At 45.5% G+C, this 115,343-nt stretch carries 96 protein-coding genes and 1 pseudogene (1 of these 97 running past the window's edge); 61 read left to right on the forward strand and 36 right to left on the reverse strand.

All coding sequences use genetic code 11. From position 1 onward, the window contains the following. The 5 genes from GCHA_RS17990 to GCHA_RS18010 all read left to right on the forward strand — a co-directional run. Positions 1-454 (forward strand): redox-active disulfide-containing membrane protein (locus GCHA_RS17990; RefSeq protein ID WP_039992782.1); only part of this gene is annotated, 454 nt, incomplete at its 5' end. A 10-nt stretch (positions 455-464) separates the two neighbouring features. Then, on the forward strand, positions 465-1,442 hold the full coding sequence (locus GCHA_RS17995) for a COX15/CtaA family protein (RefSeq protein WP_007990871.1): 978 nt from the start codon (positions 465-467) through the stop codon (positions 1,440-1,442). 9 nt (positions 1,443-1,451) lie between these two features. Beyond that, positions 1,452-2,375: a heme o synthase gene (gene cyoE, locus GCHA_RS18000; RefSeq protein WP_007990873.1), complete on the forward strand. Its 924-nt coding sequence runs from the start codon at positions 1,452-1,454 to the stop codon at positions 2,373-2,375. After that, positions 2,372-3,010 carry an SCO family protein gene (locus GCHA_RS18005; protein ID WP_007990876.1) on the forward strand — a complete coding sequence of 213 codons (639 nt, stop codon included), beginning with the start codon at positions 2,372-2,374 and terminating at the stop codon, positions 3,008-3,010. Before cyoE ends, GCHA_RS18005 begins: the two co-directional genes overlap by 4 nt. A 2-nt stretch (positions 3,011-3,012) precedes the next feature. Next, positions 3,013-3,630 (forward strand): GNAT family N-acetyltransferase, encoded by a 618-nt coding sequence (locus GCHA_RS18010; protein ID WP_007990878.1) that lies wholly within the window; start codon positions 3,013-3,015, stop codon positions 3,628-3,630. Here GCHA_RS18010 and GCHA_RS18015 read toward each other — a convergent pair. Further along, complete coding sequence (locus GCHA_RS18015) at positions 3,627-4,676, reverse strand: polysaccharide deacetylase family protein (RefSeq protein WP_007990879.1); 1,050 nt, start codon at positions 4,674-4,676, stop codon at positions 3,627-3,629. The genes GCHA_RS18010 and GCHA_RS18015 overlap by 4 nt on opposite strands. Positions 4,677-4,790: 114 nt before the next feature. Here GCHA_RS18015 and GCHA_RS18020 point away from each other — a divergent pair, with 114 nt between their 5' ends. Then, positions 4,791-6,122, forward strand: coding sequence for an MATE family efflux transporter (locus GCHA_RS18020; RefSeq protein ID WP_007990880.1), 1,332 nt, complete (start codon positions 4,791-4,793; stop codon positions 6,120-6,122). Here GCHA_RS18020 and GCHA_RS22710 read toward each other — a convergent pair. Both GCHA_RS22710 and nfuA read right to left on the reverse strand, forming a co-directional pair. After that, positions 6,067-6,345: a hypothetical protein gene (locus GCHA_RS22710; RefSeq protein WP_013755027.1), complete on the reverse strand. Its 279-nt coding sequence runs from the start codon at positions 6,343-6,345 to the stop codon at positions 6,067-6,069. The genes GCHA_RS18020 and GCHA_RS22710 overlap by 56 nt on opposite strands. A gap of 12 nt (positions 6,346-6,357) precedes the next feature. Next, positions 6,358-6,936, reverse strand: a complete 579-nt coding sequence (gene nfuA, locus GCHA_RS18025) for a Fe-S biogenesis protein NfuA (RefSeq protein ID WP_007990881.1) — start codon at positions 6,934-6,936, stop codon at positions 6,358-6,360. Between the two features lie 147 nt (positions 6,937-7,083). On the opposite strand from nfuA, the gene GCHA_RS18030 reads away from it, so the two are divergent. Continuing rightward, positions 7,084-9,642 carry a M14 metallopeptidase family protein gene (locus GCHA_RS18030; RefSeq protein ID WP_007990882.1) on the forward strand — a complete coding sequence of 853 codons (2,559 nt, stop codon included), beginning with the start codon at positions 7,084-7,086 and terminating at the stop codon, positions 9,640-9,642. On the opposite strand, the gene GCHA_RS18035 is transcribed toward GCHA_RS18030, so the two are convergent. Next, positions 9,626-10,303, reverse strand: a complete 678-nt coding sequence (locus GCHA_RS18035; RefSeq protein WP_007990883.1) for a ComF family protein — start codon at positions 10,301-10,303, stop codon at positions 9,626-9,628. The genes GCHA_RS18030 and GCHA_RS18035 overlap by 17 nt on opposite strands. Positions 10,304-10,381: 78 nt before the next feature. Between GCHA_RS18035 and bioH the strand changes: the two genes are divergently transcribed. The 3 genes from bioH (at position 10,382) to GCHA_RS18050 (ending at position 12,522) form a co-directional block, all read left to right on the forward strand. Further along, positions 10,382-11,170 (forward strand): pimeloyl-ACP methyl ester esterase BioH, encoded by a 789-nt coding sequence (gene bioH, locus GCHA_RS18040; RefSeq protein WP_007990884.1) that lies wholly within the window; start codon positions 10,382-10,384, stop codon positions 11,168-11,170. A 68-nt stretch (positions 11,171-11,238) separates the two neighbouring features. After that, positions 11,239-11,502, forward strand: a complete 264-nt coding sequence (locus tag GCHA_RS18045) for a hypothetical protein (protein WP_007990885.1) — start codon at positions 11,239-11,241, stop codon at positions 11,500-11,502. A gap of 39 nt (positions 11,503-11,541) precedes the next feature. Continuing rightward, positions 11,542-12,522, forward strand: coding sequence for a putative metalloprotease CJM1_0395 family protein (locus GCHA_RS18050; RefSeq protein ID WP_007990886.1), 981 nt, complete (start codon positions 11,542-11,544; stop codon positions 12,520-12,522). Between the two features lie 69 nt (positions 12,523-12,591). On the opposite strand, the gene GCHA_RS18055 is transcribed toward GCHA_RS18050, so the two are convergent. From GCHA_RS18055 to fkpA, 4 genes are all read right to left on the reverse strand, one after another. After that, the gene (locus tag GCHA_RS18055) at positions 12,592-13,032 is read right to left on the reverse strand and encodes a hypothetical protein (protein WP_007990888.1); all 441 of its coding nucleotides are present in this window, start codon (positions 13,030-13,032) and stop codon (positions 12,592-12,594) included. A gap of 193 nt (positions 13,033-13,225) precedes the next feature. Beyond that, positions 13,226-15,556: a Tex family protein gene (locus GCHA_RS18060; RefSeq protein ID WP_007990890.1), complete on the reverse strand. Its 2,331-nt coding sequence runs from the start codon at positions 15,554-15,556 to the stop codon at positions 13,226-13,228. 191 nt (positions 15,557-15,747) lie between these two features. Further along, on the reverse strand, positions 15,748-16,224 hold the full coding sequence (gene greB, locus GCHA_RS18065; RefSeq protein ID WP_007990893.1) for a transcription elongation factor GreB: 477 nt from the start codon (positions 16,222-16,224) through the stop codon (positions 15,748-15,750). Positions 16,225-16,729: 505 nt separating this feature from the next. Continuing rightward, positions 16,730-17,479, reverse strand: a complete 750-nt coding sequence (fkpA, locus tag GCHA_RS18070; protein WP_007990896.1) for an FKBP-type peptidyl-prolyl cis-trans isomerase — start codon at positions 17,477-17,479, stop codon at positions 16,730-16,732. A gap of 117 nt (positions 17,480-17,596) precedes the next feature. On the opposite strand from fkpA, the gene GCHA_RS18075 reads away from it, so the two are divergent. Next, on the forward strand, positions 17,597-18,571 hold the full coding sequence (locus GCHA_RS18075; protein ID WP_007990898.1) for a WD40 repeat domain-containing protein: 975 nt from the start codon (positions 17,597-17,599) through the stop codon (positions 18,569-18,571). Positions 18,572-18,583: 12 nt separating this feature from the next. Continuing rightward, positions 18,584-18,796: a SlyX family protein gene (locus GCHA_RS18080; RefSeq protein WP_007990899.1), complete on the forward strand. Its 213-nt coding sequence runs from the start codon at positions 18,584-18,586 to the stop codon at positions 18,794-18,796. 39 nt (positions 18,797-18,835) lie between these two features. Here the strand turns inward: GCHA_RS18080 and GCHA_RS18085 are convergent, their stop codons facing one another. Next, a complete protein-coding gene (locus GCHA_RS18085; protein ID WP_006993525.1) occupies positions 18,836-19,042 on the reverse strand; it encodes a YheV family putative zinc ribbon protein in 207 nt (68 codons plus the stop codon). Positions 19,043-19,121: 79 nt separating this feature from the next. Here GCHA_RS18085 and GCHA_RS18090 point away from each other — a divergent pair, with 79 nt between their 5' ends. Next, a complete protein-coding gene (locus tag GCHA_RS18090) occupies positions 19,122-21,059 on the forward strand; it encodes an ATP-binding cassette domain-containing protein (RefSeq protein ID WP_007990904.1) in 1,938 nt (645 codons plus the stop codon). 36 nt (positions 21,060-21,095) lie between these two features. Next, positions 21,096-21,653, forward strand: a complete 558-nt coding sequence (locus GCHA_RS18095; protein WP_007990906.1) for a GNAT family N-acetyltransferase — start codon at positions 21,096-21,098, stop codon at positions 21,651-21,653. 4 nt (positions 21,654-21,657) lie between these two features. Here GCHA_RS18095 and GCHA_RS18100 read toward each other — a convergent pair whose 3' ends face one another. Further along, positions 21,658-22,554 (reverse strand): LysR substrate-binding domain-containing protein, encoded by an 897-nt coding sequence (locus GCHA_RS18100; protein WP_007990907.1) that lies wholly within the window; start codon positions 22,552-22,554, stop codon positions 21,658-21,660. 119 nt (positions 22,555-22,673) lie between these two features. Here GCHA_RS18100 and GCHA_RS18105 point away from each other — a divergent pair, with 119 nt between their 5' ends. Next, entirely contained in the window at positions 22,674-23,771 is a 1,098-nt protein-coding gene (locus tag GCHA_RS18105) for a YeiH family protein (RefSeq protein ID WP_007990909.1), read from the forward strand. Between the two features lie 72 nt (positions 23,772-23,843). On the opposite strand, the gene GCHA_RS18110 is transcribed toward GCHA_RS18105, so the two are convergent. Genes GCHA_RS18110 through GCHA_RS18130 form a run of 5 tightly spaced genes read right to left on the reverse strand, consistent with a single transcriptional unit; the run spans position 23,844 to position 33,249 of the window. Further along, positions 23,844-26,117, reverse strand: a complete 2,274-nt coding sequence (locus GCHA_RS18110; RefSeq protein ID WP_007990910.1) for a GH92 family glycosyl hydrolase — start codon at positions 26,115-26,117, stop codon at positions 23,844-23,846. Then, a complete protein-coding gene (locus GCHA_RS18115) occupies positions 26,114-28,336 on the reverse strand; it encodes a GH92 family glycosyl hydrolase (RefSeq protein WP_007990913.1) in 2,223 nt (740 codons plus the stop codon). Before GCHA_RS18115 ends, GCHA_RS18110 begins: the two co-directional genes overlap by 4 nt. Positions 28,337-28,351: 15 nt before the next feature. After that, positions 28,352-29,539 (reverse strand): AGE family epimerase/isomerase, encoded by a 1,188-nt coding sequence (locus GCHA_RS18120; protein WP_007990915.1) that lies wholly within the window; start codon positions 29,537-29,539, stop codon positions 28,352-28,354. Positions 29,540-29,587: 48 nt separating this feature from the next. Then, positions 29,588-30,868, reverse strand: coding sequence for a sugar MFS transporter (locus GCHA_RS18125; protein WP_007990917.1), 1,281 nt, complete (start codon positions 30,866-30,868; stop codon positions 29,588-29,590). 44 nt (positions 30,869-30,912) lie between these two features. Then, positions 30,913-33,249 (reverse strand): GH92 family glycosyl hydrolase, encoded by a 2,337-nt coding sequence (locus GCHA_RS18130; protein ID WP_007990920.1) that lies wholly within the window; start codon positions 33,247-33,249, stop codon positions 30,913-30,915. 351 nt (positions 33,250-33,600) lie between these two features. On the opposite strand from GCHA_RS18130, the gene GCHA_RS18135 reads away from it, so the two are divergent. The 13 genes from GCHA_RS18135 (at position 33,601) to GCHA_RS18195 (ending at position 54,506) form a co-directional block, all read left to right on the forward strand. Next, complete coding sequence (locus GCHA_RS18135) at positions 33,601-34,608, forward strand: LacI family DNA-binding transcriptional regulator (RefSeq protein WP_007990924.1); 1,008 nt, start codon at positions 33,601-33,603, stop codon at positions 34,606-34,608. Positions 34,609-34,901: 293 nt separating this feature from the next. Further along, positions 34,902-37,796: a TonB-dependent receptor gene (locus tag GCHA_RS18140; protein ID WP_007990925.1), complete on the forward strand. Its 2,895-nt coding sequence runs from the start codon at positions 34,902-34,904 to the stop codon at positions 37,794-37,796. Positions 37,797-37,865: 69 nt separating this feature from the next. Continuing rightward, positions 37,866-40,700 carry a discoidin domain-containing protein gene (locus tag GCHA_RS18145; RefSeq protein ID WP_007990926.1) on the forward strand — a complete coding sequence of 945 codons (2,835 nt, stop codon included), beginning with the start codon at positions 37,866-37,868 and terminating at the stop codon, positions 40,698-40,700. Positions 40,701-40,786: 86 nt separating this feature from the next. Continuing rightward, positions 40,787-41,656 (forward strand): glucosamine kinase nucleotide-binding domain-containing protein, encoded by an 870-nt coding sequence (locus GCHA_RS18150; protein WP_007990927.1) that lies wholly within the window; start codon positions 40,787-40,789, stop codon positions 41,654-41,656. Between the two features lie 36 nt (positions 41,657-41,692). Continuing rightward, the gene (locus tag GCHA_RS18155) at positions 41,693-42,676 is read left to right on the forward strand and encodes a glycosylasparaginase (protein ID WP_007990928.1); all 984 of its coding nucleotides are present in this window, start codon (positions 41,693-41,695) and stop codon (positions 42,674-42,676) included. Next, the gene (locus GCHA_RS18160) at positions 42,676-44,433 is read left to right on the forward strand and encodes an endo-beta-N-acetylglucosaminidase (RefSeq protein ID WP_007990929.1); all 1,758 of its coding nucleotides are present in this window, start codon (positions 42,676-42,678) and stop codon (positions 44,431-44,433) included. The genes GCHA_RS18155 and GCHA_RS18160 overlap by 1 nt, the downstream gene beginning before the upstream one ends. After that, on the forward strand, positions 44,433-45,170 hold the full coding sequence (locus GCHA_RS18165; RefSeq protein ID WP_007990930.1) for a copper homeostasis protein CutC: 738 nt from the start codon (positions 44,433-44,435) through the stop codon (positions 45,168-45,170). The genes GCHA_RS18160 and GCHA_RS18165 overlap by 1 nt, the downstream gene beginning before the upstream one ends. A gap of 109 nt (positions 45,171-45,279) precedes the next feature. Next, positions 45,280-47,850 carry a beta-mannosidase gene (locus GCHA_RS18170; RefSeq protein ID WP_007990931.1) on the forward strand — a complete coding sequence of 857 codons (2,571 nt, stop codon included), beginning with the start codon at positions 45,280-45,282 and terminating at the stop codon, positions 47,848-47,850. Beyond that, on the forward strand, positions 47,847-49,637 hold the full coding sequence (locus tag GCHA_RS18175) for a sodium:solute symporter family protein (RefSeq protein ID WP_007990932.1): 1,791 nt from the start codon (positions 47,847-47,849) through the stop codon (positions 49,635-49,637). Before GCHA_RS18170 ends, GCHA_RS18175 begins: the two co-directional genes overlap by 4 nt. A 30-nt stretch (positions 49,638-49,667) precedes the next feature. Next, a complete protein-coding gene (locus tag GCHA_RS18180) occupies positions 49,668-51,896 on the forward strand; it encodes a GH92 family glycosyl hydrolase (RefSeq protein ID WP_007990934.1) in 2,229 nt (742 codons plus the stop codon). 65 nt (positions 51,897-51,961) lie between these two features. Further along, on the forward strand, positions 51,962-52,957 hold the full coding sequence (gene nagB-II, locus GCHA_RS18185) for a glucosamine-6-phosphate deaminase NagB-II (protein WP_007990936.1): 996 nt from the start codon (positions 51,962-51,964) through the stop codon (positions 52,955-52,957). 230 nt (positions 52,958-53,187) lie between these two features. Then, positions 53,188-54,249, forward strand: coding sequence for a hydrolase (locus GCHA_RS18190; RefSeq protein WP_007990938.1), 1,062 nt, complete (start codon positions 53,188-53,190; stop codon positions 54,247-54,249). Positions 54,250-54,269: 20 nt separating this feature from the next. Then, on the forward strand, positions 54,270-54,506 hold the full coding sequence (locus GCHA_RS18195; protein ID WP_007990940.1) for a YheU family protein: 237 nt from the start codon (positions 54,270-54,272) through the stop codon (positions 54,504-54,506). A 36-nt stretch (positions 54,507-54,542) separates the two neighbouring features. On the opposite strand, the gene GCHA_RS18200 is transcribed toward GCHA_RS18195, so the two are convergent. From GCHA_RS18200 to nudE, 3 genes are read right to left on the reverse strand one after another with little or no spacing between them, the layout of a single operon-like run. Continuing rightward, a complete protein-coding gene (locus tag GCHA_RS18200) occupies positions 54,543-55,154 on the reverse strand; it encodes a YceI family protein (protein WP_007990941.1) in 612 nt (203 codons plus the stop codon). Beyond that, a complete protein-coding gene (gene cysQ, locus GCHA_RS18205) occupies positions 55,151-55,987 on the reverse strand; it encodes a 3'(2'),5'-bisphosphate nucleotidase CysQ (protein WP_007990943.1) in 837 nt (278 codons plus the stop codon). The genes GCHA_RS18200 and cysQ overlap by 4 nt, the downstream gene beginning before the upstream one ends. Next, complete coding sequence (gene nudE / locus GCHA_RS18210) at positions 55,987-56,550, reverse strand: ADP compounds hydrolase NudE (RefSeq protein WP_007990945.1); 564 nt, start codon at positions 56,548-56,550, stop codon at positions 55,987-55,989. The genes cysQ and nudE overlap by 1 nt, the downstream gene beginning before the upstream one ends. A 94-nt stretch (positions 56,551-56,644) precedes the next feature. On the opposite strand from nudE, the gene yrfG reads away from it, so the two are divergent. From yrfG to GCHA_RS18230, 4 genes are all read left to right on the forward strand, one after another. Then, positions 56,645-57,328, forward strand: coding sequence for a GMP/IMP nucleotidase (yrfG, locus tag GCHA_RS18215; RefSeq protein WP_007990947.1), 684 nt, complete (start codon positions 56,645-56,647; stop codon positions 57,326-57,328). A gap of 208 nt (positions 57,329-57,536) precedes the next feature. After that, complete coding sequence (gene ppa, locus GCHA_RS18220; RefSeq protein ID WP_007990948.1) at positions 57,537-58,070, forward strand: inorganic diphosphatase; 534 nt, start codon at positions 57,537-57,539, stop codon at positions 58,068-58,070. A gap of 114 nt (positions 58,071-58,184) precedes the next feature. Then, positions 58,185-59,408: an MFS transporter gene (locus tag GCHA_RS18225; protein WP_007990949.1), complete on the forward strand. Its 1,224-nt coding sequence runs from the start codon at positions 58,185-58,187 to the stop codon at positions 59,406-59,408. After that, complete coding sequence (locus GCHA_RS18230) at positions 59,405-59,866, forward strand: DUF3299 domain-containing protein (protein WP_007990950.1); 462 nt, start codon at positions 59,405-59,407, stop codon at positions 59,864-59,866. The genes GCHA_RS18225 and GCHA_RS18230 overlap by 4 nt, the downstream gene beginning before the upstream one ends. A 27-nt stretch (positions 59,867-59,893) precedes the next feature. Here the strand turns inward: GCHA_RS18230 and GCHA_RS18235 are convergent, their stop codons facing one another. Genes GCHA_RS18235 through uvrA form a run of 3 tightly spaced genes read right to left on the reverse strand, consistent with a single transcriptional unit; the run spans position 59,894 to position 63,852 of the window. Further along, positions 59,894-60,607 carry a 2OG-Fe(II) oxygenase gene (locus GCHA_RS18235; RefSeq protein WP_007990951.1) on the reverse strand — a complete coding sequence of 238 codons (714 nt, stop codon included), beginning with the start codon at positions 60,605-60,607 and terminating at the stop codon, positions 59,894-59,896. Continuing rightward, positions 60,600-61,007 carry an acyl-CoA thioesterase gene (locus GCHA_RS18240; RefSeq protein ID WP_007990952.1) on the reverse strand — a complete coding sequence of 136 codons (408 nt, stop codon included), beginning with the start codon at positions 61,005-61,007 and terminating at the stop codon, positions 60,600-60,602. The genes GCHA_RS18235 and GCHA_RS18240 overlap by 8 nt, the downstream gene beginning before the upstream one ends. Positions 61,008-61,023: 16 nt before the next feature. Then, the gene (gene uvrA / locus GCHA_RS18245) at positions 61,024-63,852 is read right to left on the reverse strand and encodes an excinuclease ABC subunit UvrA (protein WP_007990953.1); all 2,829 of its coding nucleotides are present in this window, start codon (positions 63,850-63,852) and stop codon (positions 61,024-61,026) included. 290 nt (positions 63,853-64,142) lie between these two features. Here uvrA and GCHA_RS18250 point away from each other — a divergent pair, with 290 nt between their 5' ends. The 6 genes from GCHA_RS18250 (at position 64,143) to GCHA_RS18270 (ending at position 71,357) form a co-directional block, all read left to right on the forward strand. Next, entirely contained in the window at positions 64,143-65,486 is a 1,344-nt protein-coding gene (locus tag GCHA_RS18250) for an MFS transporter (RefSeq protein ID WP_007990955.1), read from the forward strand. Between the two features lie 274 nt (positions 65,487-65,760). Beyond that, positions 65,761-66,333 carry a single-stranded DNA-binding protein gene (gene ssb, locus GCHA_RS18255; protein WP_007990956.1) on the forward strand — a complete coding sequence of 191 codons (573 nt, stop codon included), beginning with the start codon at positions 65,761-65,763 and terminating at the stop codon, positions 66,331-66,333. Positions 66,334-66,623: 290 nt separating this feature from the next. After that, complete coding sequence (locus tag GCHA_RS23255; protein ID WP_318249018.1) at positions 66,624-66,728, forward strand: recombinase family protein; 105 nt, start codon at positions 66,624-66,626, stop codon at positions 66,726-66,728. A gap of 299 nt (positions 66,729-67,027) precedes the next feature. Next, positions 67,028-68,821 (forward strand): 5-methylcytosine-specific restriction endonuclease subunit McrB, encoded by a 1,794-nt coding sequence (locus GCHA_RS18260; protein WP_007990959.1) that lies wholly within the window; start codon positions 67,028-67,030, stop codon positions 68,819-68,821. Continuing rightward, positions 68,805-70,064, forward strand: coding sequence for a 5-methylcytosine restriction system specificity protein McrC (locus GCHA_RS18265; RefSeq protein ID WP_007990960.1), 1,260 nt, complete (start codon positions 68,805-68,807; stop codon positions 70,062-70,064). Before GCHA_RS18260 ends, GCHA_RS18265 begins: the two co-directional genes overlap by 17 nt. An 81-nt stretch (positions 70,065-70,145) precedes the next feature. Then, a complete protein-coding gene (locus tag GCHA_RS18270; protein WP_153810724.1) occupies positions 70,146-71,357 on the forward strand; it encodes an IS256 family transposase in 1,212 nt (403 codons plus the stop codon). Positions 71,358-71,393: 36 nt separating this feature from the next. Here GCHA_RS18270 and GCHA_RS18275 read toward each other — a convergent pair whose 3' ends face one another. From GCHA_RS18275 to GCHA_RS18290, 3 genes and pseudogenes are all read right to left on the reverse strand, one after another. Then, on the reverse strand, positions 71,394-72,464 hold the full coding sequence (locus GCHA_RS18275; protein WP_007990962.1) for a DNA cytosine methyltransferase: 1,071 nt from the start codon (positions 72,462-72,464) through the stop codon (positions 71,394-71,396). A 4-nt stretch (positions 72,465-72,468) separates the two neighbouring features. After that, positions 72,469-73,107 carry a DNA-methyltransferase gene (locus tag GCHA_RS18280; protein WP_318249020.1) on the reverse strand — a complete coding sequence of 213 codons (639 nt, stop codon included), beginning with the start codon at positions 73,105-73,107 and terminating at the stop codon, positions 72,469-72,471. Positions 73,108-73,578: 471 nt separating this feature from the next. Further along, a pseudogene (locus GCHA_RS18290) lies at positions 73,579-74,704 on the reverse strand (IS3 family transposase). Between the two features lie 111 nt (positions 74,705-74,815). Between GCHA_RS18290 and GCHA_RS18300 the strand changes: the two are divergent. Further along, on the forward strand, positions 74,816-77,212 hold the full coding sequence (locus GCHA_RS18300) for a TonB-dependent receptor (protein ID WP_007990973.1): 2,397 nt from the start codon (positions 74,816-74,818) through the stop codon (positions 77,210-77,212). 95 nt (positions 77,213-77,307) lie between these two features. Here GCHA_RS18300 and GCHA_RS18305 read toward each other — a convergent pair whose 3' ends face one another. The 10 genes from GCHA_RS18305 to GCHA_RS18350 form a co-directional block, all read right to left on the reverse strand. Further along, positions 77,308-78,744, reverse strand: coding sequence for a toxin-antitoxin system YwqK family antitoxin (locus GCHA_RS18305; RefSeq protein WP_007990974.1), 1,437 nt, complete (start codon positions 78,742-78,744; stop codon positions 77,308-77,310). Then, positions 78,741-80,936, reverse strand: a complete 2,196-nt coding sequence (locus GCHA_RS18310; RefSeq protein ID WP_007990975.1) for a hypothetical protein — start codon at positions 80,934-80,936, stop codon at positions 78,741-78,743. Before GCHA_RS18310 ends, GCHA_RS18305 begins: the two co-directional genes overlap by 4 nt. 182 nt (positions 80,937-81,118) lie before the next feature. Continuing rightward, a complete protein-coding gene (locus GCHA_RS18315; RefSeq protein ID WP_007990978.1) occupies positions 81,119-82,531 on the reverse strand; it encodes an aldehyde dehydrogenase family protein in 1,413 nt (470 codons plus the stop codon). 10 nt (positions 82,532-82,541) lie between these two features. Beyond that, positions 82,542-84,236: an AMP-binding protein gene (locus GCHA_RS18320; protein ID WP_007990979.1), complete on the reverse strand. Its 1,695-nt coding sequence runs from the start codon at positions 84,234-84,236 to the stop codon at positions 82,542-82,544. Positions 84,237-84,261: 25 nt separating this feature from the next. Continuing rightward, complete coding sequence (locus GCHA_RS18325; RefSeq protein ID WP_007990981.1) at positions 84,262-86,586, reverse strand: TonB-dependent receptor; 2,325 nt, start codon at positions 86,584-86,586, stop codon at positions 84,262-84,264. Between the two features lie 29 nt (positions 86,587-86,615). Beyond that, positions 86,616-87,014: a c-type cytochrome gene (locus GCHA_RS18330; protein WP_007990983.1), complete on the reverse strand. Its 399-nt coding sequence runs from the start codon at positions 87,012-87,014 to the stop codon at positions 86,616-86,618. Between the two features lie 68 nt (positions 87,015-87,082). Next, the gene (locus GCHA_RS18335) at positions 87,083-87,640 is read right to left on the reverse strand and encodes a methylamine dehydrogenase light chain (protein WP_007990985.1); all 558 of its coding nucleotides are present in this window, start codon (positions 87,638-87,640) and stop codon (positions 87,083-87,085) included. Positions 87,641-87,656: 16 nt separating this feature from the next. Next, positions 87,657-88,277 carry a redoxin family protein gene (locus GCHA_RS18340; RefSeq protein ID WP_007990986.1) on the reverse strand — a complete coding sequence of 207 codons (621 nt, stop codon included), beginning with the start codon at positions 88,275-88,277 and terminating at the stop codon, positions 87,657-87,659. 6 nt (positions 88,278-88,283) lie between these two features. Continuing rightward, positions 88,284-88,805, reverse strand: a complete 522-nt coding sequence (locus tag GCHA_RS18345; RefSeq protein ID WP_007990988.1) for a MauE/DoxX family redox-associated membrane protein — start codon at positions 88,803-88,805, stop codon at positions 88,284-88,286. A gap of 4 nt (positions 88,806-88,809) precedes the next feature. Continuing rightward, on the reverse strand, positions 88,810-90,009 hold the full coding sequence (locus GCHA_RS18350; protein WP_007990990.1) for an amine dehydrogenase large subunit: 1,200 nt from the start codon (positions 90,007-90,009) through the stop codon (positions 88,810-88,812). A gap of 260 nt (positions 90,010-90,269) precedes the next feature. Here GCHA_RS18350 and GCHA_RS18355 point away from each other — a divergent pair, with 260 nt between their 5' ends. After that, positions 90,270-90,938 carry a TetR/AcrR family transcriptional regulator gene (locus tag GCHA_RS18355; protein ID WP_007990992.1) on the forward strand — a complete coding sequence of 223 codons (669 nt, stop codon included), beginning with the start codon at positions 90,270-90,272 and terminating at the stop codon, positions 90,936-90,938. Between the two features lie 45 nt (positions 90,939-90,983). Here the strand turns inward: GCHA_RS18355 and GCHA_RS18360 are convergent, their stop codons facing one another. Then, a complete protein-coding gene (locus GCHA_RS18360) occupies positions 90,984-92,243 on the reverse strand; it encodes a GGDEF domain-containing response regulator (RefSeq protein WP_007990994.1) in 1,260 nt (419 codons plus the stop codon). A gap of 216 nt (positions 92,244-92,459) precedes the next feature. Next, positions 92,460-92,888: an Lrp/AsnC family transcriptional regulator gene (locus GCHA_RS18365; protein WP_007990996.1), complete on the reverse strand. Its 429-nt coding sequence runs from the start codon at positions 92,886-92,888 to the stop codon at positions 92,460-92,462. A 152-nt stretch (positions 92,889-93,040) separates the two neighbouring features. Here GCHA_RS18365 and GCHA_RS18370 point away from each other — a divergent pair, with 152 nt between their 5' ends. The 21 genes from GCHA_RS18370 to GCHA_RS18470 all read left to right on the forward strand — a co-directional run. Next, positions 93,041-94,246, forward strand: coding sequence for an aspartate aminotransferase family protein (locus tag GCHA_RS18370; protein WP_007990997.1), 1,206 nt, complete (start codon positions 93,041-93,043; stop codon positions 94,244-94,246). 5 nt (positions 94,247-94,251) lie between these two features. After that, positions 94,252-95,292, forward strand: a complete 1,041-nt coding sequence (gene astA, locus GCHA_RS18375) for an arginine N-succinyltransferase (RefSeq protein ID WP_007990999.1) — start codon at positions 94,252-94,254, stop codon at positions 95,290-95,292. Positions 95,293-95,362: 70 nt separating this feature from the next. Further along, positions 95,363-96,169: a DUF1338 domain-containing protein gene (locus tag GCHA_RS18380; RefSeq protein ID WP_007991001.1), complete on the forward strand. Its 807-nt coding sequence runs from the start codon at positions 95,363-95,365 to the stop codon at positions 96,167-96,169. A 276-nt stretch (positions 96,170-96,445) separates the two neighbouring features. Further along, positions 96,446-97,378 carry a type IV pilus biogenesis protein PilM gene (gene pilM / locus GCHA_RS18385; RefSeq protein ID WP_007991002.1) on the forward strand — a complete coding sequence of 311 codons (933 nt, stop codon included), beginning with the start codon at positions 96,446-96,448 and terminating at the stop codon, positions 97,376-97,378. Next, entirely contained in the window at positions 97,375-97,986 is a 612-nt protein-coding gene (locus tag GCHA_RS18390; RefSeq protein ID WP_007991004.1) for a PilN domain-containing protein, read from the forward strand. The genes pilM and GCHA_RS18390 overlap by 4 nt, the downstream gene beginning before the upstream one ends. Then, positions 97,983-98,702: a type II secretion system protein M gene (locus GCHA_RS18395; protein WP_007991006.1), complete on the forward strand. Its 720-nt coding sequence runs from the start codon at positions 97,983-97,985 to the stop codon at positions 98,700-98,702. Before GCHA_RS18390 ends, GCHA_RS18395 begins: the two co-directional genes overlap by 4 nt. A gap of 1 nt (position 98,703) precedes the next feature. Next, positions 98,704-99,054, forward strand: a complete 351-nt coding sequence (locus GCHA_RS18400) for a hypothetical protein (RefSeq protein WP_007991007.1) — start codon at positions 98,704-98,706, stop codon at positions 99,052-99,054. Beyond that, entirely contained in the window at positions 99,044-100,699 is a 1,656-nt protein-coding gene (gene mshL, locus GCHA_RS18405) for a pilus (MSHA type) biogenesis protein MshL (RefSeq protein ID WP_007991008.1), read from the forward strand. The genes GCHA_RS18400 and mshL overlap by 11 nt, the downstream gene beginning before the upstream one ends. A 4-nt stretch (positions 100,700-100,703) precedes the next feature. After that, complete coding sequence (locus tag GCHA_RS18410; protein WP_007991009.1) at positions 100,704-101,612, forward strand: ExeA family protein; 909 nt, start codon at positions 100,704-100,706, stop codon at positions 101,610-101,612. Continuing rightward, positions 101,609-102,733 (forward strand): tetratricopeptide repeat protein, encoded by a 1,125-nt coding sequence (locus GCHA_RS18415; protein WP_007991010.1) that lies wholly within the window; start codon positions 101,609-101,611, stop codon positions 102,731-102,733. Before GCHA_RS18410 ends, GCHA_RS18415 begins: the two co-directional genes overlap by 4 nt. Then, positions 102,730-104,607, forward strand: coding sequence for a GspE/PulE family protein (locus tag GCHA_RS18420; RefSeq protein WP_007991011.1), 1,878 nt, complete (start codon positions 102,730-102,732; stop codon positions 104,605-104,607). Before GCHA_RS18415 ends, GCHA_RS18420 begins: the two co-directional genes overlap by 4 nt. Next, entirely contained in the window at positions 104,600-105,817 is a 1,218-nt protein-coding gene (locus GCHA_RS18425) for a type II secretion system F family protein (protein ID WP_007991012.1), read from the forward strand. The genes GCHA_RS18420 and GCHA_RS18425 overlap by 8 nt, the downstream gene beginning before the upstream one ends. Before the next feature lie 3 nt (positions 105,818-105,820). Further along, on the forward strand, positions 105,821-106,333 hold the full coding sequence (locus GCHA_RS18430) for a hypothetical protein (RefSeq protein ID WP_007991014.1): 513 nt from the start codon (positions 105,821-105,823) through the stop codon (positions 106,331-106,333). Positions 106,334-106,351: 18 nt separating this feature from the next. Next, entirely contained in the window at positions 106,352-106,990 is a 639-nt protein-coding gene (locus GCHA_RS18435; RefSeq protein WP_007991016.1) for a type II secretion system protein, read from the forward strand. Positions 106,991-107,093: 103 nt separating this feature from the next. Beyond that, positions 107,094-107,654, forward strand: coding sequence for a prepilin-type N-terminal cleavage/methylation domain-containing protein (locus GCHA_RS18440; protein ID WP_007991018.1), 561 nt, complete (start codon positions 107,094-107,096; stop codon positions 107,652-107,654). A gap of 83 nt (positions 107,655-107,737) precedes the next feature. Further along, a complete protein-coding gene (locus GCHA_RS18445; RefSeq protein ID WP_007991020.1) occupies positions 107,738-108,304 on the forward strand; it encodes a prepilin-type N-terminal cleavage/methylation domain-containing protein in 567 nt (188 codons plus the stop codon). Continuing rightward, complete coding sequence (locus tag GCHA_RS18450; RefSeq protein WP_007991022.1) at positions 108,294-108,863, forward strand: type IV pilus modification PilV family protein; 570 nt, start codon at positions 108,294-108,296, stop codon at positions 108,861-108,863. Before GCHA_RS18445 ends, GCHA_RS18450 begins: the two co-directional genes overlap by 11 nt. Then, the gene (locus tag GCHA_RS18455; protein ID WP_007991024.1) at positions 108,863-109,705 is read left to right on the forward strand and encodes a PilW family protein; all 843 of its coding nucleotides are present in this window, start codon (positions 108,863-108,865) and stop codon (positions 109,703-109,705) included. The genes GCHA_RS18450 and GCHA_RS18455 overlap by 1 nt, the downstream gene beginning before the upstream one ends. After that, positions 109,695-110,135, forward strand: coding sequence for a pilus assembly PilX family protein (locus tag GCHA_RS18460; RefSeq protein WP_039992792.1), 441 nt, complete (start codon positions 109,695-109,697; stop codon positions 110,133-110,135). Before GCHA_RS18455 ends, GCHA_RS18460 begins: the two co-directional genes overlap by 11 nt. 133 nt (positions 110,136-110,268) lie before the next feature. Then, complete coding sequence (locus tag GCHA_RS18465) at positions 110,269-114,777, forward strand: DUF6701 domain-containing protein (protein WP_007991028.1); 4,509 nt, start codon at positions 110,269-110,271, stop codon at positions 114,775-114,777. A 264-nt stretch (positions 114,778-115,041) separates the two neighbouring features. After that, positions 115,042-115,343 carry the beginning of a rod shape-determining protein gene (locus GCHA_RS18470; protein ID WP_006992360.1) on the forward strand. 742 nt of this gene lie beyond the right edge of the window, so the window shows 302 of its 1,044 coding nt (coding positions 1-302); its start codon is at positions 115,042-115,044; the stop codon falls past the right edge of the window.

Here is a 115,343-nt window from a genome sequence, read left to right on the forward strand (position 1 = left end):
TGCGACCAATAAAGGCGAGCTGCTCTCGCCAACGTTAGACATGACAGCGATTCAAGACGAGACGGCAGAACCAAAATGGCAGTTGTTGTATGTTTTACCTTCGCAGTGTTCTGTTGAGTGTGAAAACGCTTTATATAGCGTAGAGCAAGTGTGGACCGCGTTAGGCAAAGAACATGACAGAGTGCGTGCTACCGTGATCAGTACACCTGAAAGTGACGCCACTGTTATTCAGCGTTTGAATGAGAAAAACACCGTTAAGTTGTTAAAAACTAACGTAGAAAGTGTTGATAATGTGTTTCAAGGTGAGCCAGTAAATGCTATTTTCATTGCTGATACCTTGAATAATGTAATCTTACGTTATCCACTTCAAGTTGAGCAGCAGCAAGCTATTTTGCATAGTCGAGACATTTTATCCGATTTGCGGAAACTGCTGAAATTATCGCGCATAGGCTAGAGGAACGTTGATGAGGAAAATGGCGCTGGCAGGCATTATTCTTGCCATTATCGTGATTGTGCTAGGTGCATATACACGATTGACGGATGCGGGACTAGGATGTCCAGATTGGCCGGGTTGCTATGGGCATTATAAGGTGCCCGCTGGGCTAGAACACATTAATGCCGCTGAATTGGCGTTTCCTGAACGCCCGTTAGAGCCTCAAAAAGCATGGAATGAAATGATCCATCGCTACTTCGCTAGCGCACTGGGTTTACTCATACTGGTCATTTTTGTCATGAGCCTAGTAAAGCGCGCTTACCATCGACCGATTAAATTACCCTTCTTCTTGCTGTGCTTAGTGATATTTCAAGGTATGTTGGGTATGTGGACCGTGACCTTAAACTTATTACCTATCGTGGTAATGGGCCATTTGTTAGGTGGTTTTGCTGTCTTGTCGTGCTTATTTTTACTTTATTTACGTTTATTGCCCTATCGCATACCGGGGGGCGATCAGCAAATGCGCCGGCTTGGTAAATTTGCACTCATTGGCATCGCTATACTCATTGGGCAAATCGCCTTAGGTGGCTGGACGTCAGCAAATTACGCGGCGCTTGCCTGTACCGAAATGCCCATTTGTGAAAGCAACTGGTACCAACGTTTAGACTTTATCGGCGCGTTCAGTTTGCCTGATGCAGATAACTACGAGTACGGTGTGCATAATTATGCCCAGCGTATGACAATGCATATTGTGCACCGAGCAGGAGCTCTGGTGACCTTTATTTACTTGTGCTGGTTGGCAACACGTATTTATGCCGTTGCAAGCTCAAGATTGCTGAAGAATATCGCCAGCATCATGATCATTGTGCTAGGTGCTCAAGTTATCTTAGGTGTTAGTAATGTCGTGTTCAGCCTGCCGGTTGCTGTGGCGGTAATGCACAATGCGGTTGCTGCCACGCTGTTACAAATTTTGGTGTTACTTAGCTACACCCTTTACCGAAAAACATAGGAGAGACCAATGAGTAAATCAGTTGGTACTGCATCTCATAACATTATGGCTAAATCTAAATCGGCTTTGCATTGGCGTGACTACTACGAAATGACGAAACCAAAGGTGGTCATGTTGCTGTTGTTAACGGCTTTGGTCGGGATGTGTTTAGCAAGTGAAACCTGGATAAGCTGGAAAATACTGCTCGCTGGTTTAACCGGTATTGGTTTTTTATCGTCTGCGGCGGCGGTTATCAACCATGTGGTAGACCGTAAAATCGACGCCCAGATGGCACGAACCTCTAATCGTCCTTTGCCTAAAGGTAAAGTTTCGCCCAAGCGCGCGCTGGTTTTTGCAGGCTTACTCACGGTAGTGGGTTACGTTATTTTAGAATTGTGGGTCAATCGCTTAACTGCACTATTAACCTTGGCCAGCTTGGTGGGCTACGCCTTTGTTTATACTATGTATTTAAAGCGCGCTACGCCGCAAAACATCGTCATTGGTGGCTTAGCGGGTGCTGCTCCTCCATTATTAGGCTGGTCAGCCGTCACCAATGATATACATGCCCATGCTTTGCTGCTGGTGCTTATTATCTTTATTTGGACTCCTCCGCACTTTTGGGCACTGGCCATCCACAGAGAGAAAGACTATGCGCGGGCGCAAATTCCTATGTTGCCTTGCACTCACGGAATAGAATTTACCAAAACCTCGATTTTGTTATACACGGTATTATTGGCCTTGATTTGCGTATTGCCTTATTTGATTGGCATGACAGGCGCGATTTATTTGATTGGCTCTAGCGCATTGAACGCAGGCTTCTTGTATTATGCATGGAAATTAAAATTCGCCAGTGACGAACATACTGCGATGAAAACCTTTAAGTTTTCCATTATTCATTTGATGGTGTTGTTTGTTGTGTTACTGGTTGATCACTATATGAGATTCACTTTTTGAGCAGATTAAGTTTAGCGTTAATCGCTTTAGCGGCACTGATTGTTGGCATTGTTATCGCGGTCAATATTGCACCGCCGAAAAGCGATGAAACGCAGTATATCAACCTTTATCCTCAAGCGAGAGCGCTGCCCGCGTTTTCTTTGACGGATAGCAATGGCCAGTCACTGACCAATGAAAGTCTGCAGAGTCAATGGACACTCGTTTTTGTAGGTTACACGTTTTGTCCCGATATTTGCCCGACCTCCTTATCAGACCTGAGCAGTATTTATCCTGAGTTACAGGCTATTGAGGGGCAGTATCCGGTCAAGGTGGCGTTTATTTCAGTTGACCCTGCGCGAGACACCACTGAACGGTTAGCCGAATACATTAACTTTTTCGAACCAGACTTTATTGCTGCAACGGGTGAGCATGCTGATTTGTTTCCTTTCGTGCGGGCCATGGGCATGATGTATTCCACTTCGCAAAACACTGACGATGAAAATTACTTAGTCGATCACAGTTCATCAGTGGTGTTGGTTAACCCTCAAGGTCATGTAGTTGGGCGCTTTAAGCCTGAATTTGCCGCGGGCAAAGTGGCAGTCAGTGACAGCAAGCGTATTTTGCACGATATGAAGATAATCGCGGGTGCTGAATAAGCGTGTACCGCTTACGACAAGCAACGGCTGATGATGCGCAAGATGCCGTTGCGCTGATCCTTTCGTCAGCGCCTGAAGCGTTGCCACGTTTATTTAGTCAGCATACAGCGCAATTACAATACAGTGCTCAAACCTTTCTAGAACAAGCATTTTTACAGCAACAAGGTCAGTTTGGCTTTGCTAACCACTGGGTTATCGAAATGAAAGGGAGTTTGGCCGCCATAGGTTGTGTTTGGCAGCGAGAAATGGGCGCAGAATATGTGCAAGCAACCCTCAAAAGTATGACCGAATACTATCAAGGTCCTGACGTTTTAGACGTGCTACAAAGATGCCAGTCATTGCAACATGTGTTTGCGCGCCCTGCCGCTGAAGAAGCGTGTATTGGGCATATTGGGGTGGCCGCGCCATTTCAGCGCCAAGGTTTATGCAGTGAGCTTTTAGGTCATTTAGCGGCAACAGCCTTAGATTTAGGTAAACAGTACCTAACCTTAGACGTTAAACAAGATAACGTAAGCGCTATCAGTTGTTATCAAAAGTTTGGCTTTAGCGCACAGCGCACCACTGTAGATAACAGCCCGATGAAATTAGGCGCTTACTTGCATATGCGAAAAAAGCTCTAATCAGGCCAGTCACCATTTTCTGTTGGAATAAACCAGGGTTTAGAATACCAATAGTAACGTGATGGTTCGCGTTTGCTTGGAGCGGTACAATTTATTCTTGAGCGTCCAACAGGCAGATTTTGTTTGAAATCCACCCTAATCAATTCATCGTTAATCGTTATTTTTTGCCTATCGCCCTGAAAATAGCAGGCTATCTGATTATTATTGATGTCGTCACTTTGCACACTGAACTCAAACGTAAAAGGACTACTTTGAACCAAAGGCGTGCTTGGGGACGGGTTTTGCACGGGCATGGCAAGGCTGGCCATTTTCACTTTTAGGCGGTCTAAATTCGCATAAATACCCGCCGAAGGAAATCGAGGAAGAGCCGAGAAGTCGCTAAAGCTGGCTATAGCGCCTGAGTACTGGGCAAAACCTACATAGCCTAGTTCGGTAAGACGGGCTTGGAGCTCGGGAGAATACTCGCCATATGGATAAGCGAAGAACTTATCTTTTACGCCCAAATTGTCTTCAAGTAACTGTTCAGCTGCCTGAATATCGCTAATTCGCCGAGTTAACCAAGCATCATCACTTTCATTAGGCTGGCGGCTAAGTAAGTGCTCGTGGCGCAAGTTATGGTTTGCGAAGCTAGCACCTTGTTCCGCCATGGCTCGCATGTCATCCCAGCTTAAATGATAATTCACTTTATCAACTAAATCTGGGTTGATAAAAACGGTGTAGGGCAGTTTGTACTTGCTTAGAACTGGGTGACCGTTTTGATAAATATTTTTGAAACCATCATCAAACGTTATCGCGATGACCTTGTTGGGCAGTGGCTGTTTGTCTTTAAGAGCAGTGACTATGTCCTTAAGCGGCAACACAGTGTAGTTGTCGGCCAAATACGCCATGTGTTGTTCAAATGTATCCGGTGAAACACTGGTAGAGGCAGGCGTACTTTCGCTTACGTGGTGATAAAGCAAGATAACCGCGTTGTCGCGGGCTAGAACCTTGCTGCTCGAAATACACAAACCAAGACAAATCAATACATAAAAAATGATACGATCCATAACGTTTCCCTTTGTGACGCATTTAATCGCGCTATTGTAGCACTGAATGCTAAGGGCTAAATGGGCGAGCACTCGCTTTCACTCATTATTCTTTTTATTTAAGTGAGAATATCCTTGGCTTTAGCACAGCAACGCTTTTGGCATTTTGCTTCACATCGACAGCTCATTCTATTAGCACTGCCGATGATCCTAAGTAATATCACCACGCCACTGATTGGTATGGTGGATACCGCCGTATTAGGCCACATGGGCAGCAGCCATTATTTGGCGGGTGCTGCGATAGCATCACTGATTTTGACCCAAACCTATTGGTTGTGTGGCTTTATTCGCATGTCGAGCACAGGCTTAAGTGCCCAAGCAAAAGGCGAACAGAGCAACGAAAGTAAGAGTCGTGTCTTTTGGCAAAGCTGCAGTGTTGCCCTAGTGATCGGTATTGCGATTTGGGCTGCGCAAACACCGTTACTCGCCTTAGGTATTCATTTCGCCCAGCCGGAAGCACAGCTACTCAACGTGATTCAACAATATTTCAGTGTGCGCATTCTTGGCGCGCCCGCTGCCTTGGTGAATCTGGCAATTATTGGCTGGCTTATCGGTCAACAAAAAACCAAGCAAGTCTTATATATTCAGGTGTTTGCAAATTTACTTAACGCAGGGTTAAGTATATTGCTGGTATTTGTGTTTGATGCTGGCGTAAAAGGCGTCGCGATGGCTAGTGTTGCCGCCGAATACAGTATTTTATTGCTAGGCGTATGGGTAGCTGTGCGGGGCATGGGGCTGCAAATGCCACGTTGGGATCTTTGGCGCTGGTCATCATTGGCGCAGCTAATGAGCCTAAACGGATACAGCTTTGTGCGAAATTTAGCCCTGCAGTTGTGTTTGGCGTTTGTTATTTTTCAAGGCGCTAGATTTGGGCCTTTAACCGCTGCCAGCAATGCGATCATTATGCAGTTTTTCGCTTTGATAGCGCTTGGGTTAGATGGTATTGCGTATGCTGTTGAGGCGCTGACGGGTGAGGCGAAAGGTAAAAATGACGCCAATGAAATCAATCGGGTTGTGTTGCGTGGACTGTTTTGGTCTTCGGTGGTGGCCGGGGGCTATAGCGTAAGCTTTGCTTTATTTGGTCAGCAGATCATTGCCATATTAACTGATTTGCCTGAATTGCGCGTATTCGTTGCTCAGTACTTAATCATCATCTGGTTATTGCCGATCGTGAGCCATTGGTGTTTTTTACTTGATGGGGTGTTTGTGGGGCTAACGCGCGCTAAAGCCATGCAAAACAGCATGTTGCTGAGTGCTTTATGTTTCTTTTTTCCAAGCTGGTGGCTGTTGCAGGCGTACGAGAATCGTGCATTGTGGGTTGCCTTGTTATTGCTCATGCTAGGGCGAGGTCTTAGTCTTGGGGGGTATTTTGCTTATCTTTATCGCGGTGGGCGTTTGATAGGGTAAACGCGTTTTGCATGCGGTAGGCTAAAATGCCCAAATACCCGAAAAGTGCCAATATACAACCAATACAAAGGGCTATTAAACCAGGAATTTGTAACCACACCCAGTAAGTACTTCCAGTAAAAATAAGGGCTGCGCCGATAACAAAAAAGCCGAGACCGTATTTAAAACGACCCCAGCTTTTATGTGGATCAGCAGCTAATTTGCTCAGCTGCTTTCTAAGCATACTAGTGCCTAATTAGTAGTAAGAGTGCTCACCGGCTTCATGCTCGGTAGCATCTTTTACTGCGGTTAATTCACCAGAAAATTGCGCTAGCATTTGCTTTTCAATGCCGTCTTTAAGGGTCACATCAACCATAGAGCAGCCATTACAGCCACCGCCAAATTGCAATATCGCCTCGCCTTTGTCGGTGATCTCCATCAACATGACTTTGCCGCCATGGCTGGCAAGTTGCGGATTGATTTCTGACTCGATCATATAGTTAATACGCTCTTCTAGTGGCGCATCATCATCAACTTTACGTGCTTTGGCATTAGGCGCTTTCAAGGTTAATTGAGAGCCCATTTGGTCAGTCACAAAGTCGATTTCTGCTTCGCTTAAAAAAGGCGCACTTTCTGCGTCAACAACGGCGTCAAAGCCATTGAACTCTAAAGTGGTGTCGGTTGGCTCCACTGCATCTGGCGGGCAGTAAGAAACCCCACATTCTGCGCTAGGTGTGCCAGGGTTAACCACAAAAACCCGAATATTGGTGTCAGGCTCTTGTTTTTCAAGCAATTTACAAAAATGTGCTTGGGCTGTATCTGAAATTGAAATCATAAAAAAGGTCCTGTTGTAGAAACATATTCGGATTGTATCAAAATTACTTGACTAAAACACTCAAGTAATAAGGTTTACTTATGTCAATTTTAGCTAAAACATGCGAACCTTTTACCTTTAATTTGATGTAACAAAAGGTGTAGGTGTATGAAGTGCGGTTGGTTTTGGGGAGCTGTGTGTTTTGTTTTATGGTCTTTTTCGGCTCAAGCGCTCACAGACACTGATTATTTACCTGCCAATACGCAGTACAACGCAGACATTCCTCGGCCTTCACACGTACTAGGCGCCCCTGTCGGTGAGTGGCATGTTCGTCATGATCAATTGGTGGAATATATGCGTATTCTGGCCGATAAATCTGACAGGGTGTCATTGCGAGAAACTGGTCGAAGCCACGAAAATCGCCCCTTGCTGTTACTTACGTTTAGCGCTGCAAAAAATCTGCAAAATATAGAAAATATCCGCCAGACCCATCTTTCGTCGTTTGGGCAAAAAAGTCAGTCGGCTGACCCTTTGATTCTATGGATGGGCTACAGCGTGCATGGTGACGAGTCTTCAGGGGCTAACGCCGCATTGCTTGTGGCTTACTACTTGGCGGCAGCTCAAGGAGAGGCTGTTGAGCAGTTACTTGAGAACAACGTAGTATTGATGGAGCCTAGTATTAACCCAGATGGGTTATCACGATTTGCCCAGTGGGCTAATGGCAATCGCGGTCAGCAGTTAGTAGCCGACCCTAACCACAGAGAACACCAACAACCTTGGCCAAGCGGGCGAACCAACCATTATATGTTCGACTTAAACCGTGATTGGCTTTTGCTGACGCACCCAGAATCTCAAGCTCGCATCGCTGAGTTTCATCGCTGGCGCCCACACGTACTCACCGATTTTCATGAAATGGGCACCAACAGTAGTTATTTCTTTCAGCCGGGGATCGCTTCACGCAATAACCCCTGGACACCCACGCGCAATATAGAGTTGACCGCTGAATTAGCTAAGTTTCATGCCGCTGCGCTTGATGAATCAAAGCAGCTGTATTTTACTCAAGAAGCCTATGATGACTTTTACTATGGTAAAGGCTCTACTTACCCAGATGCCCAGGGCAGTATCGGCATTTTATTTGAACAGGCTAGCAGTCGCGGGCATAAGCAAGAATCTATTCATGGCGTACTCAGCTTCGCTGATACCATTCAAAATCAAGTCACCACATCGCTTTCCACCTTCAGGGGGGCGCAGGCAAATAAAGCAGCATTGCTTGCCTACCCAGCAGAGTTTACTAAGCAAACTAATGAGTTGAGGAAAGACGATAAAATCGTTGGTTATTTGCTGAGTGAGTCTAAAGATGCCACGCGGTTTTCTGATCTCAAATCGATATTGCAGCAACACCAAATCCAATTTAACTACCTTGAAAAAGAAGTGAGTATTGACGAGCTGACCTATCAGCCACTAAATAGTATTTTTGTGCCACTGAATCAGCCTCAATATCGATTAATTAAGTCTCTGTTTTCTGAGCGAAAAAGTTTCAACGACAATAGTTTTTATGATGTATCTAGTTGGAACCTGCCACTGGCGTTCAACATTCAATACTCACCCGTAGAACGAAAGTTATGGCGTAAAGTCCCTGTCGCTAATGAGCAAAACAGCCAATTGCAAAAACACACCACGCTGGCAGACGAAAATGCCTATGCATATGGTTTTTCGTGGGCTGACTCCAAGGCACCGGCCTTGCTTAATCAGCTTTTGAGCGCAGGCGTACAGGTTAAAATTGCCGGCTCAGATTTTGCCGCTACAACAGATCAGGGAAACATCAGTTTTAGCGCTGGCTCAGTATTGATACCCATGGCGTTAGAGCAGCCGGATAACTTATTGTCATTGCTTAACAAAAGCGCGGCACAAACAAACATTAAAGTGTGGCCTATTTTGTCTGGTTTAACCGCCCAAGGTATTGATATCGGCAGTCGCGAAATGCATCTGGTTAAAGCACCTCAGGTGTTATTGGTAGGTGGGCAAGGTACATCGCAATATGAGGCGGGCGAAGCATGGCATTATCTAGATACGGTAGTCGGTATGCCGGTAACCATCACTGATTTACCTCGTTTATCTCAACTTGATCTAAGTCGTTATACACACATTGTATGGGTAAGTGGTGATTATAGTGATGTGCCTGAAAAGACCGTAAGAACCTTAGAAAAATGGCTGTCTGCGGGTGGCGTGATGATAGGACAGCGCACAGCCGCGAAATGGTTTGCAGATAAAGACTGGCTGAAAGCGTCGTTTCTCAGTCAGGATGAAATAAAACGGGCATTCTCAGTTACCGGCCTTGCTTATGCAGATAAAGACCAACTCGCTGCAAAGCAGCGTATCGCCGGTGCGATATTTGATACCCAATTAGATACCAGCCACCCTCTTACCTTTGGATTACCGCGGGAACATTTGCCTTCATTCAAAAACAGCACTGTGGTGATGCGGGTACCCAAAACTCCGTTCGTCACTGTGGGGCGCTATTCATCTACATCGCTCATGTCGGGCTATGCCGCAGACGAGTTGCAGGAGCTAATTAACAATAGCGCTTCAATTGTTGCTCACAGTGTTGGAAAGGGTAAGGTTATCGCGTTTGTTGATGATCCAAACTTTCGTGGGTATTGGCGCGGCACAAGACGCCTGCTAAGTAACGCGATATTCCTGTCAGGTTTAATTAATGCTCAAGGGTAAGGCACATACTCCATACCTCTACTTGTAAGTCTGGGTGATGTTTTTTCATCAGTTGATATAGGGCTTCAACAGTAGCGCCTGTAGTGATGACATCATCCAATATTGCCACATGTTGATAGTTTAAGGGCCGATGCAAGGCAAATGCATTTTTCATATTGGCTTTTCGCTGCACACTGGAAAGCGATGTCTGGGTCTGTGTGGCTTTTTGCCGAGTGACTATATCCGTGGCAAGGGGAATACCTGTTAAAGCCGAAATACACTTTCCCAGCTCAACGCTCTGATTGTATTTTCGTTCTTGATAACGAGCGGGGTGCAGAGGAACAGGAATAATGGCTTGCGGCAAGGCCGAGTCGGCGCTCAAGGCATGCTCAACAAAAAGTTTGGCTAGTGCGCTGGCGTGAACAATTTTATTAGAAAATTTTAAGCCCGTCAGTAATCGGGATAGAGGCCATTGATAATCGGCCAGAGCTAGCACTTTGTTGGCTGTTAGGTGTTTTAGGCCTCGTTGCGCCTTAGGCCAGTTAAGTAAATTGTAATCATACTTTTGCCAAGAAAATAGCGCTAGGTCGTCCTCGCAGTAGCCACAAATAAGCGTTTTACTGTGCTGAAAACATAATAAACATTGATGTGCTTTTTTGACGCTTAGGTGACTAAAGCGCATCACGTGTGCGCCATCTACTTGATTTCACTTTTTTCATCTCTACACTGACACGCCAGTTCTTAAGAGTAGATGAAATAAATGCACACGACGTTAAAAACACGCACCGCTGGCAGTGGGCCAAGCCTTGTCTTACTTCATGGCTGGGGAGTTAACAGTGGTGTATGGCAGCCAATAGCAGCGCAACTAGAGCAACATTTCAGCGTTACCTACGTTGATTTGCCAGGTTTTGGTGAGAACTCTCAAGCCTTACCTGAGCCATACAATTTAGCAAATTTGGCAGCAAGCGTTGCTAACGTTCTCCCTGAGAACAGCGTACTTGCAGGTTGGTCGCTAGGTGGCTTAGTGGCGCAGCAGATTGCACTGCATGAGCCTACAAAGGTTCAGCGCCTCGTACTGATAGCAACCTCGCCCAAATTTCAAAAAAGTCATGATTGGCCAGGGATCGAACCTACAATTTTGCAGGCGTTTTCCCAGCAATTAGTCAAAAACTTAAGCAAAACTATCGAGCGTTTCTTGGCGATACAGGCTATGGGCAGCGACTCAGCTAAAGCCGACATCAAGAAAATAAAAAGCAGTATCGAAGCGTCACCTCAAGCTGACATTGCCGCGCTAACGGCGGGGTTAACAATTCTTGAGCAAGCAGATTTAAGAGCTGAACTTGCTTCACTAAGTATGCCAGTACACTGGATGCTGGGCCGTCTTGATAGCTTGGTTCCTGCAAAACTAAATGACTATGTGCAACAGCGTTTACCGCCAAGTCACAGCGTCACCGTTTTTCCTCATGCCTCCCACGCGCCATTTATTTCTCACACGGAACATTTTATGGCTGATTTTATGACCACTGTTAAGGAAAGTACGCTTAAATAAAAAGTCGCTGTTAAAAGTGAGCTTTTTGGTTAATAATTAACCATGAGAGGTTAGTAGAGGTACTCAGTGTGGACATTTCATATAACAGCAACATTAGTGGCGCGTTTGCCAGCGGTTTACAGGGTGTGCAACGCGGCAGCGAACAGGTCACCCAAGCATCAAGCGATATCGCCAATTTAAATAGCGAGTCAGCGCAAGGTAACTCGGCAGGTGTGAACTTGACCGACAGTGTGGTGGACCTTAAAACGGGTGCACTAGGCGTTGAAGCTTCTGCCAAAGTATTAGACGTAGCAAATGACACCCTAGGCACACTGCTCGACACCTTTGCTTAATTGAATAAACCAATAAGTAGGTACGATTAAAAGACTGACATGAACATTGTAACGCCTATCCCAACGACGGTTGTGTTTACGACCGCCAATGTCAACACTGAATCTGCACGCAGAGATAATACCCTGCGTGAAACAGTACCAGCGTTGACAGGGTCTGAAAATTCAGCCGCAGAATCAGGGATAGCCAGTGAACATGACAAAGTTAAAACACCTGCTCAGCCGCTAGTTTATGAGCGTCCCCAGGTTCAATCTCAAGGTGAAGCTGCATCAGATGTACAGCAGAACGCTGAAAAGGACACAGCCGAGCAAGAAAGTGCAGGCAAAGAAAACGCCGAGCAAGAGCAACAAGCTCAGCAAGAACAACAAGATAAAGCGCAAATAGAGGAGCTGAAAAAGCGTGACGCCGAAGTGCGCACCCACGAACAGGCACATGCCAACACTGGCGGGCAATACGCCGGCGCACCTCAATATGAGTACACCACCGGGCCGGATGGTAAGCGTTATGCTACAGGCGGTGAAGTGTCTATTGATGTGTCAGAAGAAGATACTCCGGAAGATACCATTCGTAAGATGCAGCAAGTTAAAGCTGCAGCACTCGCACCAGCAGAGCCCTCAGCCCAAGACTTAAGAGTGGCGGCTGAGGCAGCTCAGAAAACCTTTGAAGCGCGCAAAGAATTAGCCGAAGAGAAAAGTGAAGGGGTAGGTGTTGTTGCTCAATACGCCGCCCAAAGCGAAGCGGTTAACGCTAGCGGACAATTTACTGCCAAATCTGAGTTTGGTCCTCAACTTGAGGAAATTGTGCGAGGCACCGACGAAGGTACGCCTATTCGTAGTTTAGACACAGCAGATGTTGAGAATGCTACGTTAAAAAGCGAGCGCTCTGTGTTCGCTAGCGACACAAGCACTGCGTTTAATGCTCAAGCGAGAGATGATAATACGCTTATCGCCGAGCGCGTTGTTCAGCGTTACTATCAAGGCGTAAGTGAACCTAAACATTCTGGTTTAAATTACTCTGCTTGATTTACCGGCTTCCATTTTAGTGAGTTTAATAACGCCGCTTATTACTATAGGCGGCGTTTTTCGTTGGAATTAATAGCCGTAATTGTTCGCGAACTGACGCTTGTCTTCAGGGGTTGCCACCTCGTTACAAGCACCAAGAATATGTAATCGACAACTTGATTCATACGTGTCTATTTCAGTGTATCCTTCACGGCAATAGCCTGTGTCACTTAACTTTGTTTCAAGGTGAGTAAATAGCTCGTCAAGCGGGCTTTCATTAGGCGTGTCTCCCTTTGCTTGGTTTTTGTTTCTATGTTCGGGAGGAGGGCCACCTGCGCCGCCGCGCTCTGGTTTATTGTCGCCCTTGTCTTGGTTAGCGCTAATGCTGAAATTAAACACTTTTCGGTTAGTATCTTTAATGTTGGTTGCGAACATATCAGGCTCTTTAGGTTGAGGTTTAGGCTTGCCCGCGCAAGCACTTAATACAATAGGCACCAAAAGCGTTAAAGGAAGGAGTTTTTTCATCGTCATAAAGGACTCACGTTATCAATTATTGGAAAGCATTTTTCTCTGTGTATGACGTAAAAGGGTGCGGGATAGTTTCTATCGGTTATGTAAAAGCTGTGTAATGGCTAAGCAGAAATAGGTTTTCAGAGCATAAAAAAACCGGTGGGCTAAGCCACCGGTTTATTGTGTATCACGCGCAAAGACCTAAGTAGGTGACTTAGCTCTTTTTCGCTTTGGCAAAGGCATCAGCAAAGGCATTACCCATAGCTTGATTCGCAGAAGCGGGCGCTGGCTTTTTGCTGTGAGATCGACCACCTGACTTACTGTTCGAACGAGGTTTGTTCTCGTTGGGTGCGCGGTTTTGGCTAGCCTGAGCTTTTACATCGTCGTTCAAACGCATAGTGAATGACACGCGTTTGCGGGCTACATCGACTTCCATCACTTTGACTTTAACAATGTCGCCGGTTTTCACGATTTCCCGTGGGTCAGAAATAAATTTGTCTGTCATCGCAGATATATGTACTAAGCCATCTTGGTGAACACCTACATCAACAAAAGCACCAAAGTTAGCTACGTTGCTGACCACACCTTCTAAAATCATGCCTTCTTTCAAATCGCTTAGGGATGACACGCCTTCTTTAAAGGTGGCTGTTTTAAACTCAGGGCGAGGATCGCGTCCTGGTTTCAATAGCTCATTGATGATGTCAGTTACCGTGGGGAGTCCGAATGTATCGTCCACAAATTGTTGGGGCTCAAGCTTTTTCAGAAGTTCGGTATTACCGATCAAATCATTTACTGCACTGCCTGAGTTACTTACTATGGCTTGCACTACAGGATAAGCTTCGGGGTGAACCGCTGAAGCATCAAGTGGGTTACTGCCATTAACTATGCGTAAAAAGCCAGCTGCTTGCTCATAGGCTTTTGGCCCTAGGCGCTCTACTTTTAGTAAATCTTTACGGCTACCAAATGCGCCATTGGTATCTCTGAAATTCACGATATTTGCAGCCAAAGTGCGGTTTAAGCCAGAGACATGGCTTAATAGTGCGGCTGATGCCATGTTTAAATCAACGCCTACCGCGTTTACACAGTCCTCAATGACCCGATCCAGAGAGCGGCCCAAATTGCTTTGGCTTACGTCATGTTGATACTGGCCGACACCGATTGCTTTGGGTTCGATTTTCACCAGCTCTGCTAGTGGATCTTGCAAACGTCTGGCAATAGATACCGCACCGCGAAGTGACACATCCATACCAGGCAATTCATTCGATGCCAGCTCAGAGGCTGAGTAAACTGATGCTCCCGCTTCACTGACCATAATTTTGTTAAGGCCAAGATCTGGGTTGGCTTTGATCACCTCGCCAGCCAGTTTATCGGTCTCGCGAGAACCCGTGCCGTTACCAATACTGATAAGCTTCACTTTGTGCTGTCTACATAACATGCCTAAAGTGCGTAGGCTCTTGTCCCACAGATTTTGTGGCACATGAGGGAATATAGTGCTGGTGGCAACCACTTTACCCGTGGCGTCCACAATGGCTACTTTCACGCCCGTTCGTAAGCCGGGATCAAGGCCCATTGTTGTTTTCGCCCCAGCAGGCGCGGCCATAAGTAAGTCGTTTAGGTTTTTGGCAAATACCTGAATCGCTTCTTGCTCTGCTCGCTCTTTTATCACCCCGAACAGTTCTGTTTCCATATGCAGGGCAATTTTTATTTTCCACGTCCACTGAACAACGCTGGCTAACCATGCATCTGCGGCACGATTACTGAAGTTAAACCCAAGATGCTGCGCAATGATGTGCTCACCATATGAGCTTTTATCCGACTCGTCTTTTTGCGGGTCGGCATCCATGGATACCTGTAAAAAGTTTTCATTACGGCCACGAAACAAAGCAAGGCAGCGATGAGATGGGATCTTACTTAAACGCTCACTGTGCTCGAAGTAATCTGAGTATTTGGCAGCTTCTTTTTCTTTGCCTTTAACCACGTTACTTTTGATGTGTGCGTTTTCCATCAGGTACTGACGTACTTTTTGCAGCAACGCAGCATCTTCAGCGAAGCGCTCCATCAAAATGAACTTAGCCCCTTCTAGCGCGGCTTTTTCATCTGGTACGCCTTTAGCAGGCGCAATAAATTTTGCCGCTTCAGATTCGGGGGATAAGGTTGGGTCAGCGAACAAAATGTCAGCTAAAGGCTGCAAGCCTGCCTCGATGGCTATTTGCCCTTTTGTGCGGCGCTTAGGTTTGTACGGTAGATACAAATCTTCTAATTCGGTCTTGTTATCGCAACTTAAAATACTGCGCTTAAGCTGGTCTGTTAGTTTGCCTTGCTCGTCAATCGTTTTGAGGATTACGTTACGTCTGTCATTGATATCACGCAGGTACACCAAGCGCTGTTCGAGTTGGCGAAGTTGGGTATCGTCTAAACCGTTAGTGGCTTCTTTACGATAGCGAGCAATAAAAGGAACACTCGAGCCTTCATCTAACAAGGTGACGGCAGCTTGTACTTGAGTGGGTTTTACTTGAAGTTCACTCGCGATTTTTTCAATGATCATGTAACGGCCCTATTTTGGCGAAGTTATGCAGATTTTACATATTAAACAATTAGCTCAACAAGGCTATATATGGCCTTGACGGAAAAATACCAGAGTAGGCCAGCATTATTGCCGATTATTTTTGAAAATGAGGAAGTGGGTGGCAAAGCGACGATAATAAAGGCTTAGATTCCCTCGCTCTGACGCTGTTTCTACTTTTTATACTCAATAGAGGTGATATACCAATCTTTGTAGCCGGTGGGGGTTTTGACACAGGCAACATCATCTACTTCTTTTTTGATTAAGGCTCTGGCCATGGGGGAGTCGATTGAAATATAGCCCTTGGCATCACCGTAGATTTCCTCAGGGCCAACAATGCGAAACTGTTTGGTTTCACCTTCATCGTTTTCAATTTCTACCCAGGCGCCAAAGAAGACCTTTCCGGCTTGTTGCGGCGAGTAGTTAACGATTTGCAATTCGGGCAGGAGCTTGCGCAGGTAACGAACGCGCCTGTCGATTTCTCGTAGCTTTCGTTTGTTGTATTGATAATCAGCATTTTCACTTCGGTCACCCAAACTCGCCGCCCATGTGACGATTTTAGTGATCTCAGGGCGTTGTTTTAACCAAAGTTCATCATGTTCGTCGTTGAGTTTTTTGTAGCCTTCAGGGGTGATGAGTTTTGTTTTCAACGCTTGTCCTTGTAAAACAAATAGTTGTGTTGAGAATGGTCTCTACTAACGAGATTGTAAGCGCATCGCTTAAATCGAACAGGAATAAAAACGAGTTTATTAGCGCAATTTATTACAAAAATATGACCATTACTAGCTTCTGTTTTCTGCGACCTTAGTCTAATCTTAAGCCATCAAGTAGTTAATAAGCCTGCCGGTTGTTTAACTATCTGATTCGACCAAATTTACCCTTATTTTTGGTGCTAAGGTAGGGCATCTGAAGAGATACAGCGTACCAAATGCAAAAAATTACCCGGATATTCTGGGCCAAATAACCCTTTTGAAGGGTCTAAAACCGAGGGAATAAGGTTCAGCAAGGAAAGAGGCTGATGAGTAAAGAAAAAACCGAACATCTATGATGTTCGGTTTTTTTATGACTGCGCTTTAGTGGCTAATTATTTAATTAACCACTTAGGTAATTTTTTAGCGGCTTCTTAAGCTGCGCGCAGCGCACCGCACCGCTTAATTATTCAGCCGCACCTTCAGCAGAAGCAACGTCTAAAAGCTCAACTTCAAATACTAGTGTTGAGTTAGGTGTGATTTTGCCTGTAGAGCGTTCGCCATAGGCAAGTTCAGATGGAATAAAGAACTTGAACTTAGAGCCCACTTTCATTAATTGAACGCCTTCAGTCCAACCTGGGATAACCCGTGATAGAGGGAAAGTTGCAGGCTCACCACGGCTATAAGATGAGTCAAACTCAGTACCGTCTAGCAAGGTACCTTTGTAGTGCACGGTTACAGTGTCTTCAGCTGTAGGAGATGCGCCATCGCCTTCGCTCATGACTTCATACTGTAGACCTGAGTCTGTTACTGTTACGCCTTCACGTTCAGCGTTTTCAGCTAAAAATTTCTCGCCTTCGGCAATATTCGTTTCAGCCTTAGCTTCAGAGATTGCTTTTTGTTTTTCTCGAGAAGCTGCTTCCATTGCAAGCGTAAGGGTTTGAATTTCTTTCATATCAAGCTGAGACTGACCTTGTAGCGCAGCTACAAACCCTTCAACGACTAGACCTTTATCAAGGTTAACGTCTAACGCTTCTTGCTCTTTCATTTTTTGCTCGATGAACTGCCCCACACTCGCGCCCATTGCATAAGCTTGTTGCTGTGCTTCTGTTTCAAGCTTTTGTTCTTCAACTTTTAGTAAATCCGTGTCTTGTTGACCACAGGCTGTTAGGCCAATGGCTGAGGTCATTAGAATCGCGATAGCGGTTTTTTTCATTTACTTCTCCCCTGAGATAATATGTGTCGAATACGTGACTTGTGAAGTGTTTCAACTTGATAAAGCGCTTATACTAAACGCCCTGAGTGAAAAGAGAAACCCAATAGGAACAATCCATTGACCGTCTTGTTACGATTAAGTTTAATTTTTTTCTTTCTAACTGGCTGTAGCGGGCAGTCCTCAACACCGGTCGCATCTTGGCGTCATGCGGATGATGGGGCCTATGCGGCTGATGTGTCGGCAGATGCATCGCTGGCCGTGGTTTCGAGCGTAACGGGGGGGATCTCGGTGTGGGATCTACAGAAAAATGAAAAACGTTATACCTGGCAGCATCAAGGCGAAGGAAATAACCTAGTTGCAAATGTACATATCGCCTTTGATAACAGTTATGTAGTGACCTCGGATCGTGATGCATTTGCGCTTTGGAGCATCACCAGTGGCGAGCCGGAAGGCTTTTGGCGCATTGACGAATCAAGCATTCGTGATGTGGCGGTATCAAACCAAGGGCGAGGAATACTGGTTGGCCGAGGTAATGGCAAAGTGATGTTTTTTGAGCCTAAGAGCGGTCGACGTTTAGAGTTTTTAGGCCATCAAGAAAAGGTGAATAGCGTTGATTTGTCGCCTAACGGCTTTTACGCCTTAACGGGTGGCAATGACTACACAGCATACTTGTGGGACACCCGCACAGGGCAAGTCATACATACATTTACCCATTCAAGCCGCGTGACCAAAGTGGCGCTAGACGATGAAGGGCGTTACGGTTTTACGGCTGATAGTAAGCGTGATGCCCGCGTGTGGGACTTAGCCACAGGCGAAGAAATGAGCAATTTGCAGTACCTTGCTCGACAGAAAATATTCAGTACGGCCGTGTTTTCACAAGACGGCCAATACTTGTTGACGGGCTCGCCTGCCAAACGATTAAACTTGTGGCGAGTCGCTGATGGTAAAGAAGTGCAAGAATGGCAGGTGTCACCCAGAGAAGGCAGCCGACCGCAAACCGCTGTGGTTTACGGTGTCGGTTTCGCAAATGACAATCAAGTGGTGTCAGAAAGCAGCAGCGGTTTAGCTGAATTTTGGCAAATAAACCAGTAATTAGAGTAGGTTATGCAACACATAGAAGCAGATATAGAACAGCTACAAATGAAAGTCGCTTTTCAGGAAGACACGATAGAAGAGTTAAACAAAGCCTTGATCAAACAACAAAAGCAACTAGAGCTGTTGGAGTTTCAGTTGTCACATGTGATCAACAAAGTAAAAGAAATTGAAGTGCCCAGTGGCGATTCACCACAAGTTGAACCGCCACCACCACATTATTAAAAATGTGCAGGGTGGCGCTTTGTGGATGCGCTGAACAGATTATTCAGGCTTAAATACGCCAATCACGTTTTCGCTTTGACGCGAGGCTTGGGTAACTTCTTTATCGGTTTGGGTTTGTTGATAATGGCATTGCACGCATTCCATCTTTTCAACATTGTTCTCGAAATAAAGCATTAGGGTATCCATGCTTTTGCATTGAGGGCAGGTTGCTCCGGCGATAAAGCGCTTTTTAATTTTCGTAGTCATAATCAAGAGGATTTCTTCGGTCTGTCATCTTGCTATCATACCGCAATCGACCGACTATGTTATCCGTCAATAGGTATTCATGATCCAAATTTCTGATTTATCCCTTATGCGTGGCAATAAAACCTTGCTACATGAAACCAATGCAGTGCTATACCCAGGGCATAAGGCAGGGCTTATCGGTGCCAATGGCTGTGGTAAATCCAGCCTGTTTGCGCTTATCCGCGGCGAACTTCACCCAGAGCAAGGCGAGTGTAATATTCCCAGAGACTGGCAAGTGGTATCCGTTGCCCAAGAAACCCCAGCGGTTGAGCGTTCAGCGCTAGATTACGTCATTGATGGTGACAAGCTTTATCGGCGCTTACAGGCTGAATTAGCAGAGGCAGAAGCGGCCCATGACGGCGTTAAAATAGCCGCGTTACACGGCCAGTTAGATCATGCCGGAGCCTACGATATTGAGTCTCGCGCGGCCACAATACTGGCTGGTTTAGGCTTTGCTAATGAGGCTATATCACGTCCGGTAACTGCATTTTCAGGTGGTTGGCGTATGCGTTTGAACTTGGCTCAGGCACTGTTATGCCATTCAGACTTATTACTGCTTGATGAGCCCACTAACCACTTAGATTTAGACGCCGTTATTTGGCTTGAAAAATGGTTACAGCGCTACGCTGGCACTTTACTACTGATATCCCACGATAAGTCCTTTTTAGACAGTACAGTGAACGAAATCATCAGTGTTGAGCAGCAGCAACTGATCAGCTACACGGGTAACTATGATGCGTTTGAGCGCCAGCGCGCCGAGCGTTTACGTTTGCAGAATCTGCAGTTCCAAAAACAACAAGACAAAATTGCCCATTTAGAGTCGTTTATTAATCGTTTTGGGGCCAAAGCCAGTAAAGCGAAACAAGCACAAAGCCGAGTAAAGCAGTTAGAGAAAATGGAAACCTTATTGCCTGCCCTTGCCGCTTCGCAGTTTAGTTTCGAATTTTTTATGCCGCCTAAATTACCTAACCCCTTGGTAAAAATGGAGCAAGTGCAATTAGGCTACGACGACACCATCATTTTAGAAAAGCTGCACTTGAATTTAGTCCCTGGGAGCCGAATTGGATTGCTTGGGCGCAATGGTGCGGGTAAATCTACCCTGATAAAATTACTCGCTGGTGAAAAAGCACCTATGCAAGGGCTTTACGAAACCTCTGCGGGTTTGCGCATTGGCTATTTTGCTCAGCATCAATTGGAATACCTCAGGGCAGATGATTCCGCGCTAGCGCATATTCAGCGCCTAGACCCAAAAGCCACTGAACAAAGTTTGCGAGATTACTTGGGCGGCTTTGGCTTTAGAGGCGACGATGCTCTTGGGCGTGTGGCGCCTATGTCGGGTGGTGAAAAAGCGCGCTTAGTGTTAGCGCTAACTGTGTATCAAAAGCCTAATTTGTTGCTACTCGATGAGCCAACCAACCATTTGGATTTAGACATGCGCCAAGCACTAAACATGGCGCTGCAAGGCTTTGAAGGGGCAATGGTGTTGGTGTCTCACGATCGTTACTTACTCACATCGGTTTGTGACGACTTTTATTTGGTGGATAACCAGCAAGTCACAATGTTCGATGGCGATTTAGATGACTATCGTGATTGGTTATTAAAATCAGACCGAGAGAAGCAATCGGCCGACAAACAGTCAGCCAATGCTGATGGTACTGATAAAAAAGAACCTAAGCTGGATCGTAAAAACATCAAACGCTTGGAAGCACAGTTCAGGCAAGAGACGCAATCTCTGCGTAAAACCGTTCAAACCCAAGAGAAAATAATGGCCGATCTTGAAGCTAAGCTTGAGTTAATAGAACAGCAAATGGCTGACCCAGATATTTATGACGCGGATAAAAAAGCCGAACTAAAAGCATTATTAGCCGACCAAGCAAGCTGCAAAATAGCCCAAGAAGAGGCTGAAATGTTGTGGCTCGATGCCCAAGAGCAAATCGAAGCCAAGCAGGCAGAGTTTGATGCGCAGGTCGCGGTTTAATCAGCTGAACTTGCGTTAGAATAGAAGGAGAAACGGATGACTCACTCACTTGAAACCAACAGGCTAATATTGCGTAATTGGCTTGCGAGTGACTACGAGCCTTTCTACAACTTAAATTCTAATCCAGAGGCCATGCGCTACTTCCCTGCGCTGTACACCCGGGAGCAAAGCAATAGCTTGGCTGATAAATGCCAAACGTTGATTCAGCAGCGAGGATGGGGTCTGTGGGCGCTAAGTAATAAAGCCGATAATGCTTTTATTGGGTTTGTAGGCCTACATACACCCAACGCAAACATGCCCTGTGCACCCTGTGTTGAAATAGGCTGGCGTTTGTTGCCTCAATATTGGGGTAATGGATTTGCGACTGAAGGGGCGCACAAAGCCCTAGAATTTGCGTTTAAAGAATTGGCGTTGCCCGAGGTTGTTTCTTTTACTGCAAAGACTAATCAGCCATCACGAGCGGTTATGCAGCGAATTGGCATGCACAACTCATTGAATAACTTCATGCATCCCGATATTCCCCCAAGCAACCCGTTAGCTGAGCATGTCTTGTATCAACTGACGCGAAATACTTGGTTTGATCAAAGCCGCTAAAGCGTCATGTGAGCGGTTGGTTAATCGGCTGATATAAGAGTTGTGCAAACGTACTCGCTGCGGGGGAAGAAGGTCTCTCGCGGTATCGCAACTGATACAAAGGGCGTGACAGCATTTTACTGTTTCTGGTCGAGATCACTTTTAGCTTTTTCAATTGGATCAGATCCTCGGTAACCACTTGAGGTAATAACGCTACCCCCATGCCTTGCGTCACCGCGCGGGCAATTGCTTCGTTACTGCCCAATTGCATGCTGTCATTCACTGTTATGCCTTGCTTGGCCAATAAGGTAAACGACATTTGCCGAGTACCCGACCCCGGCTCTCGTAGCAACCAGCGCTGCTTACTTAACCATTTTGCTTTATCGCCTTCGACAGTCAGAGAGCTTGGGATCACTATGCTCATTGGGTCATCTTGCCAATGTTGACTACTTATGTGTGAGTCACTTGCATCACCTTCGACCAAAGCCAGGTCGATGGTGCAGGCAAGTAGGGCTTGTTCAATTTGCGCTGTGTTGGCGACTTGTACTTCTACTTTAATATGTGGGTACTGTTGGTTGAATCGCGCTAAATACGGTGCCAGCCAATAACCCGCTATTGTGGTGCTTGCCCCTAACACTAACGTGCCTTGTTTCAATCCTGTGCGCGCTCTTACGTCTTCAAGTGCAGCTTGCTCTATGGCAAATATGCTTCTTGCATGATTAAACAAGCTCTGGCCGCCTTCAGTTAACGCTAATTTTTTGCCTCTGGCTGCTCGGGCGATTAACTGCATACCTAACTGATGCTCAAGTTCCTTTAACGCTTTTGAAACAGCAGGTTGACTAATAAACAAGGCATCGGCCGCTTGGGAGAAACTGCCTAGCTGAGCAACGCTATGAAATACCCGAAGCGCATGTAAATTCATATTAATTAACCTGTGGTTATCAATGCATGATTTTAATGTATTGGAGTTATATTTTGCCGATGCCTATCATCAAGTCAACTTTTAATAGACGTAGCAAACCCAGCGATAGGAGCAGCTTTATGTACAGTGCAGTTAAGCGTTTTTTCATTACGGGCCCGCAAGGAAAATCCCAGCAAAGCGGACATTTTAATGATTCTCGCTGGTGGCTAGGTTTAGTGCTGGTTACGGCTACCGCGTTCGTTGCCACCTACCTGAGTCATGTTCCATTTATTCAGCGAACAGGGTTAAGCTCTTTAACCATCGGGATCGTGCTGGGTATTATTGTTGGTAATACTCTTTTTTCACGGGTAGCCGTGCATACTGATGTCGGTGTTGATTACGCTAAAAGTACATTGCTTAAAGCCGGTGTTGTGTTGTTTGGGTTCCGTATTACCTTTGCCCAAGTAGCAGGCGTGGGCTGGCAAGGTCTAGTCACTGACATGGCCATGCTGGGCTTAACCTTCTGGCTGGCAGTGCAACTGGGTAAACGTGTTTTCAAACTAGACGAACAAACCACCATACTTATTGGTGCTGGTAGTTCAATTTGCGGCGCAGCCGCAGTCATGGCCACTGAGCCCGTGGTAAAGGCTCAAGCGCATAAAGTGTCTGTTGCGGTCGCCACTGTGGTGGTGTTTGGCACCTTAAGTATGTTTTTTTATCCACTTGCTTATGGTTACTTAGGGTTAAGTGAACATGCCTACGGAATTTTTGCTGGCTCAACCATTCATGAAGTGGCGCAAGTCGTAGCGGCAGGTAGTGCGATTAGCCCTGAAGCTGCAAATGTGGCCGTGATTGAAAAAATGCTACGAGTTATGATGCTTGCACCTTTTTTAGTGTTGTTATCAGTGTGGCAAAACAAAAAACACGCTAAAACGTTATCAGTAAACGAAGCTGGCAAAACAGCTAAAAGCAACATCATGATCCCTTGGTTTGCTGTGTTATTTATTGTGGCTAGTGGCATCAATTCGGCTCAAGTCATCCCAGCCCAGGTAACCGAAAAAGTAGTGCATTTAGACGGTATTTTACTCACCATCGCAATGGTGGCACTGGGCCTACGCACCCATATGGGCGCAATTCGCCAAGCCGGGCTAAAGCCCTTGCTATTAGCAGGCTGCTTGTTTTTATTTCTCACCCTTGGTGGCTACGGGATAAATGTGGCGATAGCGCAGTGGTTGTAGTGTGAAAGGTGAGTATGAAAAAGCCACACTTTAATCCTATTTATTATGGTTAAAGTGCGGCTTTAGTACGGATTACTGACCGCGTAATCGTAAGTCGGCACCTTGAGTCAATTGCTGGTGAGTTACAAAGCCATTGTTGAGCCGATTGCCGTCAAGAGACGGTGTATTCTGCTGTTTTTCTAACGGGCTTATAGATAAGGTTTTACCTGCATAATAGGCTGGGTTTAAATGAATAGTCACTTTGTCAAACGCAGTGCTCGTTGTTGCATAGTTCATGTCACCTGGCGACACAGGGTAAATGCCTAATAAGCTAAAGACTAGCCAGGCTGACATAGTGCCCGCATCGTCATTGCCAGGAAGCCCTGCGGGTTGGTTGGTGAAGTACTTGCTAATCAGCCTAGTGATATGCTGCGCTGTGTTGTGTTCCTGTCCTGCTACGTAATTGTATAAGTAGGGGTAGGTGATATCTGGCTCGTTGCCCATATCAAAATTGTTGCTAGCAAACGTCGCGTTTAGCGCTTCAATAAAGGCACTGTCGCCGCCATTTAAGGCAATTAAACCCGGCATATCAAAGGGCACATAAAAACGGTAATTCCATGCGTTTCCTTCTATGTAGCCAGGAGCGGGTTCGAAGTTGCGGCCTAACTCGGGATCATAAGGTGTTAGCCATTCACCATTGCGTTGTTTGGGGCGCAGCATGCCTGTGCTTTTATCAAATAATTTTTTATAGCCCTGGGCTTGTGCTAAGTATTTTTTGGCGGCTTGGTTGTGTCCTAGCTGCTTTGCTAGCTGACCTAAGGCGAAGTCGGCTACGTAATACTCAAGGCTGGTAGACACACTTCCATCATAGGGCTCTTCATCATCAACAGGTACATACCCCAAATTCAGATAGTCAGCGTTTTCAGGACGAATAGGGTTATTATGCTTTGTTTCAACAGACTTTTTCATGGCTGCGTAAGCCAGCTCAACATTAAAGGTTTGCACGCCGCGCAAGTAGGTATCGGCAATCATGGCTGTGGCTGGGTCGCCGACCATGGTTTGCGTTTCCATGCTAAGTAACTCCCACTTGGGTAACCAACCACTTTCTTGGTACATCGCAAGGGCAGAGCCGACCATCTGAGATTGAATTTCTGGGTACACCAGACTCAGCAGAGGATGTAGGTTACGGCTGGTATCCCACAATGAATACACGGAATAACGGTTTTTCCCGTGAGTGTTACCGACTTTAGTGCTGTGTTGTTGGCTCATTATTGGGTACTCACCGTTTACATCTTGAATGATACTAGGGTGAATTAAACTGTGATACAGGCCAGTATAAAGCAGCGTTTTGTTATGCTCACTACCTTGTACTTCAATGCGCGAGAGTAAGCTATTCCAAGCGTCTTGGGCGTCTTTTCGAGTGTGTTCAAAGGCAAAATCGGGCTGTTCCGCGTTTAGGTTCTGCCTTGCGTTTTCGATGCTAACGTAAGAAATACCTACCTTGACTTCAACTTGCTCGTTGGCCTGTGTATCAAAACGCATGTAGGCACCGATATTGTCACCGCTCATGACGCGCTGATAATTCGGGTACGGCTTGATGCTGTTATTGTGCTGCATCCATTCGCCTTCCACCCCTGTGAATTCAGGCATTTTCTTGAACGTGCCCAAGGTTTTGGCTGGTTTACTAAAACGTGCTACGAAATACACAGGGCGCACGTCTTGGGGGTTATAGCAAAACGTTCCCACTGTACGAGAGCCTTCAATCTCATTGTTGGATACAACCCTGAGGGAGCCGCCCGTTTCGTTGGTTAACCCCAACCCTAAATTCACAATGATATTGCTTTTGCCCGCGGGAAATGTGTACCGGCTTAGGCCCGTACGTAACGTGCTGGTGGTTTCAGCCTTGATGCCATATTTGTCGAGTGTGGTTCGGTAGTAGCCCGGACTTGCTTGCTCGTCAGAATAGGTTGAGCCGTACTTTTGGGCGTCTAGTTCCAAATTGCCGGCGGTGGGCATGATATTAATTACCCCTAACTCTGGGCAGCCCACACCGCTTAAATTCACATGAGTAAAACCTGTTAAAAATTTATTTTCGTGAATATATACTCGGGAATTCCACGCGGCGTCTTTTTCAAATTCATTAAGCTTTTTGTGTTCGAATGCAACGTTAAAGGGCGCCACAGATGTGAGCGCGTGGGGATACTGAGCCCCTGGGTGAGTCGCACCAAAATTAGACGTGCCGATAAATGGATTCACATATTCAGCTGGTGTTTTTTCTGCTGTTTTAGCTGTAGCACAGCCGCTACAGGCTAAGCTGAAAGCCCCGAATGCCACGCTGATTAATGCCTTGTTACTTAGAGTATTCATTTTGGCTCGGCCCCCATCTCAAATACTATACTGCCGCCGGCTAATATATCGCTATGCTGGATAAAAAATTGCTGCAAAGGCTGACCATTCAAGCTTACGCTTTGAACATACACATTCTCTTTAGATTGATTAAGTGCTTGCACACTAAAGGTATTACCATTTTCTAAATGGATCTTGGCCGAAGACACTTCTGGGCTGCCCAGCACGTATTCTCCAGAAACCGGATTGACAGGATAAAAGCCTAATGCACTAAATAGATACCAAGCTGACATTTGGCCGGCATCTTCATTGCCCGACAAGCCATCCGGGGCGGTATGGTATAGCTCGTCCATGACTTGGCGTACGTATTTTTGTGTTTTGTAACCCTTGCCAACGTATTGGTATAAATAAGGCACATGGTGACTGGGTTCGTTTCCATGTACGTACTGACCAATATAGCCAGATATCCATTCGGGGAATTCCCCAACGGTTTGCTCGGCCTCGAACATAGCATCCAGTTGAGCTTCAAACGGCGCCGCACCGCCCATAATATCAATTAACCCAGTAACATCTTGTGGCACAAAGAAGCTGTATTGCCATGCGTTGGCCTCGCAGTAGTCCTCTGGATGGTAGGCATTCGGGTCGAAATCACGGCGAAACTCACCGTTTACGCTTTTGGCACGCATAAATTCGCTTTGTGGGTCGAACAGATTACGATAGTTTTGTCCCCGTGATTGATACGTTTGATAAACCTCATTTTCACCTAACGAGCTAGCCAACTGAGCAATCGCCCAATCATCAAAGGCGTATTCCAAGGTTAGCGATACATTCCAACTACGCTCTTCAAATGGCACATAGCCTAATGCTTGATAACTCTTTAAACCGAACTCGTTTTGGGTGGCGCTTTGCATAGCAGCTGCGAGTACTTCTTCTCCACTGGCGTCTAGCAGGCCTTTGAAATAGGCATCGATAAGCACAGGTACGCTGTGGTAACCCATCATCATGTCCGTTTCATTGCCTTGGAAGTTCCAAACGGGTAGGCGACCTGCCACATCGTAATGTGCCATGATCGAGGCCATGAGCTCTCGGGCGCGCGCGGGCTCTACGATGGTTTTCCATGGGTGTAAGGCGCGAAATGTGTCCCATAGCGAGAAAAATTCGTATCTAGGGTATTGCTCACTTTTGTGAATATTGCCGTCGGGACCTTTATATTCTCCGTTACTATCCGAAAATACCCTCGGCGCTAACGCAGTGTGATACATGGCAGTGTAGAACTGAGTCATGTCGTCTTTGTCTGCAGTTATTTCGACTCGGCTTAGTTGTTCACGCCATGCTTGTTGAGCAAGATTTTTTACTTGAGAGAAACTACTTTCTACGCCTTCTGCTAATAGATTCTGTTTAGCATTCTCAATACTAACTGAGCTGATTGCGGTGCGCACAGTAACAAGCTTTTTGCTGTTTGACCCGGTAAAATCAAAATCGAATTCCGCCGCTATATTTTCACCAGAGGCTGATTGCTCTTGGCTTGTCACTCCGTTTGTGTTCAAGGTATAGCGATCAATAGGATGTGAAAATTGACTGTAAAAGAACACGCGCTGATCGCTAGCCCAGCCAGTGGATTTACGGTAACCAGCGATGGTTTTTGGACCAATCACTTGAATGTGGGTATCTAGTGTTTTATCCCAATTGCGACTGTAACCTAAATCGACGCGCACCACGCCCTCGAGGGCATCATCGGCAAACTGGTATTTCTGAAAACCGGAGCGAAGCCCTGCGGTTAGCTCTACATTCACCCCGTAGTCATCTAAAAATACTTGATAATACCCAGGCGATGCTTGCTCATTTTGATGGCTAAAACGCGCGACAATCGTGCCATCTTCGGGGCCACCTTCGGTTTTTTCCCGATGAAAAGGGCGGGTTAAAGGCATAAACGATATGTCGTACAAATCACCGGCACCTGTGCCAGATAAATGTGTATGACTAAAGCCAGCAATGATGTTGTCTGGATAAAAGTAACCGGAAATCCAATCCCAGCCGGTGCGCCCATTGTCAGGGCTTAATTGCACCATACCGTAAGGCACCGTTGCACCTGGATAAGTTTTGCCTTTGCCGTCAGTGCCAATGAAAGGGTCTACATAATCCAAAGGATTAACGGCGGCATTGTTTTGGATGGTCGTTGGCGCCTGCTCAGTGCAAGCGCATAGCGCCAGTACTGTGGCACTTAATATCAATTTTTTCATTATGCTGGTATCCGATTACTTTAAGCGGGTATTGCCTAGTGTGCGCAGTACTTCGAAGCAAGCGCCTAAGGTGTGGTAGTCACATTTAGCCCCAGCTGCACTTTTTTGCTCACTGTATTTACTGTTGTCCCGTTGCAGTACTCTGAACCAAGCACCATATTGATGATCGACCATCTGCTGCCAGCTGTAGTCCCACAAGGCATTATATTGCGTGAGGTATTGCTCGTCTTTGGTAACTGAAAACAACATGGCGGCGGCGGCGAAGCTTTCTGCCTGTACCCAGAAATATTTGTCGTCGTCACACCAAGTGCCATCAGGTGCAAAGCCGTAAATCAAGCCTCCGTGGGTTGCGTCCCAACATTTTTCGTAGGCACGGTCGAATAAGCTTTTCGCCCGTTCAACCAGCTTTTGATCTGGGGCATGGCGATGCAAAATTAGCAATAACTTGGTCCATTCTGTTTGATGGCCGGGCTGAAATCCCCAAGGACGATAAAGGTTTTTCGGATCGTCTTTGTTGTATTCCCAATCCGGCTGAAAATCTGTGGTGTAGTGTTCCCAAATCAGGCCGTCCGTTAAATCTGCTTGGCGAAAGGCGATGTTTTGAGCAAGGGTTTGCGCACGTGACAAGAATACTTGCTCACCGCTGGCTTCATAGGCCGCTAACATGGCTTCACACAAATGCATATTGGAGTTTTGACCGCGATAAGGACTCAACTCGCCTGCTGAGCTTATTTCATCTGCGTACAAACCGAAATCTGCCTGCCAAAAGCGGCTCTCAAGGTGTTGGTAGGTTGTGAGTAACATGTCGTTGCTAGTAACAATTCCGGCTTTGCGCGCGGCAGCATAAGCAAGCAATACGAATGCGTAACCGTAGGCTTGTTGGGTCATGTCTTGAGGTTGGTTGTCTTGTAGCGTCCAAGCGTAACCGTCAGCATCTGGTTGCCAATGAACTTGTTCGACAAAGTCTAAGCCGTGACGAGCCATTTTTAGATAATCATCACGCTCAAACAACATACCTGCTGTGGCGTAATTCACCACGATGCGCGTGCTGCTGACCAACTGTTTAAAACCAGAATCAAATAAGTCGCCGTTATCCATGTAGTTTTGAAAATAACCGCCTTGAGGATCTTTTACCCTAGGATCATAAAAATTCAGGATATCCTGACAATGGCTCATTAAAAATGCAGGGCTGTGGTAATTCATCAAATTTACTCGCTAATTAACGGTTTAAATATGGGGCGATCGAGCAGGCTAAGCCTGCTCTTCTTGAGTCAGTTGCTTTATCTCGGCAGGCGCTAATTTAGAACCGACCAAGGCGTACCAAGCGATATAGATATAAGCCGCAACAGGCACGATAAAGCTAAACTGCACACTGCTAATATCAGCTACATAACCTTGTATCAAAGGTAAAATAGCGCCGCCTACAATAGCTTGGCAGAGCAGGCCAGAACCGCGACCGGTTAGTGGGCCTAGGCCGCGTATTGCTAAGGTAAAAATCGTAGGGAACATAATTGAATTAAAGAACCCAATTGAGATAACGGTCCACATGGCGAGTTCACCTTGGGTGTTCATGGTGGTAAACAGTAAAATAATGGCAATTGCTGAGTTAAAGGCCAACACATAAATAGGGGCAATGATGCGGGTTAAAGCCGCGCCCACAAAGCGCCCAATCATGGCTGCTCCCCAATAGTAAGACACCATGTGGCTAGCTTGCCGCTCGTTCAAGCCTGCTATATCTGGTTGTGAGAAGTAGTTTACCAAGAAGCTACCAATACTGACTTCTGCTCCCACATAGAAAAAGATGGCGACCGTACCAAAAATCAATGCTTTGTGAGACCAGATCGAATCAGTGCTTTTGACTTCTTGAACATCTTCATGGGCTTTGATGGTCGGTAATTTTAAAAATTTGAAACCTATGGCCGTGGCTATCATCACGCCTGCGAGCAACAAATAAGGGAATTGCACTGCTTTTGCGCTGATTTCGGCTTCTTCCGTTGCGACTCCCGCTGCGGCAAAAATTAACGCGGCACCGAACATAGGCCCCAGCGTGTGGCCTACTGAATTAATAGCTTGAGCCAAGCTTAAGCGGCTAGTGGCGGTTTTTTCTGGGCCTAACACTGCCACATAGGGGTTTGCTGATACTTGCAAAATGGTTACCCCACTGGCCAAGATGAACAAACCTAATAAAAATACTGCATACACTTCAACTTCAGCCGCCGGGTAAAAGAGGCTGCAACCTATTGCTATAGTAACTAAACCTGTGATGATGCCGCGAATATAGCCAATTCTTTCAATCAACTTGCCGGCAAACGGCGAGATAATGAAATAAGCACCAAAGAAGCAAAACTGGACCAGCATGGCTTGCGTGTAGTTTAAGTCAAACGCCGCCTTTAAATGAGGAATAAGGATGTCATTTAAGGCGGTGATAAAGCCCCAAATAAAAAACAAAGTAGTCATAGCGGCAAAGGCAAAGTGACTGTTCTTAACCGGTTCGCTCAAAGATACGGATGATTGTGTAATCGGTCCTGCCATAATTTTATACTCTTTAAAAGTGCCAGCCGAAGCTGACACGTTGATTAATGGGGATTAGCGTCAGCGGTAGACATAGAATAGGGGACCGCGTCTTTACTGGTGGCCCACACTTTATTTGGCTGGTTAGTCATGTCGAACGATAGTTCGCCACCTTGCAGTATTTGCTGGTGAGACAAAAAGGTTTTATTAAACGCTTTACCGTTTAGTTTTGCGCTATCCACGTAGACATTGTTCTTATTGTTGTTGCGCCCTTCAATGGTAAAGCGTTCGCCGTTTTGTAAATGCAACGTGGCTTTGTCGAACAGTGGGCTACCTAACACGTACTCATCGCTACCGGGTGCAACAGGGTAAAAACCAAGGGCGCTGAATACGTACCAGGCGGATGTTTGGCCGTTGTCTTCATCACCGCAATAACCATCAGGTGTGGCTGAGTAAAGTTTATCCATGATGTTGCGCACGTGGTATTGAGTTTTCCACGGCTGGCCAGCGTAGTTGTACAAATAACTCATATGCTGAATAGGTTGGTTACCATGGGCATAGTTGCCCATATTCACAATCTGCATTTCGCGAATTTCGTGAATCGTAAAGCCATAATAAGAATCGTCGAAGGTCGGTGGCATGCTGAACACGCTATCAAGTTTATTCACGAAGGCTTGATCGCCACCCATTAGGTCTTTTAAACCAGCGATATCGTGGAATACAGACCAGGTGTAGTGCAGGCTATTGCCTTCGGTGAAAGCATCACCCCACTTCAACGGGTTAAACGGGCTTTGAAAACTGCCGTCTTCGTTTTTACCGCGCATCCATCCACTTTCTTTATCAAACAAGTGTTTGTAATTCAGGGCTTTCTGCTTGTACTTGGCAGCATCCTCGGTTTTACCTAGGCGCTCAGCGAGGCGATAAATATTGAAATCGGCAAAGGCGTATTCAAGAGTACGGGCTGCGTTTTCATGAATGCCAACGTCGTAAGGTACATAGCCTAGTTCGTTATAATAATCGACTCCTTCTCTGCCGACTGAACTAACAGGGCGGCCTTCGTCCACTTGCGCATTTTTGACGATAGCTTCGTACAGGGTATCAATATCGATGTCGGTTATACCTTTTAGGTAGGCATCAGCGATATTTACTGCAGAATTAGAACCAATCATAACGCCTCTGTGCCCCGGGCTTGCCCACTCAGGTAACCAGCCTGATTCTTTGTATGTATTCGCTAAGCCTTCCATAATTTGGGCATCTAGCTCTGGGTACATCAATGTAAAGAAAGGAAATACTGCGCGAAAGGTGTCCCAAAACCCGTTATCGGTAAACATGTAACCTGGCAATACTTCACCGTTGTATGGACTGTAGTGCACAACCTCACCGGCTTCGTTGTACTCGTAAAACTTACGCGGGAACAAGAGAACACGATAAAGAGCCGAGTAAAACGTGCGTAGGTTGTCTTTATCATCATCCGCGATCTCAATACGTGCTAGTTCGCGTTGCCAATATTCGTGCGCTTTTGCGCGCGTTGTTTCGAAGGTGTCTTGGCCAATTTCTCGATCCAAATTCAATTGCGCCTGCTCTGGGCTAATAAAAGACGAAGCGATTTTTACTGATACTTTCTCACCGCGTTTGGTTTTAAAACCAATAATTGCACCCACGTGCTCGCCTTCGCTTTGAATAGCATCTGTATTTAATTGGTATTCATCTGTCCAAGTGCGGCTGATTTCAAAGTCTTTATCAAATTGGGCCACAAAATAATTATGGAAGTTGTCTGGCACGCCACCGTGATTATTGCGCGCATAACCGATTATTTTTCGCTCTTCTGGGATAATTTTCACCATAGAGCCTTTGTCAAAGGCATCCAGAACGATATAGGCATTATCGCTGTCTGGAAACGTAAAGCGGAATTGCGCGGCGCGCTCAGTGGGTGTTACTTCCGCGGTTACATCGAAAGAAGCAAGGTACACGTTATAATAATCTGGACTGGCTTGCTCAGCTTTGTGCGAGAACCAAGAGGCGCGCTCGTCTTGGTTAAATTTCATTTCTCCGGTGACGGCCATCAATGAAAATGCGCCGTAGTCGTTTAACCAAGGACTTGGCTGGTGAGTTTGCTTTATACCGCGAATTTGGTCGTCATTGTATTTGTAGGTCCAGCCGTCACCGATCGGCGCTGTCATCGGCGTCCAAAAGTTCATTGCCCATGGTGTCGCGATAGCCGGGTAGGTGTTGCCGTTCGATAAGCTGAACTTAGAGTCAGTTCCCATGAGCGGATTAACATAATCGACTAGATCTACCGAAGGCGCAACGGCCACTGATTCAGCTTCTTTGCTGTCTTTGGAGGCGCTACAGGCGGCCAGTAGTAGCAATGCAGGAATGGTGAAAATAATATTATAATTCATTTGTTTATACCTACGAAAGTCAATTTCTGTGACATATTATTGCCACCGTTTCACTTCATATTTTGAGTTTGTCTTGAACAGAACACCTAAGACAAAAGTTAATGCTTTGTAAAATTGTAATCGATTACAATTTGTTGGTCTAGTGTTATGTCCAATAAAAAGCCAAAATAAGCAATATTTAGCCAAACATAGGTTGTTTTCTAGTATTATTGTTATCGATTACAATAATTACTTTTATCTCACCATTGATATTATTTACATATTCAGGTATTTACATTAGGTAAGAGATTGCTTGAACGGTGCAATTAAATAACCAAGGCCCAAAGCGGGCTTGATTTTCGGAAGTCGTAAATGACCAATATTAAAAAAGTAAGTGAGCTTGCAGGCGTATCAACCGCAACCGTATCACGTACACTTAAGATGCCAGATATGGTCACCGCCCGTACCAAAGAAAAGGTGATGAAAGCCGTTAAAGAAGCGGGTTACAGACCAAGTTGGTTGGCCACCAGTGTCAAAACTGGCCGAACCAATACCATTGTTGTTTTGGTACCTAATTTAATTAACCCGTTTTTTATGCGCATCATTGGTGGAATTGAGCAAGCGGCTCAAGAGCGCGGCTTTACTGTGTTACTTTGTGATACTCAAGGTGACAGCAAGCGCGAAAGTGATTATGCCTCTATGGTACTGACTAATCGAGCAGATGGTTTAATTCAACTCGATCATTCCTTCCCTTTTAATGAAGATGACGCCAAATTAGCTGAAACTATCCCTATGGTCAGTGTTTGTGAGCGAATCCACTCTGATAAAAAGTATCCAGTTGTTGCACTTGATAACTATGCAGCCAGCCGAGCATTGGCCCACCATTTGGTGAGCTACGGTCACACCAAATTTGCTGTAATTGTGGGTCAAGTTGTCAGCCAAATTCATAAAGATCGCCTCTACGGACTACGCAGCGTCTTGACTGAAGAAAACATCGAATTTGATGAAGACATGATAGTTGGGCAAAGCTATAGCATCGAAAATGGTATCGAGGGGATGCGTCAATTATTGGCAAAGCCTAATCGACCTAGCGCTGTCATTTGTTTTAATGATGATATTGCCATTGGCGCCATGCATGAAATTCACCGGCAAGGATTAAGTGTGCCGGATGACATTTCTGTGGTGGGGTTTGATAACGTTAAAGTGTCTGCTTTTATGAATCCGCCATTAACAACAATAGATCAACCCGCTTACGAAATGGGTCGTAGAGGGATGGAAATCCTCAGCGATGTGATCAACGGTGTTCCTTTGACTCGTAGTAGCGAAATGTTGCCTTTTCAACTACTTGAGCGTCAAAGTAGCGGCCCGGCTCCCCTTTAACGTCAACTTTTAATCGGGTCTTCAACCCATATACTAATAAATGCTCGCCGTCATTTTGTTAATTTTTTGTATATTTTTTAGCTTAAGTTGTTGACATGCCCTTAGAGTGGCTCTATATTTTTCCGGTAAATTGTAATCGATTACATTTTATTGGGAGTAAAATTTCCAATTAAATGTTCTGTAATAAGCGTAAAACAACGAAAAAATAAGCAGTTACTAAAACAAACGGTACACGATGTTCACGGTTACATTTGATTAAGCGGAAACATCCGATGGCGATTAGGAATACACATATGAACAACACCAGTGACAAAATCTTTGCTAAATCGATACTCAGTCTCGCGGTTGTCTGTGGGTTGGGAATGGTCCCTGCACACACCATGGCGCAACAAACTGAAGATGCTGCACAAACCAGCGATGCTGAAACCGAAGTGATTCAGGTCCGTGGTATTCGCGCGTCAGCGGCAGAAAACTTGGCGATTAAACGGCTTTCAAATGCGGTGGTTGATGCGATAACTGCTGAAGATATTGGTAAATTCCCGGACAAGAATGTTGCTGATTCTTTGCAGCGTGTACCTGGTGTTGTTATTCAACGCAACGGCGGAGAAGGCTCAAGTGTGAGCATACGTGGTTTATCCCCTAGCCTGACGTTTACCCAATTAAACGGTAACTTTATTGCGGCGTCTTCTGGTAATCCATCTCGCTCGTTCTCTTACGAGCTTCTGCCTTCAAATCTAGTTGGTAAGGTCGAGTTATTTAAATCATCTGAAGCGCGCCTCGATGAAGGCGGCATTGGTGGTACGGTCATAGTGCATAGCCGTAAACCGCTAGACATGGATAAAAACTCGGGTGTTGTTAGCCTAGAGTACACTTATGCAGATATTACTGATTCCTACGAGCCTCAGCTAAGTGGTATCTATTCTTGGAAGACTGACGAAGAAGACTTTGGTTTCTTGGTGGGCTTTACGCAGCAAGACAGAACCAACCGCACTCAGACTTCTCGAGTCAATATCATCAATCAAAACTTTTTGTATACCGAGCGTCGCAATGGTCAAGAAATTGAAGGCGGCGCCCAAGGGTATGCGCGCCAAAGTTTAGTTCAAGAAGTATTAGAAGAAGATCGCGAGCGCACTGGTGTGCAGTTTACTGCGCAGTGGCGCCCCACTGACAATTTAGAAGTTGGCTTCAACTACTTTCAATTCAAACTCGGCTTAGACTCAATTTTACACCAACTTGAATACCCTGAGTGGCATGATACCAACCAATTCTGGACTGACGTTTACGTTGATGCAGAAGCGCAGTATGTCACAGGTATCGACTACGCCAGAGGTGTCTCAGGAGAAGCGCTAGATACGCAAATTCCTCGTATGAACGGCGAATATGTGGTTGAAGAGTCTACGTCTGACACCTTCGATTTTTTCATGGAATACGAAGGCAGCGATTTCAATGTGAAATTTGTTGCTGGGCACACTGAAGCTGAAGGTGGACCAACTGAAAAGTATCGTGCCGCGTATTATTCTGGTAGCACGGCAGATTATTGGGGCTGGCGTTTTGAAAACGAAAACCTAGTCACCAATATTGATCCTGAAATGTTCAATCGTTTAAAAGCTGGTGAAGGCGGTGAAGCAGATATAGGTGCAACAGATTCAAGCTTTGTGGGCGGGACTCAAGAAGAAGATTACGCCCAGATTGACACGGATTGGTTTGTTGACTGGGGCATAGTTGAAACTTTGCGTTTCGGTGTGAAGTATCGTAAAGGCTCTATTCATCGTGATACACGTAATACCTACTATCTAGACAAAGATTTTGATATCGCAGCTGGGGAAGCACGTCCTGGCGGGATCACTCTGGATGATGATTACTCACGTAATGGCGGTATTCCGCTGCTTACCACTGTTATTGCTGGCCAGCCTTTAGGAAACTTAGGTGGGTCAATCAATACGAATTTGTTCCCAGTTGTTAATTGGAACAAATATCAAAACGAGTTGCAGAGCAACTTCCAACGTTATACCCGTTTTGAACCCGACTTTGTCTATGATGTAGAAGAAGAAGTAAAAGTCGCATACGTGCAAGCCGATTATCGTTGGGAAAACTTTCGCGGTAACTTTGGCGTACGCTTTGTTGACACAGTTAATACAAACACCGCAAGTGACCGTTTGGAGTTTCGCTTAGACCGCGTCAATCTTGACGGAGAGGATGTTGCTCAAGTTAACGGTATTGTGCGCGATGTGATTGTTAACCCTAAAGAAAATTCGTACAGCCACGTATTGCCTAGCTTTAACATCGCCTGGGATATCAATGATGATTGGGTTCTGCGCGGCGCAGCAGCAAAAGTGTTGTCACGCCCTGACTATGCGGATTTAGGCCAGTTCCAAACATTGACCTATAACTCAAGCGAGTGGGAAGCAGACTCTAGCGACCGCCCAGATTACGACCCCCTTCGCGACAGTGAAGGATGGACAGGCAGTGGTGGTAACTCATCTCTACGTCCTCTTGAATCAGTTCAATATGACCTATCACTAGAGTATTACTACGGTGAAGGGTCTGGAGTTAGCTTGGCTGTGTTCTTGAAAAATATCGATAACTTCGTCGTACCATTCACTTTAGATGTGAACAGCAGCGTTCCTGATCAAACGTTTACGTTGGTTGAGTCAGGTGGCGGTACGGTCAATGTTGGTGGTGACATATTGGTACGCGATTTCGACACCGCGGCCAACGGCACAGATGCTGAATCAAAAGGTGTTGAGTTCTCATTCCAGCATTTCTTTGAAAACGGCTTTGGCGTATCGGGTAACTACACGCGAAATATCACCAGCGCCGCTACCGTTGAGGCTGATGGTCGCTTAGTGGGGGAGTCGCCATTAACGGGCAGCTCAAAATATCAAGGTAACTTCTCGGCCTTTTATGAAAATGACGATTACAGCCTGCGCGTTTCATATAACCGCAGAGGCCCCACAATTGGTGTGCTGGCCGAAGATTGGGATATCAACCGCTACAGCGATACCTATGATCAAGTTGACGTAAACGCCAGCTACAACATAAACGAAGATATTACCTTGAGCGCCTCGGTTATCAATCTGACTAAATCAGAAGATTACGTCCATTTAGGGGATGACACCAAAGTACGCTTCTTAACTAACTCGTACAGCGGGCGTCGCTTCTTTGCAGGCATCAACTACAGATTTTAATACGTCAGGCCGGCTCGCAAGCGTCGGTTAAATGGAAACGTAAAAGACAGATTGAATAGAGGAATAATAATGAATAAGCTCAAAATGAATAAAACCACAGTGGCCATGCTGATGGCAATGAGCACTTTGTACGGTTGTGGCGGCGGTGCCGATGATCCTAATCCAAGTGATGCAGTAGACACTCGCGTTACCACTGAAGCCACCCTTGCTGGTGTGGCTGTCAAAGGTCGCCTTGATAGCGCCCAAATCAGTGTTGAACAGATGAACAATTCACCCATTACTATTACCAGTGGTGAATTAACTGATGCGTCGGGAAATGTTAACGTAATCGTTCAAAGTGACCTTGGGTTTGGTATCAACAGCCCATTTAAATTAACCGTAACTGCAACCGATGCCACCAGCATGATGTGTGATGCTATTGATTGCGCTGGCGTAGCATTAGGCCAAGAACTGAGTGGCGAGCCGCTAACAGGGACAGTGCTTAATTCTTTGTCTTTTGTGAACGTGCCTTACGGTTCAGCAGCAAACAGCAGTAGCGTGCCTTTTCAAGCAAACGCATTGACTACTATTGCCACGCCAATAGTGGAAAGAGCTGTTGCTGGAGGCGCGAATATTACCCAACAAGTATTGTTTGATTCCCAAGCCATTATCGCATCTGAGTTGGCGCTTCGCGCACTGGGTGTGGCGACATCAGGAGTGAACTTGTTTGAAACAGCCTTAATTAGTGCAGAGTCTTACGATAACTTTGTGATGGGTGAAGATTGTACTCCTGTGACCTCAACAGATGCACAAGGTAATGAAGTGACTATTGATGAGTGTACGGATGTATTGGCATCTCCAGCAATCATCACTTTGTCACTGGCCAATGCCGCATTTGCTAACATCGCAGCAACCGAAAGCTTTAACGAGCAGTTTGATGCAGTTAATACCGCTATTACCACGGCTATCGAGGGTGATACAACTGCCCTGACACCTATTCGAGAGCGTTTACTTGCTTCTGTCAGTGCAGTGCCTTTCTTGTCTGAATTAGGTGTATCAGCCGACAGCGTGATTGACCTTGGCTTATCGTTTGCACTTTCTGATGATAGCAGCGGCCCGGTGCAAGAAGTGACCACAGCTGAAAACTTAGCGAGTGCCACTATCACAGGGCGGGCACGCATCAGTGACGGTGAGGCGGAAACCATGGCGTTTGATAAAGACGTGCAAACCAAATGGTTAGACAATGGCGGTGTACCTTCTGTTGAAGACCCAGCTTGGGTTCAGGTTGAGTTTACGCAAGCCCATGCGGTGAGCAGTGTGTTCATTACCAGTGCCAATGATGCGCCAGAACGCGATCCTGAAAACTTTGAATTATTGGCGTCTAATGACGGCGAAAACTGGGTCACAGTGGCAAGCTTTTTAGGTGAATCTTTCGATGAGCGCTTTGAGCGTAAAGAATTCTCGTTCTCTAACGGTTTAGCGTATTCGTTTTATCGTTTGAATATCACCAAAAACAAAGGTGACACTAGCTTAATGCAATTGGCTGAAATTCAGCTGGTTGGGCCTATTTACGCAAGTGCAGATCACACAGACCCTGTTGGCACAGGTGCGATTACTGGCCGTGCACGTATCAGTGATGGTGAAGCAGAAACCATGGCGTTTGATAACGACACTCAAACCAAATGGTTAGATAACGGTGGTGTTCCTTCGGTTGAAGACCCTTCATGGGTACAAGTGGACTTCCCAGAAGCGGTTGCTGTTAATGTGCTTGGCATTACCAGTGCCAATGATGCACCAGAGCGCGACCCTGAGAACTTTACTCTCGTTGGCTCAAATGACAGTGGCACAACTTGGACGGTTATCGGTGATTGGCTTGGTGAGTCATTCGACGAGCGTTTCGAGCGTAAGTTGTTCAGCGCGAGCAATGCGCTGGCGTACAGCAGCTACAGGCTGAATATCACTAAAAACAAGGGCGATACCAGCTTAATGCAACTGGCTGAAATTGAGCTGATTGGTCCTGAAATGCCAAGTGTTCAACACAGTCACGGCCTAGACGTAACGTACACTGAACGCGCGCGCATCAGCGACGGTGAGGCAGGTACTATGGCGTTCGATAATGACACGCAAACCAAATGGTTAGACAACGGCGGTGTTCCGTCGGTAGAAGAACCGTCTTGGGTAGTGATTGCCTTACCTGAAGCCGCAGCCGTGAACACATTGGCCCTAACCAGTGCCAATGATGCCCCAGAGCGTGACCCTGAAAACTTTGCAGTTTGGGCATCAAACGACAATGAAAATTGGACCGAGCTAGCCAGTTGGTTAGGTGAAAGCTTTGATGAGCGCTTCGAGCGCAAGCAATATTCGTTTTCTAATGATGTTGGTTTTAGTTTTTATCGCTTTAACATCACCAAAAACAAAGGCGATACCAGCTTGATGCAAATTGCTGAAATAGAGCTTATTGGGCCACAGGTTGCTTCTGTTGATATTTCATCTGATGCAGGCACCACGATCACCGGCCGGGCGCGCATTAGTGACAACGAAGCCGAAACGATGGCCTTTGACGATGATACGCAAACCAAATGGTTAGACAACGGTGGCGTACCCAGTGCTGAAGACCCAGCCTGGGTACAGCTTGATTTCGTAGCACCACGTATCGTTAATAGTATTGCGATCACCAGTGCCAATGACTCACCAGAGCGTGATCCTGAAAACTTCACAGTTTTAGGCTCAAATGACGGGGGGGCCACTTGGGAAGAAGTCGAATCGTGGATAGGCGAAAGCTTTGATGCTCGATTTGAGCGCAAATTGTTTGAAATGCGTAACGGTTTTGCTTACTCAAGCTACCGTATCAATATCAGCAAAAACAAAGGTGACAGCAATTTAATGCAAATTGCAGAAATCGAGTTAATTGGCCCGGCTGAATAAGCGCAGGACCTAGGTGAAAGCCCGCTATCTGTGATAGTGGGCTTTTGTTGTTCCACATAGACCACGCATAAAAGAAAATAATCACTATGGCTGAATACTATTATCTTGGGATCGATGCAGGTGGTACACAATGCAAAGCGTCTCTGTACAGCCATGATCAGCAATTACTCGGCACGGGAATAAGTGGGCCAAGCAACCCTGTAAATGGACTGGAAATTGCCCAAAATGCCATTGTTAAAGCTGCCGAATCAGCCCTAAAAACAGCGTCTTTAACTCATGTTGGTTTGAATCAACTGTGTGTTGGAGCCGGAGTTGCGGGTTTGCATCTACCTAGCCTACAACACGCCATGGAGCAGTGGCGGCATCCGTTTCATTCATTCTATTGCACAACTGATTTACATGCCGCCGTCACTGGTATGCACCAAGGCCAAGATGGCGGGGTGATAATATTAGGCACAGGTTTCAGCGCTTTAGGTAAGGTTAAAAATGAGCTGCATGCCATCGGTGGCTATGGTTTTCCCATCAATGCAGAGGGCAGTGGTGCTTGGTTAGGGCTTCAAGCAGTGAAATCAGTATTGCTAGCTCATGACGGTATTGGCCCGCACACCAGTATGCTTGCGGCCATGACAGAGCACGAAGACGTGCTTACGCTGGCGAGTCGCTTAAATCATGCAAGTTCTACTGAATTTGCGACCTTCGCACCACTGGTGTTCGCCCATGCAGAGCAAAGGGATTTGTTAGCGAAAGCGATTATTGAGCAAGCAACTGAATTTTTGCAGCGCGTTATTTTGCGCCTCAATGACTTGGGAGTCGAAGAGATTGTCTTAGTGGGTAGCGTAGCTCAGCGCTTGCAAAGCCGCCTGAAGAAATCAATACGCGAATGCATAGTACCAGGCAAAGCTTCAGCAGAATATGGTGCCATGTTACTGGCAAAGCAGCACAAGCCAAACGGATAAACAGTCTACATATAAGCGGCTCAAAGAGGATAGATTATGACAGCCACGCGCAGAGGGTTCTTAAAATTATCATTGCTAAGCAGTATCGCGAGTGCTTTTGCCGCGAGCAGTAAAACTGCTTTCGCTAGAGCAGAAAAAATCAATAAACCCGTAGTGATATCAACCTGGGAACATGGACTCGCCGCAAATAAAGCGGCATGGGATGTACTCAAAAAAAATGGGCGCGCATTGGATGCTGTTGAGCAAGGAGTGCGTGTGCCGGAAGCCGATCCCCTGGTTAGAACGGTTGGTTTGGGTGGATACCCAGACAGTGAGGGTAATGTAACGCTTGACGCCTGCATCATGGACGAAAACATGAACTGTGGCTCGGTGGCTTACCTGCAAGACATTCTGCATCCCATCTCGGTTGCGCGCAAAGTAATGGAAGATACGCCCCACGTAATGTTAGTGGGCGCTGGTGCTAAAAAATTCGCTTTAGAGCAAGGTTTTGCTCAGCAAAATTTACTTACCGAACAGTCTAAGCAAGATTGGTTGGCGTGGCGTCATTCGGGCCAGCAGAAGAAGCAAATCAACATTGAAAATCACGACACCATTGGCATGTTAGCGCTGGATACTTCAGGTAACTTGAGCGGGGCCTGCACCACAAGTGGCGCAGCCTTTAAATTACCAGGGCGGGTGGGGGACTCACCCATCATTGGCGCAGGTTTATACGTGGATAACGAAGTCGGTGCTGCCACTGCCACTGGCATGGGAGAGCTGATGATGAAAACCGTGGGCTGTCATCTTGTGGTTGAGCTGATGCGTCAAGGCGCTTCACCCCAAGAAGCCTGTCAAAAAGCGGTGGAGCGAATTGCCACCCGTTTGGATAATTTTGCTGAGTTTCAAGTAGGCTTCTTGGCCCTGAATAAAGCAGGTGAGTACGGAGCGTACTGTATTCAACCTGGGTTTAACTACGCGGTTAAGGATTCTCGTGGTGAGCAGCTTATTGATGGTAAAAACCTATTAGGGGAAGGCGCATGATGCTCAAAACTCTGTGTAGCATATTGCTGTGCAGCACCTTTTTTTGCCACGCACAAAGTAACGATATTCGTGCAAATCAAGGGCCATTTGCATTAACTCTTGAGCAAGCCTTGAACTGGACTGCACGAAGCGAATTTAGCTCCACACAGAATATCTCCACAGAACCTTTAGCCAGGCGTCATGCTGCTCAGTTAGACTCCAGCAGAGCAAACTTAGATACGCGAGTTAAGGTGCTCTACGCACCTGACGGCATGAATAACTTCGCGAATTACCTGGATACTCAAGCCACATTTAATCTGTATAACTTTACTCACTGGTCGCAAATCGATGTACTCAATTGGTTTGCTGGTACGGCTGATCATGTGGTGCAAATACCTGCTCGGCCTTGGGTTGACACCGCCCATCGAAACGGCGTGAAGGTTATCGGCTCGATTTTCTTAGCCATCGCTAAATACGGCGGTAGTGCTGATACCGCAGAAGCTTTGCTCAAACAGGATGCCCAGGGGCGATTTATTATGGCCCATAGACTTGTCGACATCGCGCAATATTATGGTTTTGACGGTTGGCTAATGAATCAAGAAACTAACTTAACTGCCATTAAAGATGCAGAAAATGAATTAGTTGAAGGGCAGAAAGACGCTCGTCGCGGGGCAAAACTGGGCCAGAAAATGTTGGCGTTTATGCAGTATTTAACGGCTATTGCCCCCCAAGGAATGGAGATCCATTGGTATGACTCCATGCTGGAAAATGGTGAGGTGCGTTGGCAAAACCAGTTGAATGAGAAAAACCAAGCGTTTTTACATCAGGGTGTATCCAGTGCTGATGCCATGTTTATGAATTACTGGTGGAACAAACCCATGGTCGAGCGCTCTGTCTCGCTTGCCCAAGAACTGGGGCGTTCTGGCTACGACTTGTATTTTGGTGCTGATTTATGGCCAAGTCGTAATGCACAGCGCGCTTTTAGTAAGACTCAGTGGTTAGAGGATTTATTTGATAGCGATACCAAGCAAGGGCTTACCTCTATTGCGCTATTCGCACCGAACTTCAATTTTAATTTCAGTGGCGAACCCCACACGCCTGTTTTTAGCAAATTTAAAGACGATCCCCAAGACTCGCTACGTTTTTACCAAACAGAGCAACGCTTGTTTGTGGGGGACGATTTAAACCTTGCCAATAATGACCTTGACGGTTGGCCGGGCATAGGGCGTTACGTACCGGCAAAAACCACTGTGAATGCATTACCGTTCGAAACGCATTTTAATACCGGCCAAGGTAAAAAGCTGATCGAGAACGGCCAGCAGGTGTTAAGTGGCTGGACTGACATGAGCAAACAAGATCTGCTGCCTACTTGGCAATTTGCGGTGTATGGCAACCAGTCAATGACAGTAGCCTATGATTTCGAAGAGGTGTTTTCTGGTGGCAGCTCTTTGGTATTCACAGGCTCACTTAGCACGCAAAAAACACGCATTCCTTTGTACCAAACTCACTTTGTGCTAGGCAAAAAAAATACAGCGACGTTAACGCTCAAAGGCGACGTCAGCGCTCTTTCATTGTATGTGGAAACTGCTGACGCTAAGCGACACATGTTCGCATTAAACGCAATTACCCCTAATGACACTCAGCAAGGTTGGCACACCTATGAAGTATCACTAAGTACGCTCGCTAAGGAACCTATTGGCCAACTCGGTATGTTGTTTAGGGAAGGTACGGCCGAGGAAAATGTGAATGTGTATTTAGGGCAATTGGCGATCCGTTAATGATTGATATCGAAATTTGCTTACCTTGTGATGTCCTTACCAACGTCGCTCTGCAAATTCGCGCCGCTCGTGAAGGAAAAGCGGCGCGGGTAGAGCTTTGCAGCCATATGGAACACCAGGGACTCACGCCCAGTGTGAATGCCATGCAGCAAGCTAAGGCAACCGCCCAAGAGGAGATAACCTTACTGGCAATGATCCGCCCACGAGGTGAGAATTTTTGTTATGACGAGGGTGAAGTACTGCAAATGCAGCATGATATTACCCTTGCTGCACAAGCTGGAATGCAAGGGGTGGTGCTCGGCGCGCTCACACCAGATAACAAGCTGGATATAGGTGCGTTAACTCGATTAATCGCAGTGGCTAATAACGCTAATTTGCAGGTGACATTTCATCGTGCATTTGATGCCTTGGCTGAACCAGCTCAAGCCATTGAAACCCTCATTGAGCTAGGCGTGCAGCGCATTCTCACCTCAGGTTGTGACTGGGGAAGTCACGACACTGCGCAGCAGCATTGCGCGCAATTAGCACGTTACATCGCTCTAGCTAAGGGGCAAATTGAAATAGTGATTGGCGGCGGTATTACTCCTGCAAGCGCCAAATTAATAGCGCAGGCTATAAGTCAGCAGATGGAGCAAAATTATCATTATTCTTTTCACGCTTATTCGTCTGTTCTTCTCAACGGGGTGGTACATGAAAATCCCGTTAGACAGTTATATCAAGGCGTTAATGACACTTAACTCGACTCTTACCAAGCAGTGTTTTACACAGCAATAATTTCATCGTGGGGATGACTCATTGGGCGGCCCCGCACTCGACTCGACAGCCCACTTTACAATATTGGTTTTTATGATTAACGAAGAATATATGACACAAATGAAGACATTACCTCTAAATGGAACATGGCAGTTCTGCCAAGCTGATACGCAAGACTGGCGAAATGCAGAGGTTCCAGGGTGTAACTTTACTGACCTTCTAGCACATAATTTAATAGACGATCCGTTTGACCGAGACAACGAATCCCATTTGCAGTGGATTGAGAAAAAGGACTGGCATTATCGCCGTTCATTTATTGTATCAGCAGCGCAATTGGACCACAGTGAAGTCAATCTAGTTGCACTAGGGCTTGATACGTTTTGTGATATTTATCTCAATGGGCAGCACTTCGCCAGCGGGCAGAATATGTTTGTCGGTCAACATCTTGCTTGTAAGTCTTTGCTGGTAGAAGGTGAAAATGAAGTAGAAATTCGTTTTCGCTCACCCATGAACGAAGTGTATCCGCAATTTATAGCTAACGGTTTTACCTACCCAGCGGAAAACGACAAAAGTGACGAGAAGTTGAGTGTCTTTTGTCGCAAAGCACCTTGTCATTTTGGTTGGGATTGGGGCCCAAAATTCGTGACGTCTGGTATTTGGCGCGATATTTATTTAGCGTTTATCGACAGCGCTGAAATTAAAGACGTACATTTTGTACAGCAGACTTTGTCAGCACAGCGAGCTGACTTCCATTTCGCGCTAGATGTTAGCGCGATGACAGATTTTGACGCCCAGTTAGTGGTTAAATGCGAACAGGCTCCGCAGTTGAATCAAATCTTAGATGTGCATTTATCGGCCCAAGCGAGCGAGCAAAGCATGTTGATAAACTTTACGCTTAACGATCCTAAGCGCTGGTGGCCTAATGGGTTGGGGGAAGCATTTTTATATGACTTTAGCTTTGAGTTAGTTAAGGATAAACAAGTTATCGCCCGTCGCGAGCAAGCTGTGGGGTTGCGAGAAATAGAAGTGGTTAATCAGGCCGATGACATGGGAGAGTCATTCTATTTCAAAGTAAACGGCCACCCAGTTTTTATGAAAGGGGCTAATTATATTCCCGATGATAGCTTTATTCACCGTGTTGACGAACAACGTCACCAGCAGGTATTTGATGCCGTAGTCACTGCTAATATGAATATGCTACGGGTGTGGGGTGGGGGTATTTATCAAGACGATGCCTTTTACGAATTGGCAGATCGCAACGGCATTTTGATCTGGCAAGACTTTATGTTTGCGTGCACCTTGTACCCAGCAGATGAAGCCTTCTTGGCAAATGTGAAACAAGAAGCGGAATATAACGTTAAGCGTTTGCGTAACCACCCGTGTATCGCTATGTGGTGTGGCAATAACGAAGTCGATATGGCCATCGAAAAATGGCAGTGGTCTGAAAAGTTTGACTACTCTGATGAGCTGTACGGGCGACTGAAACAGGATTACATCCGTTTGTTCGATGACTGCTTACCCAAGGTTATCAACTCCCTTGATGCGCAGCGCTTTTATTTGCGTTCGTCACCCATCGGTTTTTGGGAAAACGACGAAGATAACAAAGCCAATCACCATTACTGGGGTGTATGGCACGGTGAAGAGCCGTTCAGTGAATACAAAAAACGCGTACCACGCTTTATGAGTGAATACGGTTTTCAGTCGTTCCCTATTGCTGAATCAACTCACCGTTTTACCCAGCCAGAAGATCGCGAACTTGAATCAGCCGTGATGCAGGTTCATCAAAAGCATCCACGTGGCAATAAGCTTATCCGTAGCTATATGGATGAAGAGTTCAATGCCCCGAAAGACTTCGATCAGTTATTGTATTTAAGCCAAGTTCAACAAGCTCTTGGATTAAAAATGGCGTTTGAAGCCCATCGCGCGGCGATGCCATTTTGTATGGGAACCTTATATTGGCAATTGAATGACACGTGGCCAGCAGCTTCTTGGTCTGGTATCGATTACTATGGGCGCTGGAAAGCCCTGCATTATCAAGCTAAACGCAGCTTTGCCTCTCAGTTGCTGGTGATTGAGCCCGAACAAGATGAACTTATTGTAACCTTGGTTTCAGATGCTCTGCACACATTTGCGGCCAAATTAGAAATTCAGCTATATGATTTTAGTGGCGAAATTCACTGGTATCACGAGCAATTCGTGACAGTGTTGGCCAACAGTACAGAAAATGTATTTTCGTTGAATGTAGAACAGTTCGTGCCTCGCCATGGGCTAGCTTCTAGTGTGGTTGTTGCTAGGCTGGTTCAGGAAGACAGCACACCGCTATGTGAAAACAGCCACTTCTTTGTACCCAATAAATCATTGGCGCTTCAATCTGCCAGCATAAGCTGCAAACATGAAATTGGTGACCAATCATTGTCCTTAATGTTTACTACAGATACCTTTGTGCGCCAAATGTACGTGAGCATGGCGGAGCAAATCGGTAACTTTAGCGACAACTTTTTTGATTTGCTGCCGCAACAAGTGAAAACCATCACCATTGCGTTGCCAAACATGAGCCAGCAGCAAATAGCCGATTTAGTCGATAAGGTTCGCTGGCAGTCACTGTTTGATAGCTTTAGTGAAGATGCCTTAGCCGGCACGCCTACGATTGGAATGAAATCATGATTTTAAGTTGGATTGATATCGCTGTCATCATTGCGTATTTGGTGTCGGTGCTACTGATTGGTTTGTATATTTCCAAACGTGCTAGTCAAAATATGGACTCGTATTTTTTAGGCGGCAAAACCATTCCTTGGTGGGCTCTAGGGGTGTCAAATGCCTCGGGAATGTTCGATATTGCCGGCACTATGTGGTTGGTATCCATGTGTTTTGTTTACGGTTTGAAAAGCGCATGGTTACCTTGGATTTGGCCCATATTTAACCAAATATTTTTGATGATTTATCTGTCGGTGTGGTTACGTCGCTCAAATGTAATGACAGGTGCCCAGTGGATGGAAACCCGGTTTGGTACTGGCAAAGGCGCAGAAATGAGTCAAATAGTGGTAGTGATATTTGCTCTGGTGAGTGCTATTGGTTTTATTGCTTACGCGTTTAAAGGAATAGGCAAGTTTGCCGCTATCTTTTTTCCTTGGGAGCTATCCCCCGATATCTACGCGCTTATTATCTTTTCGATTACTACCATTTATGTGGTCAAAGGGGGTATGTACAGCGTGGTGTTCACTGAGATCTTGCAGTTTGTAATCATGACGATTGCAGCGATTTCAGTTGGAGTGATTGCCATGTATATGGTTTCACCCGAGCAATTGGCTGCCGCCACGCCTCAGGGGTGGGATCAACTCTTTTTCGACTGGCGGTTAGATCTTAATTGGCAAGGTTTGATAGACAGCGTCAACGTTAAAGTGCAAGACGATGGTCTCGAGCTATTTGGCTTGATGATCATGATGATGCTGTTTAAGGGGGTATTATCGAGTATGGCTGGCCCTGTACCGAATTATGACATGCAGCGTATTCTAGCCACCAAAAGCCCCAAAGATGCGGCAAAAATGAGTGGTTTGGTGTCTTTGGTGATGTTTTTCCCTCGCTACATGATGGTGGCAGGGTTATCTATTCTCGCCATTGTGTACATGGGGCCAGATATTCAAGCCCAAGGTACGCAGTTTGATTTTGAGCAGATTCTACCGTTCGCTATTAATAATTTCGTACCGGTTGGCTTAACAGGCTTGCTTATAGCTGGCTTGCTTGCGGCATTTATGTCGACCTATGCGGCATCGGTGAATGCCGCTCCCGCTTACTTTGTAAATGATATCTATCGCCGGTATTTACGCCCGGATGCTGACAGCCGCACCTATGTGCGCATGAGTTATATCGTGTCTATTGTGCTGGTCGTTCTCGGTATGGGGCTTGGCCTGATGCTTGGTAGCATTAATGCCATTATGCAATGGATTTTTGCCGCGTTATTTGGCGGTTATGCGGCGGCTAATTTACTGAAATGGCATTGGTGGCGATTTAATGCCTACGGCTACTTTTGGGGCATGTTAGCAGGTTTGATTGGCGCGCTGGTGTTACCGATTGCACTTCCCGAAGTGCAACCTCTAATGGCCTTTCCGTTGCTACTGATATTCGGCCTTGTCGGTTCCATCGCAGGCACTTTGCTAACCCCGCCTGAATCTGATGACGTGTTATGTGAGTTTTACCGAACGGTGAAACCTTGGGGGGCATGGGGGCCAATTTGTGACAAGGTCATCGCCTTGGATCCCGACTTTGCCCCAAACAGAGCGTTTTACCGTGACATGTTCAATGTTGCCATCGGTATAGTGTGGCAAATAGGCCTAGTGGTGATGCCGATTTATTTAGTGATTCAGCAGTGGTGGTCGATGTTGACAGCCTTTGGCGTCATTGTTGTGACCAGCTGGATCTTGAAAAAGAACTGGCTAGACAAGCTCCCAGATTAAGTAATGAGTGATAAAAAAGTGATACCAATAATGAAAAAACAATTTTTAGCAGGTGCATTTTCTTTATGTGCCGTGAGCGGGCTTGCTGGTTGTGCCACAAACTCGGAACCTAACATACAAAATGCGACGGCGGTACAGGTCGTTGATGAGTCGTTATTACAATACGCAGACCCTTTTATTGGCACAGGTGGGCACGGGCATACATTTCCCGGCGCAGTGGTGCCTTTTGGTATGGTGCAACTAAGCCCTGATAATCCTTCTAAAGGCTGGGACTGGACATCCGGTTATAACTACAGTGACAACCAGTTACTTGGTTTTAGCCATACGCATTTATCTGGTACTGGTGTCGGTGACTTGCTTGATGTGCTAGTGATGCCGTTTCGTGGTGATTACAAAAATCGTCGTGATAATGAGCTAAAACATGTGGTTAGTGAGTATTCACACGACGATGAGCAGGCGTCTCCTGGCTATTATCAAGTAGGGTTGCCACAAGAAAAGGTAAATGCTGAGCTAACCGCTACCGAGCGTACTGGTGTGCATCGTTACACCTTTTCAGGCCAAGAAGACGCTAAAGTATTGATCGATTTAGGCTATGCCCAGAACTACGATAAATCTGTGGCTACCTTTATGCGTGTAATCGACGATAGCACCTTAGTGGGCTATCGCATTTCAACCGGCTGGAGTGACTACCAGCCTGTGTATTTTGTTGCCCAGTTCAACCAACCTTTTGCACATCAGTTTTACAAAGAAGGCGAAGCTCAAGCTGGCCCGTTCATCAATGCGGAAAAAAGCGAAGTGGTGCTTAACTTCGGTGACATTGCTGATCAGGCTTTAGTGGCAAAAGTAGGTATTTCTTACGTGAGCATTGCTGGGGCAAAGCAAAACTTAGCGGCAGAAGTGGCTGATTTTGATTTCGACAATACCAAGCATCAAGCACAAGCACTGTGGGCGGCTCAATTAGGCAAGTTTAAAGTCACTGATGATAACGAGCAGGCTAAGCGTAAGTTCTATACGGCTTTGTACCATTCATTTTTGGCACCGCAGACGTTTAATGACGTAAGTGGCAGTTATTTTGGTGCAGATGGTAGCGCTCACAATAGTCAGCAATTCGAACGTTATTCTTTGTTTTCACTGTGGGACACCTTTCGCGCATTACATCCACTGTTGACCATTTCTAATGGCGAGCGCGTCAATGATATGGTCAGCTCCATGATGGCGTTCTACCACGAAACAGGTCTGTTACCTTCTTGGGATTTAATGGCCAATGAAACCGACGTAATGATCGGTTATCACGCAGTGTCCGTCATAGTAGATGCCTATTTTAAAGGCTTAACCGATGTAGCTCCTGAGGCCTTATTCGAGGCTCTTAAAGCGTCAGCTATGCAGGAGCGTTTTGGTATCGATTTATTCGCTAAGTACGGCTACGTACCTTCTGATTTAGAGGTCGAAGCAGTATCGAAAACCCTCGAGTATGCGTTTGACGATTGGGCGATTGCGCGCATGGCAAAAGCACTGGGTAAAGAACAAGACTATGCGTATTTCACTCAACGTGCCGAGTCTTATAAAACCTTGTTTGATAAACAAACCGGCTTTATGCGTGGCAAAACCCAAGATGGTGAGTGGGTGAAAAACTTTAGCCCTACTCATGTCGACCACCGAACCACAGATTACACCGAAGCTAATGCGTGGCAGTACACTTGGTTTGTACCTCATGATGTTGAAGGTTTGATCAGCTTATTTGGTGGCGAAGCGCCATTTTTAAATAAGTTAGATACGTTATTCAGTACCGATTCGTTTATGGAGGGAGATGTATCACCGGATATTTCTGGGCTTATTGGTCAATATGCCCACGGGAATGAGCCAGTGCACCATGTGCCTTACATGTATTCTTTAACCTCGCAGAAGTGGAAAGGCGAGCAACGCATTAAAGAGATCCGTGACACCATGTACCGCGATAATCCAGATGGTCTTTCAGGTAACGACGATGTGGGGCAAATGTCGGCTTGGTATGTGTTCAGTGCGCTTGGTTTTTACCCTCTAAATCCAGCTGACGGGCAGTATGTATTAGGCACGCCTCAGTTCGACACAGTTCAGATCCAGCTACCAAATAACAAGACCTTTACGGTAAAACAGGTGATATTAGGGGAAGAGCCAAGTGACTATGTGAAAGAGGTTACGCTTAACGGTGCACCGGTGCAGATGAATACCATCTCTCACAGCGACGTGATGCAAGGTGGAGAGCTTATTTTTACCTTTTAATTGAAGTGAAATTGAATGAGGTGACGTTAATCGTCACCTTTTTTTACGTTTTTCCGGAGATATTGATGACCAGCATTATGGCTACAGAAGCCGCTTCTACCGCTGACCTTTTAGCGCAGCAGCTTAGATTAAACCAAAACACTTGCGAGCGAATTGCTCAGAGAATACAGCAACTTAACCCAAGTGTGGTGTACATAGTGGCAAGAGGCTCGTCAGACCATGCGGGGGTATTCGCAAAGTACTTGATTGAAGTGGAGTTAGGCATTCCTGTGGTGGCTGCCGCGCCCTCGGTGGTAACTGTGTTTCATAAACAATTAAAGCTAAATAATGCACTGGTTATCGGGATTTCACAATCAGGGCGCAGCCCAGATATTTTGCAGCACATGCAGATGGCGAAAGAGGCTGGGGCGCTGTGTATCGGTTTGGTTAATGATGAAACCTCGCCGTTAGCTAATTTAGTTGATGAACTTATCCCGCTGCGCGTGGAACAAGAACTGGCCGTCGCCGCAACGAAAAGCTACCTAGCGTGTTTAAGCGCTCTTTTGCAATTGGTGGCTTTCAGTAAAAAAGATCGAGCTCTCATTGCTGCGATACAGGGTATTCCAGATGCGCTTAAACGCGCTGTAAATGGGCCCAAGCAATTAAATGCAGACATGTTCAAAGGATGTGATAAGTGCATTGTGCTGGGGCGTGGCTTTGGCTATGCGATTGCCAAAGAGGTCGCATTAAAGCTCAAAGAGGTTTGCGCAATTCAAGCTGAAGCATTTTCTAGTGCGGAGTTTGTGCACGGTCCTGTGGCGCTAGCGCAAAAACCTCTAAAAGTGCTCAGTTTAGGGCTGTTTGATGAATCGCAGGCCACCCATCAGCAACAAGTTGATGACGTGACCGAGCGCGGGGCTCATGTGTTAAACATGAAGGTCTTTCCTGATAATGTGCACCCACGACTCGGTGCGTTAATGGTTATGCAGCGTTTTTATCTTGATATCGCCGACATTTCCGTGCAATTGGGTTGCAACCCAGACACACCGCAAGGCTTAAACAAAGTTACTATGACTGTTTAAGAGAAAGTCGTTTTCACGCTTGTTTACGCCAACGTGCAAAGAGGCCGTTCTGTACCAGTAAATTGGTTTTATGAATGCCCAATTTGGGTGATTTTCGAATCTAAGCGCCTGTGCTCGGCGCTTGTTGTCTGCACATGGATGACTGCGTTTCATGGTTAATTACAACGGGGTAGAGAGTTGGTATACTCAGTGGCACAATTTATTGCAAATCGGAATGCATACTCACCTCAATGCCTCAGCCTTCATCACGTCATCTTCCTTTAGATACGGTTAACTCAACCAGTGAAAACACCCTATTTGGCCAGATTGTACAAAGTACTTTCACCCCTCCTCGGTGGGCGAAGAACCGACACATTCAAACGATTTGGCCGCGCTTTTTTCAGCGTCGCTTGCGGGTGCATTGGCATAAAGAGCGCTTGATTTTGCCCGATGGGGATTTTGTCAATTTAGCTTGGGCGGGAGACAGAGACAGTATTGCAACGAGCAAAGGGCTGGTGGTCATTTTCCATGGTTTGGAAGGGTCGAACAAGTCCCACTACGCCAATGACATGGCTGCCAATCTAGTTCAACAAGGCTATGTGACGGTATTGATGCATTTTCGCGGTTGCGGCGGTGAGCACAATACGTTACCCAGAGCGTATCACTCGGGTGAAACAGAAGACGCGTGGTTTTTGTTGAACTGGTTAACTGAGCTGTATCCTAATGTCGCAAAAGTCGCGATGGGCTTTTCCCTCGGGGCGAATATGCTGTTAAAACTGTTAGGGGAGCGTCCTGAGCAGAGCATTTTGCGCGCAGGTATCGCGATTTCTCCGCCTTTTAAATTGGCTGAGTGTTCGTTGAGTATCAATCAAGGTGTGTCACGTATGTACCAGTCTTATCTACTGAAAAGTATGGTGAATAACCTAGTAGATAAAATGCGCACCGTTGATTATTCCGATCATCTCGAAATAGATGATGCCAAAGCGCGCTCTCTTAAAAGCTTCAAAGAGTTTGACCAGCATGTAACAGCGCCTCTGCATGGTTTTGACAGCGCTGATGATTACTACACTCAATGCAGCGCGATAAATTTTATGAAAACCATCGCCACCCCGACCCTTATCATTCACGCCAAAGACGACCCTTTTATGAGTGAGTCTGTTTTGCCCAGTGAACAGGATCTTTCCCCTCATGTGCGCCTTGAATTAAGTGACAAAGGAGGGCATGTAGGGTTTATGCAAGGCACGCCTTGGCGTCCGGTTATTTGGATGCAAAAGCGTGTAAATCAATATTTTCAGGAGATTTTGCGCGAATAAGTGCAAAGCCATATCGTTTTATGATTATACCGATTAATGAACTGAGCCCAGATGCCTTGAGCAATCTGATTGAAGGGTTTGTGCTACGCGAAGGCACCGAGTACGGTGAGGCGGATTGCAGCTTGGCAGATAAGGTAGAGCAAGTGCGAGCCCAATTAGCATCGGGCGAGGCCTTGCTGGTGTATTCCGAGTTACATGAAACTGTAAATATTATCCCCAAAGATCAGCTTGGGCTGATCGATGAGGAAACAGAATAAAGCGTGTTTACTGACTCAATTAACGGCAGCGATTAACTACATCAATTCGATGAAGGTTAAGTTAAACGTTACGGGTACATTCGGGCTGATGCTGGACAAACCCGCTACGTTTTGCAGCCAGTCTATACCGCCTTGTAGGCCGTAATCCCCAGCTTTAATAAGCACAGGTTGAACACTGGTGGCAATGAAACGATTGTGATCAGTTTTGCTCACTTGTACTTTCACTTCAATGTCGTTTTCTTGCCCTAGCACGCTTAGTTTGGCAGGGATCGCGAAGGTACCTGCTTGGCCTTTGGTAAAGGCTACAATTTCTTTTGGCAATGTGGCTGTAAGCGTGGCTTTCGGGAAGTTCTCTACCATAAACAGCTTTTCGCGCATGCGAGAGTTGCGAATATCAATCCCTGTTTCTACCGATGACAAATCGATATCAACCGACAATTCACCGGCGCTGGTGAGTGAGCCATTGAGGTGTGAAAAATGATGAAGCTCACTGACATTTACATTTTTAGTAGAAATAAAATTTAACTGAGAGTCTTTATTAAGCAGTTGCCAATCGGCGGAAGCGCTTGCACATACGAGTAAGCTAGATAGCGCGGCTAGGTTAATTGCGGCCAGTTTTAGCAACTTGGCATTCTTGCGGAAGGTCATTCGGTATCTCCTGTGGTGTATTTCACTATGGTTTGCCAATTTACTCGTTGATCACCCATAACGATAAAATCTGGGTTGGTAACGGAATTTCGTTCATTGTAACTAAGGGGCGAAAAGTCATGGGCCAGAATATTGCCCCCTGCTTCACTGACGATACACTGGGAAGCGCCAGTGTCCCATTCGCCAGTCACGCCTAAACGTAAGAAAACATCCGCTTTACCTTCAGCGATAAAGCATGATTTTAACGAGCAACTGCCCGTCGGGTAAGTTTGATAAGTGCGATGGTCGCTCATGCTGCGCATAACGTTTTCCCGCGCTTGGCGGCGGCTAATGGCAATCATAACCGGGTCTTGTTCAGGATCATCAAACTTGCGCACATGAATGCGTTTATTTTCGGTGCGGCTTTCTTTAAATGCGCCGTGCCCTTTTGAGGCAAAATACAAGGTTTCACCGGGGGGCCAGTAAATCACGCCAATAACAGGTTGGTTATCTTCAACCAAAGCAATATTTACCGCAAAGTCGCCACTGCGGGCGATAAACTCTTGAGTACCATCAATAGGGTCAATTAACCAATAACGATGCCAGTCTTTACGCTCGTCTAGAGCACCGTTGTCTGACTCTTCCGACATAATAGGAATGTGCGGAGTCTTTCGTTTTAGAATGGCCAAAATCACTTCATTCGCTTTGTAGTCGGCTGACGTCACGGGCGAATCATCGTCTTTTTGATAGCTTTTATAGTCACCACTGTCATAGATTTCCATGACGACTTTTCCAGCCGCTTGGGCTGCACTTTTAGCTATGTCGAGTAATGAAGAGATAGAGTCGGTGGGCATTATTGTTCCTTTAACCACTTTTGCGCGAGAAATAGTGCGGTAATACAGCGAGCTTCAACGAAATCGTCGCGAGCCAATAACGCATCGAGATCGTTTATCGACCACTTAATGACGTCTAAAGGCTCTGGTTCATCGCCGGGTAGCGTTTGTTCATATAAATTTTCAGCGATAAAAATATCCATGCGAGCATTAAAAAATGCCGGTGCCATGCTGACGTTTTGTAAGTAGTGCAGTGTAGTTGCGCCAAAACCGACTTCTTCTTTGAGCTCGCGATCCGCGGCTTGGGCGGGCTCTTCGCCTGGGTCGATCAGGCCTTTAGGGAAACCTAACTGGTAAGAGTGCGTGCCTGCGGCGTATTCACGTACGAGTAGAAATTCGTGGTCATTGATGAAAGGGACAATCATCACCGCGCCGCGTCCTCCGCCTGCCATACGCTCAAAAGTGCGTAGTTCTCCATTGGAAAACTCGAGATCAATTTGCTCAACGGTGAACAATCCGCTTTTTGCCACGGTGCGTCGTTGGTGAATTTGTGGAAGTGTTTTGTTGGGGTCTATTTTGCTCATCTACCTATCACGTTATCATAGCCTCACTAATTGCATCAATGACGCGTAAACTACTGTTACGTCGAATATAACGCTTAACTTAAGGACTTGCCACTTGCCTGACTTACCTTGGAACAAAATTAAAACAGTTTTACTCGATATGGATGGGACTTTGCTTGATTTGCATTTCGACAGCCATTTCTGGTTAGAGCATTTACCGAAAACGTACGCCGGTAGCAAAGGCATCAGCGAAGAGCAGGGTAAAGAGTACATGATGGCTGAGTATCGCCAGGTGTTTGGCACAATAGATTGGTATTGTTTAGATTACTGGGCAGACAAACTGCAGCTAGATATTATGCAAGCGAAGCGTGAAGTTGAGCATTTAATTAGCATGCGTGATGACACCATTCCCTTGCTTGACGCCCTCAGAGAGTCTGGGCGTGAAGTGGTATTGGTCACGAATGCTCACCCCGATAGTCTGTCGTTGAAAATTGAACACACTGCGCTTGATAGCCATATCGATACACTCATTTCGACTCATGAATTTGGGGTCACCAAAGAGTCTCAATTATTGTGGCAAAAGCTTCAACAGCGTTTAGGTTTCGATTCTGAGCATACCTTGTTTGTTGATGATAGCCTGCCTATTTTGCAGGCAGCGAAAGATTTTGGTATCGCCCATTTACTGGCTGTGAGTAATCCTGACAGTCAATTACCGATAAAAGATGTTACACAATTTTTAGCCACCAGTGATTACAGAACCATGTTGGACGCTATAAAAAATACTCCTTTTGCGGGGTAATGCCATTTCACTTAGGAATGGAGATGGGTATAAGGACTGACTAAGCGAAAATGCCAAAGCGCAGCGATTAAGTGAATTTATCCTGCTTTTGGCAGTTTTTTTGTGAATAACGGGCAAATCCCATGCTTTATTGCCTCTGTGGCGTTTCATATTGTTGTTGATCGCCCTATAATTCGAGCCAATTTTCATCAATCTATAGGTCAAGTCTATGAGTCTTAACGATGTTCCAGCTGGTAAAAACTTACCAGACGAAATTAATGTAGTGATTGAAATCCCTGCGTATTCTGATCCGATCAAATATGAAGTGGATAAAGACACAGGTGCAATTTTTGTCGACCGCTTCATGGCGACCTGCATGCACTACCCCACTAACTATGGCTATATTAATCAAACATTGTCAGAAGATGGTGATCCAGCAGACGTACTAGTGATGTCACCTTTCCCACTTCTTGCTGGTTGTGTGATTAAGTGTCGTCCTGTTGGCGTGCTTAAAATGACAGATGAATCAGGTACTGATGCTAAAATTTTAGCGGTACCGGTTGATAAGTTGTCTACCATTTATCGTGGTATCAAAGACATCGACCAAGTGGACGAGCTTACCCTTAACCAAATTGAGCACTTCTTCTCACATTACAAAGATTTAGAGCCTGGAAAATGGGTGAAAATCGACGGTTGGGAAAACGCTGAAGCAGCAAAAGAAGAAATCGTTAGCAGCGTAGAGCGTTACAAAACAGAAGGTTAATCAAACTATTCAGTTGAATAGGTTTTGAAACCCTAGAAGCCGGCGACTTGTCGGCTTTTTTATTTTCTGTCTCCTGTGAGACACTGACCATCACCGTTTTATAAATTGAAACCCATGACATTTTTACGTTCATTTCGCTCCAACCCACAGATACTTTTATTGGCTATGGCCTTTGTGATGCCGCTGGTTTTTTCAGTGTGGAATGCATTACTGAATAATTTTGTGGTTGAGAAAGCGCAGTTCAATGGTGCTCAAATTGGCATGCTGCAAAGCCTGCGGGAAGTCCCCGGCTTTCTGGCCTTTACTGCGGTCTTCTTGTTGCTGGTGCTCAAAGAGCAAACGCTTGCATTGGTGTCGTTGGCGGTTATGTGTGTTGGCGTTGCTTTAACGGGCTGGTTGCCGTTCGAGCTAGGGTTGTATTGCACAACCGTGTTGATGTCTATTGGTTTTCATTATTTTGAGACCATCAACCAATCATTGACCTTGCAGTGGCTCGATAAAGACAAAAGCGCTCACTTTATGGGGCAGCAGTTAGCGGTGAAGAGTTTTGCCTCGTTGCTGGCATACGGCGCTATTTGGCTGCTAATGGAATGGGCGGGGATCTCGTATGTGGCTATGTATATGCTGGCTGGTGGAGTAGGTCTGCTGATCGTGATTTGGTTATGGTTTGGATTCGATAAGTTTACCCAAACCTCTGTGCAGCATAAGCACATGTTTTTACGCAAACGCTATTGGCTGTATTATGGCTTGGTGTTTTTCAGTGGTGCGCGGCGGCAAATCTTTATGGTATTTGCCTCGTTTATGATGGTAGAGAAATTCGGTTATTCTGTGGGTGATATCAGTCTGCTGTATATGCTCAACTATGTGTTTAACCTATTCTTTGCCCCTAAAATAGGCCGCTGGATCCATAAAATTGGTGAGCAACGGGCCTTGTGTATCGAATACCTTGGTTTACTTTGTGTGTTTGTGGGTTATGCATGGGTAGACAATAGTCAGTTAGCTGCTGGACTGTATGTAATAGATCACCTGTTTTTTGCCATGGCCATTGCGGTTAAGACATATTTTCAAAAGATTGCCGATCACAGAGATATCGCCTCGACCGCTGGAGTGAGTTTTACGATTAATCATATCGCGGCTGTAGTCATTCCGGCATTGTTAGGCGTGGTGTGGTTAACTTCACCGTCTGCCGTATTTTACATCGGTGCAGGTTTTGCGGTTTGCTCATTGATTTTAGCGTTAAATATTCCCGACCAACCGAACGATGGAAATGAAGTTAGAATGAACATGCTGCGGTGGGCGAATGTGCCCAGTGTTGCATCCCCTAAGGAGAATTCATGAAGTATTTAGTGTTATTGCTGACGATAAGTTCGTTTGCTGTTTTTAGCCAAGAGCCTGAAGAGTTATTTTGGGAAGACATGATCCCAAAAAATTACATTGCCCCCCAAGAGGAAGTGAATCATGACGGTTCAATGGTACAGCAAAGTTTAAATGCCCCTGTGGTGAATGAACTGGATGGCAAAGTAGTTAAAATACCAGGCTTTGTAGTGCCCCTTGAAGGCAGCAGTGATACCACCAAAGAGTTCTTGTTAGTACCGTATTTTGGCGCGTGTATTCATGTGCCCCCGCCGCCGCCGAACCAAATTGTGTATGTGAAGTTTCCTGATGGTGTGCCAATCGACAACATATACGATGCTGTGTGGGTGACCGGTACATTAGCTACCCAAGTGTGGGAAGGAGACCTAGCGACAGTAGGCTACACCATGCAAGGCATTGAAGTGACGCCATATGATGGCTAAGGTTTTTCAAAGCCCTCGTGTGGCTACTCAGCGTGTGGGTTGGCCAAAGATAACGTTAGCCTGATTAAACTGTACCCATGAGGTGAGAATGTACTTATCGTTCGAGATGGGTACGTTCCCTCGGTGAGTATGGGTAAAATACGCGGGGGCGATTACCATAGTGCCTTTGCGCGGTTTGATAGATAAATCTTGATAGTAAAACTCGGTTTCTCCGCCTTCTTGCACATCATTTAAATAAAACATAAACAATAAAATACGATGTAAGGCATCTGTACTGTTGGCCTGAGGGTAAACTTCTGAATGCCAATAAGGATAACCGCCTTGTTGCTTATCGTATTTCTGTGCGTTGATATTGCCTAACCGAAATAAGTAGCCCATCAGGTTGGCTAAATTCGGTAAACCCACTTCTTTAAAGTTGTCCTGAGTCAGTTTAACCGGCTGGCCGCTTTTCGGGTGCTTAACGGTCAAACCGATAGGGCCAATAAGGGCGAAAAAATAGCTTTCGAAATAGGCTAATATTTGTTGGCTAAGTACAGGTAATAAAGCCTGATAGGGCGTTTTGAATTCTGGGTGAGTAATAATTGACACGTCGCGGCTGCGCTTTTTGTCTGGGTCGACTCCGCCACCTGTGCGCCCCGGTTGGGTATTTTTGCTTAACTCAAATTGGGTGACGAACTGATCACACAGTTCGTCACTAATAGCGTGCTCAATAACCTTAATAAAGGCTTCAGGCTTAGGCATTCACGCCCCGAGGGATGGCGTGCTCCGTTAGCTTTTCACGTATTTCATCATTGATCACCACTGACTTTTTCTCAGCGTAGTTATACTGGACCATAGTGGTCGTGCCAGTCGCACGCTTGGTGCCGTTTTGCCATAACTCTTGATAGGTATCAAATGAACTACCGCCAATACGGCTGATGTAGGTACGCACCTGAACAGGATGGCCATAATGCATTTGGTCGAGAAAATCGACTTTATAGCCGGCTAAAATCAACGGCCAATTTTGTAAATCTAATTCAGGGGTGAAAATTCTGAATATTGGCTCGCGAGCCATTTCAAACCAATCCACCAACACAGTATTACTGACGTGTGCTAAGGCATCCGTTTCACAAAATCGCACATTAAAATCTTCAATTAACATTGGTTTAGTTCCTTGTTTAAATTGATAGCAGAGGTTTAAGAAAGCGCGCAGTATGAGAAATCTCTACTTCGCAAATTTGTTCTGGGGTGCCTTGAGCGATAATTTGCCCACCGCCTGAGCCGCCTTCTGGGCCTAAGTCTATTACCCAATCAGCCGTTTTAATCACATCTAAATTATGCTCGATCACCACGACTGTGTTGCCGTGATCGCGTAGGCGATGTAACACCTGCAATAATTGTTTAATGTCGTGGAAATGCAAACCAGTAGTGGGTTCATCCAAAATATACAAGGTTTGGCCTGTGTCGCGTTTTGACAATTCTTTGGCCAGTTTCACCCGCTGGGCTTCACCCCCTGACAATGTCGTGGCCGCTTGGCCTAAACGCACATAAGACAAACCTACGTCCATCAAGGTTTGTAGTTTTCGGGCAATAGCAGGAATAACGTCGAAAAACTCTCGGGCATCTTCAACGGTTAAGTCCAGTACTTCATGAATATTTAACCCTTTGTACTGAATTTCCAAGGTTTCACGGTTGTATCGCTGGCCCTTACACACGTCACAAGGCACGTAAACATCCGGTAAAAAGTGCATCTCAACTTTTATCACGCCGTCGCCCTGACAAGCCTCACAGCGTCCGCCTTTTACGTTGAAGCTGAATCGCCCAGGTTTATAGCCACGAGAACGGGCTTCTTGCGTGCCTGCAAACAGTTCGCGTACCGGGGTGAAAATACCCGCGTAAGTCGCTGGGTTTGAACGGGGAGTACGGCCTATGGGGCTTTGGTCGATATCGACCACTTTATCGAGCATGTCCATGCCGGTACACGTTTTGTACGGCGCTGGTTCGCCGGTTGTCGCGCCGTTTAACTCGCGATGGGCTATCCGATAAAAAGTGTCATTGATTAGGGTTGATTTACCCGAACCTGATACACCGGTTACGCAGGTCATTAAACCAAACGGGATGCGCAAGTCGACATCTTGAAGGTTGTTACCTGTTGCGCCGCTCATTTCGATCCATTTATCTTGATCGATCTCAGTGCGCTTTTCAGGAATAGCGATGGCTTCACGGCCTGAGAGGTATTTACCTGTCAGGGAATGTTCGCTTTTCATGATGTCATCTATGGTGCCTTGAGCAACTATTTCGCCGCCGTGCACACCGGCCCCGGGGCCGATATCAAGCACAAAGTCAGCGGCGCGAATGGCATCTTCATCGTGCTCAACCACGATAACGGTGTTACCTAAATCGCGTAAATGCTCTAGCGTTGTCAGTAGGCGTTCGTTGTCACGCTGATGCAAACCAATAGAGGGTTCATCCAATACGTACATCACCCCAACTAACCCTGCACCAATTTGGCTGGCAAGGCGAATACGCTGAGCTTCACCGCCTGATAAGGTGTCGGCGCTGCGTGAAAGCGATAAATAATTTAAGCCAACATTGACCAAGAAGTTCAAACGGTCGTTGATCTCTTTGAAAATCTTATCGGCGATTTTTTCGCGCTTTCCAGTCAGTTCAATGTCGGTGAAAAACTGCAAAGACTCTGCAATCGACATCTCCGTGATGGTTGGCAAAGGGGTCTCGCCAATAAACACGTTGCGCGCTTCTAGGCGCAGGCGTGTGCCATTACAACTACTACAGTGCTGTTGGCTCAAATATTTAGATAATTCATCACGCACCGCGTTTGATTCGGTTTCACGATAGCGGCGTTCCATGTTCGGAATGATCCCTTCAAAGGGATGCTTGCGCTCCATAATATCGCCGCGATCATTGATGTATTTGAAGTTGATTGAGGTGCCTTTACTACCGTGCAGCACAATGTCTTTGGCTTTCTCATCAAGCTCAGCGAAAGGCGTGGTTAAATCAAACTTATAGTGATCCGCCACGGCTTGTAGCATTTGGAAGTAATAATAACTGCGTTTATCCCAGCCGCGTATCGCTCCGCCGGATAAACTGAGTTCGTCGTTACTGATAATTCTGTGCGGGTCGAAAAACTGTCTTGTGCCTAAGCCATCACAGGTTTGACAGGCGCCCGCAGGGTTATTGAACGAGAATAACCTTGGTTCAAGTTCTGCCATTGAATAGCCACAATGAGGGCAGGCGAAGTTAGATGAAAATACCACTTCTTCTTTGTGTGGATCATCCATAAAGGCAATTTTAGCCGTGCCGGCGGACAAGTTCAGCGCAGTCTCGAACGATTCAGCAAGTCGCAAAGATAAGTCTTCACGAACCTTGAAGCGGTCAACAACCACTTCGATATTGTGTTTTTTATGCAAGTCGAGTTCAGGCGGATCGGATAAATCACATACCTCGCCGTCAATTCGCGCTCGAATAAACCCTTGTGCCGCTAAGCTTTCTAGGGTTTTTACATGCTCACCTTTTCGATCTTGTACGACGGGCGCCAACAGCATCAGCTTTTCATCTGCAGGCATGGTAAGTACGCGGTCGACCATCTGGCTAATGGTTTGTGCATCGAGTGGCACATGGTGCGTCGGACAGCGCGGCTCGCCAACGCGGGCGTATAACAATCGCAGATAATCGTATATTTCTGTGATCGTGCCCACAGTAGATCGCGGGTTATGGGAGGTAGATTTCTGCTCAATGGAAATAGCCGGCGATAAGCCTTCGATGTGATCCACATCGGGCTTTTCCATCATGGATAAAAATTGCCTTGCGTAAGCAGACAGTGACTCGACATAGCGACGTTGCCCCTCGGCGTAAAGGGTGTCGAATGCCAGTGAAGACTTACCGGAGCCAGACAAGCCGGTGATCACAGTAAGTTTGTCTCGAGGAATATCTAAATCGATGTTCTTTAGATTGTGAGTGCGCGCGCCACGTACAGCTATCTTATCCATTATTGACCAAAGTCGTCCCCAAAAGAGTGAGTATTACATACTTGATATAAGAGCTCTATGCGGATGAACAATTATACTTTCAATACCCAAAGTGATAATGACAGCAAGATACGATTAACGGCTTGAATTAGATCGTCGATGAAATTTGTAAGTTGATGTTTTAAACACAGGTATATCATTGCATTTATGGAGTTTTCCCCCATGTTTGCTGCAATCTTGCTGTCGTTTAGCGCGATATTTTTGTGTTAAACTTCGCTCCCTTAATAACCTCAAACTGATTAGTTACTCATTTGAATAGAACAGAAATTCGCGCTTCTTTGGCTTTGGCCGCCGTTTACGTCCTGCGTATGCTGGGCTTGTTTATGGTGATGCCGGTTCTGGCCATTCTAGCAGTACAGTACCCAGATTATTCAGCGTTAATGCTCGGCCTTGCGATCGGTGGTTACGGCTTGACTCAAGCCATTTTGCAAATTCCCATGGGCGTATTGTCAGACAAAATTGGCCGCAAGCCCGTCATTGTAGGCGGTTTACTAATGTTCGCTATTGGCAGCGGTGTTGCCGCCACAGCTGATAACATGTTGTGGATAGTGATAGGCCGGTTCTTGCAAGGGGCTGGGGCGATAGCTGGCGCGATTATGGCATTAGCTGGCGATGTAAGCCGTGAACAGCAACGCCCGAAAGTGATGGCGATTATTGGTATTGCCATTGGGTTTTCATTCTACATAGCGTTATTAATTGGCCCGGTAATTGCGGATAATTACGGCCTGCACGGTATTTTTTCGATTACCGGTATTCTTGCGATTTTGTGTATTCCTTTGGTGATATGGGTGGTGCCCAGCGCCATAAATTACGCCCCTAAAGGGGATACATTACCTGTACTAACCGACGTGAAAACCCTGTTTTTCGACCCGCAGTTACGCCGTTTGAACATCAGCGTGATGTTATTGCACATGATGATCACGGTCCTGTTTGTGCAAATGCCTATTTTGCTCAGTGCACTAGGCTGGGAATTAGATCGCCACTGGCAATTGTATTTGCCCATTCTGGCAGCTTCAGTGGTGGGGTTAGTTATATTGATGATGTTAACCAGAACCATGAGCCAGTCCGCGGTTATTCGTTTATGTATATTGCTTCTGGGCGCAGCGCTGCTTGGTCTGCACTTTGAGCACGGCACTGTGCTGGCGGTCATGGTGTTTGGTTGGTTGTTTTTCGCAGGGTTTAACTTTTTAGAGGCGAGCTTTCCGGCTATGGTGTCAAGCATTGCTCCTGCCGGTAAAAAGGGCTCCGCCATGGGAATTTACGCTAGCTTTCAGTTTCTTGGGGCGTTTTTAGGTGGCACCTTATCTGGCTTAGCCAGTCAGTATATTGGCCCTCAATGGGTGTTTGTCATCGCAGGTGGTGCCTGCGGTATTTGGTGGCTTGGCTTACGCAAGCTTGGCACAAGTGAGCGCTTAAAGCGCTATACCCTCAAGCCTGATTTTACTCGTTACTCGGCGCAAACCATTGGCGAGCAGCTTGCCACCCTAGAGGGCGTAGTGGATGTCACAGTCGTGCCAGACGAAGGTGTGGTGTACATAAAAGCCCACGGCAAAGAGTTTGAGATAGATAAGGCACACGTTTTGGTCAATGGCTGATTTGTTTTTTAAACGAATCAAGGGCAAATTTCTGAGAAACAATTGGCTAAATCGCGTTATAATAATCGGTACAGTGAAAAGCATTTTTGTCATAGCTAAGGGGAAGTTTTCGCACTCAGTTGTGATGTGAGATACTTATTGACCGGCAGCAAAACTGCATTTATATATTCACTAACGAATTGAGAAAAATAGACAAATCCAGTAAGAAGCCAGCATATTATCTAAACGTAATCGATTAGAACGCTGCGCTTTAGGACTGAAAATAGGAGTTAAAATGGCGAGTAAAGGCGTAAATAAAGTCATCTTGGTGGGCAATTTAGGACAAGATCCTGAAGTACGTTATATGCCAAATGGTAACGCGGTAGCGAATTTAAGCATCGCGACCAGCGAAAGCTGGAAAGACCAACAAGGGCAAATGCAAGAGCGCACCGAATGGCATCGCCTAACTATGTATCGCCGTTTAGCTGAAGTGGCGGGTGAATACTTGCGTAAAGGCTCGCAAATTTACGTTGAAGGTAAATTGCAAACCCGTAAATGGCAAGATCAACAAGGGCAAGACAGATACACCACTGAAGTGATTGTAGATCAGATGCAAATGTTAGGTGGTAAAGGTGGCGGTCAATCTGAAGGCGGCTTCCAAGGGCAGCAGCGTCAACAACCTCAGCAGCGCCCTAATCAAGGCCAACAACCGGCTTACCAGCAACAGCCTAACCAAGGTTATAATCAGCAGCCTGCTCAAGGTGGCCAAGCTAATCAAGGTTTCAATCAAGCGCCACAAGGCGGTCAAAATAAGCCAGCACCCATGGCCGAACCTGACTTCGATTTCGATGATGATATTCCGTTCTAAATGATATAAAAGTCTTAATGTTAAGTTATTTAAAGCCCTGTTTTTGCAGGGTTTTTTGTTTTTAAGTAGACATTATTTACCTAGCTGTGTCATATTCGTTTAAATTAAATGCTAGGTATTTGAATAGGATTAGTGCGGTGAGCCGAATAAAGGTCTATAAGTTGGCATCAATCGGCTAGCGAGCATCATTTAACGGAATTATTAGATTCTTTTAAATCAGAACTGGTTCAGTTTATCAGTCTCAATGAAAATATTGATACAACTACAGCAGTGGTGAATTAGCGTTTCATATGATTGGGTCGATAGCGCAATTTGAACGTAGATTAATATATGAAAGAGCCAAATCAGGGTTACAAGCCGTTAGAGCTAGAGGTCGCGAAGTTGATAGAAAGTAAAAGCTGTTATCTGACAATATCAAAAAAGTACAAGCCATGTTATTCGAGTCTATGATGACCAAAGCTGAAGTGAATAAGCATTTTGAAGTCGTAGGCCAACATTAAACAAAGCGCTTGGTCAAAGGTGTGGATAGCAATCTCACATTTCCCCATGCAGTATTCTGCCTTACTATTTACAAAAAGTTTGTTTAACAACGTGATAAATTGATATTTTACAGGTACTAATAGGCGAAAGTACTATACGATAGTTTAACTGTTTACTATTTTGCGCAGGAGCGCGCCAATCATAGGGTAATGCTTTGAATAAAAAAATATCGCCACGTCTGAACATTAAATCTTCCCTAGCAAAGCACCTCGATGCACTATTAACCGCATACGTCCTGTGGGTAATCAATGACAGGCCTTATCGTCTTGCATATGCTGAAGAGCAACTGGAAAATGGAAAGCGTGCATTGTTCTTCACTGATGAGGAGGTTGCTGGCTTAAACTCATTCTTCAATTCGACTGATATCACCCAAGCATCTTCAAACAAAAATCCATTATTGAATACACAAATCGAACCTTTGCAGGTTGGCTGCATCAACATGTATAAAGCCTTCAATTTAGAATTTCAAGATAAAGCTAAGCCCGAGTCGTGCGAACGCACGGGCGGTGAAAGATTCTTAAAAGAACTTGTATACACAAGCGCAATAGATTTGCTTGATGGTTTTCTAATTGAAAAATTGCAGTCATTTAAGGGGTTTGTCAAACCAGTTTTTTTGAATGGAGATTTAGATTTAGAATCGGATTTCGCCAAAAACTTAGGCAAGTTATTAACGTTTTTAGTGGAGCAGACACGGTTTAACGATAATCAACAAAAACAGCATGACTTTTTAAGAGATGCGGTCGATATTGGTGATTTCCATGAAAATGGCCCCTCACGAATAATTAAACCATTCATCAAAAGCGGGCTGCATGATTTCGTCAAGTTTAACAAAGATGAAAAACAATATGCGTGTGTGAACGACAACGATTTCGCTAATTATCGCCAAAGAGCTGATTTTTTTGCTGCTATTTTTTCCCCTAACTACACTACTGATGATGAAAGTGTTGAAGTTCCCGTCGTTAAAGATAGAGAAGCAAAATACGAGCTAGACACAACGGATGTGCCGTTAAACCTTTTACTCAAAGGAGTCCCAGGAACTGGAAAATCAAGAGCAATAGATAATATTATAGACAAAAACTTCGATCTCGGACGCGTTATTAATGATGCGGCCGGTACACCAATAAACAGAGTCCTTAGAGTAAATGTCCACTCAGCCAGTACAAATAGTTCATTAATGCAAGGCATTAGTGTTACCACTGGAAGTAAAAACGAAATACTTTACGATGAAAAAATAGGATTGGTACTCAATTTCGTTTTGTTGGCAACGCAGCATCCAACTTCTCGATTCGCACTTGTACTGGAAGAAATTCAAGAAAATAGCCTAAATGCCTTAATCGGCGACCTAATCTATCTGGTTGAAAAGTCAAAAAGAACGTTTAATTACACGATCGATTCAGCAAAGCCTGTATTCGACGAGATTTACCGGCTCACCATAGATGGAACGGCCAAGCACTTCGTTACAATTCCAACTCTTATAAACGGTTCTAACGTTGAGAAAAGATTGATCATGCCCGGCAATCTACACCTATTTTGCACATCTAATTACCGCGATGATCAAAAGATTATTGAGGATAACTTATTGAGAAGAATTGATGTTGTGGAGCTATATCCAAAGCATGATGTGATTAAACAGGCCGAAGTGGCTGAATTTTTGAAGTCATTAAACGATGCCATTCTAAATGATATTAACGAACTTCAGCCCGACAGACTCTTAATTGGTCATGCAAACTGGATTGATGTCGATGATACTGCTTCGTTTTACAGAGCACTTTTAAAAGTCGTAGTGGAGTTTAAAGACATAAAAGATATTGAGTATAACCAAATGGCGAAAGTGCTATCAGGAGCAAAAATGCCATTTGGCATTGATTTAAGCCAGTTCGATAATTACATGACACTGGTTGAACATATTCAAAAAGAAAGCGGATATTCGTTTGTTTCAAGCCAATGAAGTTTATAGCGAAGACCTAACCATTGTTATCAATGAAACCGATAACATATTCGTGAAATTCGCAAATTTAAATATAGATGTAACGACTGTTAAAAACCAGTTGTCGATAATTGGGGCAAAAGCAAATAACAATAAGATTGGTTACATGAGAGTGAAAACCAATGCTGGAATTGTCAAAGTGATTATTTGTCCGAAGATATTTGCATACGACACCGCAAAGTTTTTAGAATTCTTAAAAGAATCACTCCGCGTCATAGCGAAATACAGGAATAAGGCAGGGCTATTTCGTATAGACGATTCACTCCTTAACTTGGCATTGTTGAATCAAAGTTATGAAACTAAACATAGTTTTGATGCGATGTTGGAACTAAAGTTTTTAGCAGCTCTAAACGAAATTGCATCTTTTTTTAGAAAATTTTCAACTCTGCGAAAACGCAAGAGCCCTTATATTTCAAACTCGGTCGAGTTTGAAATAGAGATAGGTTCATCCGTTGTAGATCCTAACAAAAGCAATATTCACCAACTCAAAAGAAATGATAGGTTCGACGTACGTTTAGCAGGAATTGCTCAAGCGGTAATATCTACATTTTTGAAACACAATAAACTTTTTTTATCTGATAGAACAATCGGCATTGCGAGAGGGCTGCAAAGCCAAATTAAGAGGAAATTTAACACTACTGGTTTTGGAGCAAAATCAGATGATGTGACATTGACTAGAAATAAGGGGCTGTTCAAGAGTCACTCCACAAGAAACTTGCAAAATAATTTACTAGCTTTGCTCTCAAGCGAAGATTTTTTTGATACTAGAGTCGGAGAAACTACGAACAGTCAGTATCTATCTACGTCCTCCTTTTTTTTTGAAGCCAATATTTTCTTTGAGTACTTGGTTTATGATCAATTACTTAGCGACTTTGATGAGAAAGACATAGTCATAAAGCCAACTGCCTATCAAGATCTATTTTCGTGTTGCAATATGCAGATGGATAGCTTTAAAGTAACACCTGAATTTTTATTGAAAAGCATCGGTTGCGTAGTTGACGTAAAGTGGAAAATTTTGTCTGAACTTGGCGCAAGTTTTAATTATGACGTACTGAAGTTAAAACGAGATGCGGAACTACACTTGGTTCAAAATGCAATGCTGATATACCCGCATGTGGCAAATAACATTCTTAATAAAGCGCCATATAAGCTAGGTGGCGGAGATAATATAAATATACATATCAAAGAGACTCCGCCACTGTAGAGTCTTTTGAGACTGTAACTAATTTTGTGTAACTGCCTATCTCAATTTACTCTATAGAGAGTTAAGGACAGGCAGATGAACATGAACAAAAAAGAACTTGAAGCTTTCGCAAAGGAAGCAGCCAAGGGAATTAAAACACCTGAGGACTTAAACGAATTCAGCCAGATGTTGAAGAAAATTACCGTTGAAGCGGCATTAAACGCAGAAATGGATGAACATCTTGGCTATGAGAAACACAGAAAGTCCACTTCATCAAACAGTCGCAACGGTAAGAGCAGCAAGCGAGTTAAAACTGAAGATGGTGAGTTTGAACTCGACACACCACGCGACCGTGACGGCTCCTTTGAACCCAAGCTCGTCAAAAAGCATCAATCCCGCTTTACGTCCATGGACGATAAAATTCTCTGGCTTTATGCGCAAGGCATGAGTACCCGCGAAATCGTTGCTGCATTTGATGAATGGTACGGTGCTGAGATATCGCCGACACTGGTTTCTCGTGTCACCAATGCTGTAATAGAGCAAGTTGTAGAGTGGCAATCACGCCCGCTGGATGCCGTTTACCCGATTGTTTATATCGATTGTATCGTGGTGAAAGTACGTCAGGATAAGCGCATCATCAATAAATTCATCTTCTTAGCGCTAGGTATTAACCTGGATGGCCAAAAAGAATTAATGGGCATGTGGATTGCCGAGAACGAAGGCGCTAAGTTCTGGTTAAACGTGCTGACCGAGCTGCAACAACGTGGTGTCGAAGATATCCTCATCGCTTGTGTCGATGGCCTGAAAGGCTTTCCTGATGCGATTAATGCTGTGTTCCCAAAAACGCATATCCAGCTGTGTATCGTACACATGGTGCGTAACTCACTGAAATACGTGTCATGGAAGGACTACAAAGCCGTTACAGCAGATTTGAAGCGCGTGTACCGCTCAGCAACAGAAGATGAGGCACTGCTTGAGCTGGAACGGTTTGCAGAAACATGGGATGGCCAGTACCCTCAAATTGCCAAATCATGGCGTACGCACTGGCATAACCTCAACACCCTGTTTAATTACCCTGAAGACATCCGCAAGGCGATTTACACAACCAACGCCATCGAGTCATTGAACAGCGTTATCCGCAAGGCCATCAAGAAACGGAAGATCTTCCCCAGTGATGATTCAGCCAGAAAAATGGTGTATTTAGCAATAAAAGACGCCAGTAAAAAGTGGTCGATGCCGATTCACAACTGGCGCCAGGCGATGAGTCGTTTTATTATTGAGTTCGAGGAACGCCTCGAACAGCATATTAAATAATGGCAGTTACACAGAATCTGTTACAGGCTCAGTCTTTTAAGCCATCTTTAACAGGCTTTTCATTAACTGTTTTCCTACAGCTTCCGCTAAAAGAGGTGGTACAGCATTCCCTACTTGCAACATTTGAGTAGATTTACCGCCTGGGAATCTAAATGAGTCAGGAAACGACTGTATTCTTGCTGCCTCTCGCACAGTGAGACATCTATCCTGTCGTGGTAGAGTAAACATTCCTGACGAGGGAGTGTCAAATCGCGTAGTGATTGTTCTTGCTATTCCATTGGCTGGTAATCGACACCAAGTGCCGCTAAAGGTAGACTTAGTCAGATGCTCAGGTGGTAGATCCGTTCTTCCTCCATCTTCAGGAATAAGCTTGAGACGTTCTAGAACGAGCGGCGAGTGTTTAGTGGAGACATGGTTGAGCACCTTGCTTACTGTTCCTCTCATTTTAACTTGATAATCTGATACAGGAGCCGTCCGATAGCCAGCTGATTTGCTACCTTCTCCAGACTTCAAGATTGGCAAATCTGAAATAGCATCGTTGATAGTTACTTTTTTGCCAAATTCAGTTGGCCACGTAAATGTCGCGTTTTCGGTTCTTAGGCCGACGATAAAAGCCCGTTTTCTATTTTGTGGTACACCATAATCACTCGCATTTAGAACCCGCTCAAATAATGAATATCCAAGCCCCTGCAGTTTTTCGATAATTTCATTTAAGAAGAAACCACCTTCGTTGGTCAACAGCCCAGGTACGTTCTCTATCACAAACGCAATTGGGTTTATTACTTCCACACATTCTATATACTTCAGAAACAGAAAGTTTCTTTCGTCATTCAGCCCGATGCGCTTGCCTTTTTGAGAAAAACCTTGGCATGGCGGACCACCAATTATGATGGTTTTATCGCCGTTTAAATTTCCAAAAACAGACTTAATATTTACTGTATTGATATCTTCATTAATAATTTTCGAATGAGGGAAGTTTTCTTCGTATCCTTTCGCAATTGATGAGTTAAATTCAACTGCATATTTGCTAATGAATCCTGCTTTTTCAAAACCATACGAAAGCCCACCGACACCACTAAATAAATCTACAGTTTCAAAGCTTGTCATCATTTTATCCTAGTCGTTTTTGGGTAATTGACAGGTATTCTTCATTTAAGTCAAAACCAACATAATTTCGTCCTAAATTTTTAGCTGCTAATAAGCTTGTTCCGCTACCACAGAATGGGTCGCACACCACATCACCCTTGTTAGATAAAAGAGATACCAAGTGAGACATCAGTTTTAAAGGTTTTTGAGTTGGGTGCTTTCCGAAGGCTTTCTCGGACTTAGGAGTTAGACCTGTCTCGAAATAATCGTGAATAGCTTTGCCATCATTGTTGAAGGTGCCACTTGGTTTGCCTTTGGTAAAATATAACCAAGACTCGGTTGAGTTGATGAACGTTAAATTCATATTGCGCGGCATAGGATTCTTCTTATGCCATATGCCAGTTGTTTTATAGTAAAAACCAGCCTTTTCGAAAATTTTCTTTAATGTCTGAACCTTTATGATGGCCATAAAAACAACAACTGCACCACCAGTTTTAACTTTTTCAAACAACTCCTCGGCCAGTTCAAGCATGTGCTGCTCCCATACATCTTCATCTACATTATCCCAATCACAAATTGAAAAATGATTTTCTCTTAACCTGTGAACACCCGAGCCGCGTGACTTCATGTGTCCTCCGATATTATACGGGGGATCAGTTAGCACAAGATCTAAACTTTCACTCTTGACCTTTTTAAGTCCGTTCAGACAATCAATGCATTCCAAATATGATTTCAAATTACTACCCTTATTTATCCATTTATTAATTGTCTTTGTGATTCTGTATATTTTTCAAAATTTTATCGTTTACTACAGTCTTTATAAGGCCTTGGTCGATAAACCAACTGGTAACAATAGCGCGAACAACTTCAGATTCTGAGTCTCCCAACTCACCTTTTAGTGTATGTATCAATTCGACCTGTTTGTCTGAAAATGATACTTGAATCTTTTTAGGCATTATAAATCGCTCTCGACCAAAGTATTCTTATTGGATTGCAATTAGACTACTAATGGATTGTTGTAATTGCAAGACACATTTCGATATGGTTTAAAATTAACAGGAATTAATTTGGTATTCTGTTTTCAACCGAAAAGGATTCTGACACTGGTGTGATCTTCCCCCAGTTTCGTAGACACTTAACTTGCCTGTGAATATGTATTTTCATATTCATCTGGAGATACATGACCAAGATGGCTGTGTAGTCGAGTTCGATTGTAAAACACTTCTATGTAGTCAAACAAATCTGCCTTAGCTTCACTTCGGGTCGCGTACACTTTTCGCTTTACACGTTCAGTCTTGAGCGAATGAAAAAAGCTTTCTGCAACAGCATTATCCAGACAATGACCTCTGCGACTCATGCTTGGTATCAAGTTATGGGCGGCTAAAAAATCTAAATAGTCACCACTGGCATATTGGCTTCCTTGATCGCTATGAACAATCACCTGCGTTGTTTCCGGCCGCCGCCAAACAGCCATCAGCAATGCTTTAATCACAATATCTGATGTCATTGTCTGTTGTATTGACCAGCCAATTACTTTGCGTGAGAACAAGTCCAATACGACAGCCAGATATAGCCATCCCTCATTTGTCTTAATGTAAGTAATATCTGATACCCACGCGGTATCAGGCTCGCACACAACAAATTGTTGTTGTAAATGATTATCAGCGGCAATATGAGACGCAGACGACTTAAAATAACGCCGTTTATAGCCAATATTAGCTTTGAGCTTGGCCTGCTTCATCAGCTTGGCTACACGGTTTTAACCGAACGTCGCAGCTCATGTGTGATGCGTGGACTGCCATAAACACCACCACTTTGTGCGTAACTGGCTTTAATCTGTTTAAGCAATCGCACGTTGGCTTTTTCTGCATTAGATAGAGGCTCTTTCAACCAAGCGTAAAAGCCACTGCGGTGAACATTTAGTACCCTGCACATGGTGTTAACGCAATAAACATTGAGTCGTGATTTTATGAACGTGTACTTTTCTTTGACTCGCTTGCAAAGTACACGGCGGCCTCCTTTAGGATGTTGCGCTCTTCCGTTACTCGCTTTAACTCAGCTTTAAGCTTGCGTATTTCTTCTTGCTCTGTGGATTGACTGAGAGGCGCTTTCGCCTTACAAATCCAGTAATAAAGTGACTTATCCGATATACCTAATCGCTTAGCAACATCAGGCACTGAATGACCTTTTTCGATTACTTGGCGCACGGTCTCTTGTTTGAATTCGTCTGGATATTTTTTATTCTGGGTTTGGACAGTAATACTTACAAAAATAACAATATATCGTCGGTAAGCAGTAGAAATGCTCAAATTTTTTTGCCACATTACACGACGGTCATTAACAAAAAAGCAACAATCAATCTGGATGGACAAATGTTGAAACTAAACACACACAAATTTCGCCTAAGCACCTTGAGTGTGGCGGTAATCGGGTTACTTAGCACAGGTGCTATTGCACAAGACACAAGCGATGCTCAAGACTCTGGCGTTGAGAAAATCATAGTAACGGCGACTAAGCGCGCTGAATCGATTGGAGACATTCCGTTTTCAATCAACGCGCAGACGCAAAGAGACTTCGAAAGAAGCGGTGCGAGCAATTTAGAAGATGTGGCTCGAAACGTTGCCAGTGTTTCTATTCAAAACCTTGGGCCAGGGCAAAGCCAAGTGTCTATGCGCGGTGTATCGGCAGGGCAAGTGGTACGTGACCAACCCGGTGTTAAAGAGCAGGTAGGCGTCTATTTAGATGAAAGCGTGATTTCGCTTTCATTGTTTACCCCAGATTTAGATTTATTTGATTTAAACCGTATCGAGACCCTGCGCGGCCCACAAGGTACGCTTTTTGGCTCTGGCTCTATTGGTGGCACGCTGCGTTACATTACCAACCAACCTGAGTTGGATACATTCGAGGGCAAGTTTGAAGCGAACCTTAACTCAGTGGATGACGGCGGTGTGGGTGGTCATGTGAAAGGCATGGTAAACCTGCCCGTATCAGACTCAGTTGCTATGCGTGCTGTGGTGTATCGCACTGATTATGCGGGTTTTATTAACGCATATGGCCCTGATAATGCGTTTAAAGAAGACGTAAACGACGGGGATAGAACCGGCGGTAGGCTGGCATTTGTTATTAGCCCAAACGACAAACTAACGATAACACCAAGGATCATTTTTCAAGAGTTGGAAATGAACGGTTTTAATCGTCAAGACGTGTTCAACGTGTTTGCTAACCCTTACACCACCACATGGCCAGCAAGGCAGTTAGGCGAGAAAGAGCAGTATCTATTATTAGATGAAGGCTTCTCCGACGATACATTTATTGCCGATGTCACCGCAGAATATCAAGCGGATATTGCTGACTTTACCTTTGTATACAGCTATACCGACCGAGATATTCTGGTCAGTCGCGACGCGAGTGCGCTGTCAGGCTCGGTAAGCATTGATTTAGGCTTCCCTGACGAAGCGGTTACTTTGCCTTCGAACCTACACGATCGCACCGAAGTGGAACAAGATACCTTTGAGCTTCGTGCCGCCTCAAATGGCGATGGCGCGTTAGATTGGATCATAGGTACGTTTTATTCATCCACCGAGCGAACGTACAAACAAACGTTACCTACCCCAGGTTACGATAGCTTTACTGATGCTACGCTAGGTGCAGGTACCTCTGCGGCGGTGGCAAATGGGTTTGAAGCAGATTCACCTTATAATGCATTCTTACCCTATGATTTATCTCAGTTAGCTGTGTTTGGTGAAATTAATTATCAAGTGAGTGATGATTTTAAATTGACGGCGGGCACACGTTTTTATGATTACGAAGAAGAGCGCCAGTTTATTTCAGGTGGCTTGTTTGCTAATGGTGACAACCAAACTGATGATACCGAGTCAGACGGATTTACCTCACGGGTGATAGGCCAATATCGTTTAAATGATAATGTGAATTTGAACGCTCAGGTGTCGCAAGGCTTTAGACTTGGCGGGGTAAACGACCCATTAAATAGAAGCTTATGTTCTGATCAAGACGAAGCTATATTTGGTTCATTTCAAAACTATGAGGATGAACAGCTAACTAACTATGAATTTGGTGTTAAGTCTTCTGGCCGTGGGTGGAGCGCAAATGTCGCTGCGTTCTACAATGATATTGAAGACTTGCAAGTGACTTTAGATGCGGGCTCATGTTCTTCGCGAGTATCATTTAACGTACCTGATGCACACACGCAAGGTATTGAGTTTGAACTCACTCGTCAGTTTACTGACCAGTTATTCTTCTCTTTAAGCGGTAGCATTATAGAAGCTGAATTTGATTCAACCGTAGTTGATGGCTCTGGTGCAATACTTGGTGGGGTTGCAGATGGTAACCGTTTGGCATCAGTACCTGAAGAGAGCTTCGCGATTGGGTTTACCTACGATCTTGCACAGCCTTTGTTCTCGTCAAACAGCAGCTACTTTCAAGGTTCTTATCAATACGTAGGCGATCGTATTACCCAACCTAGTGACCAAGTTGCGGGTGCTGGGGTATTTACCTCTGGGCTGGCATTTGGTGGTGCTACTGGGCTTGAAACAACCGAGCTGGATTTAGTATTGGATGCTTACGGCACCATGAATCTTAGTTTTGGGCTTGCGTATGATGATTATGAAATTCTTGTCTACGCGAACAATGTCTTTGATGAGTATGCGCTTTTGTCGTTTGATAGAGAGCGTGGTGGCCGCGCTAGACTTGGTTTTACCACCAATCAGCCAAGAACCTTTGGTGCGACCTTCCGTTACTTTTTTGAGTAATATTCTTACCTAGCTGATGTAACTAAAATCGCCGCCCCCTTACAACGCAGGTAAGTGTTTAAGCGGGGCGGTTTTTATTGGTTTTTTGTACAAACTCAATCTGTTTCTGACTGCAATCGTCCTTTTTCAAACAGCTGTATTTCTTCTCGCTGGCCGTCCTGATAGGAGATTCTGCTGCCGTGACGAACACCGTCTTTGCGCATTTCAAACAGGCGTAACGCGCCATTTTCAGCAAACAAGTACTGCGAGCCTGCTAAGTTGCCATCTTTATAGGTCAGCTTTGCATCAACGTAGCCTTGGGCATCACGTTTCGTCCATTGACCTTGCTTTTTGCCCTGTTTGTAGTGACCTTGCCACTGGGATTGGTCGTCTTGCTCAACCCATGCTCCGTTTTTTTTACCTTGGGTATATTGGCCGTAGGTTATTTTGTTACCTTGTTTATCAAAGCGCTGGTATTGACCGTGTTTTTTGTCATTGCGATAAAACTCACTTACCAGCAATTGCTCGCTTTGGGGATCGTAAACTTCGCGTTTTCCCTCACGTTTGCCTTGCTGTGAATAGTGTTCATAGGTGACAGTGCCATCTTTGTTTGTTTCCTGCCAATCGCCTACTTTCACCCCAGCTTTATAGGTACCGCCTGTTGTTAGCTTACCTTCATTTTTTTGGCTGTACTCACCGTCTAGCTCGCCGTTAACTCTGTGTTCAATCTGCTCGTAGCCTTCCAAAAAATAGCGTTGCATGCCATTTTTACCGCCGCCATTTTCCTCGACAGCTTCAAAAATTTTACCGTCACGGCTTTTTTCGATCAGTTTGTAAGGGTGACGCGCACCTCGGGTGAAACCGCGGTCGGGGTCACGTACACTCGAGGCGATAAAGACCTCTGTTCTATCGTAACGCCACGCGATTTCTTTTAGCCCAGGAGCATAATTGGGGATATCAACAGGCTCGATTAACTTGAGTAAGTCACCGTTGTTGGTCCATTTTTGTCGCTTGATAAACTTACCGTTTGGGCTGCGCTCGGTTTTACTGATTAACAACCCAGCTTTATTCCATCTTTTGGATGTAAGTACTAACTTACCTGCTTTGTAACGGGAAAAAGCCTGTAAGGCACCGTTGCTGTAGTATTCTTTTTCTACTCCGTCCCGTTTACTGTTTTTGTAGGGGGTGACTTTCTGCAAGTACCCTTGACTGTCACGGGTTTCAACCTGACCAGAGAAACCGTCATTAAAGCGGTGCAGCAAGCGAGAAATCAAGTGTGCTTTTCGTTCCTGCGCCACTAAGGTGCCGGTTAAGGTGCCCTTACTCACCACAGGCTCTGTACTTCTGAGCGTCGCGATGAGTGCATCTTGCTTGTCAAAAACTGAAATGGTGTAAATGCCCTTTTCATCTGGTTCGATGTCGCTTGAGTAGTGATACGTGCGATTCACCTTCACTTGTGTCGGGTACAAGTTGACGTCCATGTAGTGGGTTTCAGCGAGCGCCGGGGTTGCCATTAAGGCGAAGCACAGTAAATAGCAAAACCTAGCGATCATTCTGCGCTCTCCGTGGGTAACTCTGGAAATGTCACACTAAAGCTTTGGTCAATCGGGGTAGGTGTAACCGAGATAACTTGCACACTTGCCGGCGCACCGGCTATGCGCAGTGAGCCATCGGGGAAAGTGACATCGTCAAGGGGCGTTTGCGGGGCTAATTCGGCATTTTCTTTTAATGTGGTTAAGCTCAAGATGCGCTTTTTTTCATCTAAAAAGCGGTATTGGCTAAGTAGATCACCTACTGTGCTTAGCCGCTTATCTTTATTTAAACTTGCTAGTGGGATGACCCATGGCGTTTTTTCGTTAAGGGCGATGTTAGCCGGTTGCCACGTGCGAGTAGTGTCGCAGTGCAAGCGAATGTCTCGCTCGCCCAGTTGGTAAAAATACTCGCGTACCCCATCTTCAGTTTGCAGTTTAAGCGCCACAGGATGGGTAAAGTTTTCAGGCGTTTGGCTGCGAGCGAAAACCAGTGAACGCCCAGCCTCTTGGGCTTCAGGGGAAAGAGATGCCTGACACGTTTTCGCTTGTTCTGCCCCTAAAGGGAATATGACTTGCCCTCGTTCAACACCCTGGGGTTTAACGGCGGGTATGGGATTAGCGGGTTGGTCACTGTCAAACAAATAGCGGGTTTGTGGTTGAACATTTGGGTCAAACCGCTGTGCTCGTTCAGATAAAAAGGTGACCTCGCGCACGACTTCCGCCTCGCTAGCAGAGCGCAGCACCACAACATCAACGTGGCTTGGCGGAGTATCGGTTTTTATCAGTACCCGATGTGCTTCTGGGTCGGGGGATGCTATATAACGTAAGTTACTTTCTTGGGCATCTAGCCACTTGGGTGCTGCAGGATTGGCGCGAAACTGTACTTGGTACGGTTGACCTTCTCCTAGTCGTGTTACCAATGAGTCTCTTGGCCGACCGTTAAAAGAGACTTCGTATATATCGTCTTGTTCGGTCGGTTTAAAGTCAATTTCTACCCCATTTTTCGCGTAATGGGCGGTTAGTTTGTCGTCGAGTGCTAGGCGCAGGGTAAACGTCTCATCAGGGTACCAAGCTACTTTAGCAGTGACTTTCGCAATTTGCTCAATCGTGTCGATTAACACACCAGACGAGGTCAGTTGCAGATCGGCTTCTGTGGTTTGGCGGTTATCTTGAGCTAGGTGACGGGTGTATGTCGGCGTAGTATGCATGGGGGTATCTATTTCATTACCTGCAAAATCAAACGCCCGGGCCGCGAATATCTCAATATCACCCACTCGCACTTTTTTAGCCGCAGCATGGTTCAAAGACAGTGACAGGGTATCGTCATCTTTTGTCAGTAGGCCATTGGGTTCAAAAAATATGTTTTTAGGGTCGGTTATCGCGACTATTTCATCAGGAGATTTACCGCCTTCTAAATCAATCCAGTGGTTAGCCCATTTAGCATGAATATCGGGTATGTAGTTTTCTTCATTATCACTTACTAGCGCGGTAACCTGTGTTCCGCGAATATGAATGGTTTTACCTTTCACGGTTTGTTCAAGTTCACTGGTTTGAACCTGCTTTTCGAGCCAGCCGGTTTTTCTATCAAGTATCGCTAGCCCTGCTAGTCTATGGCCCTCAGTACCGCCTTGGTACGTGACCCAAACTCGAGAGTCGTCGACTTTGGTGACGGACAAACTCACATCAGGTACACCTGACAAGGTACCTTGGGTTTGCCAATCTTTCTCAGGGGTAATGGCTATTGGCAGGTTAGGTTGGCCGGCCTGTTCAAATAGGTTATCTACTTTGTCACCAAGTATTTGTTTTAATTGTTGCTTTAGGCTCTCACCTGATGCATCGACTTCGAGAAGCTTACCTGTTTCCAGATTAATGGTCATATCGATACCAGCGGCTTGTGCGTCTAGCATGGCTTCTGGCATTTCATCAGGTACGGATGAGCGAAAATCATAGGTGCCCATGGAAGCTTCTATTCGACCAGGTTTGATGTGCAGTTTTACTGTGTCACCTTTTATTTCGGTGACTTCAATTGTACTGTAATTTTTGCTCGAGAATTGCTCATCACGCCCTTTATCAGTGGTGATTTCAACTGTTTGTGCTGTACGGTAATCACGTTTTTCACCCGCCTTAGGGGTGAATTTTACGCTTGAGCTATCGGTGCAGGCGGACAACATGAGTAGAGATAAGGCTGAGACAAAAATAGAAAATGCGCGCATAGGTTCTCGTTTATGAAGTATGAAGGTTAAAAGGTTTTCTAATATGCGGAAAGTAAGTGAGCTAAGTTGCTCAGAGAAGGCAGAGAAGAAAAACACGGGTTAAATAAGGGGGCAGGGTAACGAGCATAAGCTCGCTTTGCAACTATTCCCCCAGCGCGTGTGGGGGAATATTATGACTCAGATTAAAACGTTTGTTTGGCTATGTTAATGACATGCACTTGGGTGTATTCCAATAAGCCTTCTTGGGCGAATTCAACTCCAATACCTGATTCTTTCGCGCCACCAAAAGGTACAGTTGGGCCAAAGTTTAGGTGTTGGTTTATCCAAGAAGTACCGCATTCTAGCCGTTTGGCGACCTCATAAGCTTTATCTAAATCGTTTGACCAAACAGAGCCGCCTAAACCAAATACTGAGTTGTTAGCGCGCTCAACCGCGTCATCAATCGTTTTGTATTTAATGACCGGCAGAATAGGCCCGAATGGCTCTTCATCCACCACTTTGCAGCCGTCGGTTACGTCACGCACTATGGTTGGGCGCATAAAGAAACCGGGGCCGTCGAGTACCTCACCACCAGCGGCAATAACGCCATTGTCTTTGGCGTCTGCTAAGTATTCTTGCACCTTGATGAATTGTGCCTTGTTTTGGATGGGCCCAAAGGTCACACCATCGTGTAAGCCATTGCCTACTACCGCACTATTTGCCAATTCACTTAGCTCGTGAACAAGGTCGTCGTAAATATCTTCATGTACGTATAAGCGTTTTAGGGCAATACAAACTTGGCCGCAGTTCATGAACGCCGTGGCAAAAATGGCCGGGGCGATTTTTTTAGGATCAACATCAGGTAGCACGATGCCTGCGTCGTTGCCGCCAAGCTCCAAGGTTAAGCGCTTGAGCGTACCCGATGCCGCCGACATGATTTTTTTACCTGTCGGGGTTGAACCCGTAAAGGCCACTTTGGCAACATCAGGATGGGCACTGAGAATATGCCCTAAATCATTATTGTCGGTGATGATATTGACCACGCCTTTAGGGAATATTTGCTGACAAATATCTGCCAGTTTCAGCACACACAATGGTGTTGTCGCGGGTGGCTTTAAAATAAACGTATTGCCAGACAACACTGCTGGCGCCAATTTAAAGCAGCCTATCATCAAGGGGAAGTTCCAAGGGACCACACCTGCAACCACACCCAGAGGTTTGCGGTGTAGCTCGACTTTGCTGGTTTCATCGTCTTGATAGGTTTCAATAGGCAGTTCTCTCTGGGCAAAGTAACGAATAAATGCACAGCTAAAACCCACTTCAGCGGTTGATTCGGCCAGTGGTTTACCTTGTTCTTGGGTGAGTAATTCAGCGAATACACCGGTTTGTGCTTCTAGGGCATCAGCGAGTTTATTGAGGCTGTCTCGACGGGTTTGCATATCCACCGTTTGCCATTGTGCAAAAGCTCCTTTGGCAGCAGCAATAGCCTGTTCAAATTGGCTTTCATCAGCGCAGGTAATCTGCTGAAATACCTCTTCGGTTGCCGGGTTAATGACATTGAGTGAGCGATTACCTTGAACTAACTCGCCATTGATCAGCATGGGAAATGATTGCATGTTGTATCCTCTATTTTGCAAGGGCAGGAGAAGCCTGAGCCACTTCAAGCTCCATGACTTCGCGCATTTTGAATTTCTGTACTTTGCCCGTGACCGTCAACGGAAACGCTTCAACGAAGCGAATGTGTTTAGGGACTTTAAAGTGAGCAATTTGATTCTTACAGAAATCGGTTATGTCTTTGGCAGCGGCACTGCTACCAGGTTTTAGGCAAATCCAGGCGCAAACTTCTTCGCCAAAATCGACATGGGGAATACCGAATACTTGAATATCCTGTACCGCTGGGTGGGTATATAAAAATTCTTCAATTTCTTTGGGGTAGATGTTTTCACCCCCACGAATAATCATGTCTTTGCTGCGACCGACTATGGTCACATAGCCGTCTTCATCCATGATGCCGATATCACCTGAGTGTAACCAGCCACCAGAATCTATGGTTTCAGCCGTGCGGCTCGGATCGTTCCAGTAACCTCGCATCACCGAATAACCTCTGGTGCATACTTCACCGCGCTCACCAATTGGGATTACGCGGTTGTGTTCATCCACCAGTTTAACTTCGATGCGAGACATTACTCGGCCGACAGTTTCAACGCGTTTTTGTAGCGGATCTTCAGGTAAGGTTAAATGGTTCAACGGGCTAAGCTCGGTTTGACCATAACCAATGAGCACGTGCTCCATGTGCATTTCACCAATAACGCGTTTCATGACTTCAGCCGGGCATAACGACCCCGCCATGATGCCGGTACGTAGGCTGGATAAATCAAACTCATGGAAATTGGGGTGATCTAACTCAGAAATAAACATGGTGGGTACGCCATGCAAGGCGGTGCAGCGTTCCTTTTCAACCACTTGCAAAGTGGTTAACGCATCAAACGCATCGTTGGGGTAAATCATGGTGGCACCGTGGGCGATACAGGATAAATTCCCCAGTACCATGCCAAAGCAATGGTAAAGGGGAACCGGTATACACACTCGGTCACTGGGGCTTAGGCGCATGCCTTCACCGGCCAAAAAGCCGTTATTAAGAATATTACAGTGGGTTAAGGTGGCTCCTTTGGGCTGGCCTGTGGTGCCACTGGTAAATTGGATATTAATAGGGTCGTCAGGCAGCAGTTGATTGGCCAGAGTGACTAATTGCTGTCGCTGCGCTTCTGTGCCCATTTGCGAGACATCTGCGTAATTAAGCATTCCCGGCACTGCCTCGTCGCCCATTTTTATAATACTGCGTAAATGGGGCGTAACGGAGCTTTCAATTTTCCCCGGCTCACAGTGCGCCAGTTCAGGTATGAGCTGCTGTAACATTTGCGGGTAGCTGCTGGTTTTGAACTGTTCTGCGCAGACAATGGCTTTACACTCCACCTTGTTTAGCGCGTACTCTAATTCACGAAGGCGATAAGCAGGGTTAATACACACCATGATCGCGCCAATCTTTGCGGTTGCAAATTGGGTGACGGTCCATTCATAAGAATTGGGCCCCCAGATCCCCACACGATCACCAGACGTTATGCCAAGAGCGAGTAAGCCAGTGGCCAATTCATCGACTTTCTGTTTGAGAGTGGCGTATGTCCAGCGAATGTCTTGGTGGTCAACCACCAAGGCCTCGCTGTCTGCATGTTTTTGGCTAATGTAATCAAAGTAATCACCAATGGTTTGGTAAATAAGCTGAGCATCAGCCTTGCCACATATATAGCTTTGTTTAAGCGCCATAAAATGTTCCTAATCTATTGTGTCTTTATTCAAAATTGTAGGTAGCACTGAGCCCCCACCATCTGGGTTTGCCGTAGTAATTCTCAACCATGCCGAATCCCCCAGCTTCAGGCCCGCCTGCGAGATCAAAGGCCATTACGCGATATTCTTTATCAAGCAGATTGTCTACAAAGCCAGCGAATTCCCATTTGCCATCATCAGAGGTATACGACACCCGAGCATTAAATAGGGCGTAGCCACTTTGTTCGCCCACGGGTGAATTTTTCAATTGAAAGTAGTGATCGCTCATGTAAACAAAATCTATTTGCGCTGCTAGCTCGCCGTCCGCTAGTTGCCAGCCGTAACGCGCTAAACCATTAATATTCCACTCTGGGGTAACCACAGCGCGCCGGTCGACTAGATCACCGTTAGGGAGTTGATAGGCATCTTCCACGTTGTTGTCGACGTAGCTAACGCCAAGTAGCAAGTCTAGGTTGTCTATTGGGTTTGACGTGATCTCAAGCTCAGCACCGCTGACGCTGGCGTCAGTGTTGAAGACGAACGTGGTTAAGCCTTCTAAGCGAAAGGCTTGATAGTCGTCGTAGTCATAGTAATAAACAGCGCCATTGACCCGAGTGGTGGAATTGAGCTGATGTTTCACACCAAACTCGTAGGCATGTAAGGTTTCTTTGCCAAATTGCATTTCTTCTGGGCCACCGGTTTCAGGATTACCATCAAGAAAGTCAGTGATATCGAGCGGAGCATTGTAGCCGCCGCTTTTAATGCCGCGGTTGTAGCTTAGGTAGAATAATGTGCCTTTACTGGGGCTGTAATCTACTTCCGCTTTGGCGGTTAAGTAATCATCATCTAGGCTGGCAAAATCGAAGGTTTCATCATTAAATACAAAGAGCGGGCCGCCAAAGCCCAATGGATCTGGGTTGACGATATTGGCAGCAGAGGGGTTACTGCCATTGGCAATTTCGACATAATTTTGCGAGTAGTCGATGGACTTTTCTTCATTGGCCCAGCGCAAACCGCCAATAACGGTCCATTGCTCATTTAGATCGTATTCTAACTGGGCGAAAACAGAGTAAGTCTCGGTGGTGGTGTCAAAAGGGGTCCAAATCGTGACGGGCCCGCCTGTTTCAGGGCCGGTACCTGCTCCAGCACCCGCAAGCTGGTCAACAAACCCGCGCACTTCTCCGCCATTGGCGAACGTGCCGTCGATGTCTAAATAGTACAGTCCAGCAACCCAGCGGCTATTGTCACTTTGGCCGTTTAGGCGCAGCTCTTGAGAGAATTGGTCAACATCCGATTGTAAAAAGAAGTTGTAGTAGTCTTGTGGCGAGGCGTCTGAGTCTTCGATGTAGTCTTTCTCTAGGCTCCACACATCGGTGATCGACGTCAGCAGAATATCACCAAAATCCCATTGTAAATTACTGGTGATCCCTTGGCTTTCGACTTTGTTAAAACCAATTCTGTCGTATGAACCTGTGTACACGCCATTATCAGGCTCTTGATAAGCTGATGTCGTTAAATTGGGGCCGTCAAAATGTTCTCCCAAGCCGGTTTCAGGATTTAAGCGCGCACTTGAATGCTCGAAAAATCCGCTGTCTATGTCTTGCTTACCGCTTCTGGCGCTGATCAGCCATTCCACGTCGTCTGTGACTTCAAGCAAAAATTGCAAACGGGCTGCCCAGTCGTCTCCGTTGTTGAGATCTTTACCAAGGGTGTTGTTGATGTAAGGGTCGTGATTATTGGTGGTGAAGGAGAAGCGAGTGAAGAGGGTGTCGGTGAGTGCGCCGCCTATAGCGCCTTCTGTCAGGATTTGGTTATAGCTGCCTAAGGTAACCTTACCATATCCCTCGAAGGTGTCGGTGGGCTTGCGTGAAATGTAATGTACCAAGCCCCCCGTCGCATTTCTGCCAAATAGTGTGCCTTGCGGCCCTTTGAGTATTTCTACCCGTTCGATGTCAAACAGTTGAAAACCAGCACCAGATGACGCGCTGATGTACGCCTCATCTAAGTAAACTGCCACAGGGGATTCTTGATGATCACCAGAAAAGTCATTCTGCGCTACGCCACGAATATTGATATAAAACGCAGACGGACCATTGGGCTGAATAGCCGTGACCCCTGGCGCCATAGCGGTGACTTCTTGCGCGTTGTCGTAGCCGAGAGCATCAAGTTGTTCGCCACTGAAAGCGGTGATTGAAATCCCCACTTCCTGAACGCTTTGGGTGCGTTTTTGTGCGGTCACTTCTATGACTTCTAGCACATCAGCATGGGCGCTGATACTGGCCAGTCCGCCAACGCTGGCAAGGCCGAGCATGACCGCGGTCGATATGGTTGAATAGCTTAGTGTTTTCATGGTGTCTCCTAGGTGCGAATCCAGTGTGTTTAATTATTTTTTTTGTACTCTTCTATTCGGGTAACCAGCGCTTTGCGCGTGCTCCCCAATTCGCTACGTAGAACGTACTGCCGCAATCGTTCCACCTCTTGCTCATCAAACGGTTGAAAGTCATCGGGTAGCTGATCTGTACTAAAGGTGCGCAGCATCCAATTGACGATTTGAGATAACTCCTTACTTTTTAAAGGCGCAGTTGCTACGCCGGGTACTTGAATTAAAAACTCTCGGCCACCCTCCACGGCGGCAAAATAGCCCACGTAGTTGCGCATGTCAGGGATGCGAGGGTCGCCACTTCCGCGGCCATCTGCGGTGTGACACCCGCTACAGAACAAGGTGTATTTCATCTTGGTCTGGGCGTCATTGGCGTGGCTCGCCAAGGGCAGCCACATCAGTAAAGCAATCCCGAAAGTGGCGAATGACCTGACTCGAAAACAATTAGGCATAGGAATACTCCCAGCTATGATTCGATTGAGGTGCCGAGGATGACCGCTGTTGAGCACACGTAGGTTTCGCTAGACGCGCCCACACACCAGTTGGTGTCGTTATTTGAAAATGCTCGATACATGGGGGTGTCATCTTCATTACGATTACAGAAACAACGTCCGCAAGCTGCTTTACCGCAACAGTCGTTATAGGAAATGATGTAATGCTTGTTATCCGCCGGGTTAAGACAGGTGCCGATCCAAGTGATTGGCGACATTTCTGTGCCTGGCGGGCAGGCTGATTGAGAGCCGCCGCAGCAAGAACATAAAAAGCCGTCGATACCACAGTAGCGCCAGTACTCGCAGGTAGTTGGGTCGCCTGGGTCCCCATCGCTACCACTTGTTTGCGGGGAAACCCCCGGATAGTGAGCACCCGCTGGGGCTCCACCACTGGCGGCTTTAGCCACAGGCAAAGCAGGTATGACAGAAACACCCACAACAGCTTTGCCTACATTGGATAAAAAGCTGCGTCTTGAGCTGGTGCGGGCGATATTACGGGTTTTGTTTTCAAAGAATTTATCAAACCATTTCATAATAGAGTCTCTCTCGTTAAGCCTGTTTGTAGAGGGTGCGTTCGTTGTTACCTTGCTTCTCTAAGAACTCTTGGATCGACGCCACATTGAGGTCCTGAGCATTTAATAGGCTCTCGATGTGTTCGCGAGAATTAACTAAGCCCATTGATGAGATGATGCCTGTCTTGTCGATAAGCGTGGCGTAAGGTAAACGGCTAACGCCGAATTTTTTACCTACTTCCTCTGAAAGCACATAAGGGAAGTTCTCGAGTTTTTTGTCTTTGATAAAGGCGTGATGATCTGGTTCGTCACCATCGCTAACAAAGACCACATCTAAGTGCGAACGCTCGGCCCGTGACAAAGAGGTAATAACAGGTAGGTACTCTTTACATACAGGGCAATCAGGCGATAAGAAAAATAGCAGCGTGCTTTTCTGGGTAGGCTTGCCTATGAGTAATTTTTCTTTGCTTAAGGTTTTAACAGAAATTTCTGGGGCTTTATCGCCTGCTTTTAATTGCTGATTCATGGCTAATGCACCTGCTGGCGCAACACGTTCATACAGCACACCGACTTGACGTGCTAGGGCGTAAACCACAACACCAAGTGCAATAACCAGTACCCACAAGAGGGCGAATGTAAATAGAAATAGGTTTGACATAGTGAGTTACCTCTTTAGAGCGTTGATGTGAGATTGGTTACGAAGTAGTTGCTGAGCAATAACACCAACAAGCAGTGCTACAGCGCCGAACAATAAGCTAATGAGTACATCTGACGTGCGAGATGTGGCGGTTTGCAGAGCAAGAAACGCAACCACATGCAGCAATAAAATACCTGCGTTTCGCCATAAAAGGCTGACACTCAGGCGTTGTTCTTGACTACCAAATAGGCACCCGCAATCAAAATCTTGATTACCAGAGTAAATATTCAGGGCGATAAGCCCGCTATAGGCCAGTAGTAACCCGCAAGCGAGTATTAGCCCGAATAGCTGCATAGCAGGCAGTAGCAATAAAATGGCGCTTAGCGCTTCGGCTAAAATCAGCCCTATTACTAATATGTCGCGTTGAATGGGTGGTACCCATTGGTATTGTTTTAGGTTGTGGGTGAAGCTGTTTAAATCTGCCAGTTTATGGACGGCGCAAGCGATCCAAAATACGCTAAGTAAGCCGAGTAATAGGTTAATTAACATAAGGTTACTCCACTGCCGTTAGCGTGAAGGGGTTGGCGTTATCACCGCCAATAGACAAGGTGCGCTCTAACTTGGCACTCTTGGGGTTGTAAACGTCGATCATCATTTTCGCATTGGTGACGGCTAAAAGAGCCTCATCACCCTTGGTGACTTCAAGCGAAATGCCGTGGGTTTCAAGAGGGATGGTTTTGATCTTTTTATGCTGCTTGGTGTCGTATACCCACACTTCTGTGCCGCCGTCTTTGTGGCTACCATTCACACCGTCTTTGTGCATTAAAACAAAGACCCGCCCATCTGGGTGGCCAGAAATGATTTGCCAGCCACCTGGGCGCCAGTTTTGCTCTCGCTCACTGGCACTTAGCAGATCCCATTTTTCTTGAGGTTTGGCGACTGGGCCACTTAAATCAACGGGTTGCATGTAGCCCTGGAATGTCGGGAAGTAGCCGACATTATTGATGCGAGCGTATTTCTCAAACAGGGGATCTTCATCCACATTGAAAAAAGACGGTACGCGGGTTTCACTGGCAACCTTGCCTTGTTCATCTAACTGAATGCTCAGCATTGAACCGTCGGCACATAAGGTGCTAAACCCACGTTTTCCCGAAGGGTAAATTAAGCTGCAACCTGGGATATCCACATCGTTGAGAACCTTGTGTTCAAGCATATCGATGACGGAAACCGAGGTAGCGGGGGTAAAATTGAAAACAAGCATGTACTTGTCGTTATCAATTAGCTGTGTGGCGTTTTTCTCTGACACTGTTTGTGCACGTTTTTTATGGGGTAATTCAATTTCTTTTTTAACGCTAAGAGTGGCGTTATCCCACACAGATAAAACATCAGTTCGCGCACCTCGCGTACCTCGAGCGTAATAGGTTTCTGCGCTGTACATTTCGTTGCGCTCGGTGGAAGGAATAAACGAGCCGAAAAAGCCGGTGCTGACTTGGCCTTTGTAGTTACGCGTGTTACTGGCGATATCTAAGATGATCACTTTGCCTTCAGTCATTCCCCAAAAATTCATGTCTTGAACATACAGCCAAGATTCTGGGTGCGTTTCGGGTAGGGTCAGTACATTGGGCACCGTATCGTTAGGGAGTTCAGCTTGGCTTGTTGGACTGAATACTGAACAGAGCAGTAGTGCAGAGAATAATGTAGATGATAGTGCGGATGATAGTGCAGAAACGGGTCGTATTTTTTTGCTAACCATTAGAGTGATCCTAGTAATTGACATGCCCGCCGCACTTCAATCGAAATAAGCGGTGAACAATTAATGCGCTAAATAGTACGTATGTACTAAATTAGTACAGTTGTACAAATGATCCAAGTGTTTTTTCACAAATTTTTCACATGAGTGTTTTTTTTGAGCGATCATTCAAGCTTGTTCAAGACTTTTACTGGGATCTGATATAATCACGCACAAGGGAAAGGTAAGCATGTACGAATGCTTGCCTGATTAAAGGTAACTAATTGAATAAAATGAGAAATATTAGAAAAGGAACGGGGGAATCTCGTCGCGGTAAAGAAACCATATTACTGATTTTAGACTCTGCCAAATCGATACTCATTGAAGAAGGGTACAGTAAGTTGTCTATGCGAAAGGTTGCGCTAGGGGCACAGATCAGTGTGGGTAATTTGCAGTATTACTACCCAAATAAGAATGATCTTTTAAAAGATATGCTCGATCATAGTATTGATGAGTTTATGGATGAATTTGAAAGATTACGATTAGGGGCGAACAACGATCCTGAGTTGCACCTCAAGTCGATTATCAATTTTATTGTGCTTGATTTGGGTAACCCCACCACAACGACCTTCTACCCGGAGCTTTGGGCGCTGGCCAATCATGACGAGTATGCGGACAAATTAATGGATGAAATTTACGCTCGGGTGCGGGTACCGCTTGAAGATAGCATTATGCGTTTGAACCCAACGCTGAACTTTGAGCAAGTGCAAAAAGTCGCGCTGTTTATTTCTTCGTCCATGGAGGGCATGACCATGTTTGTAGGCCACGGTAAAGTATGGAACGACTCCATTCAACATATGGCAAATATCGCCACTATGAGCTTTTTGCAGTTGGTAAAAAATATTACACCAGAAACAATCGAGCAAGCATCACTAGAAGCGCCGCTAAGGTAAGCACTCAACCCTTGGTGATAGTGGCAACCTAGGGACGCATGCTAACTAAATTATCTGGGTGTTAGCTTGTAATTCATCAACGACGATTTGATTTCTGCCTAGTTGTTTTGCTTGGTAAAGCGCGAGATCAGCAAAGGAAATCATGCCGTCAATTTCACCTTCAAACTTGTTGCTTAACCCTATGCTGGTGGTGCACTTAATGGGTTGTTGATTTATCCACGAAGCACGCTCGCTAAACGCAATACGGAATTCCTCTAGACTTGCTTTAGCTTGTTCTACGGAGGTATTTTGAAAGTAAACGCAGAACTCTTCACCGCCGAATCGTGCGATAAGGTGTTGGCTAAAATGGCTAGCCAAAAGCCGCGCCACATCTTTTAACACTTGGTCACCCCCTTCGTGGCCGAATGTATCGTTCACCTTTTTGAAGAAATCTAAATCGATGAGGGCAACACAATCTTGAGCTGAAGGTGAGGTGTTCTCTAAGCGGTGAAAGAAGTAGCGGCGATTGGGTAAGCCAGTTAAATAATCAGAATTTGCTGCTCGGCGGATAGCTTCGATATTTTCTAAGCTTTCAATATTTTGGGTGACGCAGCAGAAAAATTCTTCATGGCAGTAAGGGCGGTTTAAATAGTCATTGGCGCCGCTTTTTATGAACCTAGCGGACAAAAAGGATGGGCCCTCTGAGGACATGCCAATGACAGCTAAATCGTCTTTTTTGAAGTTTTTGCGTAGCGCGACAAGCATTTCTAAGCCGCTCATATTGGGCATGTTTTCATCGGTTAAAACCATTTTAATGCCGGGGTTTTTGTTTAGAATTTCGAGCCCTTCAATGCCGTCTTTAGCTTCATACGTAATAAAATTGTGTCGTTTTAATAAATTGACTGCGGCGTTGCGACTCAACAGCGAGTCGTCGACCACTAATATTCCGATTTTACTGTTGCGCTCTAAACGAACAATTAAACGCGTTAGGTACTCGTATACTTGGGCATTCTGTTTGGGGATATAGTCAACCACAGGCTTGTTTAAAATTTGTTCGCGGGTGTTGTTGTCTAGCCTGCCCGTGATAACAATGACCGGGATATTGTATTTTAATACCGCTTCAATGGCTTCGCCTCTAGGGGCATCAGGTAGGGTATAATCGACTACAGCACATAAAAACTCATCGCTGGCTTGATCATTTAGTACGTCTAACGCTTGGGTTAAGCTGAACACGCTGATCGGTGTTTTATCTGCTTTTTTAATTAAGTGACTGACAACACGAACACTGGTAGAACTGTCATCGACAACTAACACTTTACTTTTCAATTTACACGCCTTGTTTAACCGATCCCATGAATTACATGAAAAATGTATAGAGCGTAAATAGATACGCCATCGCGGAGGGTTATGCAATTAGGCGAAAGTCGACAAAGGCAATATTTTCTTCTGTTATACCATTACTACATAGCGACGCCTTAATCAAAAACCGCTGGAGGTATTCTGAGGCGCTCACTTATTAATGCGGATTGGTATTAAACGCTACTATCGCTTGAACTTTGTCTCTAAGATAACGGATGAATTAGTACGTTCCACTCCGTCCAAGTTACCTATGTTGTCTAAAATCTGGCTTAACTGCTCAAGAGATTCAGCTTGCACTATAGCGATTAAGTCATACTCTCCGCTAATGGCGTAGAGTTCACTGACTTCGCTGACTTGGCGCAATTCTGCGTTGGTTTTGGCGGTTAATTTTTGCTTAACCTTGATGGACACGTGCGACGATACAAGGTTGTCTTGGTATTCACTGCCATATTGTACTGCATAGCCTTTAATCACACCGGATTCTTCCAGTTTAGTCATGCGGTTTTGAACGGTCGAGCGGGATAAATTCAATACACGCGCTAAATCAGAGATGCTGGCTCTGGCATTAGAGCGCAGGATAGAAAGTAGCTGTTGTTCTTGTTTAGTTATCATTTTGATACTTAATTTGGTCTATTTGCTAATTAGACTGAGCATTTTAACCATAATGCTACTGCAATTTTAACCTGATTACCTTGATAATAGAGTAATACGTAGACTGTGATGCGTTTCACAGTGAATGAATAAAAACTAATAGGAGTGCCCAAATGCAAGTAACCAGAGATTTATTCGATGACGTTATGGTTCCCAACTATGCACCATCAGCGATTATTCCAGTGCGTGGTCAAGGCTCTCGCGTATGGGATCAAAACGATAAAGAATACATCGATTTCGCAGGTGGGATAGCGGTTAGTTGCTTAGGTCATTGCCACCCAGCACTTGTGCAGGCGCTTACAGAGCAGGGGCAGAAATTATGGCACCTGTCAAACGTGATGACCAATGAACCAGCACTGCGCTTAGCCAAAAAACTGACTGAGTTAACCTTTGCAGATAAAGTCTACTTTGCCAATTCGGGGGCAGAAGCCAATGAAGCGGCTTTAAAGTTAGCTCGCCGCTGGGCACTCGACGTGCACGGTGAGCACAAATCACAGATCATCTCGTTTAATAAAAGCTTTCATGGGCGTACGTTCTTCACTGTGACCGTGGGGGGACAAACAGCTTATAGCGATGGTTTTGGTCCTAAACCAGGTGATATTGCCCATGCTGATTACAATGACTTGGCCAGTGTTGAAGCGTTAATTTCCGACAACACCTGCGCTGTGATGCTTGAGCCACTACAAGGCGAGGGCGGGATAATTTCCCCCGGTGCCGACTTTATTAAAGGTGTGCGTGCACTTTGTGACAAGCACAATGCGTTAATGATTTTCGACGAAGTGCAGACGGGTGTCGGCCGCACCGGTGCTATGTATGCCTATCAATATTTAGCTGTTACCCCAGATATTTTGACCACAGCAAAAGCGCTAGGCGGCGGTTTTCCGATAGGGGCTATGTTAACGCGCACTGAAATAGCAAAACACTTAAAAGTAGGGACTCACGGCTCTACTTACGGTGGCAACCCCCTTGCCTGCGCCGTTGCTGAAGCGGTACTTGACGTTGTTGATAATAGTGAAGTGTTAGCAGGCGTAGCCCAGCGAGAGCAGTTATTCCGTGCTGGTCTAGTGCGCATCAATGAGAAATACAATGTGTTCAGTGAGATACGCGGGAAGGGGTTGTTGCTTGGAGCAGAATTGAATGACACCTACAAAGGCCAAGCGAAAACATTTCTAAATGCAGCAGCAGAGCATGGCTTGATGTGTTTAGTGGCCGGCGCAGATGTGATTCGATTTACCCCTTCTTTAGTGATACCAGAGCAAGACATAGCGGCAGGCTTACAGCGTTTCGAGCAAGCTGTTGCTCAAGTAGTTAAAGGCTAAGCAGCATGTTGGTAATTCGGCCTATATGCTCGGCAGATTTTGCGGCTTTAAAGCAGATTGCGATTGAATCTGGGCATGGCTTTACTTCGCTTCCTGATAATGATGAGTTATTACTCAGCAAAATATCTCGCGCCCAAAAGAGCTTTACTGAAACCGTGACCTCCCCCGGTCAGCAAAGCTATTTATTTGTGCTCGAAGATACGCAAAGTAAAGACATCATTGGTGTCACTGGGATTGAAGCGGCGGTGGGTTTGAGCGCACCATTTTATCACTATCATGTTGCCAGCCATGTGCATTACTCACCTCGCTTAGGGGTGAAAAAAGTCGTCGAGACGCTAAATTTGTGTAACGACTACACTGGGGCATCTGAAGTATGTACTTTATTTGTACGTGAAAAATACCGCCGTGGTTTTGCTGGGCAACTTTTGTCTCGTGTTCGTTATCTGTTTATGGCCAATCACCCTGAGCGCTTTTCTGATTTGGTTATTGCCGAGATGCGCGGTATTTCCGATGAAAATGGCCATTCGCCGTTTTGGGCATGGTTAGAGACGAACTTCTTTGGGATTGATTTCCCTACTGCTGATTACTTCGTGGGTATTGGGGATAAATCGTTTATTGCTGAGTTGATGCCTAAACACCCAGTGTACGTGGCGCTGCTAAGCCCTGAAGCGCAAAATGTGATTGGAAAGGTGCATGAAAAAACAGCCCCTGCACTGCGCTTACTGCAAAAAGAAGGCTTCTTTCATCGCGGATACGTCGACTTGTTTGACGCGGGGCCTACTGTCGAAGTGGCGCTAAGAAACATTCGTACAGTGCAACAAAGTCGCTTAGCAACTGTGGCGATAAGTGATGAACACCAATTATCACAGGCCAAAGCAGATGAGCAAAATTACATGCTGTGCAGCACAAACGTCAGCCAATTTCGCGCCACGATCACCCCTGAAGTGAAATACCACAGCGATACAAATTCGTTACTGCTCAGCGCAAATACGGCGGCTGAGTTAGGTTTATCAGACGGCAGCGATGTGCGTTTTATTAAGCTATAAAACGAGCAGAGCAAAAGTAAAATTGCTCTGCTTTGGCACGTCATAACATTGAATAGAAAGGTTTTTATTTATGCATACAAACGTGAATACTTTATTTGAAAAATTATGGGAAAGTTACCTTGCGGTAACGCCTTCTGCGGTTACCGTGCACGACTTATTTGATAAAACTCAGGGACAAGAGGTGGTAAACGATCACATTGCTCTGCGTACCTTTAACTTGCCGGGGATCGGTTTGAGCGCGTTAGCAGCGCATTTTGAAGCCGTCGGTTACAAGGCTTGCGGTGAATATCATTTCGTAAGCAAGAAGCTTTACGCGAAACATTTTGAGCATACTGAAAATCCAGATTTACCCAAGGTCTTTATTTCCGAATTATTGCTTGAACAGTGCAGTGAGTCATTACAAGAAACAGTGCGCTCTCTTGTGGCAAACATGGATAAAGACGCAGTGACCCAAGACAGCTTTTTATACTCAGGTCGTCACTGGGATATTGACTACCCAACTTATCAACGCCTGTTGCAAGAGTCAGAATTTGCGGCGTGGGTAGCAGCGTGGGGCTATCGCGCTAATCATTTTACTGTCAGTAATAATCATTTAAGCCAGTTTGACTCTATTGAGCAAATCAATCAGGCAGTGAAGGCTGCAGGTTTGTCATTAAATACTGCAGGCGGTGAAATCAAAGGCTCGGTTGAGGTTATGTTAGAGCAGTCATCTACTTTGGCAGATAAACATCCAGTGGCCTTTACTGATGGCGAGCGCGCAATCCCTAGCTGTTTTTACGAATTTGCTAAACGCTATCCAAAATCTGATGGCTCGATATTCACTGGTTTTGTCGCTGAGTCAGCGGATAAAATATTTGAAAGTACTAACGCTAGGTAGCTGCACGCTATACCCGTGATGTAGAGCGTTTTCGGGTGCTTTTATTACCTTCCAAGGGGGCCTGCGGGCCCCTTTTTTTTAGCCAATCGTCTAATTGTACTAAATTCGCAATGTCGCTATTGTCGCCTATACTGATGCAAAATTAATCTGTAAAACCTTAAGTTAACTTATTGGTATCGCTAATAAATCGAGATTCAAAAGGGATTTATATTGCTGGTGCTTTATTTCAAAGTTTGCTGTAATGGCGAAGTAATGTAACAAGATATGAACTGAAAAATGCGAATTAGCTGGCGCGAGTTTATTAAGCAGTACTTTAGCAAGCCATCAAAATTTCACTCGATTGGGATTGAAATGGGTGATGCTGAGTTGCACCTAAATGTTATCCAAAAAAAATCTGGGTCCTACCAGTGGGTAAAGCAGCATAGTCTCCCTATGCAAGATTGGGTTAAACACTTACAAGAATATGTCACCCAGAACAACTTGGCGCGCACACCTTGCCATGTTGCGTTAGGGCTAAATAAGTATCAGTTATTTCAAATCGATAGGCCGGAAGTAGAAGAGCAAGAAGTCGCTCAAGCTATTCAGTGGCAGGTCAAAGAGCAGCTCACCAGTACTGATGAGCACGTTTTTGATTATTATGATCATCCCGCTGCGATTGGCGGTAAAGAAAAAGTCAATGTGGTTGCTATCTCGCGCCCTCAAGTTACCTCAATAATTAAAGGCATTTCACAAGCCGACTTAAAGTTAAGCACTATTACCATAGAAGAGTTGGCCACGTCAGAGCTTTTAGCTGCAAGTGACGATGCTGTTTTAAGCTTGTTTCAAGAAAAAGGCGGGCAAATTAATTTAAATATCCTTAAACAGGGTAAGTTGTTTTTCTCACGTCGCTTGAAAGGCTATGAAAACCTGGCGAGCTTTTCATTAGAAGAGTTTCAAATGGGCATGGGGGACACTCTGAGTGTCGAAATTCAGCGCTCAATGGATTACTTCGAAAGCCAATTGCGACAAGCACCAGTGCGTCACATTGTGGTTCACCTGAATACGCCTATTCAAGCGCAGTTAGCGGAGTTGATTAAAGAGCTGACGTTTATGCCAGTCTCTATTATGGACTTGCCGTTAACGCCTAACGAGCCAAGCCCGACAGTCAGTTTAGCCAGCTTGGGGGCTGCGCTTACAGACATTGAAATTAATAGTGAGGCAGGCCAATGAAGTCTCGTATTAACCTGTATTTACCAGAATTACACCCAAAACTTGAAGTGCTTACGCTGTCATTCGTGATCGCAATTTGGGCAATCTTGTTGATAGTTTTTGGGGCAGTCTATTACTTCAATCATAGTCATGGTCAAAGTGTTGAGCAGGAATTAAGCGCTATACAAACACAAAAAAATCAGCTTGAAGATCAGCTCGTCATATTGAATGAAACGTTAGCAGGGCGCACCAAAGACCCAGTGTTATTGGCCGCTATTGAAAGTAAGCAATTAGAAGTGAGCTTGAAACAAAGGGTCATTGATGAGTTGTCTGGGCAGGAACAGTTCAAATCCCACGGATTTGCAGGACTAATGACAGGGCTGGCTGAACACCATTTAGATGGACTGTGGTTAACTCGCATTCACTTGGATGAAAACCAAGTGATGTTAGAGGGCGCAGCAACTGACTCATCGCTTATACCTAAGTGGATGACCAGCCTGAGTTTAACCCCGCGTTTGAAGGGGCAGGAGTTCTCAACCACTAAGCTTTATCGTGACCCAAATCAGCAGCTGATGTTTACTTTAGACACTAAAAAGTCAGTGCAAGCAGAAGTAAAGGAACAGCCATGAATCAAGCCGCTACCAACCAAGGATTAAAAGAAAGGTATAACACGCTTTTCGTGCAGTTTTTAAAGATCACGCAACGCGAGAAGCTACTTATTTTGTTCAGCGGTGTGGTTATCATTATCCTGCTTGGTTATTTGCTTTTCATCGAGCCTGTGAATGAAAGCACAACTCGAAATGAACAAACTATTTCATCTTTGCAAAATCAGCTAAACAGTTTGCAAGCGCAAATCGAAGTTGCCGAGTATGCGCTTGGTAACGATCCGAATGATTTGCTGGTTGAATCTTTAGATAAGCTCACTGATAAAAGCCAAGATTTAGATCTGTATTTGCAACAAGAGACCGTCAATTTAGTACCGCCGACACAAATGCCTCTCTTATTAGAAAACATGCTAGCCGGTAGCCAAGGGGTAACCTTGGTGTCTATGCAGTCAATTGCGCCAACGCCTGTACTGAGTTCACAGACAAAGAAAGTTGATGCGGAGTCTGACGCTGAAAGCAATGACACTGTGGTAGACGAAATCAACCTTTATCGCCATGGGGTATTGTTGTCATTAAGAGGGAGTTACTTTGATATTCAACATTATCTTACGCGCATTGAAGGCCTCAAATGGCAGTTTTACTGGAAGCGTTTTAATTACGTTGTGACTGGGTACCCAGAGGCTTTGGTTGAAGTGGAATTGTATACCTTGAGTACCAGTAAGGCGTTTATAGGTGTTTGATATGAATAATAAAATCAGCTTTTTTCTGCGTGTTTTATTGGTTTTTCCAGTGTCCGTTGCTTCTGCTTATGGTCAGGTATTGGTCGATCCTACTCGTCCTTATGATGCAGTACCTAGTACTTCAGTTAATGGCGAATTGGCCGATAAATTAATCCTCAATGCCATATTCATTAATGGCATGCACAAGCACGCGATTATCAACGGTATGAGTGTTAAAGAAGGGCAAGACATAGCAGGGAAAACCCTCGTATCAATTAGCAAAAGTCGAGTTGTATTGCACGGCGATAAAGGCCCGCAAGAACTTTTTGTCAATCACTCTCAATTTATAAAAGATGCAAATGATGGATTTTAAGCGTATTACTTTAACTGGCTTCTTGCTGGTATTAGTTGCCTGTCAGGCGAAGCATGACACAAAGCATTATGAGAAATCATTAGACGACGCAATTGCTGACACAAAACAAACGACTGATACGAAAAAGACGGGGGTTCCAGCTTTACCTGATGCTGTTCATCAAACCTTGATGCCAAAATCGGAACAAGCTGATAAGGCCCTTTTCGGTGAACCTAAATTTGATATTAATGCTCAGCAAATAGACGCGGTAAGCTTCTTTTCTGGCATCGTAGAAGACACCCCTTTTAGTGTGGCTATTCATCCTTCTGTGTCAGGCTTGATTTCCCTTAACTTAAAGCAAGTTACCCTAGAGCAGATTTTTGACATTGTGACTGAAATTTACGGTTACGACATACAGCGCAGACAAAACATTTATCGTATTTATCCCACAGGGATGCGCACAGAAACGTTTGCGGTAAATTACCTACTTATGAAACGAGATGGGGCGACACAAACCAGTATTACCTCAGGTGGTGTGTCGCAAGCTCAAGGTGGTAACAGTAGTTCGGGCAGTTCACAAAACAATTTCAGTGGAAACTCTTCGTCTGGCAGCGGAAGTTCAAATAATTTGAGCTCGGGAAGTAACAGCAACGGCACTAGTATATCAACCAGCACGGAAACAGATTTCTGGAAAGACTTATTGGCCTCTTTGCAAGTTATGATTGGCAAGGAAGAAGGCCGTAGTGTGATGGTTATGCCACAGGCTGGTTTAGTGACAGTGCGCGCTATGCCCAATGAAATACGTTCAGTAAAAGAGTTTCTTGCCACGTCAGAAGAGCATGTTCAGCGTCAGGTTATCCTAGAGGCGCGCATTTTAGAGGTGTCTTTAAGTGATGGTTATCAGCAAGGTATTAACTGGTCAGAAATATTGGCAAACAGTGGCAGTACAGACTTTCAATTTTCGACTACATCAGGCAGCCTAGGGGATGCCATTTCGGCCACGTTGGGCGGTGTAACAAGTTTATCCTTTGTAAATAAAGACTTCAGCGGTGTGCTTAACTTGCTGCAAACGCAAGGCAATGTGCAGGTTTTATCTAGCCCTAGAGTGACGGCAATAAACAATCAAAAAGCGGTCATAAAAGTGGGTGATGATGAATACTTTGTAACGGACGTCTCTAGTGAGAGCACAGTAACCGCAGCAACGGCTTCGACCACGCCTAATATTGAACTGACGCCATTCTTTTCTGGGATCGCCCTTGATGTTACCCCACAAATAGATGCCCAAGGCGGGGTATTGTTGCATGTTCATCCTTCGGTGATAGAAACCGAAGAGCAAGAAAAGGTGGTGACCTTAAATGAAGAGCAATTTGTACTGCCCTTAGCAGCTAGCAATATTCGTGAATCAGACACCATCATTCATGCGCGATCAGGGGAGATAGTGGTTATCGGCGGGTTGATGCAATCAATCATCTCTGAAACTGAATCTAAAACGCCTTTGTTAGGTGATATCCCTCTGCTGGGGAACTTGTTTAAGAACCGTCAGGAAAGTGAAATCAAAAAGGAATTGGTTATTTTGCTGCGTCCTACTGTGGTCAGTGCTGACACATGGCGACAGCAGTTAATCCGCAGCCGCAATCAAATGGCTGACTGGCTACACGTGGAATAAGCTTATGTATTTATACCACTACGGTATAAAGGAGTTGCCTTTTACCCTGACCCCAAACACCAGCTACTTCTTTGGCTTGCCCAGCCATAAGGAAGCAATAGCGGTACTGTTGACTGCCATTAAAACCGGTGAGGGGTTTATTAAAGTCACGGGTGAGGTAGGTACGGGAAAAACGTTAATTTGTCGTAAGTTACTGAACGAATTGCCTGACCATTTTGTGGCTGCATATATTCCCAACCCGTATTTAACACCGAGCGAGTTACGGCGTTCGGTTGCTGCTGAGCTTAATGTCACGCTCAGTGAGCATGCAGATCAGCAAGAGTTTACTCAGCGCATACAGCGTCGTTTAATTGAAATAAATCAACAAAATCGAGGCGTGGTGCTGATCATTGACGAGGCACAAGCCCTTCCCGTAGAAAGTATTGAAGCGTTACGATTAATCACTAACCTAGAGACAGAATCGCGTAAGTTACTGCAAGTCGTGCTGTTCGGTCAGCCTGAGCTTGACGATAAACTCGCTCTACCGGAGCTGCGCCAACTGAAACAGCGAGTGACATTCTCTTATGCATTAAAACTAATGGATGCTGACCAGTTATTCCAATATGTGCGTCATCGCATGTCAGTTGCGGGTTATCGAGGAGGCGATATTTTTTCAAGCCGAGCTTGCAAAATACTGTTTAAAGCTAGCAAAGGTACACCACGTATTGTCAATGTATTGTGTCACAAGGCGCTGATGTTAGCTTACGGCGAAGGGAAGCAACAGGTGGAAACAAGGCACGTTAAGCTGGCCATAGCAGATACCGAAGCGGCCTATAAAAATAGCTTTGGTCTAGCTAAATCGCTACTAGGATTAATGCTTATCGCGGGTGTTGGTCTGGCTATGTATATGGCATTTCAGAGGTATGGCATATGAGTGTGGTCAATAAAATGCTACAAGATCTTGAGGCAAGACAGAGTGCATCAGAAACCGCAAGCGCTGACTATCAGCCACCTAAACGTAACGTGGCTAAATTTGCATGGATAGTGCTCTTGTTATTGACTGTTGCTCTTATCGTACTAGGGGGATATTACTGGTCAATACTGGATAGCGACACCTCAAACCAAGGCGCTAACACACCTGCTGTGAATGCATTATTAGAGGATGAAGCGGCTGATGCCGTTCAAGTTGAAAAACCGACCGCCGATGCCCTAGCGGATGACTCAACTCGCCAAAAAGTGGTGTGGATTGAACCGGACACCTCAGCGCCCACTTCGGCTGTAGCAGAAACAACGAATACGCAAAATGTCTCATCTGAGAGACAGACCCCGCAAACTCAGAATACAAATGCTAAACCTGACATTACAGCCGAGTTGGCTAGTACTGAGCCAGAAGCCGCAAGCGTAGCGAGTGTCAAGCAAACTGACTCAGGCAATAGCGCGCAGCCCAAAGCCGTATTTAGCAAGCAAACGAACCAAACTCGCTACTCCGAAGCTGGATTAAAACAAACAATCAATCAGGCACTACGTGACGGTAAAACCTTAATCGCGATTAGTGGATTACAAAAGCTGCTAAGCACTGACCCTAATAATGTGCGTATTCGTAAAAAACTAGCCTCTCTTCTGTTTGCAGAAAATCGTCTGCAGGAAGCGCAAGCACTGCTCACAGAGGGAGTGGCCTCTGCGCCTGAGCAACATGATTTGCGTTTGATGCTGGCGAGATTGTTTGCTCAGCAAGACAACCCAGCCAAAGCGTTAAGCTTATTGTTAGAAGTGTCTCCGTCAATGGTGTTGCACAGTGATTACTATGCTTATCGTGGTGCCCTGGCCCAGCAGATGGAAAACTATGCGCAAGCGCAGCAAGATTATCAAAAATTGGTTAATGCTGAACCTCAGCAAGCCAAGTGGTGGTTAGGGCTAGGTATCGCCCAGGATAGTTCAGGCGACAAGACGCAAGCCTTAGTAAGTTACCAAAAAGCAGACAATGAACAGCAGTTAACGCCGCAAGTTATTACGTTTGTGCGACAACGTTTGAATGATTTAGTTGGAATAGAATGAAGCCAAGAACCAAAATTCGCTTAGGGGATCTCCTCGTTCAAGAAGGAATCATCAGTGAAGAACAGCTGATGCAAACCCTTTCGGCTCAAAAGCAGAGCGGCCGAAAACTGGGGCATATGCTGATAGAGTTGGGCTTCGTATCGGAAAACCAGTTACTGACTTTTTTGTCTCAGCATTTAGGGGTTCCCCTAGTTGATGTAACGCAATACCAAGTATCGGTAGAAGCGGTATTACTGCTACCCGAGGTGCAGGCCCGTCGTTACCGCGCATTGGTACTTGACGATAAAGGTGATCATTTACTGGTGGGCATGAGTGACCCGGCCGACTTAGCCGCTATTGATATTTTATCCGGTGTGTTACCTAAGCCGGTTAAAGTGGCTGTGGTAAGTGACGCGCAATTATTTCAAGCCTACGATCGGTTTTATCGTAGAACTGAAGATATTGCTTCTTTTGCCCAAGAATTGGCAGAAGAATATCAAGACGATGAAGAATTTGATTTTGATACCGGGGTGGATGACGAGCAAGACACCGCCGTGGCTCGCTTATTACAATCCATTTTTGAGGATGCTTTGCAAACCAAAGCATCAGATATACACATAGAGCCTGACAACGAATTGCTGCGTATTCGTCTGCGGGTTGATGGTGTGCTGCAAGAAAATGTCATAAAAGAAAAGAATATTGCCTCGGCCTTAGTCCTTCGTTTAAAGCTGATGTCTGGACTAGATATTTCAGAGAAGCGCTTACCGCAAGATGGTCGCACAAACATGCGCATTAAGGGCCACTCAATCGATGTACGGGTTTCAACCATGCCGGTGCAAAATGGTGAGTCAGTGGTTATGCGACTACTTGACCAATCAGCCGGTGTGCTGTCACTTGACCAAACGGGTATGCCGGGGCCTTTGCTTAAGCGTTTCCGAGTCCTACTGAAGCGTCCTCACGGGATGATCCTTGTTACAGGCCCTACCGGCTCAGGTAAAACAACCACATTGTACGGGGCATTAAGTGAGCTTAATCAGCCTTCCGCCAAAATCATTACCGTTGAAGATCCCGTGGAATATCGCTTACCTCGGATCAACCAAGTACAAACCAATAGTAAGATTGGTCTGAACTTCTCCAACGTACTGCGCACCACCTTACGGCAAGATCCCGACATTATCATGGTCGGGGAAATGCGTGACCAAGAAACCGCTGAAATAGGTCTTCGAGGCGCATTAACCGGTCACTTAGTGTTATCCACTTTACACACAAATGACGCTATCAGCAGTGCTGTGCGTTTACTCGATATGGGCGCCCCAGGTTATTTGGTTGCCAGCTCATTACGGGCTGTTATTGCACAACGATTGGTGCGAAAAGTCTGCGAAAGCTGCAGCGAGCCACATCAGCCATCACCTGAGGAAGGGCTGTGGTTAAAAAATATCGACCCTCAAGTGGCCAATGTCACGTTTAGGCGCGGTAGAGGCTGTCAAACATGTAATAACACTGGTTATCGTGGTCGTGTGGGTGTGTTTGAGTTGCTCGAAATGACCGAAAGCATGATGAATGCATTGAAATCCAATGACTCTATTCAATTCGGTCAAGCGGCCCAGCATAGCCCTGGCTTTGTCCCTTTAGCGAAAGTGGCATTAACCTACGCGAAAATGGGGATCACCACGGTTGAAGAAGTACTGAAATTGATAGAAATGGTGGCTGATGAGCAAAAAGAAGCCCCAGAATCCGAAGCGCTAGTAGAGCAAATTGATGCTGGCAGCGTAGAAACAAACGTCGACTCTACAGATACATTTGAATCCAAAGAAGATAAACCTGCCCCTTCAAGTGATGGATTTGCTTTCGAATTAGAGCCAAAAGACGATAGTTCGGATAACGGCCATGGCTAATTTTACCTATAAGGCGAGAAATGCCAGCGGTGAGCTAACCGCAGGTAATATAGAAGCGAATGACGCCTCAAGTGTGGCGCAAATATTACTTGGCCGACAATTTACCCCTATCGAAATAAAAGAGGCTAAAGGAGCTACTGCGGCCTCTTTGAATGTGTCTTTGTTTACACCGAAAATTAAACTCGAAGATTTGGTTATTTTTTCTCGTCAAATGTACTCACTCACAAAATCAGGCATTCCCATAATTCGTTCGGTTAAGGGCTTAGCTGAAACATCTAGTAGCGAGCGCATGACACAGATTTTAAATGACGTGTGCGATCAGCTAGAACGCGGCCGTACCTTGTCTTCAGCACTGCATAGACACAACAAAGTGTTCGGCCAATTGTTCGTTAGTATTGTACACGTAGGGGAAAACACCGGTCGACTAGACGAGGCATTTTTGCAGCTGTCGGATTATATGGAGCGCGAGCAAGAAACGCGCAAACAAATTAAAGCGGCTACCCGATACCCCACATTCGTTATCTTAGCCGTTGTGGCTGCGCTTGTGATCATGAACATATTCGTGATCCCTGTATTCGCCAATATGTTTACCAGCTTTGGTGCTGAGTTGCCCCTGATGACGCGTATATTGCTCGCTACTTCGGATTTTTTCATTACTAAATGGCCTTACATGCTGGTGGGTATAGTGTTAGCTATCTACTTGGTGTCGCGTTATATCAATACTGCGAAGGGGCGCTTTAATTGGGACAAAGCCAAACTACGCTTGCCAATTGTCGGCGGAATTTTTGAACGTACGTTATTAAGTCGCTTTGCGCGGAGCTTTTCTATGATGCTGCGTTCTGGCGTACCTTTAACTGCGGCGCTTAACTTAGTCTCTGACGCTGTGAGCAATGCTTTTATGGCCGACAAAATAGTTAAGATGCGCAAAAACATTGAAAAAGGTGAGAGCCTGTCTCGAGTGGCTAACTCAAGTAAAATGTTCACCCCATTGGTACTACAAATGATTAATGTCGGCGAAGAAACTGGCAGGGTGGATGAATTGCTTGGAGAAGCTGCTGAGTTTTACGAACGTGAAGTAGATTATGACCTAAAAAGTCTAACCTCAAAAATAGAACCCCTGCTTATCATGGTGGTGGCAGCTATGGTTCTGGTACTAGCGCTGGGTATCTTCACCCCAATGTGGAACATGATGGGGGCGATACAGGGTTAATTTATGCGTAGAAATGAAGCCAGTGACGAACGTGAACGCTCCCTCTTTAGTAATTTAGTGGTCGTGGTTGTGTTTACCTCACTCATATTAGGCTTTATCGTTTATTTCAATGACAGCAGTCCGAGTATTCGCAAAGTGGCTTTGCAAACCTTAGTGGAGCAGTTCACCAAGAGTACATTGAATGCCCATTGGCAATGGCAAAATGAAGGAAGGCCGAGTAGTATTTTACTCGTGAACTATGATGCACAGGGAAACGAAACCGGCCGCCACCCACTTAATATGAGTCATTTAGGCTGGCCTAGGCTAGCGCCAACAAGTAAAGGCTGCGCTGACTTATGGCGCGATGTGCTGAACAAAGATTTAGAAGTAGAAGGATTTAAAATGTACGCCGAGTTTTATGATGGGGTGCAGATTAGTGATAATGCTCTGGCATCGATTTGCCGATACAGATTATCAACAGGGCCTTATTTTGAATATAAAGTGTATACGGGACAGGTTTCCAAAATCATAAGTTAACCGAATGGGTAGAGAAAGATGATGAAATTAGCTAGATCACAAAGCCACGCCTTTCCAACAAAGCGCGCTCAACGCCAACAAGGTTTTACCTTAATCGAATTGGTCATCGTTGTGGTTATTTTAGGTCTGTTAGCCGCCACTGCTTTACCGCGCTTACTGGATGTGACCGAAGAAGCGGAAGATGCAACAGTTGAAGGGGTTGCAGGTGGTTTTGCAACAGGCGTGGGTTTGGTGCGAGCTCAATGGGAAATTGAAGGGCGGCCGAAAGAAAATTTTGCCACAAATTTAAGTTTTGTGACGATGGATAATATTCGGATTGGCGTTGATCAGGACACTGGATACCCGACAGGACAGCTTGATACAGATAGCAGTACCGAAGATACGCAAATAAGTCTGCTAGATTGTGAAAGTATTTTTAACTTAATCATGCAAAGCGCGCCAACTATCTCTTCTAATTGGAACAATCGCCCGTTTGATGAACACCGCTATTTTACTCGTCAGAGCGAGGGAAATGGCTCTGGGGGAAATGATCTTTGTTATTACTATTTAACCCAGACTATAAAAAACGATACCAATGAGCCCGTTGACAATACCGCAGGTAATGGCTTTATATACGATCCAAGAATCGGGCAAGTAATTGTTTTTAGTAATAATTAGTCAATAATTTGACACGCTACCATTTGCTAATAGCTGAGGCTAAAAGCAGCTGGTATAACTTTATACAGTTTAAAACTGCTATCTAGCAAATTGGAGTAACATCATGCAAAACAGTAAACAACAGGGTGGTTTTACCCTTATTGAATTAATCATTGTTATCGTTATTTTGGGTATTTTGGCGGTAACTGCAGCGCCTAAATTTTTAGATATTCAAGGTGATGCCCGAGCATCTGTTGTAAAAGGGATGGAAGGTGCAATGCAGTCAGCCAGCGACATTATTCATGCTAAATCTCTACTTGATGGGACAAATGCATCAGCAGCAGCAACCCTAGCCCTGAAAAACGGTGATAACGTGCAAACTGATTTCGGATATGCTCGTCACGATTGGGATCTTGCTTGGATCAATATGCTTGACGCAAATATTGAAGTATTAACCAGTGGAGCTTGTACTTCTGAATTTTGTGTTGATGAATCTCAAAATATAGATGCGGATCTTACTGCAGATGGCTTCACGACCTTACCAGCCCATAGTACTGTGGCGCTAATCGTTTATCCAAACGGTACAACGAATGCTGGGGCTTGTTATGCCTACTACATTCATAATGAAGCAGCTACAGCTGAAGGTGAAGAACCAACGATCGGCAGCATTACCACTGGCTGTTAAGCTGGTTAAGCCGGAAGAGTGTTAGTGATTGGCCAATTTTAGTTTGGCTTTTCTTTTCCGGCTTCCTGTTTGGAGTAAAATGAATGAATACGTTGGGCGGCAAAAACACATTCCCCGTGAATGCTGTGCAACGTGGTTTCACCCTTATTGAGCTAATAGTGGTGATCCTTATTATTGGTATTCTGGCTGTATCCGCTGCGAGTCGCTTTGATAGTACGGGCTATGCTGAATACAGCTATCAATCACGTTTATTATCAGCGTTACGCGCGATGCAACAACGCGCGATGCAAGACACGCGAAACGGTTATTGTTTCCAAATAAATTTCAATACATCGAATCCGGCTTTTGGCCCACCAACCCTTAGTTATCGTAATAACACCCAAGCTGAACGTACTGCGACTTGTGCAACCAGTATTAATTACACCACACCTGATTTTCTGCGAACCAGCGCTGGTGAAATCGCCGCTGATGGTATTAGCATGACGACGCTAGATACAGGAAATGGCGCATTCAATCTTATGGCATTTGATAGTCTTGGTCGCCCTTCAACCAATGTTGGAAGTTGCCAGACTGAGTGTCGTATTACCTTTCAAGGAAGTCAGTCGCCGGCTATCTGCGTCGAAAGTGAAGGGTACATTCATGAATGTTAACAGACTAACCGTGCAGTTAAAGGAAAATGCCGGATTTACCTTAATTGAACTGGTGATCGGTATGCTGGTGTTTGCAATCGCCATGACCTTTTTCGTCAGCATGATCGTTCCTCAAGCAACACGTAGTATTGATCCCATATTTCAAGTGAGAGCGACAGAGCTAGGCCAATCCTTACTTAATGAAATTAGCGGTAAGTCCTTTGATGAGAACTCAAGTCGTAATAGTAGCGAGCGTTGCGGTGAATCATCAGCACCGGCGTGTACATTACCTGGCGCGCTAGGGCCTGACGGGGAAGGCCGTGGTGCATACAACGATGTAGATGATTTTAATGGTTTAGATGAGCGTGACGGAAACATACTCAGCGCCACGGGTGGCACCATGAGCATTAATGGACGCAACCTATACCAAGGCTTTCGAGCTACTGTGTCGGTTTTTTATGACGCCGATTTAAATGGCATAAATGACAACGCAGTAGGGCTTGCAAAGCTTATCACTGTGAGCGTAACGACCCCGAACAACGAAGACATAGTATTTTCGACCTACAGGTATAACTACTGATGGGTAAACATGTGACGTTGCACCAACAAAAAGGTTTTACCCTGGTTGAGCTTATCACTGTCATTATTGTTTTAGGGGTGGTGTCTATCGGTGTAACTAGCTTTATTCGCTCTGGGGTGCAGATATTTAATGATGTAAGTGAGCGTGATGAGCTTCTTAGCCAAAGCCGTTTTGTGCTAGAACGTTTAAACCGGGAATTACGCAGTGCAGTGCCTAATAGTGCTCGTGTCGCCGAAGCTAATGGTAGCCAATGTATCGAATTTGTTCCTACCGCGTGGGCGACGTATTACACGCGTTTGCCAATCGTGCCTTCCACAGAGCGTACGGTAAATACTGTCGAGCTAGGTGATATCAACAGCCAATTTTCATTGGCTAGTGGTGACATGGCCGTTGTTTACCCCACGGACAGTGATGATGTATTTGATGTTGGTCGGCAAAAGCGGCGTTCTATTTTATCTTGTACAGACAGCGGAGACGGGAACTGTGGTAGCAATGACAGCCCAGAGCATTTAGCGACCTTAACAGTCGATGGTGCTTTTGCGGATATCTCCCCGGCATCTAGACTATATATAGTGCGAAATGCAGTGAGTTACTGCGTTCGTGGTGGAAGTATGTTTAGACACCAAACGTCTATCGGCCAAACACAAACCGTCTTTGGCGCAGGCGGAACGCTAATGGCAGAAAACATCATTAACGATCTGTCAGTTTCTGCGCAACTCCCATTTACCATACAAAACGCCACGTTGAATCGAAATAGCCTCATTCAGATCCTGCTCGCCTTTGAGCTTAACGATGAAACCATTAACCTTAGCAGTGATATCCATGTGCCCAATGTCCCGTAAGCTGCATCCTATGGCGCAATTCCACTACTGCAAGAAACAGCGCGGTAGTATGTTAGTTATTGCTTTATTTATCATTATTGTGCTGGCTATATTAGCCTCAACAATGCTGACAATGTTCGCCGCATCGGCCGATAGCGTCGTCAGCGAAGTGTATGGTCAGCGGGCGTTAAACGCAGCGCGTAGCGGTGTAGAGCAGGCAGTTAGCGGTGCATTTCCGCTTTCTGGCGCGAGCAACTGCCCTGCTAATTACAATTTCACTTTTACCAATACACCTGGCTTAGGCAATTGCAGCTACACAAGTGCTTGCGATGTTGTGTCTGTGGATGACAGTGGGGATTTGTACCAGTATTTTCGTATTACTGCCCAAGGCTCCTGTATCGCAGGCGACACAGTGGTGAGTCGTAACGTATCTGTTGAAGGGATACAATAAAGATGTACTTAGGTATGAAATGTAATCCGTTATCCGTGTGTCAGTGGACTAGGCTTAAAAGATGAAAAGTCCGCTTTTATCTGTCATTTTTCTCACTGTTTTCCTATTTCCAGTTTCCGCGCTGGCAAATTCTATGTGCACAGATTTACTTAGTGAAGAAGCCGTCGGTGATATCACCGACTCAGGCGGTGAAAATCGAAATTACGCCAATCTTGAAAATTGTGGGTTTTTAATTCGTCCCGAAACTAGTGGCAATATAGTGCTTTCTTTTACCGATTTTCAATATGAAAGTGGGTATGACACTTTGACTGTATACGATGGTTCTGACGCTAGTGCGCCTCAATTAGGAAGGTTTACTGGGAGCGATTTACCTGATTCAATTACCTCTACTTCTGGCGCTATGTTTATTGTGCATAACACAGATCAATCGATCGTGGGGAGAGGCTTTTCTGCTACTTGGCGACAAATAACCAGAAACAGTTGTAACGCAGAAACTTTCACTATTGGTGATCATTTTCCCCAAGCTAGTTATGGCAATAGTACTGGTGCCCGAAATTGGACATCAAACTGGCGTGAAGCGAACGAAAATGATGGTGTTTCTCAAGGCGTATTACGCGTGGCCAACACACTATGCACGAATGGCAACTGCATGCGGTTGGGGATCATTTCTAGCTCAGGCCCTCGTAGTTACTCCGGTCGTTTCTTGTATCGAACGCTGGATTTATCTGATGCGGTTAGCGCTCAGCTGACGTTCAATTATCGCACCGGCTATATTACAGGTAGCTCCACTGTACGTTTGGGTATTTCCACTAATGGCGGGCAGTCTTGGCACAATCTAAAGAACTACAGCGTCTCTTCGACGCAAACCTCGGCTAACTCTGAAAGTTTTGATATATCAAATTATGTTGGCAGTAACGTGGCCATTGGCTTCGAAGTAAGCGGTTCGAATTCTGTTGCCGGTTTTTATATGGACGACCTTGAAGTCACGGCCACAGAAGAAGAAATATGTGATGGGCCACCACTGGCCTTTTATCAGTTTGAGCAAGCCAGTTGGTCTGGCAATGGCAGCATAACGGATTCGTCTTCTTCAAGTTATGACGGTTCACCTGTAGGGGATATTTTTCCTCAGTATCCCAGTGAGCAAAAATCTTGTCAGGTCATGAGTGTGCCTAACAATACCCGCTCAGATGTGAGCTCTGCGATTGACACTGGACTGCGCGTTGATAATGAAATTGGTAAAAAAGGCACAATTTCCTTTTGGTATCGCAGTAATCAGTCATGGCAAAACGGTACTCGGCGACAGCTTTTTGATGCGTCCACTTGGTTGGGCAGTAATGGTGACTCACGCTTTTTCTATTTGAGCTTAGGTTCAGGAAATTTAGACTTTGGTTTAGAAGACAGCACTGACGCTGATGGGGCATTACGGGTGTCTGGCCTGAGTTTCGCGGCGCAAGAATGGGTGCATGTCGCTGTGAGTTATGATTACAGTAAAGATAGTGCGGCAATTTTTATTAATGGTCGACAACGGGCACAAACTAACAATTTAGGCCTAAATGGGCAGGCTCCGGTTTTCGATACATTGTATGTGGGCGATAATCGCAGCCGCTATAAAATTCTCAATATGACTGAAAACTCAGCGAATGGAGAATTTGATGACTTACGTATTTATGACTACAGCCAAAGTAGCGATCAGGTCAACACCGACCTGAATAATGTTTCTCCCTGTCAAGTGGAACCTTATACTGTGTATGAGTTTGAGCAAGCTGAATTTGACGGCATTCAAAGTATCTTAGACAGTACCGATAACGCACGACATGCTTCGCCCGTCGGGAATATAGCGTCCGTTTTGTCTACCGAACAGATTTCTTGTCGCTTTACGGATATCCCTTTCAATAACTCTGCCAATAGCATTAACGCTATCAATACGGGTATCGCTCCTGATGACATGGGCTCTGCTGGAACGATTTCATTTTGGTATCGCAGTAACGAAGCGTGGTCTAGTGGCACGAGTCGTCAGTTATTTGATGCTTCTACAAATATAGGAAATACCAACTCTAAGTATTTTTATCTTAGCTTACGTTCCTCGGGTTTGTATTTCGGGCTTGAGGATCTTAACGACAGTGATGCGGAAGTGGTTGCAAGTGGGCTAAATTTTGCGGCACAGCAATGGGTGCATATCGCTGTTAGTTATGATTATGCCGCCAAAACTGCGGTTATTTATGTCAACGGGCGAGAAGCAGGGCGTTCCAATAGCCTAAATTTGAACAGCGGTATTGCTCAGTTCAATAGCTTGTACATAGGCGACAATCGCACTACTTATATTGTAACTAATATGAGTCGTAATTCAGCAAACGGTCAATTTGATAACGTTCGCTTAAACGCGTTCGTGCAAAACAGTAGCCAAATTAATACCGACATGGGGCGTGTGAGTACCTGTCAGGCGATAAGTCATTATCAAATTGAACATGACGGGCAGGGCTTAACCTGTGAAGCTGAAACCGTCACAATCAAAGCATGCGCCAATGAAAGCTGTAGCGAGTTATATACAGAGCAAAGCGCTTTGAGTATTACCCCAGGCACTTGGGGGGCAGGTGACCCATTGGTGTTTACTGGCTCCCTCGAAAATACGCCTCTTAGCGTACTTGACCCAAGTACCTTTAATTTTGGTAAATCATCTGCCGCTCCTGATGTGCCGCTGCGTTGCGTCAATACTGGCTCTGGAGCGCAAGATTGTAGTATGACATTTGTAGACGCGGGTTTTGAGTTTGTCGGTACTGATGTGGCTGACAAGTTTTTACCAGACCAATTAGCAGAACTTAATTTTAGTGGTGCTAATTTAAGAGCTGTGCAAAATACCAATGGTGTCTGCCAAGCATTGCTGCAGGGACAGCAAGAAATTACGCTTGGAGTCAACTGTACCTCGCCAAACCGCTGCGAAACTAACTTTAGCGGTATTGATACCAGTACAAACCCTAGTGGTGAGTCCACGGGTAGCGTTAGGCTAACCTTTGATGCTAATGGCATTGCATCTTTAGATACACTTAGCTATGCCGATGCTGGGCGCGTGGGACTGCGGGCAGAAGCACAAATAAACGGTGTAACTATTACCTCTGGCACAACGAGTGTGGATGTTGTTCCTGCTCATCTGCAGTTATCTGTGGCACCGACAGCATTGGTGTACACAGACAATAACTTTAGCGTTTACCCCTCTGTCGTCGACCCAGACGTGTACCCCGCCGGAGAAGAGTTTACCTTTACGATTACCGCTTATGGCGCTGTAGGGGATAGTCCTTTAGCGAATTATCAACCGGGGCAATTGCAAATAGCCGCAGAGCGAATGCTACCATACGAAGCAGCAGGTGCAGATGGCACATTTATCTACGGCGACGCTGCAGGTGTTTTAGCGAGTCTAACAAAACAGTTTTCTAATACGCCAACGCTGAGCTTTGTGGGCGGGCGATACGATTACCAAGCCAATTACAGCGAAGTGGGCGTCATTCGTCTTGACGTGCAAGACGTTAACTACTTACCAGATAACAATAACCCGATTGACGCGATTAACACTGACAGCACGCTTATCTTAGGGGAATTTACCCCAGCATACTTTGATGTGCAGATTTTAACTGCGCCAGAGCTTGTAAATCAGTGCGGTAATTTTAGTTATATGGGGCAGCAGGTGACGTTTTCGCCGTCTACCCAAGTTGAGCTGGTGGCAATGAATGCCCAGGGGAACGTGACTAAAAATTATATCAACGGATACTGGCGATATGGCCCTGACACAACGGCTGGCGTGGCAATTGATGATGCGTCAATTCATGCTACATCAAGCCCGGTCGTTACCCGCATTACAAGTGAAGCACCTGCATTGATCACCGAGCCAACAGCTTTTAATGGTATCACTTTAGTTGAAGTGCCAGACGCAACATTTGCATATCAAAAAGTGGCTACGGATTTTACTGCTTATCCTTTGCTAGAGCCTTTCGCGGCAGCGGTGGATATGCGCTTTCTGGCTACATTTTTAACAGCCGATAACAATGTGTGTTATCAAAGCGATTATCCTATATCGGGATGTGAAGATTTTAGCATTAGCGATGAAACTGGCAGCAATATCACAGGTACAAACGTGAATGTGCGTCACGGACGACTATCCCTTGAACCAAATTTTGGACCTGAAACAGATTTTCTGGTTACCCCTGTTCGCGCTGAGCATTATCTCAATGGTCGCTGGCAACTCAACCAAGAAGACAATTGTACACCTATCGATTTAACTGAAAGTGCAGGGCAAATAGTGTTGAGCGCTCAAGGAGGAAATGACATAACCGGACAAATTGATCCCACCGTCAGTAGCGGCACCTTGATTGCAGGAGAAATTTTAGGAAATAGCAACTTTACGCTTACAGGCAGTGCATCAGGCAATGGCCCTGGCGTCGCGGGTGCAGTCGGGGTGACTTTAGATCCAAGCGCAGGTAACCCAGCTTGGGCGCAATACATGAACTTTGATTGGAACAATGATGGTTATATCTGTTCTGACCTAACGCTCTGCCCCGGGGCTAGCAGTATCGATGGTCCATCTTCTATTTTGACTTTCGGCCTGTATCGAGGAAACGACCGAATTATTCACTGGCGAGAAGTGTTTAATTAACGCTCAAATATATTGTCATTTTAATTATATAGCGCTGGGCACTTTCTGTTAAATGTATGGTCTGAGTGAGATCATATTTCCATCACGAAACATCTGCTTTTGTTCTTTTTTGAGGTCTTGATAAAATTTTGTTAGTGAAACCTGAATTAATATAAGGATTCTACATTTTTTATCACGTCAAATGAGGTGTTTACTTGCCCAAGACGAGGGGCATTGGTAAAGTTAGCGGATTATCTCTCATATCAAACAGGTTGCGGTTTTTCAATGTTCAAAAAGCTTCGAGGAATGTTTTCCAACGACTTATCTATTGACCTCGGTACAGCAAATACGCTTATCTATATAAAGGATCAGGGAATTGTACTAAATGAGCCTTCCGTTGTTGCCATTCGGCAAGAGCGCGCAGGTGGTCCTAAAAGTGTGGCGGCTGTCGGTGGTGAAGCAAAGCGGATGTTGGGGCGTACTCCTGGCAACATTAAAGCTATACGGCCCATGAAAGACGGTGTTATTGCTGACTTTTATGTGACTGAAAAAATGCTTCAGCACTTTATCAAACAAGTACACGACAA

This window comes from Paraglaciecola chathamensis S18K6, assembly GCA_000314955.1.
Lineage (GTDB): Bacteria > Pseudomonadota > Gammaproteobacteria > Enterobacterales > Alteromonadaceae > Paraglaciecola > Paraglaciecola chathamensis.

Excerpts from the sequence above, each read along its gene's own strand:
- GCHA_RS18365 (WP_007990996.1), bottom strand. The coding sequence starts at position 92,888 with ATGATAACTAAACAAGAACAACAGCTACTTTCTATCCTGCGCTCTAAT.
- GCHA_RS18350 (WP_007990990.1), bottom strand. The coding sequence starts at position 90,009 with ATGGTTAGCAAAAAAATACGACCCGTTTCTGCACTATCATCCGCACTA.
- GCHA_RS18460 (WP_039992792.1), top strand. The coding sequence starts at position 109,695 with ATGTCCCGTAAGCTGCATCCTATGGCGCAATTCCACTACTGCAAGAAA.
- GCHA_RS18445 (WP_007991020.1), top strand. The coding sequence starts at position 107,738 with ATGAATACGTTGGGCGGCAAAAACACATTCCCCGTGAATGCTGTGCAA.
- GCHA_RS18055 (WP_007990888.1), bottom strand. The coding sequence starts at position 13,032 with ATGACGATGAAAAAACTCCTTCCTTTAACGCTTTTGGTGCCTATTGTA.
- GCHA_RS18390 (WP_007991004.1), top strand. The coding sequence starts at position 97,375 with ATGAAGTCTCGTATTAACCTGTATTTACCAGAATTACACCCAAAACTT.
- GCHA_RS23255 (WP_318249018.1), top strand. The coding sequence starts at position 66,624 with ATGATTGGGTCGATAGCGCAATTTGAACGTAGATTAATATATGAAAGA.
- GCHA_RS22710 (WP_013755027.1), bottom strand. The coding sequence starts at position 6,345 with ATGCTTAGAAAGCAGCTGAGCAAATTAGCTGCTGATCCACATAAAAGC.
- GCHA_RS18060 (WP_007990890.1), bottom strand. The coding sequence starts at position 15,556 with ATGATCATTGAAAAAATCGCGAGTGAACTTCAAGTAAAACCCACTCAA.
- GCHA_RS18440 (WP_007991018.1), top strand. The coding sequence starts at position 107,094 with ATGCAAAACAGTAAACAACAGGGTGGTTTTACCCTTATTGAATTAATC.
- GCHA_RS18085 (WP_006993525.1), bottom strand. The coding sequence starts at position 19,042 with ATGACTACGAAAATTAAAAAGCGCTTTATCGCCGGAGCAACCTGCCCT.
- GCHA_RS18170 (WP_007990931.1), top strand. The coding sequence starts at position 45,280 with ATGATTAACGAAGAATATATGACACAAATGAAGACATTACCTCTAAAT.
- bioH (WP_007990884.1), top strand. The coding sequence starts at position 10,382 with ATGCACACGACGTTAAAAACACGCACCGCTGGCAGTGGGCCAAGCCTT.
- GCHA_RS18140 (WP_007990925.1), top strand. The coding sequence starts at position 34,902 with ATGAACAACACCAGTGACAAAATCTTTGCTAAATCGATACTCAGTCTC.
- cyoE (WP_007990873.1), top strand. The coding sequence starts at position 1,452 with ATGAGTAAATCAGTTGGTACTGCATCTCATAACATTATGGCTAAATCT.
- GCHA_RS18345 (WP_007990988.1), bottom strand. The coding sequence starts at position 88,805 with ATGTTAATTAACCTATTACTCGGCTTACTTAGCGTATTTTGGATCGCT.
- GCHA_RS18175 (WP_007990932.1), top strand. The coding sequence starts at position 47,847 with ATGATTTTAAGTTGGATTGATATCGCTGTCATCATTGCGTATTTGGTG.
- GCHA_RS18230 (WP_007990950.1), top strand. The coding sequence starts at position 59,405 with ATGAAGTATTTAGTGTTATTGCTGACGATAAGTTCGTTTGCTGTTTTT.
- GCHA_RS18340 (WP_007990986.1), bottom strand. The coding sequence starts at position 88,277 with ATGTCAAACCTATTTCTATTTACATTCGCCCTCTTGTGGGTACTGGTT.
- GCHA_RS18095 (WP_007990906.1), top strand. The coding sequence starts at position 21,096 with ATGACTCACTCACTTGAAACCAACAGGCTAATATTGCGTAATTGGCTT.
- ssb (WP_007990956.1), top strand. The coding sequence starts at position 65,761 with ATGGCGAGTAAAGGCGTAAATAAAGTCATCTTGGTGGGCAATTTAGGA.
- GCHA_RS18415 (WP_007991010.1), top strand. The coding sequence starts at position 101,609 with ATGAGTGTGGTCAATAAAATGCTACAAGATCTTGAGGCAAGACAGAGT.
- uvrA (WP_007990953.1), bottom strand. The coding sequence starts at position 63,852 with ATGGATAAGATAGCTGTACGTGGCGCGCGCACTCACAATCTAAAGAAC.
- GCHA_RS18115 (WP_007990913.1), bottom strand. The coding sequence starts at position 28,336 with ATGAAAAAATTGATATTAAGTGCCACAGTACTGGCGCTATGCGCTTGC.
- GCHA_RS18100 (WP_007990907.1), bottom strand. The coding sequence starts at position 22,554 with ATGAATTTACATGCGCTTCGGGTATTTCATAGCGTTGCTCAGCTAGGC.
- GCHA_RS18190 (WP_007990938.1), top strand. The coding sequence starts at position 53,188 with ATGCCTCAGCCTTCATCACGTCATCTTCCTTTAGATACGGTTAACTCA.
- GCHA_RS18225 (WP_007990949.1), top strand. The coding sequence starts at position 58,185 with ATGACATTTTTACGTTCATTTCGCTCCAACCCACAGATACTTTTATTG.
- nagB-II (WP_007990936.1), top strand. The coding sequence starts at position 51,962 with ATGACCAGCATTATGGCTACAGAAGCCGCTTCTACCGCTGACCTTTTA.
- mshL (WP_007991008.1), top strand. The coding sequence starts at position 99,044 with ATGGATTTTAAGCGTATTACTTTAACTGGCTTCTTGCTGGTATTAGTT.
- GCHA_RS18035 (WP_007990883.1), bottom strand. The coding sequence starts at position 10,303 with ATGCGCTTTAGTCACCTAAGCGTCAAAAAAGCACATCAATGTTTATTA.
- nudE (WP_007990945.1), bottom strand. The coding sequence starts at position 56,550 with ATGAGCAAAATAGACCCCAACAAAACACTTCCACAAATTCACCAACGA.
- GCHA_RS18275 (WP_007990962.1), bottom strand. The coding sequence starts at position 72,464 with ATGACAAGCTTTGAAACTGTAGATTTATTTAGTGGTGTCGGTGGGCTT.
- GCHA_RS18455 (WP_007991024.1), top strand. The coding sequence starts at position 108,863 with ATGGGTAAACATGTGACGTTGCACCAACAAAAAGGTTTTACCCTGGTT.
- GCHA_RS18425 (WP_007991012.1), top strand. The coding sequence starts at position 104,600 with ATGGCTAATTTTACCTATAAGGCGAGAAATGCCAGCGGTGAGCTAACC.
- GCHA_RS18120 (WP_007990915.1), bottom strand. The coding sequence starts at position 29,539 with ATGAATTACCACAGCCCTGCATTTTTAATGAGCCATTGTCAGGATATC.
- GCHA_RS18125 (WP_007990917.1), bottom strand. The coding sequence starts at position 30,868 with ATGGCAGGACCGATTACACAATCATCCGTATCTTTGAGCGAACCGGTT.
- pilM (WP_007991002.1), top strand. The coding sequence starts at position 96,446 with ATGCGAATTAGCTGGCGCGAGTTTATTAAGCAGTACTTTAGCAAGCCA.
- GCHA_RS18030 (WP_007990882.1), top strand. The coding sequence starts at position 7,084 with ATGAAGTGCGGTTGGTTTTGGGGAGCTGTGTGTTTTGTTTTATGGTCT.
- GCHA_RS18015 (WP_007990879.1), bottom strand. The coding sequence starts at position 4,676 with ATGGATCGTATCATTTTTTATGTATTGATTTGTCTTGGTTTGTGTATT.
- GCHA_RS18400 (WP_007991007.1), top strand. The coding sequence starts at position 98,704 with ATGAATAATAAAATCAGCTTTTTTCTGCGTGTTTTATTGGTTTTTCCA.
- GCHA_RS18240 (WP_007990952.1), bottom strand. The coding sequence starts at position 61,007 with ATGTTAATTGAAGATTTTAATGTGCGATTTTGTGAAACGGATGCCTTA.
- GCHA_RS18235 (WP_007990951.1), bottom strand. The coding sequence starts at position 60,607 with ATGCCTAAGCCTGAAGCCTTTATTAAGGTTATTGAGCACGCTATTAGT.
- GCHA_RS18380 (WP_007991001.1), top strand. The coding sequence starts at position 95,363 with ATGCATACAAACGTGAATACTTTATTTGAAAAATTATGGGAAAGTTAC.
- GCHA_RS18150 (WP_007990927.1), top strand. The coding sequence starts at position 40,787 with ATGGCTGAATACTATTATCTTGGGATCGATGCAGGTGGTACACAATGC.
- GCHA_RS18145 (WP_007990926.1), top strand. The coding sequence starts at position 37,866 with ATGAATAAGCTCAAAATGAATAAAACCACAGTGGCCATGCTGATGGCA.
- GCHA_RS18180 (WP_007990934.1), top strand. The coding sequence starts at position 49,668 with ATGAAAAAACAATTTTTAGCAGGTGCATTTTCTTTATGTGCCGTGAGC.
- GCHA_RS18435 (WP_007991016.1), top strand. The coding sequence starts at position 106,352 with ATGATGAAATTAGCTAGATCACAAAGCCACGCCTTTCCAACAAAGCGC.
- GCHA_RS18330 (WP_007990983.1), bottom strand. The coding sequence starts at position 87,014 with ATGTGGCTGCCCTTGGCGAGCCACGCCAATGACGCCCAGACCAAGATG.
- GCHA_RS17995 (WP_007990871.1), top strand. The coding sequence starts at position 465 with ATGAGGAAAATGGCGCTGGCAGGCATTATTCTTGCCATTATCGTGATT.
- GCHA_RS18450 (WP_007991022.1), top strand. The coding sequence starts at position 108,294 with ATGAATGTTAACAGACTAACCGTGCAGTTAAAGGAAAATGCCGGATTT.
- GCHA_RS18160 (WP_007990929.1), top strand. The coding sequence starts at position 42,676 with ATGCTCAAAACTCTGTGTAGCATATTGCTGTGCAGCACCTTTTTTTGC.
- GCHA_RS18270 (WP_153810724.1), top strand. The coding sequence starts at position 70,146 with ATGAACAAAAAAGAACTTGAAGCTTTCGCAAAGGAAGCAGCCAAGGGA.
- GCHA_RS18105 (WP_007990909.1), top strand. The coding sequence starts at position 22,674 with ATGTACAGTGCAGTTAAGCGTTTTTTCATTACGGGCCCGCAAGGAAAA.
- GCHA_RS18410 (WP_007991009.1), top strand. The coding sequence starts at position 100,704 with ATGTATTTATACCACTACGGTATAAAGGAGTTGCCTTTTACCCTGACC.
- GCHA_RS18090 (WP_007990904.1), top strand. The coding sequence starts at position 19,122 with ATGATCCAAATTTCTGATTTATCCCTTATGCGTGGCAATAAAACCTTG.
- GCHA_RS18370 (WP_007990997.1), top strand. The coding sequence starts at position 93,041 with ATGCAAGTAACCAGAGATTTATTCGATGACGTTATGGTTCCCAACTAT.
- GCHA_RS18395 (WP_007991006.1), top strand. The coding sequence starts at position 97,983 with ATGAATCAAGCCGCTACCAACCAAGGATTAAAAGAAAGGTATAACACG.
- GCHA_RS18430 (WP_007991014.1), top strand. The coding sequence starts at position 105,821 with ATGCGTAGAAATGAAGCCAGTGACGAACGTGAACGCTCCCTCTTTAGT.
- GCHA_RS18325 (WP_007990981.1), bottom strand. The coding sequence starts at position 86,586 with ATGAAAACACTAAGCTATTCAACCATATCGACCGCGGTCATGCTCGGC.
- GCHA_RS18310 (WP_007990975.1), bottom strand. The coding sequence starts at position 80,936 with ATGCGCGCATTTTCTATTTTTGTCTCAGCCTTATCTCTACTCATGTTG.
- GCHA_RS18300 (WP_007990973.1), top strand. The coding sequence starts at position 74,816 with ATGTTGAAACTAAACACACACAAATTTCGCCTAAGCACCTTGAGTGTG.
- astA (WP_007990999.1), top strand. The coding sequence starts at position 94,252 with ATGTTGGTAATTCGGCCTATATGCTCGGCAGATTTTGCGGCTTTAAAG.
- GCHA_RS18320 (WP_007990979.1), bottom strand. The coding sequence starts at position 84,236 with ATGGCGCTTAAACAAAGCTATATATGTGGCAAGGCTGATGCTCAGCTT.
- GCHA_RS18050 (WP_007990886.1), top strand. The coding sequence starts at position 11,542 with ATGAACATTGTAACGCCTATCCCAACGACGGTTGTGTTTACGACCGCC.
- GCHA_RS18080 (WP_007990899.1), top strand. The coding sequence starts at position 18,584 with ATGCAACACATAGAAGCAGATATAGAACAGCTACAAATGAAAGTCGCT.
- fkpA (WP_007990896.1), bottom strand. The coding sequence starts at position 17,479 with ATGAAAAAAACCGCTATCGCGATTCTAATGACCTCAGCCATTGGCCTA.
- GCHA_RS18195 (WP_007990940.1), top strand. The coding sequence starts at position 54,270 with ATGATTATACCGATTAATGAACTGAGCCCAGATGCCTTGAGCAATCTG.
- GCHA_RS18465 (WP_007991028.1), top strand. The coding sequence starts at position 110,269 with ATGTGCACAGATTTACTTAGTGAAGAAGCCGTCGGTGATATCACCGAC.
- GCHA_RS18155 (WP_007990928.1), top strand. The coding sequence starts at position 41,693 with ATGACAGCCACGCGCAGAGGGTTCTTAAAATTATCATTGCTAAGCAGT.
- ppa (WP_007990948.1), top strand. The coding sequence starts at position 57,537 with ATGAGTCTTAACGATGTTCCAGCTGGTAAAAACTTACCAGACGAAATT.
- cysQ (WP_007990943.1), bottom strand. The coding sequence starts at position 55,987 with ATGCCCACCGACTCTATCTCTTCATTACTCGACATAGCTAAAAGTGCA.
- GCHA_RS18110 (WP_007990910.1), bottom strand. The coding sequence starts at position 26,117 with ATGAATACTCTAAGTAACAAGGCATTAATCAGCGTGGCATTCGGGGCT.
- GCHA_RS18335 (WP_007990985.1), bottom strand. The coding sequence starts at position 87,640 with ATGAAATGGTTTGATAAATTCTTTGAAAACAAAACCCGTAATATCGCC.
- GCHA_RS18315 (WP_007990978.1), bottom strand. The coding sequence starts at position 82,531 with ATGCAATCATTTCCCATGCTGATCAATGGCGAGTTAGTTCAAGGTAAT.
- GCHA_RS18165 (WP_007990930.1), top strand. The coding sequence starts at position 44,433 with ATGATTGATATCGAAATTTGCTTACCTTGTGATGTCCTTACCAACGTC.
- nfuA (WP_007990881.1), bottom strand. The coding sequence starts at position 6,936 with ATGATTTCAATTTCAGATACAGCCCAAGCACATTTTTGTAAATTGCTT.
- GCHA_RS18420 (WP_007991011.1), top strand. The coding sequence starts at position 102,730 with ATGAAGCCAAGAACCAAAATTCGCTTAGGGGATCTCCTCGTTCAAGAA.
- GCHA_RS18130 (WP_007990920.1), bottom strand. The coding sequence starts at position 33,249 with ATGAATTATAATATTATTTTCACCATTCCTGCATTGCTACTACTGGCC.
- GCHA_RS18305 (WP_007990974.1), bottom strand. The coding sequence starts at position 78,744 with ATGATCGCTAGGTTTTGCTATTTACTGTGCTTCGCCTTAATGGCAACC.
- GCHA_RS18135 (WP_007990924.1), top strand. The coding sequence starts at position 33,601 with ATGACCAATATTAAAAAAGTAAGTGAGCTTGCAGGCGTATCAACCGCA.
- GCHA_RS18200 (WP_007990941.1), bottom strand. The coding sequence starts at position 55,154 with ATGACCTTCCGCAAGAATGCCAAGTTGCTAAAACTGGCCGCAATTAAC.